Origin of the sequence: Streptomyces sp. MJM8645 (assembly GCF_001625365.1) — a bacterium.
Classification (GTDB): Bacteria; Actinomycetota; Actinomycetes; order Streptomycetales; family Streptomycetaceae; genus Kitasatospora.
Map to the genome: position 1 here is coordinate 4,916,639 of NZ_LJJF01000001.1, position 88,362 is coordinate 5,005,000.

Sequence of the window (88,362 nt, forward strand, 5' to 3'; positions counted from 1 at the left end):
GTGCTTCGGCTGGACGGACTCGGTTGGTCCGTCCGCGGGGTGCCGATCGTCGAGGACGTCTCCTTTTCGGTCGGCGAAGGCGAGTTCATCGCCTTCATCGGCCCCAACGGCGCCGGCAAGACCTCCCTCTTCAACCTGATCTCCGGCATCTATCCGGCGACCCACGGCAGCCTCCACCTCGACGGCGTGGACGTCACCGCCGAGGCCGTGCACGCCCGGGCGCGCCGCAGCCTCGGCCGCACCTTCCAGACCTCCTCCCTCTGGCCGGGGATGACCGTCGCCGACCACGTCCGACTGGCCGCCCAGGCGGCGGCCGGACCGCGCGCCTCGTACCGGCTCTGGCGCCGTGCCGACCGGTACCAGGAGCAGCTGGCCGAGACCCTCCACCGCACCGAACTCACCCACCGTGCGGACACCTTGGCGGGCGCGCTCTCGCACGGCGAGAAGCGCAAACTGGAACTGGCCGTCCTCCTCGTCTCCGATCCGCGGCTGATCCTGCTGGACGAGCCGATGGCGGGGGTCAGCGCCGAGGAGGTGCCGGCCCTCACCGAGCTGATCCGGTCCGTGCACCGCGACCTGGGCCGGACCGTCCTGATGGTCGAGCACCACATGGACGTCCTGCTCGGGCTGGCCGACCGCCTCGCGGTGATGCACCACGGCACGCTGCTCGCGCTGGACACCCCCGAGGCCGTGATGGCCGACCCGACCGTGCAACAGGCCTACCTGGGCGAGGCGCTGTGACCTCCTCTCCGCTCCCCTCGCCCGTTTCCACCTCCACCTCCACCTCCACCTCCACCGCTGCCGCTGTCTCCGCGGCCGTGCCTACGTCTCCTGCCGCCCCTCTCCTCTCCGTTCGCGATCTGCGGGTGGTCATCGGCGGGCTGCACATCCTGCACGGTGTCGACCTCGACGTGGCCCCCGTCGGGGTCACCGCGCTCCTCGGCCGCAACGGCGCCGGCAAGACCACCACCGTCAAGGCCGTGATGGGCCTGGTGCCGCGCACCGGAAGTGTCCGCTTCTCCGGTGTCGAACTCGCCTCCCTTCCGACACATCTGGTGGTCCGTCATGGCATCGGCTACGCCCCCGAGGACCGGGGGATCTTCGCCGGCCTGACGGTCGCCGAGAACCTCCGCCTCGCCGAGCGCGCCGTCCGGGGCGGGGGCGAGGCGGGCGAGCCGAACTATCCGCTCGTCCACGAGCTCTTCCCCGAACTCAAGCAGCGGGCCGGCCAGTTGGCCGGGACGCTCTCCGGCGGCCAGCAGCAGATGGTGGCGATAGGCCGGACGCTGCTCAACCGCAACCGGTTGATCATCGCCGACGAGCCCACCAAGGGTCTGGCGCCGAAGATCGTCGCCGAGGTGGCCGAGGTGCTGGCGCGAGCGGCCGAGGCCGTGCCCGTTCTCCTGGTCGAGCAGAACCTCGCCCTCGTCCGACGGCTGGCCGGCACCTGCGCCGTCCTGGCCGACGGCCGTACCGCCCACCGGGGCGACACCGCCGAGCTGTTGGCCGACGAGGAGGCCGCCCGCCGCCTGCTCGGCGTCGGCTCCCGTCACCCGCTCGCCGGCGGACCCCGGCCCGCCGCTTCTCCGGCCACCCCTGTCGTCACCGCGGAGGTGAAGCCCTGATGGACACCGTCGTCCTCCTCTCCTGTACCGGACTAGGTCTTGGTGCGCTGTACTTCCTGGTCGCCTCCGGTCTGTCGTTGATCTTCGGTCTGATGGACGTGCTCAACTTCGCGCACGGCGCCCTGCTCTCCATCGGCGCCTACGCCACCTGGTGGGCCGGCACCGAGGCCGGCCTCTCCTTCTGGCTCGCGGTGCCGTTCGGCACCCTGGTCGGAACGGCCGCCGCCGTCCTGCTGGAGCTCTTCCTGATCCGCCCGCTCTACAGCCGGCCGCGCGATCAGATCCTCGCCACCGTCGGGGTCGGGCTCGCCGTGCCCGCCCTCCTGATGGGGGTCTGGGGCGCGGACGCCCGCCCCTTCCCCCAGCCGGCCGTGCTCTCCGGCACCTGGCACGTGCTCGGTGCGACCGTCCCGGTCAACCGCTTCGTGCTCGTGGCCGCGGCCGCGCTGCTGCTGCTCGCTCTTCGGTTGTTCCTCGCCCGTACCCGCTACGGGCTGATCGTCCGGGCCGGCGTCGAGGACCGGGCCATGGTCACGGCGCTCGGCATCGACGTCCGGAAGGCGTTCACCCTCGTCTTCGCCATCGGCGGGGCGGCCGCCGCGCTCGGCGGTGCCCTCGGTGGCCTCTACTTCGGTTCGGTCAATCCCGGCCAGGGGACCGGGCTGCTCATCTTCGCCTTCGTCGTCGTGGTGATGGGCGGCATGGGCTCCGTCACCGGGGCCGCCGTCGCCTCCGTGGGCGTTGGTCTCGTCCAGCAGTTCGCCAACTACTACACCGGCGCCGGGCTCGGCGACCTCTCGGTCGTCGTCCTGCTCGCCGTGCTCCTTCTCGTCCGACCCCGTGGACTCACCGGGAGGCTCGCGTGAGCGCCGAAACTCCGATCACGAGCACCGGTGGCCCCGCGGCCGACCGCAGCGCCGCCACCATGGCAGGGGGGACTGACACCAGCCCTGCCATGACTGCCATGCTGGCAGAGGGGACTGACACCAGCTCCGCCAACACCGTCACTGTGGCAAGGGGGACTGACACCAGCCTTGCCGAGACCCATTGTGAACACACGACCGACCTCGGCGCCATCCCTCGAACAGGTGATTCAGTCACTAATCGCTGGACACCGGTGCACAGAGCGCTACGCTGGTGGCCGATCGCCCTGCTGATCACGCTCCTTGTCGCCCCATATAGCGCGCTTCCCGTCCCGGGACTGCTCGACGGCCCGCTCGGCAGCCCCGGCAGCCTGCAACTGCTCGCCCTGTGCCTGCTCTACGGGGCCCTCGCCTCCGGCTACGACCTCCTGCTCGGCCGTACCGGACTGCTCTCCTTCGGCCACGCGCTCTACTTCGCGACCGGCCTCTACGCCACCGACCTCGGCATGCTGGAACTGCGACTGCCGTTCGCCGCCGCGGCGGTCTTCGGCGTCGCCTGCACCGTCGCGCTGGCCCTGCTGCTCGGCTCGGTCAGCCTCCGCGTCACCGGCATCGGCTTCTCCATGGTCACCCTCGCCTTCGCCCAGGCCGGCTCGATCCTCGTCCAGCGCAACCCCGGTGGCGTCACCGGCGGTGAGGAAGGCCGCTCCGCCCCGGCCGACCTGCTGCCCTCCGGCCTGCTCGGGATCGAGAACACCGCCAACCTCTACTGGATCGCCGTCGGCTACCTGGTGCTGACGGTCGCCGTGGTCCACTGGGCCGTCAACTCGCCGGCCGGTCGGGTCTGGGAGGGGATCAAGGAGAACGAGCGCCGGGTGGAGGTGCTCGGACTGCGTCCCTACGGCTACAAGTTGGTCGCCTTCGTGCTCGCCGGCGGCCTCGCCGGGCTGGGCGGGGTGGTCTACCTGCTGCTGACCGGCGGCGCCACCCCGCAGGCCGCCGGCTCCGACGCCACGCTCGCCCTGCTGGTGATGGTGGTGCTCGGCGGCTCGGGGACCCGCTGGGGTCCGCTGCTCGGCGGTGTCCTCTACACCTGGGCCAGCCACCGGCTCGGCGACCTCGCCAACTCGACGACGATCGCGGACCTGCCCGCGGTCCTGCGGGTGCCGCTCTCCCAACCCCTGTTCCTGCTGGGCACCCTGTTCGTCGCGGTGGTCTACCTGCTGCCCGGCGGCCTGGCTAGACTGCCTGCCCGCATTCGCGCCGCCCGATCCGCCCGTGCGGTCCGCACTCCGGCCGCTGCCCGGACCGCCCGTCCCACCGGAGGTACCCCCGCGTGAGCCAGTCGCCCCTGAAGCCCGAGGAGTTGACCGTCGCCGTGCCCGGAGGGGAGCTGGCGGTCCTGCGCTGGCCCGCCGCCGAGCCGGACGCCCCGACGATCGTGGCGGTGCACGGCATCACCGCCAACGGCCTCGCCTGGTACGAGGTCGCCCGTCAACTCGCCGGGCGGGTCACCCTGCTCGCGCCCGACCTGCGGGGGCGCGGCGGGAGCCGCGCGGTCGCCGGGCCGTACGGGCTGGCCCGGCACGCCGACGACGTGGCCGCACTGATCACGGCCCTCGGCACGGGCCCGACCACCGTGGTCGGCCACTCGATGGGCGCCTGGGTCACCGCCCTGGCCGCCGTCCGGCACCCGGAACTCGTCCGCCGGGTGCTGCTGGTGGACGGCGCGCTGACCTTCCCGCTGCCGGAGGGCATCCGTGAGGAGGGCGCGCTGGCCGCGGTGCTCGGCCCCGCGCTGGCCCGGCTGTCGATGACCTTCCCGGACCGGGACGCCTACCGGGAGTTCTGGCAGCGGCACCCGGCCTTCGGGACGGCCTGGTCGGCGGAGATCGACGCCTACACCCAGCGCGACCTGGTCGGTGTCGAGCCCGAACTGCGCTCCTCCTGCGTGCTGGAGGCCGTACAGACCGACGGCGCCCAGGTCCTGCTGGACCGGGACGCGGCCACCGCAGTGCACCGGCTGCCCTGCCCGGCCGAACTGCTCTGGGCCGAGCGCGGCCTGCTCGACGAGCCCCAGGGCCTCTACGACCACCAGCGGATCGGGCTGGCCGGGCTGGACCAGGCCCGGGTGCCGGCCTCGCTGGTGCCGGACACCAACCACTACTCGATCCTCTGGGGAGAGCCGGGGGCCGAGCGCATCGTCCGCGGCCTGCTCGCGGACGTCACCGCCGCGGGGTAGCGGGCCCGGCCCCGACGACGGCGGCCGGCAGGGTCCGTCCACCCCGCCGGCCGCGCCTGTCCCGGTCTGCCCCGTCCCGGCCCGCCCTGTCTCGGTCTGCCCTGTCTCAGCCCGCGGCGCCGAGGAAGGTCTCCCAGCCGCCGCTCGGCGCCTGGCCGACGTTGAGCGTGCGCAGCTTGCGCAGGGTGGACTGGTCCTGCACCTCCAGCCACTCGACCAGCTGCCGGAAGGAGACCAGTCGGACGTCCGGCTTGCCCGCGATGGTCTTGAGGGTCTCCTCGACGGCGTCCATGTAGATGCCGCCGTTCCACTGCTCGAAGTGGTTGCCGATGAAGAACGGCGCACGGTTGCTGTTGTAGGCGCGGTCGAAGCCGGCCAGGTAGGAGTCCTTGGCCTGGGTGCGCCAGTCGTTGTACTTGGACGGGTCGCCCTTGGTGCTGCCTGCGGACTGGTTGGCCAGGATGTTGTAGTCCATCGACAGCACCTGGAAGGTGTGCCCGGGGAACGGGATGGACTGCAGCGGGAAGTCCCAGACCTTGCCGTCCTGCACCTTCTGCGGCCATATCTGCAGGCCGCCGGAGGAGCTGGCGTCGTACTTCCAGCCCAGCTTCGCGGCCGTCGGCAGGAGCGCCTTCTGACCCTCCAGACAGGGGGTGCGGCCGCCGATGAGCTCCTTCTTGTAATCGAAGGGGAGCGGGTCGACGTCGGTGAAGCCGGTGTTGGTCCGCCACTGGGTCACGAAGCCGATCGCCTGGTCGATCTCGCTCTGCCAGTCCTCCGGGGTCCACATGTTGACCCCGTTCTTGTCCGGGCGGCTGGAGCAGAAGTGCCCGTTGAAGTGGGTGCCGATCTCGTGCCCGGCCAGCCATGCCTGGCTGACGAGCTTGAGCGTGCTCTTGACCGCACCGTCCGACAGGTACGGGATGTCGGAGGCGCCGACCGAGTGCTTCGGCGGGTGGTACAGGTCGGCCTTGCCCTTGGGCAGGGCGTATATACCGGAGAGGAAGAAGGTCATCGTGGCCTTGTACTGCTCCGCCAGCTTGAGGAAGCGGGGGAACTGGCCGTCGTCGGTGCCACCCGCGCCGTCCCAGGAGAACACCACGAACTGCGGCGGCCGCTCACCGGGCTTGAGCTTCTCGGGCTTCGGCTGGTTCGGCTGCGGGCCGGTGTCGGCGTTGGAACCGTCGCCGATCGGAGTGCCCTTGGGCACCCCCGTCTTGGTCGGGTCGGTCGTGCCCGCCGGGGTGGTGCCGGGGCTGCCGCCGGTCGTGGGGGAGGAGGAGTTCTGGCTCGAACCGGATCCGCTGCTGGAACAGGCCGCGACCGCGCCGAGGGCCGCGGTCGCAGCGGTCGCACTGAGCACCGTCCTGCGCGAGATGCTGGTCATGGTCTCCCCTGGGTGCCGATGCCGGTGGTGAGGGCGGCCCGGGGCCGCACCGGTCAAATCGGGCAATTGATGAATTTTCCGCCGTTAGCATGCCATGTGGCCGCAGCGGCCACCAAGGCCGTCGACCCTCTACGAGAGTCAACACGTCAGCAGGGCCGGGCTGGGCTGCAAGGATTCGTCGTCTGTTGCCGTCCTGTGACGCTTCGCTCCTCGCGCCGCCAGGGGAGTACGGTACCGCCGGTCCGGCGGGGCGGGTCAGAGTTCGTCAGCGCTCGGTACGGCTCGTCGCCCGTCCGGGCAGATCTCGCCCATGGCGGGGGCGCGGCGAGGGGCGAGGCGAGGGGCGACCGGGACGTCCGGGGCCGGGGGCGCAGGCCGAGGCGCAGCAGTCAGAGCGCGGCGAGCCGTCGTCGGTTGCGGCGCACTATTCGCGCGATCGCGGTGCTGACGATGGTGGCAGCGGTGCAGGACACCGCGAGGCTCAACCAGGCGGTGTCGAACCAGTGGCTGTTCAGCCAGCCCAGCGTCACGATGTAGGCGGCCCAGACCAGCGCCGCCAGTGCCGACCAGTGCAGGAAGCGGTGCGGGTGGGCGGGGGAGTGGCCGATGGCCACGTCCAGGACGGTCCGCCCGGCCGGGACGAACCGGGCGACCACCACCATGGCCGCGGCCGCCCCGTGAGGGCGTTCGACCAGGGCCTGTTGGACCCTGGTCACGCTGGCCGCCAGTTCCGGGCGCCGGGCGAGCCGGCGCTGGAGCAGCGGGGCGCCGCGCCGGGCGAGGTGCAGGAGGAGGAGGTCGCCGAGGAAGGAGGCCACTGCCACGCCCAGGCCGAGCAGCACCGGGGCGCCGTCGATCCGCGCCGTCTTGAGCACCGCCAGGATGACCAGTGTCCCGCTGGGGATGAAGGGCAGGAGGGCGTCTCCGAGCACGGCGAAGAGCGCCAGGGCGCAGATCCACGAGGATCCGATCGCCGCCACGAAGTTCAAGGCCTGTACTCCCTCCACGCCGCCCGGGGGAGCAGGTGGCCGCTGAGGTCAACGCTAGCGCCTCGACTTTTCATGCCATGAAGCACCCCGGTATGCCGCGGGTCACAGACCCCGGCCCCGACCTGCGCAAAGGCGCGAGCCCTCCACCCGGTGACTTCCGGCGCCGGCATGAAGTCGCCAGGAGTGTCCGACCGCTGGCTCTCCGTCATCCGAATGGTCGGTCGGCGGCACCGTACCGGGCCGTGCCCGCCGGCGCCGGGCGGGATCGAAGCGGGGCCGGAACGGGGCCGGCGTACGGGCCGGAGCGGGGCCGCTGCACGGGCCGCGGTGGAGCGGGCGTGAGGTCGGCGTGGTGGTCGGTGTGCAGGTCGGAACGTGCCGGATGCGGGAACAGTCGGCCCGGCGCGGTGGTTGACCCCGGTCGGCAGCAGCGACCGCCGGGCCACCCGAGACCCGCGGTCGCCCACCAGGGCCGGCTCAAGAAAGCCAGAAGGGCGGACGGCATGACCACCGAGGACCAGCAGGAGCACCCGACCGAACCGCGGACCGGCGCGGCGATCCGGGGCACCGCCCGCGGCACGGCGCCCGCCCCGCTCTCCATCCTCGACCTGGCCACCGTGGGCGTCGGCTACACGCCCGCCGAGGCCCTGGCCGCGACCACCGCGCTGGCCCGCAACGCCGAGCAGTGGGGCTACCACCGCTTCTGGGTGGCCGAGCACCACGGCATGCCGGGAGTGGCCAGCTCCACCCCGGCCGTCCTGCTCGCCCACCTCGGCGCCAACACCACGACCCTGCGGCTGGGCTCGGGCGGGGTGATGCTCCCCAACCACGCCCCGCTGGCCATCGCCGAGCAGTTCGGCCTGCTGGAGGCCCTGCACCCGGGCCGGATCGACCTGGGGCTCGGTCGCGCCCCCGGCACCGACCCGGCCACCGCCCGGGCGCTGCGCCGCGGCCGCGCCGAGGGCGCCGACGACTTCCCGCAGCAACTCGCCGAGCTGACCCACTTCCTCGACGGCGACTTCCCCTCCGGCCACCCCTACGCCCAGCTGACCGCCGTCCCCCAGGGTGACGGGCGCCCGCCGGTCTGGCTGCTCGGGTCCTCCGGTTTCAGCGCCCAGCTGGCCGGCCGCCTCGGTCTGCCGTTCGCCTTCGCCCACCACTTCAGCAGCGTCAACACCGTCCCGGCGCTCGACCTCTACCGGGAGTCCTTCCGGCCCTCCGCGGTGCTCGCCGAGCCGTACGCGCTGATCGGTGTGAGCGCGGTCGCCGCCGAGGACGAGGGTGCGGCCCGTCGCCTCGCCCGCTCCGCGGCCCTCGGCATGCTCCGGCTGCGGCGCGGCAACCCCGGCCCGATCCCCACCCCGGAGGAGGCCGAGGCCTACCCGTACAGCCCGGCCGAGGCGGAGTTCATCGACAGCTGGCTCGACAACGTGGTGCTCGGCGCCCCGGGCGAGGTCGCGGACGGGCTGGAGGCCCTGCGCAAGCGGACGGGCGTGGACGAGCTGATGGTCACTTCGCACATCCACGGCCACGAGGCCCGGCTCCGCTCCTACGGCCTGATCGCCGAGGCGTACGGCCTGACGGCGGAAGCCTGACGGTCGAGGCCTGAGCACGGAAGGCCTGAGTACGGAAGGCCTGGGCGGAGAGGCCCGGCCGCCGGGTCCGCAGCGGGGCCGGCCCCGGTTACCGGCTGGTGTCCGGGCCGGGGCGGTCCTTGCGGAGTATGGCGGCGACGAGCTCGGCCTCGCCCGGCCGGGCGAAGTACCAGCCCTGGGCGGTGTCGCAGCCGGTCAGCCGCAGCCGTTCGGCCTGCGCGGCGCTCTCGATGCCCTCGGCAGTGACGGTCAGGCCGAGGGTGTGGGCCAGCTGCACCATCGCGCCCACGATCTGCTCGTCGGCGTCGCTGCGGCGGGAGCCGAGCTCGGGGAGTTCCGAAGGGTTCGTCGCCGGGGCCGGGTCGCGGAACCCCTCGATGAAGGTGCCGTCGAGCTTCAGGACGTGCACCGGCAGCCGGGAGAGGTAGGCCAGGTTGGAGTAGCCGGTGCCGAAGTCGTCGATCGCGATCCGCACGCCCATGTCCGCGAGCGCCTGGAGCGCCTGCAACGGCCGCCCGCCGGGGCCGAGCAGGGCGCTCTCGGTGATCTCCAGCTGGAGCAGCCGGGCCGGCAGCCCGGTGCGTTCGAGGGCGCGGGCGACGTCGGCGACCACGTCGGAGTCCCAGATCTGGCGGGCGGCCAGATTGACGCTCACGAAGGTCTCGGTCTCGGGGAACTCGGTGAGCCACTGCCGGGCCTGGCGGCAGGACTCCTCCAGTACCCAGGTGCCGAGGGGCACGATCGCGCCGGTCTCCTCGGCGAGCGGGATGAAGCGGTCCGGAGAGAGCGTCCCGTAGCGGGGGTGGCGCCAGCGGACGAGGGCCTCCGCGCCGTGGACGGCTCCGTCGGCCAGGCCGACCAGCGGCTGGTACTCGATGGTGAACTCGCCGCGCTCCAGGGCGGGCCGCAGTGCGGTGGCGAGGAGCTGGCGGGTCAGCTGGTGGGCGCCGCGGTCCGGGTCGTAGAGGGTCCAACGGGCGCGGCCGTCGGCCTTGGACCAGTAGAGCGTGGCGTCGGCGTCCTTGACCAGGTCGGTCGGGGTGGTCTCGTGCACGGACCGTTCGACGACGCCGACGCTGGCCGTGATGACCAGCCGGTGTCCGGCGACGTCGAAGGGGTGTTCCAGTTCCTGGAGGATCCGGGCGGCCAGGTCGGTCAGTTGGTCGCTGCCCCGGCTGTCGGTGACCAGGACGGCGAACTCGTCGCCGCCCATCCGGGCCACCAGGTGGGCGTCGTGCCCGGAGAACCCGCCGCGCAGCCGGGCGGCGACGGCGATCAGCAACTGGTCGCCGATGTGGTGCCCGAGCGTCTCGTTGATCGCCGCGAAACCGTCGAGGTCCAGGTAGCAGACGCCGACCCGGCGCCCGTCCGCCGGCGCGAGGACGGTGTCGCTGGTGTCGGCGGTGTCGGGAGCCTCGGCGGGCTCAGCAGTCCCGGTGGCCCCGGTGGCCGTGGCGCAGGCGGCGTCGAGCCGCTCGAAGAAGGACGTCCGGTTGGGCAGTCGGGTCAGCGGGTCGTGCAGGGCCTGGTACTCCAGACGGTCACCGAGCCGGCGCTGCTCGGTGATGTCCTCCACCAGTGCGAGGGTGTAGAGCGGCTGGCCGGCGCCGTCCCGGATCAGCGAGACGGTGACCTTGCTCCAGACGGTGCGGCCCTCGCGGTGCTTGAGCTGCTTCTCCACGCGGAACCGCTCCCGCCCGCCGTGGACGAGTTCGGGGAAGAGCCGGTGCGGCATGCCCTCCGGATCGATGATCTCGTGCAGGTGGGTGCGGACCAGTTCGCCGACGCTGCGTCCGATCAGGGCGGCGAAGGCGGGATTGACCTCGATGATCCGGTCTTCGGGGTCGATCAGGGCCATCCCGATGACCGCGTCGCAGAAGGCGGCCCGGAATCGGGATTCGCTGGCCCGCAGCGCGGCCAGCAGCCGGTCGCTCCCGCCGTTCTCCTGGCCGGGGCCGTCGACGGCGCTCCGGTGGGTACCGTCGGTCAGCGGCGCCGAGCAGGTGGGGCAGAGCAGCATCCCGGGGTCGTCCAGCACGGTTCCTGCCGCACTCGCCGCACTCGCCGCACTCGCCGTGCCGACGGCCCGGCCGCCGGTCGCGACAGCACCGACGGCCGTGACGGAACCGACGACGCCGACCGGACCGACTGGACTGATCGAACCGACCGAACCGACCGGACTGGCCGGACCGACGGTGCTGACGTCCGGGCCCAGGAGGGGTGTTGTGAGGTGACGGTGGTGCGGTGTTTCCTCGTGCCGCACGCCCGGGTGGTGTGCGTCGGCCCCCTCGTTCTGGCCCGGCACGGCATGCTCCCGTCCGCTGCTGACGTTGGATGCTGGTCCGGCCGGCCGATCGGGACTCCGGCGGCCGGCTCCGCACTCTGTCGCGGTCCTCGGAGTCGGTCCGGTGCGGGGCGCCCGCCGTGGGGCGCTGTCGCGCGGAGACCCGCGTGAAGAACAGGGCGCTGCGGCCGATCATAGGCCGCGGCGGCAACGGGCGGTGACCGCCGCCAGGGTGATTCGCCCGCTTTGTGATCATGTGCGGCGGTACGCGCAGACGCCCCCGGTGCACATCACATGATGTGCGCCAGGGGCGCGTGCGCCGAGATCGCGCCCCCGGGCGCCGACCGCGCGCCCGGAGCGGCCGGAGCGCGCCGGGATCCGCCGGGGTCCGACGGGATCCGTCGGGGCGTCAGGCCAGCTTGGCGGTGAGGGTGATGGTGGTGCCGGTGAGCGCCTTGCTGACCGGGCAGTTGGCCTTGGCGTCCTCGGCGGCCTTGGTGAAGTCGGCCTCGTCCAGTCCGGGCACCTCGCCGGTGACGGTCAGGTGGATGCCGGTGATGCCGGTGCCGGGCTGGAAGGTGACATCGGCCTGGGTGTCCAGCTTGACGGGCGGGGTGCCGGCGCCGGTCAGGCCGTGCGAGAGGGCCATCGAGAAGCACGCGGAGTGAGCGGCGGCGATCAGTTCCTCCGGACTGGTCTTGCCGTTGGGCTGTTCGGCCCGGGCCGGCCAGGAGACGGGGTACTCGCCGATCCCGGACGAGGCGAAGGTCACCTGCCCCTTGCCGTCGAGCAGGTTGCCTTCCCAAGCGGTGCGGGCGGTGCGGGTGGTTGCCACGATCGGTACCTCCATTACTGAGGGACTGCTGAGTCGTCACTTCCGGTCATACGCGCACCAGCCTACGGGGCGGCCCCCGTTCGGCCCGGGGCGGCGCGGGTCCGGGGCGGCGCGGGCCCGGATCGGCGCCGGGTGCCGGGCGGTGCGGGCAATGTCCGGATTGTGGACGGATCCGCCAAAAGGTGCGGCTCCACCACGGGGGCCCTGTTAGATTTGCCCGGGCCCGAGCCCGGCCGCCGTACGGCCGGGTGCCCACTTCAGACACCGGGAGCCGCCCCGATGACGGACCACCCCACGACCCCCGACGCAGGCCTGACCGACGGGGTCGACGCCGCCGTGCGGGCGGAGCTGACCAGCCTGCGCGAGAGCATCGACAACATCGATGCCGCGGTGGTCCACATGCTGGCCGAGCGCTTCAAGGCGACCCAGCGGGTCGGCCGGCTCAAGGCCGAGCACAAGCTGCCGCCGGCCGATCCGGCGCGTGAGCGCGACCAGATCAAGCGGCTGCGGGAGCTGGCCGCCGGGGCCAAGCTGGACCCGGTCTTCGCCGAGAAGTTCCTGACTTTCATCATCGCCGAGGTCATCCGGCACCACGAGGCCATCGCCCGCGCTTGAGAGCGCACCCCCGAGGGGGTCGGTGGTGAGCCGTCGAGGACGGCCCCGGAGCTGCCCGGCCCGGACATGTCGGGGGCGGCTAAACGCCGGATTTCGTGAGGCTCCGGGGTTGGCGTAGCGTGCAGGTTCCCCCAGCCGGAGAGGTGGAGCAGCGACGATGGCGGTGAACCTGCCCGAAACGCCGAGCGATGCCGGGTCCGGTCCGGCCCCCGCCGCCGGACGCGGCCCCGGTGCTTCCGAGGCCCCTGACGCGCCCGGAGGCCGTGCCGAGGCCCGCCGCCGTGCGCACGGTTCGCGTGGCCGCAAGGCCCGGCGGACCGGGCGTCGGCCCCGGCCCTGGTGGATCGAGATCCCGGCGATGGCGGCGGTGGGCCTGGTGGTCGCGCTGCTGATCAAGACCTGCCTGTTCCAGGTGTTCACCATCCCGTCCGGCTCGATGGAGAACACGCTGCGGATCGGCGACCGGGTGGGCGTGAACAAGCTGGCGCCGCTGACCGGTTGGAAGCCGGAGCCCGGGCAGCCGGTGGTGTTCAAGGATCCGGGTGGTTGGCTCCCGCCGCAGCCCGTCGACTCGAACCCGTTCACCAACGCGGCCGGCTCGGTGCTGAGCTTCGTCGGCCTGGTGCCGCCGAAGGACGACAACTACCTGGTCAAGCGGGTCATCGCGACCGGCGGCCAGACCGTGCAGTGCACAGGCACCACGCTGACCGTCGACGGGAAGAAGGTCGACGAGCCGTACCTGCACCCCGGCGACGACTCCTGCGCGGGCCTGGACTTCGGGCCGGTGACGGTGCCCTCGGGCCACGTCTGGGTCGAGGGCGACCACCGCAGCGACTCGGCGGACTCCCGCTACCACCAGCGTGGTCCGGGGGGCGGGGCAGTGCCGGTGGACAACGTGGTCGGGCCGGTGTCGGCCGTGGTGTGGCCGCTCAATCACCTCGACTGGTTCGGCTGGGTCGGCCGCTGACCTGCCGCTCGGCGGCGACCCGCTCCGAAGAGTCCGGAGCATCCCGGGAGTCCCGAGCGTCCCGGGAATCCCGGGAATCCCGAGCACCCTTGGCGTCCGCGGCCTCCACGGCCGCCGGCTTGCCGGTCTGCGCCGCGAAGGCGCCGGTCAGCACGAGCAGGCCGCCCGCGATCTGCGGCAGACCGAGGTGCTCGCCGAGCAGGACCCAGGCCAGCACGGTGGCGACGACCGCCTCAAGGTTGGCCACCACCCCGGCGACCGGGGGCGAGAGGTGCCCGACGGCGATCACGCCGGTCAGGTAGGCGAGCACGGTCGCGATGAGGATCATCCAGGCGGCCGGGAGCAGCGCGGGCAGGGTGTGCCCGTTCATCACCACGGACCCGCCGAGCGTGCTCCAGTCGGCCTGCCAGGGCCGAGTGAAGACGGTGAGCAGGACGGCGCCGATCAGCAGCCCGAACGCGCTGACCGCCAGCGGGTCGACCGGGCGCTCGCCCCGGCGGCCGGCGTCGGCGAGCACGAAGTAGCCGACCTGGCAGCAGGCCGCGCCGAGGGCGAAGAGCACGCCCAGCGCGTCGAAGCTCAGGCCGTTCCAGACCTCCACCACGCAGGCCAGCCCGGCGACCGCTACGCCGGCGCCGATCGCGGCGCCCCGGCTGATCGGCTTGCGCTGGACGAACTTGACGTAGCCGATGAGCAGCGGCGGTCCGAGGTACTCGATGAGCAGGGCGACGCCGACCGGGATGCGGGAGATCGCCGCGAAGTAGCAGGCCTGGACGCCGGCCACGGCGAGCAGGCCGAACCCGATCAGCAGGCCGGGGCGGCGCAGGACGGCGTCACGGTGGCGGTAGGCGATGGGGAGCAGGGCCACGGCGGCGCCGGTGACTCGGAGCCACACCACGTGCAGCGGTGAGAGGCCGGCCTCGATCAGCGGTTTCGCGGCGGTGCCGGAGCCGCCGAAGGCGAACGCGGAGACCAGCGCGAGGCTGAGGCCGAGGGTTCTGCCCGTGGGGAGGGTGGGCGAGGCCGTTGATCTGTGCACCGACGCATTGTGACAGTCATACCGGGCGTTCAGTAAGGTGCCATTCCGTCATTTGGTCCTGCACGGAACTGTGCGCAGCGGCGCACTCACCCAGCCTGCGCACGACCCTGCGCCGTCCGCGCCCCCTCGCCGTCCGGGCCCCCTGCCGCCCAAGCCCCCCCGTCGCCGCTACCCGGCGTTCGCCCCCGCCCCGGTGAGCGTGTCCGGCCCGCCCGTGGGCTGGGTGGTCGGCTGCGTGGTCGGCGCCGTGGTCGGGCCGGTGGAGGGTGTCGGCCGGCCGGTGGGCCGCCCGGTGGGCCGCGTCGTCGGCGGGGCGGTCGGCTGCTGGGTGGCCGGGGGCGCGGTCGGCGGGCTGGTCACGCCGCCGCCGCCGGAGTTCGAGCCGCCGGCCGGCGTGGTCGGACCCGAGCCCGAGCCCGAGCCCGAGCCGGCCCCAGCGCCGTCGCTCGGCGGGGTGGTCGGCGCCGCGGGGGCGGTCGAGCCGCCGTTCGAGCCGGCCCCGGTCGACGGGGTGGCGCTCGGCGAGGACGGGGCCGTCGGCAGATCGGTGGCGCCGGAGGAGTCGCCGCCGTCGGCCGGGGTCTGGAAGTCGCTGACCGGCACGCCCTTGAGCGCCGCCTTCATGTAGCTGGTCCAGATCTGCGCCGGGAACTGGCCGCCCGCCGCGCCGTCGATCCCGCCGACGCCGCTCAGACTGACCTGGGCCCCGTTGCCCGGGTCCTGGCCGAACAGGGCCACCGAGGTGACCAGCTCGGGGGTGTAGCCGACGAACCAGACCGACTTCTGGTCGTCGGTGGTGCCGGTCTTGCCTGCCACCGGGCGGCCCAGTGCCTTCGCTCGCCAGCCGGTGCCGCCCGGGTCGCTCACCACGCCCTGGAGCATCGAGGTGACCTGGTTCGCGGTGTCCGTGCTGATCGCCTGGGTGGTCTTGTGCGCGGGCAGCGGGAGGGCCTCGCCCTCGCGGTCCACGGACTGCACCAGCCACGGGGTGATCTGCTTGCCGCCGTTGTCCAGCGCCGCGTACACGCCGGCCATGTCGAGCACGCTCGGGGTGGCCGCGCCGAGCGGGATGGACGGCACCGGGTCGAGGCCCGGGGTGCTGCCGGGCAGGCCCAGCGCGATGCCGGTGTCCTTGACCTTCTGGAGCCCGGTGTCCTGGGCCAGCTGGGCGAACGCCGAGTTGACCGACCAGTCGGTGGCCTGCTGGAGGGAGATCTGGCCGTAGCTCCTGTCGCCCTCGTTCGGCGGCGCGTACGGGGTGCCCTTGCCGCCGCGGACCTTGCGGCCGCTGGTGCCGTCGTAGACGGTGCGCGGGGTGACGGTCCGGCCGTCCTGGGTCTTGGCGTTGTTCTCGAACGCGGCCGCCAGGGCGATCGCCTTGAAGGTCGAGCCGGCCTGGTAGTCCCGCCGGGTCGCGTTGTCGACGTAGTGCTTGACGTAGTCGACGCCGCCGTAGAGGGCGACGACCGCGCCGGTCTTCGGGTCCACGGAGACGGCGCCGGCCTGGGCGGCCGCGTCCTTCTTCCGCTTGTCCGGGTTCAGGGTGTCGCGCAGCTGCGCCTGGACGGAGTCCTGGAGGGCCTGCTGGCGGGCCGGGTCGATGCTCAGCTTGATCGTGTAGCCGCCCTTGGCCAGCTCGGTCTCGCTGATGACCTGGTTCGAGGTGAGGTACTGGGTGGCCTCGTTCACCAGGTAGCCGGTCTGGCCGGACAGGCCCGGGTTGGGCTGCGGGTCCTTGACGTCCGGGAACGTGATGGCGGACCGCTCCTCGGCGGAGAGCCAGCCCTCCTTGACCATGCCGTCCAGCACGTAGTTCCAGCGGTTGACGGCGTTCTGCTTGCCGGCCGGGGTCGCGGTGGCCACGTCGTAGGCGCTCGGGGCGTTCAGCAGGGTGGCCAGGTAGGCGCCCTGGGCGGGGTCGAGTGTGGAGGCGTCGACGCCGAAGTACGCGTGGGCGGCGGCCTGGATGCCGTAGGCGCCGCGGCCGTAGTAGGAGGTGTTCAGGTAGCCGGAGAGGACGTCGTCCTTGCTCTCGGTGGCGTCCACCTTGATGGCTATGAACAGTTCCTTCACCTTGCGGGTGACCGACTGCTTCTGGTTCAGGTACGTGTTCTTCACGTACTGCTGGGTGATCGTGGAGCCGCCCTGGGTGCCCGCGCCCTTGGCGGTGTTGACCGCGGCCCGGAGCAGGCCCTGCACGTTGACGGCGCCCTCGTGGTAGAAGTTGCGGTCCTCGGCGGCCAGTGCGGCGTGCTGGGCGGCGGGGGAGACCTTGTCCAGGCTGACGTTCTGCCGGTTGGTCTGGCCGGTGCGGGTGATCACGGAGCCGTCGGCGTAGAGCCAGGTGTTGCTCTGCGCGGTCGCGGCGGCGTGCGCGTCGGGGACCTTCACCAGCGTGACCCCGAGCGCGAACAGGCCGACGCCGAGCAGCAGGGCCACGGCGAGGCCGAGCAGGCTCATCCGCCAGGTGGGGATCAGCCGGCGCCAGCCGGTGCGCTTCGGACGGCGGGGCTTCCTGCCGCCGGTCGCGGGGGCGGTGCGTTGGAAGCGTTTGACCGGTCGGAGGCCTGTCGACGGCGTGCGACGGCCGCTCTGGGCGTTCTCGGACAAGGCGCGGCCTTTCCTGCGGGCGGACCGGGTCAGCCTGCACGGACGGGGACATCGGTGGTTAGGGACCTTTGTCCCGATTCCGGTTTACTGCCCTGGACGAGCCGGGCGGGCCGATTGGCTCCACCGGAACGGCAATCGAGACCGACATCACACGCAAAACGGACGTCGAAGGCCAAAAAATTGAGGAGCCCCTCGCTGCTGCGAGAGGCTCCCCAAATGTCTGTGCGCCGCCAGGGACTCGAACCCCGGACCCGCTGATTAAGAGTCAGCTGCTCTAACCAACTGAGCTAGCGGCGCCTGCTGACCTGGAAAACAATACACGGTCCCGGTGGGTGCCTCGAACCGCCCGGAACCGCCCGCATCCGCGCGGGAGCCGGCCCGCCGCCGAGCTGTCCGTTTCCGCCCGGTTGGGGTGCAGTTCGCCGCCGGTTAGGGTGGAACGGTGCCCAGCCCCAAGCCCGGACACCCGAACGCGCGGAAGGCGGTCGCCGCGCTGCTGATGCTCAGCGCCACGGCGTACACCGCGTGGGTGCTGGAGGTCGTGCTGAGCACCGGACTCGACCCGGTGCAGGCGTACATCAGCGAACTCGCGGCCGAGGACCAGCCGCTGGGCGGCCTGTTCCGGGCCACCGACCTGGTCGCCGGGCTCTGTGTGCTCGCCGCTGCCGTCACCGCCCTCGCCGGCGGGCAGGCCGGGCCGCGCGGTGCCCGGCGCGGGTGGGCGGTGGTCGGCTGGTCCGCCCTCGCCCTGTTCGGCGCGGCGACCGCCGCCGACTCCCGGCTGCCGCTCAGCTGCGCCCCCACCAGCGACGAGATGTGCGCCGCCCGCGAGACCGCCGGGCTCGTCCCCGCGACCCACACCGCGCACGCCGTCACCAGCAGCCTCGCCATGCTCGGTGCACTCACCGGGCTGGCCGCACTCACCGTCGCCGCCCGCCGCTACGGCTGGTGGCCGCCGGTGCGCCGGATCGGGCCCTGGCTGCTCGGCGCCGAACTGCTGGCCACCGGCTGGAGCCTGGCCGCGATCGCCGCCTTCGAGGCCGGGCGCGGCACCTGGGCGCTCGGGGCCGGCCAGCGGCTCCAGGTGCTGCTGGTGGCGCTCTGGCTGGCCGTCCTGGCAGTGAGCCTGGCCCTCCCCGCGGGGGCGCCGGGCGACGAATCCACCTGGTCCGACGCTTCTCCGCCGGCGCACCGGGGGCCCCGGTCGGCCGAACGGCCCCCGGGCCGGGAGCCGGCATGACCGCACCCGACGACCCCCGCACCCGGGCGCGCTTTCTGCGCGTCGACGGCGTCCCGCTGCACGTCCGCACCGAGGGCAGCGGCCCGGTCTGCCTGCTCACCGGGGGCCTCGGCAGCAGTTGGTTCGACTGGGACCTGGTCGTCCCCTTCCTCACGCCCTACCGCACCGTGGTCCGCTTCGACCGGCCCGGCTACGGGCTGAGCGCCCCCGAGCCCGCCACCGGGCGGCCCGCCCCGACGGCCGCCGGCGAGGCCGAGCGGATCCGCGCGGTGCTGGACGGCCTCGGGCTGCGCGGGCCCTGCATCGTCGTCGGCCACTCGCTGGCCGGCTTCCACGTCGAGGCCTTCGCCCGGCTGCATCCCGACCGGGCCGCCGGGCTGGTCCTGGTGGACAGCAGCGTCGAACCGGCGGCCCGGCCGTACCCGGCCCCCGGAGCGCGCGACCTGGCGGCCCGGGCGCTCGCGGGCGCCGCCACCGCCGTCGCCGTGCCGTACCTGCTCGGCCCGGCCGCCCGCCGGCTGACGGCCCGGCTGTCCACGGTCTGCCGCGAGGACCTCGCCCCGGCGCCGCTGGTGCGGCACTGCTACCGCACCGGCCGGGCCCTGCGCGCCCTGCTGCGGGAGAACGCGCGCTACCTCGACCTGGCCGCCGAGGTGGACGGGCTGCGGCGCACCCGGCCGCTGCCGGAGGGCCTGCCGGTCACCGTGCTCGCCGCCGACGACGGCTGCCGCAGCCGCCGTACCGAGGAGTGGCTGGCCGGCCAGCGGGAGCTCGCGGCGCTGCTCGGGGCCGACTACCGCACCACCGCCCCGGCCGGGCACCTGGTGATGTTCGACCGCCCGGACGCGGTGGCCTCCGCCGTCCTGGACACCGGCTGAGGCCGGGCACCCGCTGCGGCGCCTACTGCGGCGCCTACTGCGGCGCCTACTGCGGCGCCTACTGCGGCGCCTACTGAAAGGCCCACTGAAACGCCTCAGGCCGCCCACCGAAGTGAGCGGCCTGAGACCTTGCCATGTGCGCCGCCAGGGACTCGAACCCCGGACCCGCTGATTAAGAGTCAGCTGCTCTAACCAACTGAGCTAGCGGCGCCTGCTGACTCGGAGAACTTTACACGGCGCCCGGTCGATCCGCCGAATCGCTTTCGAGTGGTCACCCGTAGTGATCGCCCATGGTGACCGCCCGTAGTGATCACCCCCAGCGATCGCGGGCGGCCGGCTACGACTCCGGGTAGTGGCAGGCCGCCTGGTGGTCCTGTGCCGGGGTGTCGCCGAGAAGCGCCGGCCGTTCCTGTTCGCACCGCGTGCGGGCGGCCGGGTCGGTGAGGCGGGCGTACACCGGGCAGCGGGTGCGGAAGGGGCAGCCGGTGCGGCGCTCGGTGGGGGAGGGCGGGTCGCCGGCGAGCAGGATGCGGTCGCGGGCGCGCTCGGCGGCGGGGTCGGGCAGCGGGACGGCGGAGAGCAGGGCGCGGGTGTAGGGGTGCCGGGGGCGGTCGAAGACGGCGGAGACCTCGCCCTGTTCGACCGTCCGCCCGAGGTACATGACGCTGACCCGGTCGGCGAGGTGCCGGATCACCGAGAGGTCGTGCGAGACGAACAGGTAGGAGAGGCCGAGTTCGGCCTTGAGCGCTTGCAGCAGGTTGAGCACCCCGGCCTGGATGGAGACGTCCAGGGCGGAGACCGGTTCGTCCAGGACCAGCAGTTTCGGCCGGACGGCCAGGGCCCGGGCGATGGAGACGCGCTGGCGCTGCCCGCCGGAGAACTGGTGCGGGTAGCGGGCGGCGTGGTCCGGGTCGAGGCCGACCTGGTGCAGCAGTTCGGGCACCCGGCGGGCGATCTCCTCGCGGGCGGCGTGCTGGGCGCGCAGCGGTTCGGCGATGATGTCGCCGATCGGCATCCGCGGGTCGAGGCTGGCCATCGGGTCCTGGAAGACGATCTGCAGTCGGGCGCGCAGCCGGTGGGCCTCGGCGCGGGAGAGCTTGGCGGTGTCGTGGCCGAGCAGTTCGATCCGGCCGGTCTCGGGGGCGGTGAGGTTCAGCAGTTCGAACAGCGTGGTGGACTTGCCGGAGCCGGACTCCCCGACCAGGCCGAGGGTTTCGCCCTCCCGGAGGTCCAGGTCGACGCCGTCCACCGCGTAGACCTCGCCGACCCGGCGCTTGAACACCGTGCCCTTGAGAAGCGGAAACGTTTTGCCAAGGCCGCTCACCGCCAGCACCGGCGTCCGCGAGCCCCGGTCCCCCCGGTCCCCCCGGTCCCCCCGGCCCTCCGGAGCGGCCGACGGGGCCGGAAGCGCCGGCACCGGGTAGACGTCGGCCGGCGCGGGCCGCCGCTCGGCCAGCTCCGCCGACCGGACGCACGCCGCCAGGTGCCCGTCGCCCCCGGCCAGTTCCGGCTCCGCCGCCGAGCAGCGCTCCTCCGCGAGCGGGCAGCGGGCGGCGAACGGGCAGCCCGGCGGCAGGTCGGCCATCGGGGCGGGTGCGCCGGGGATCGGGACGAGCGGGCCGCCGAGCCCGTCCAGCCGGGGCACCGCGCCGATCAGGCCGAGTGTGTACGGGTGGCGCGGGGCCGCGAACAGCTCGTCCACCCCGGCGGTCTCGACCACCCTCCCCGCGTACATCACCGCGACCCGGTCGGCCATCCCGGCGATCACCCCGAGGTCGTGGCTGACCAGGACGAGGGCCGCGCCGGTCTCCCGCTGTGCGGTGCGCAGCACGTCCAGCACCTGGGCCTGGATGGTGACGTCCAGCGCGGTGGTCGGCTCGTCGGCGAGCAGGATGTCGGGGTCGTTGGCGATCGCCATGGCGATCATCGCGCGCTGGCGCATGCCGCCGGAGAACTCGTGCGGGAAGCTGTCCAGGGCCCGTTCGGGGGCCGGGATGCCCACCAGGTCGAGGAGTTCGGCGGCCCGGCGGCGGGCGGCGGCCCGGTCGACCCGCTGGTGGATGCGGACGGCCTCGGCGATCTGGTCGCCGATCCGGTAGACCGGGGTGAAGGCGGACAGCGGGTCCTGGAAGACCATGGCGATCCGGCGGCCGCGGATCGCGGCGAGCTCCTTGCCGGGCAGCCCGACCAGTTCCCGCCCGTCCAGTCGCACCGAGCCCTGGACGCCGGCCGTCTTGGGCAGCAGTCCGAGCACGGACAGCGCGGTGACGGACTTGCCGGAGCCGGACTCGCCGACGATGCCGAGGGTCTCGCCGCGCCGCAGGGTGAGGTCCACCCCACGGACGGCGGGGACGGGGCCGTGCGGCCCGGCGAAGTCCACCCGCAGGTCGCTGACGGCGAGCAGGGGGGTGTCGACGGTGGTGGTCACGGCTTCTTCCTCCGGGCGGAGCGGCGGCGGGGCGCGCCCCCGGCGGTGGGGTCGAGGGCGTCGCGCAGCCCGTCGCCGATCAGGTTGACGGCGAGGACGAACAGCACCAGCAGCCCGGCGGCGAAGTAGAACAGCCAGGGGAACACCGGGGCTTCGCTGGTCCCGGCGGCGAGCAGGGTGCCGAGCGAGACGTCCGGCGGTTTGACGCCGAAGCCGAAGTAGGAGAGCGCGGTCTCGCTCATCACGGCGCCGCCGACCGCGATGGTGGCGTCGATGATGAGGAAGGAGGCGACGTTCGGCAGGATGTGGCGGGTGATGATCCGCAGCGGCCGCACCCCCATGAACCGTGCGGCGCGGACGAATTCGCGCTCGCGCAGCGAGATGGTCATTGAGCGGACCACCCGGGCGGTGATCATCCAGTTGAACAGGGCGAGCAGCAGCACGAAGGCGATCCAGCCGGCGCTCTTCAGCCGGGGCGAGACGATGGTGATGATCAGGAAGCTGGGGAAGACCAGCAGCAGGTCCACCGCGAACATCAGCGCGCGGTCGGCCCAGCCGCCGAAGTAGCCGGCGCAGGCGCCGACCAGGGAGGCCAGCACGGTGGAGAACAGCGCCACCAGCAGGCCGATGACCAGCGACTTCTGCAGGCCGCGGACGGTCTGCGCGAAGACGTCCTGGCCGATCCCGTTGGTGCCGAACCAGTGCTCGGCGGTCGGCGGTTGGTGCAGCGCGCCGAAGTCGGGGGCGGCGTAGTCCCAGGGCGTCAGGTACGGCCCGCCGAAGGCGAGTGCGAACAGCAGCAGGACGATCACGGCTCCGGCGACGGCCCCGCGGGCGGCGAGCAGCCGGGCGAGGACGAGCCGGGCCCGGCCGGTGGTGCGGGGGGCGGCGGCCGGGGCGGCCGGGTCCACGGCGACGGTGGTCACGTCAGTTCACCTCCGGTCAGGACCGCACGCGCGGGTCGAGGGCGGCGTGCAGGGTGTCGGCGAGGAAGCCGGAGGCGAGGACGACGACGGCGGTGAACAGGTTGACGGCGACGACCGAGTTGACGTCCTGTTCGTTGATCGACTGGATCAGCCACTCGCCCATGCCGTGCCAGCCGAAGATCGTCTCGGTGAAGATCGCGCCGGTGAAGATGCCCAGGAAGCTGTAGGCGAACATGGTCGACATCGGGATCACCGCGGTCCGCAGCCCGTGTTTGACCAGCGCCCGGCGGCGGGTGAGCCCCTTGGCCTCGGCGGTGCGCAGGTAGTCGGAGCCGAGCACGTCGAGCATGGTGCCGCGCTGGTAGCGGCTGTAGGTGGCGAGGCCGCCGAGTGCGAGCGAGATGGTGGGCAGCAGCAGGTGCAGCGCCCAGTCGGCGAGGTGGGCGCCGAGGCCGCCGGTCAGTCCGGGGGTCTCGTAGCCGGTGAACGGGATGACGTCGTGGCCGGCCGCGTCCTTGGCGGCGATGGCGCCGTTCTTGAGGAACAGCGCGACCAGGAAGACCGGGGTGGAGAGCAGGACGAAGGAGAGCACGGTGAGCAGCCGGTCGGAGATCCGGTACTGGCGGACGGCGCTCCAGGCCCCGGCGGCGATGCCGAGGACGATGCCGAGCAGGCTGCCGAGCAGCAGCAGCCGCAGCGAGACCCAGACCCGGCGGCCGAAGTCGTCGGTGACCGGGGTGTCGTGGATGGTCCGGCCGAGGTCGCCGTGGAGCAGCCCGTCGGCCCAGTGGCCGAAGCGTTCGACGACCGGGGTGCGGTCGTTCAGGTTGAGCGCGGTGAGCTGGCGCTCGACCGACTCGGCGGCCGGGCGGGGGACCTTGGCGTCGAAGTAGGTGCGCGGCTGGAGGGCGGTCGCGGAGATCGCGTACGCCAGGAAGACGGCGGCGATCAGCAGCACCGCGTAGTAGCTCAGGCGCTTCGCCAGGTAACGGAACATCAACGGCCGCCCGGGGTGGGGGAGGGGCCGACGCGTCTGGTGGGCATCGGGTGGTTGGCCTTCGGTCGGGGCCCGTTCAGGCCTTCGGACGGCAGGGGGACGGGGCGGTACGGGGAAAGCGCAGGTCAGAGTCTGGCACCGGTGCGAGGCCGGGGTGTTGCGGCGGTATTGCCGCGGATGACTTCTGGATCAGGTGTGCGGTCCTCCCCCTGGTGACGGAACTGATCGGCTGTTACGTTCTGCTGGCCCGGTGCCGACTTGGCTGCCCACGCTCAAGCCCCGCCACACCTCGCGCGGCACAACTGCCCGTTACCGCCCGTTTCGAAGACCTCACCAGGGGGACTCCATGGACGCTTCCACCACGGCCCGCCGCCTCGGCCGGGCGACGGCCCTCGCCGTCGCCGTCGCGCTGGCGGTCACCGCGTGCACCTCGGGCGGGGGCGGCTCGGCCGACAAGGTGGCGAAGAGCGAGCCGCCCCGGCAGGACTCCCAGGACATCAACGCCAAGCCGCTGGACCAGGTCAAGGACGGCGGCGAGGTGCGGTTCCCGCTGTACCAGTGGATCACCCAGTGGAACCCGTTCCAGGTGGACGGCACCTACGGCGACGCGGTCTCGATCATGCGCGCCCTGGAGCCGTCGCTCTTCAACACGGACGCCTCCGGCACCTTCCAGCCCGACACCGACTACCTGCTGGACGCCAAGGTCACCTCGACCTCGCCCGAGGTGATCACCTACAAGCTCAACCCCAAGGCCAAGTGGTCGGACGGCAAGCCGCTCAGCTACCTGGACTTCAAGGCCGACTGGCAGGCCAGCAACGGCAAGGACCCGGCGTACAACATCGCCGACCCGTCCGGCTACGAGCAGATCTCCGCCGTCGAGCAGGGGGCCGACCCGAGCGAGGTGAAGGTGACCTTCTCCGAGCCGTACGCGGACTGGCAGAACCTGTTCCGCCCGCTGATCCCGGCGGCCGGCATCGCCACCCCGGACGACTTCAACAAGGGCTGGGTGGAGAAGATCCCGATCACCGCGGGCGCGCTGAAGATCGGTGTGGCGGACAAGACCGCGCAGACCCTCACCCTCGTCCCGGACCCGGCCTGGTGGGGCACCAAGGCCAAGGCGGACAAGATCACCTTCCGGGTGATGACCCAGTCCGCGACCACCCAGTCGTACCTCAACAACGAGATCGACCTCGCCACGGCCGGCACCGCCGCCGCGTACGGGCAGCTCAAGGACGCCAAGGACACCGCGATCCGGGCCGCCAGCCCGTGGGACGAGGTGCACATCTCCTTCGGCTCCGGCGGCGCGCTGGCGGACCAGAAGGTCCGCCAGGCGCTCGGCAAGGCGCTCGACCGGTCCGCGCTGATCAAGATCGCCAACAATGGCGTGCCGGTGGAGTTCAAGCCGCTCGGCAACCACATCTTCATGCCCAACCAGACCGGCTACCAGGACAACTCGGGCGAGTGGGCGAAGTTCGACGTCCCCGCCGCCAAGAAGCTGCTGGACGACGCCGGTTGGAAGGAGGCGGGCGCCGGCCAGCCGCGCACCAAGGACGGCCAGTCACTGCAACTGCACTGGACGGTCAACGAGTCCACCCCGCAGGCCCAGATCGACCTGGCCACCGCCGCCGCCGCGATGTGGCTGCAGGCCGGGGTCAAGGTGAGCCTGGACAAGGTGCCCGCCAACGACTTCTTCACCAAGTACGTGAACCCGGGCAAGTTCGAGATCGCGAGCTGGCGCAACACCGACTCGTTCCCGCTCTCCAAGAGCCTGGGCAACTTCCGTCTGCCGGTGGGGGACAACACCTTCAACAACCCCTCGCGGATCGGCAGCCAGGAGGTCGACGACCTGCTCAAGAAGGCGGCCGGGACGGTCGACCCGGTGGAGGCCGCGAAGCTCTACAACCAGGCCGACGCGAAGATCTGGGAGCTCGGCCACACCGTCGAGCTCTACCAGCGGCCGACCGTGGTGGCGACGCGCAAGGGCCTCGCCAATTACGGTGCCTTCGGCCTGGCCGGGGAGGACTACGCCAAGGTCGGCTGGGAGAAGTAGTCCCCGCCGCGGACGCGGCGAGAGCGAACGGGCGGCAGGCGCTGGCGAGCAGCGCGGTGATCACGAGGCCGGTGGTACGGACACGGGAAGGTCGGCTCTGCCGCCCCCGTTCTCCTGCCACCGGCCTTGACCTTCCGCGTTGCCCGCAGGCCGCCCGTGTCGTGGGGCCCCGCAAGGCCCGCGCTCGCTTCCAACCGGGGACGAATCTAGCGGGGCCGTCCGGCCGGCCGCGGCGCAGCGCGCGGGGCGCGCCCGGAAACCCGCCGCGCTGTCACCCGGTTCGCGCACCGGGGCGTCAACTACGGCTGACGGCAAGGAAAAAAGGGGACGAACGGCGCAATCGACCCCGGGATCGCGAACCGCTGCGCCCGTCGCGCCGGTGCGTGCGCGGGGCCCGGGCCGCTGCCAGGATGCGCGGGACAGCCAGCCCCTCCCGAACCCGGAGCAGCACCGATGGCCAGCGAATCCGCCGCCGCCCCCCACCCGCGCCCCGTCGACCCGCCCCCGGTGCGCCGGATGGTCCCGCGCGCCCGGGACGAGCCGCACCGGGTCGCCACCCCGCTGGAACTCTTCTTCGACCTCTGCTTCGTGGTCGCCGTCGGCCAGGCCGGGCGCGAACTCGCCCACTCCCTGGCGGCCGGCCACTACGGCGACGGCCTGCGCGGCTACGCGATCGCTTTTTTTGCGATCTGGTGGGCCTGGATGAACTTCACCTGGTTCGCCTCCGCGTACGACTGCGACGACGTGCCGTACCGGGTCACCACGCTGGTGCAGATCGCCGGGGTGCTGGTCCTCGCGGCCGGGGTGCCACGGCTGTTCGCCACCCAGGACCTGACGCTGGCGATCGCCGGGTACGTGGTGATGCGCCTGGCGATGGTCACCCAGTGGCTGCGCGCGGCGGCCGCCGAGCAGGGCGAGGCGCGCCTGGTCGCCGTGCGGTACGCGGTCGGGATCGCGCTCTGCCAGGTGGGCTGGGTGGTGGTGGTGCTGCTGCCGGACGCCGTCCGGCCGGTGGTCATCCCGCTCGGGGTGCTGTGCGAGCTGGCCGTGCCGGTGGTCGCCGAACTGCGGATGCAGACCTCCTGGCACCCGCACCACATCGCCGAGCGGTACGGGCTGTTCACCCTGATCGTGCTCGGCGAGACGGTGGCGGCCGCGACGGTCGCGGTGCAGTCGGCGGTGGACGAGCACGAGGAGCTGGGCCGGCTGCTCCCGGTGGCGATCGGCGGCCTGCTGATCTGCTTCGCGGCCTGGTGGATCTACTTCGTCCGGCCGGTCCACGAGCACCTGCGCTCCAACCGGCAGGCCTTCGCCTGGGGGTACGGCCACTACCTGGTGTTCGGCGCGGCCGCCGCGATCGGCACCGGGCTGGAGGTGGCCGTGGAGTCGGCCGTGCACCAGGCGGAGATCTCCGCGACGGCCGCCACCGCGACGGTCACCGTGCCCACCGCGCTCTACCTGCTCACGGTCTGGCTGCTGCACTCCCGGCACACCAAGACCGGCGCGGCGCAGGCGCTGGCCCCGACCGGGGCGGTGCTGGTGCTGGCCTGCACCGCGCTCGGCGGTTCCGGCGTGCTGGCGGCGGGCCTGGTCTGCGCGCTGACCGTGGCGGTGGGCGTGCTGCTGCACAGCCGGGAGGGCTGACGGGGGCGCTGGGCGGGTCTGGGGTGCCCGGTGGTTCTGGGGAGCCCGGCCGTCGTTGGGCCCGGCCGTCGTCCGCCGGCCGGGCGGCCAGGTGATGCTCAGGCGCAGTCCAGCAGGATCGGCTCGTGCCGGGCCAGCCAGGCCAGGTAGGCCGGGTTGACCTTGGCCAGGTCCAGGTAGGCGGCGCGCAGTTCGCCGTACAGCGCGTCCAGCGCGGGCTGGCTGAGCGCGCGCGGGCGCCAGGTGAGCAGCAGCCGGACGGCCAGCGGGTCCCCGTGCACGGGGCGCACCACCGTGCCGGGCCCGGGGGCGGAGGTCGGCTGGCAGGGGCGGACGGCCTCGCCGGAGGCGACCAGTTCGGCGGCGGTGGCGTTGTCCCGCACCTGGACCACCCGGGGGTTGAGCCCGGCCTCGCTGAACACCCGGCGCATCGCCGCGTACTCGTGGTCGGCGGTCGGGTCGACCATCCAGGTGTCCTCGGCGAGGTCGGTCAGGTGGACGACCGGGCGGGCGGCGGCCGGGTGTCCGGCGGCGAGCGCGACGAACTGCGGCTCACGGGCCATCAGCACCCGGTGCTCGGCGTCCGGCGGCACCCGTAGCGGGAAGCCCTCGCTCTCGTAGACGAAGGCCACGTCCAGCTGGTCGGCGGCGACCATCCGCAGCAGGGCGCTGGCCGAGACGTCGACGTGGATGGTGGTGTCGGTGTCCGGCAGCCGTTCGTGCACCCGGCGCAGCCAGGCCGCGACCGCCCGGCTGCCGACGCTGCCGATCCGCAGCCGGCGCTGCCGCCCGGGGCCGGCCGCGTCGCGGGCCTCCTGGCGGGCGGCGGCCACCAGCGCGGCCATCTCGGTGATCACCGGCCGGGCCCGGGACAGCACCGAGTGGCCGAGCGCGGTGGGCCGGCTGCCGGTCTGCTCGCGGGTGAACAGGGTGCCGCCGATGGCCCGTTCGATGCGGTGCAGCTGGGTGGTGAGGGAGGGCTGGGTCATGCCGAGCTGGAGCGCGGCCTTGCGGAGGCTGCCGGTGTCGGCGATCGCGCACACCACCCGGAGGTGTCTCACGTCGAGCTCCACGCCCGGAGCATAGACGCCACCCGGCCACATCGCCAAGGACATGACAGAACAAAGCGCGGCAGGAGGGCACGTGGCGGGCCCCGCCGGTATGCGGCCGTGCTATCGCCGGTTGACATCATCCGCCGCGGGCCCGGGCGGGTCGAAGCTCAGGGGCAGCGAAACCGCCCCGGCCCCACCGGGGCGCCCCCACCGTCGCCGCAGCCGTGTCCGGCCCCCACCGGCCCCGGCGGTTCGGCGTACCGCGAATCCGGAGCCCCCACATGAAGCGATCCGTGCTGTCCGCCGCGCTCGGCCTGGCCCTCGCGGCCGGTCTCGCCGTGCTGCCCACCACTGCCGCGTCCGCCGCCACCCCCGGCCCGGCCGTCCAGGGCTACACCGCCTCCACGTACGCCGGTTCGGCCGCCGAGGCCGCGAACAACCAGGCGTTCTTCCACGCCGTGATGGCCTCCGCCAAGGCCAAGCAGGCCGCCAACCCGTGGCTGCAGACCGTCACCGTCACCTACGACACCGCCAGCGCGCCCTCCTTCACCAGCCAGATATCCCAGGCCGCGCAGATCTGGAACAGCTCGGTCAGCAACGTCCAGCTCCAGGCGAGCAGCGGCACCGGCGACTTCTCGTACTACGAGGGCAACGACAGCCGCGGCTCCTACGCCAGCACCGACGGCCACGGCCACGGCTACGTCTTCCTCGACTACCAGCAGAACCAGCAGTACAGCTCGCTGCGCGTCACCGCGCACGAGACCGGGCACGTGCTCGGCCTGCCCGACAATTACTCCGGCCCGTGCAGCGAGCTGATGTCCGGCGGCGGCCCCGGCCCGTCCTGCACCAACCCCTACCCCGACAGCAACGAGCGCGGCCAGGTCGACAGCCTCTGGTCGAACGGCGTCGATTCCGTGAACTAGGGGAGTCGCGAACTCGCCGCTGAAACAGGGAAGTTGCCGACGCCCTTCGGGTGCGGCGGGCCGCCCGGCCGGAATCGGGTGGCCCGCCGCTCGGTTGCTTCCCCGATCGGGAGCCTAACCGCCGGTGGAGCGGAATGCCAGGGGCACGCGCGAGTCAAGGTCGGTTAAAGACATCTCAAATCGCTTTACCGCAAGGGGTATTGATCGAAGCTATCGCGGGTTGACATCATCCGCCCGCCCGCCGGGCTGCCCGAAGCTCTGGGGACATCACCCGCTGACCAGGTGTCCCCCAGGGCCGGCCCCCAACCGGCCACGGCACCACCGGAATCGGAGCCCCCACATGAAGCGATCCGTGCTGTCCGCCGCGCTCGGCCTGGCCCTCGCGGCCGGTCTCGCCGTGCTGCCCACCACCGCCGCGTCCGCCGCCACCCCCGGCCCGGCCGTCCAGGGCTACACCGCCTCCACGTACGCCGGTTCGGCCGCCGAGGCCGCGAACAACCAGGCGTTCTTCCAGGCCGTGATGGCCTCCGCCAAGGCCAAGCAGGCCGCCAGCCCGAACCTGGCGACCGTCGTCGTCACCTACGACGCCAGTTCGGCACCGAGCTTCCGCACCCAGATCGCCAACGCCGCGCAGATCTGGAACAGCTCGGTCAGCAACGTCCAGCTGCGGTCCGGCTCGGGCGGCGACTTCGCCTACTACGAGGGCAACGACAGCCGCGGCTCCTACGCCAGCACCGACGGCCACGGGCGCGGCTACGTCTTCCTCGACTACCAGCAGAACCGGCAGTACAACTCGGTCCGGGTGACCGCGCACGAGACCGGGCACGTGCTCGGCCTGCCGGACCACTACTCCGGCCCGTGCAGCGAGCTGATGTCCGGCGGCGGCCCCGGCACCTCCTGCACCAACCCGTACCCGAACGGCACCGAGCGCAGCCGCGTCAACTCCCTCTGGGCGCGCGGCTGATCGTCCGCCAGGCGCCCCGGCCCGGCCGCAGCCCGCAGCGGCCGGGCCGGGGCGCCGTCGTCCGGAGGCCGTCGCCCTTCGGCGGGTGGTCGTCCGGCGGGTCGTCGTCCCGACCGTTGTCGGTGCCGCGTGCGAGCATGCGGGCGAGACCCGTTCGCCCCCGACCGTGAGGTGCCACCGCCATGCCGCGTTCCGCCCCCGACCAGCTCACCGACCTGCCGTACGCGGACCTACTCCGCCCCCACACCGGGCGGCTGCGCAGCGACGAGCGGTACGACACCACGCACTTCGACGGCGGCGAGCACACCGACGAGTCGGCGGCCGGGGCGGCGTTCCTGGAATGCGCCTTCACCGGGGTCGCGCTCAGCGGGGTCAAGCTGCGCCAGGCCCGGTTCAACGAGGTCTGGGTGCAGGCCGGCCGCTGGGTGGCCTGCGACCTGAGCGACACCGAGTGGCAGGACAGCGCCTTCGTCGGCGGCGTGCTGGCCGGGGTCGCCGGATACGGCTCGGCGCTGCGCCGGGTGGTGTTCCGCGGCTGCAAGCTGGAGGCGGTCAACCTGCGGGCGGCCGTGCTGCGGGACGTCGTGTTCGAGGACTGCCTGCTGCGCGACGTGGACTTCGGCGAGGCTAAGCTGACCGAGGTGTCCTTCCCCGGCTCCACGCTGGAGGAGGTCCGGCTGCGCGGCGCCACCCTGAAGAAGACCGACCTGCGCGGGGCCGCCCGGCTGGGCCTCGCGGACGGCCACCAGGGGCTGCGCGGCGCGGTCATCAGCTCCACCCAACTGCTGGAGCTGGCACCGCAGTTCGCCCAGGCGCTGGGAATCGAGGTCAAGGACCGCTGACCAGCCGCCCGCTCCGTCCCTCCCCGCCGTTTCCGCCGCCCGTTCAGCCCGGCGTCGCTCGGTGACACCCGGACGAACAGTCCGCCAACCCTGCCGCGCGCATCTGGTGGGCGCCTCCGGCCGGGGTGGAAGATGCTGCGCGATCGATGAGCCCCGACTTGTGTACACAACATCGCCAGATCGCCAATGAAGGGACGGGCCGGGCTGATGGCCGAGCTGAGTCGTAGGAAGTTCGTCACGCTGTCCGGTGCCGCCGCGGCGGGACTCGCCGTGGCCGGCACCAGCGCCGCAGGGGCCGCCCCCGGCGCACCCGCGGTGGCCTCCACCGCCACGCTCCAGCAGACCGGCACCATCAACGACGTGCAGCACGTGGTGATCCTGATGCAGGAGAATCGCAGCTTCGACCACTACTTCGGCACCCTGCGCGGGGTGCGCGGCTTCGCCGACCGCAGCGCCATCCAGATAGCCGGCGGCTACAGCGTCTTCAACCAGCCCAACGGCCTGCTCGGCCGCCAGTACCCGTGGCAGTTCAGCCAGACCAAACCGGCCGGCGGCGCCGACCCCGAGCGCCTCGCCCAATGCAATGGGGACCTCAGCCACGGCTGGAGCGATCAGCACAAGGCCTGGAACAGCGGCAAGATGGACTCCTGGGTCGCCGCCAAGGGCAACGTCCGCACCCTCGGCTTCCTCACCCGCCAGGACATCCCGTTCCACTACGCGCTGGCCGAGAACTGGACCATCTGCGACGCCTACCACTGCTCCGTGCTCAGCGCGACCGGCCCCAACCGCACCTACCACTGGTCCGGCCAGATCGACCCGGCCGGCAGCGCCGGCGGCCCCGCGTACGACGGCGGCGACGAGAAGGGCCTGCGCTGGCAGACCTACGCGGAGGCACTGGAGAGCGCCGGCGTCAGCTGGAAGGTCTACCAGAACGCCGCCGACAACTACGGCGACAACGCCCTCGCGTACTTCACCCAGTTCTCCGGCGCCCCGGCCGGCAGCCCGCTGGCCGTCAAGGGCATGGGCTCGGTGCCCAAGGCCACCGGCAGGACCCCGGACGACATCGCCGCCGCGATCAAGGCCGACGTGCTGAACGGCACCCTCCCGCAGGTCTCCTGGATCGTCCCCGACCAGGCCTCCTCCGAACACCCGTACGCCACCCCCGCCGACGGCGCGCACTTCGTCCACCTGGTGATCGACGCGCTGAACGCCGACCCGAACGTCTTCAACTCGTCCGTCCTGTTCATCAACTACGACGAGAACGACGGCTTCTTCGACCACGTCCCGCCGCCGGCCGCCCCGGCCGGCACCCCGGGCGAGTTCTACAACGGCACCAACATCGGCCTCGGCTTCCGCGTCCCGATGATCGCCGTCTCGCCCTGGACCCGCGGCGGCTGGGTCAACTCCGAGACCTTCGACCACACCTCCGTGCTGCGCTTCCTGGAGACCTGGACCGCCGCCCTCGGCACGCCCGCGCAATGCCGGAACATCAGCGACTGGCGCCGACGCGTCTGCGGCGACCTGACCAGCGCGTTCGACTTCGCCAACCCGGTCTACGGCCTGCCCGGGCTGCCCGACACCTCGCAGACCATCGGCCTGTCGGCGTGCGGCCCGCTGCCCAACCCGGCCCCGGTCAACAACCAGCTCCCGATCCAGGAGACCGGCACCCGGCCGGCCCGCGCCCTGCCGTACCAGCCGAACGCCAACCTGGACCACCTGGAGTTCGGCTCCGGCGGGGTCATGAAGGTCTGGATCGCGATGGACAACGGGGGCACGGCAGCGGCGAAGTCCGCCCACTTCGCCGCCTACGCCAACGCCTACCGCAGCGGCGGCCCCTGGCAGTACACCGTCGACCCGGGCGGCACCACCAGCGACTTCTTCAACTGCGGCACCAACTTCGGCGGCGGCCCCTACGACCTGACGGTCGTCGGCCCCAACCGCTTCCTGCGCCGCTTCAAGGGCGACGCCACCAAGGCCGGCAAGAACGCGGCCGTCACGGCGTCGTACGCGGTCGAGCCGGGCACCGGCAAGCTCGCCGTCTACTTCAAGCTCGCCAACTCCGGTGCGACGCCCATGACCTTCACGATCGCGTCGAACAACTACCGCACGGACGGCCCCTGGACGTACCAGGTCCCCGCCGGCGGCAACGTCACCGATTTCTTCAACGCCGCGGCCTACAACAACGGCTGGTACGACTTCACGGTGACGGTCGACGCCGACAGCACCTGGTCCCAGCGCTTCACCGGCCACCTGGAAACGGGCACCCCCAGCATCACCGGCTGACGCCCCAGGCCCCGCTGCCCGCTCCCTCGGGTGGCGGGGCCTCCACCCGCATCTGATTGGTCGTCAACTCGGCGCGGAATCGGCGCGGAATAGTATTCCGATCCGCCTGCCGACCTTATGGCCGTCCGGGATCCTGCCTACCGTGAGCCCAAGGCGCAGAAGGTATCGCGCCTGAAGTTCCGGACTATTCCCCGCTCAAGCGTCAGGGCCGCGCGGGGAGGATCGGGGAAACGGCCATGGGAACACGTGAACAGCACGGCGCCGGTCGCGCGCCCGGGCTGCGGGCCGCACGGAGGACGTCGATCTCGGTACTGTCCGCCTTCTGCTGCGCCGCCGCGCGGTCCAGCGCCTGCTCCGCCACCGCATACCGCCCGGCCACGAAGTGGCACCAGCCGAGGTACGCGGTCCCCATGGCGGCCGCACCGATCGCCGGGGCCCGCAGGGCGTACGGCGCGTCCTTGGCCGCCTGGACGGCCAACTCGGCCCGCGCCGCCACCATCGGAGTCACATCCGCGGAGGAGGAGATGTCCTCCAGCTTCCGCAACTGGACCAGCCCTGACTCCGCCTCGACGATCATCGCCCGGTCCACCAGACCCGGCCTGCGGGCCTGGAAGTCGGCCCGATCAGGATCGGCCGGAATCAGGCCGGACAGCGCGCCTCCCGCCCCCAGCGCCCCATCGATCAACCGGGCCAGCGCCGGATCCGGCATCCGGTCGCCCGACTCGAAACGACTGATGGTCGACTGGGACACGAACACCGTCGCCGCCAGCCTCGGCTGGGACATACCCGCCCGCCGGCGCAGCAGCCGCAACGTGCGCCCGAAGGACGTCAAACCCGCCTCCGCTCTTGGCCGTTCACCCACCTACCAAGTGCTGCCGGAGCCTACCCCCCGACCGGACAACTCGCCACAGCCCCAAGCAGATCGAGGAGCCGGACGCGCCCGGCGTCGGCAGCCGACGGTCACCCTCGCGGTGTGTCTTGCCGCCTCGGCCGTGCGTGGGTGAATAGCCGTTGGCGCTCGCCAAATCCTCCTGCCGCCACCCCCGTTCCTCTCGTGAGCTGCGGAGGAACGCACCGGACTGCTGCGGCCCCGGTCGATCTGCTCAACGACGCCAACGCGGCCGGACGGACGTGGAACTGCCCGAACTGCGCCCGGTGGGGCGTCGCCTGGTCGGCGGGCTACCGGGCGAACCAGCCGTTCGGGGCGATGGCCGGACTCCGCATCCCGGCGGCGTCGCGGCCGCCCAACCGGCCCAACTGATGTGGCGGACAGCTCAGACGAACGGGCCGCGTGGGAACCACGGGTCGCGGACCTCCCGGGGCCCGTCCGGCGTCAGCAGGGTGAGGGTGTACGGCGAGGCCGCGTACTCGGCGAGCTGGACCGAGCCGTAGCGGGTCTCCAGTTCGGCCTGGACCGGGACCGGCAGCCTACTGAGCGCCCGCCGCAGTTGCAGCGCGTCCCGGCGGCTGATCGGGTGCGGGGTGCGCAGGACCAGTCGCAGCGGGCTGAGCGGCCCGGCGACCGGTACGCCGGTGCCCAGTTCGTAGCCGACCGCGCCGATCGGGCCCCAGGACAGCCGGTGGTCCGCGACGATCCGGCCGACCGCCGGCAGCAGGGCCAGCGCCGGGATTCCGGCGACCCGTTCGGGGTCCAGCCGCCCGCACCGCCCGGCCAGCTGCTCGGGGCGCAGTGTCCGGGCGACTGCGGCCCAGGGCGCCAGGGCGTCCAGCCGCTGCCCGGGGCGGGGGCCGCGCACGATCACCGGGATCCACTGTTCGGGCGCGGCCTCCGGGTCCCGGGTGCAGCGTTGCGGGTGCGGGACGTCCGCCGGGGTGCCGACCAGGGAGGGGGCCCGGCCGACCGTCACCCACGGGTGCACGCGCAGCACGGCCCGCGCCCAGTCCGGCAGCTCGCCGCCCGCCAGCGGGTGCAGCGAACTGGGGCACTGCATCAGCAGCAGGTCGTGGGCGCCGGGCAGTCGCCCGTCCAGCGCGGCCAGCGGCCCGACCCGCCGGCGTGGCCCGTCGTGGGGGTCCTCGGTGGTGCGCCGGGCTTGGCGGGCGGAAGGTACGACGGTCACGGTGGGCTCCAGACGGTGGCGTCAGTTCGGCCGACGGCTCCAATCTGCGCCGGGCGGCCGCCTCCGCGCCACGGCCGTTGGGCGCGTTCACCAGGGACCAAAGGCTCAACGTGCGGCTCCGGGTGCCCGGTGTGAGAGTGGGGGAAGCCCGGTATCCGTTCGGAGGAGGAGTCATGGGCATCTTCGACAGGTTCCGCCACAAGGCGCACGAGGCGACCGGGCAGGACGCCGCCGAGCGTGCCGCCATCGCCCACGACGAGGCCGCGGACGCGTACAGCCCGGAGATCGAGCGGGCCCGCGAGACCCAGGAGGCCCGCGAGTCGGAGCGGCGTGCCCGTGCTGTCCAGGAGGAGGCCGACCGGCGCGCGGCCGAGAACATGACGGCCGAGGGCGACCCCTGGGGCTGAAACCCCAGGAGTCTCAGCGCCCTAAAACCTCCAGCCCCCGTCACCGCGCCCGCGGCGGCAGCGGCGGGCGCCGCAGGTCCGGCCTGGGGGTGTCCTCCGGCGGGGGCGCCGCGGCGGGCGCGTCCTCCAGCAGGTCCAGCGCGAGCTGGACGGCGGCGACCAGCTCGGGGTGGCGCCCGCGGGCCCAGTCGCGCGGGGTGCGCAGCACGTGCACGTCCGGTTCGACGCCGCGGTTCTCCACCGACCAGCCGAGTCCGCCTTCGAACCAGGAGGCGTTCTTGGGCACCGAGATCCGGGTGCCGTCGCCGAGGGTGTGCCGCCCGGTCATCCCGACGACCCCGCCCCAGGTCCGGTTGCCGACGACGGGGCCGAGGCCGAGCAGTTTGATCGCCGCGATGACCACGTCGCCGTCAGAGCTGGTCGCCTCGTCGGCGAGCGCCACGAGCGGGCCGCGCAGTGCGTGCCGGGGCCAGCGGACCGGCTGGCGGTCCCGGCCGAAGTCCCAGGCGAGGACGTGCCGGGTGAGTTTCTCCAGGACGAGTTCGGAGACGTTGCCGCCGGCGTTGCCGCGCACGTCCAGGACGAGTGCGGGCTTGTCCAGTTCGCGCCGCAGGTCGCGGTTGAACTGCGCCCAGCCGGAGCCGCCGAGGTCCGGGATGTGCAGGTAGCCGCACCGGCCGTCGCTGAACTCCCGTACCAGGAGGCGGCGTTTGGTCACCCAGTCCTGGTAGCGGACGGCCCGTTCGTCGGTCAGCGGGGTGACGGTGATCCGCCGTACCGGGCCGTCCGGGCTGCCGCGCAGGGCCAGTTCGACGGTGGTGCCGCCGGTGCCGGCCAGCAGTGGCAGCGGGCCGCGCACCGGGTCCACCGGGCGGCCGCCGACGGCGAGCAGTTCGTCGCCGTCCCGGACGCCCTGGGCGGCGAGCGGGGCGCGGGCGCGGGGGTCGGAGGTCTCGCCGGGCAGCACCCGTTCGACCAGCCAGCGCCCGTCGGGGGAGCGGTGTGCGTTGGCGCCGAGCAGGCCGAGCGGCTGCTGGCCGAGTGAGGGCCCTTCGGCGCGCCGGGACGGGGTGACGTAGGCGTGCGAGGTGCCGAGTTCGCCGAGGAGTTCGCGCAGCAGGTCGGCGAAGTCGTCGGGTGAGCAGACCCGCTCCAGCAGCGGCTCGTACTGGGCGGTCAGGGCGGGCCAGTCCAGGCCGGACATCCGCTCGTCCCAGAACTGGTCCCGGACGATCCGGGAGGCCTCGTGGTAGGCCTGGCGCCATTCGGCGGCGGGGTGCACGGTGTGGGTGATCCGTCGCAGGTCGACGGTGCTGCCGGCGCCGCCGGTGACCGGGACGATCCGCAGGGTCCCGGCCGAGTAGACCGCGATGGAGCCGCCGTCCCCGGAGACGGCGTAGCCGTCCAGCTTGTCGACCAGGGTGGTGCGGGTGCCCCGGGCGAGGTCGAAGTACTCCAGCGAGGGGCGGCCGGAGGTGTCGTCGGGGCTGGCGAAGGTCTGTCCGAGGGTGCCGGAGATCGGCCAGCGCAGCCAGATCAGGCCGCCGCGCACCGCGTCGGTGGCCGAGTACTTGGAGGCGATCACCGGGAACTGGAGCAGCCGCTCGCCGATGCCCTGCGGGTCGACGAGGACGGTGCCGTCGCCGCCGCCGTTGCCGCGCGGGGCGCCGTCCTCGGCGGGCGCGGCGAACGGGGACGGCGTGTCGGCGGTGAGCGGGACGAGGTAGGGGCGGCAGCCGAGCGGGAAGGAGAGGTCGCCGGTGTGCACGTCGTGGACGGGGTCGAAGCCGCGCCAGGACAGGAAGGCCAGGTAGCGGCCGTCCCGGGTGAACACCGGCTGCTCGTCCTCGAAGCGGCCGTCGGTGACTTCGGTGACCGGCCCGGGTGCTTCGGTGCGGGTGAGCCGGATCCGGCGCAGCGAGCGCCCGGCCACCGGCTGGGACCAGGCGATCCAGTGCGAGTCGGGGGAGAAGCGGGCGCTGGAGACCGGCCCGTAGCCGGAGGCGGCGAGTTCGCGGACGGCGCCGTCGTCGGCGGCGACCAGCAGCAGCCGCCCGTCGGAGGCGGCGACGGCGAGGTGGGCGCCGTCGGGGGAGGCGGTGAGTTCCAGGACGCGGCCGATCCGGTCGGCGGCGAGCACCCGGTGGCGGTGCTTCTCGGTCTCCTCGTGCCCCGGCAGCGGCATCACCTCGATCGCGTCGGCGCCCTCGGCGTCGGTGATCCAGGCGGCCTCGCCGGTGTGTCCGAGGATCACCGGCAGCCGGGTCCGCACCCCGGGGGTGTCGGCGAGCGCGCGGGCCGGGCCGTCCTTGTGGGTGAGCCAGTACTGGCTGCCGCGCACGGTGATCACCCCGGCCCGGCCGCTCTGGTCGCAGGCCAGGTCCTTGACCTGGGCGGCGGCGCCGACCTGGTACGGGCGGCGGCCGGCCCGGGCGCCGCCGAGCGGGACGGCGAGCCGGCGGGGGGCGGGGGCGTCCAGGCTGTCCAGCAGCCAGAGGTCGCCGGCGTGCTGGTAGACGATCCGGGTGCCGTCGGTGGCGGCCTCGCGGGCGTAGTAGGAGGCGTGGTCGGTGTGCCGGCGCAGGTCGGTGCCGTCGGGGCGGCAGGAGTAGACGTTGCCGATGCCCTCGTGGTCGGAGAGGAAGGCGATCCGCCCGGCGACGGGCATGGGTGAGGCGAGGTGGCCGGGGTGGTCGGCGAGGATCTGTTCGCCGTCCGCCCAGAGCCGGCCGGTGGCGCCGCCCCGGTAGCGCTTCCAGGCGGCGGGTTCGTGCGGGGCGGCGCCGGTGAGCAGCACGGTGCGTTCGCGGCTCATCTGGGCGTCGCCGACGGGGCCCCAGGGCATCCGGTGGCCGGGGGAGCCGTCGGGCGGCAGGGCGTGCGCCCAGGTGTAGTGGCCGAACGGCTCGTGGTAGGAGGTGACGGCGAGTACTTCGCCGTCCGGCAGCCAGCCGCGCACCCGGGTGTCCTGGCTGCCCCAGTGGCTGAGCCGTTCGGCCTCGCCGCCCTCGACGGGGGCGGTCCACACCTCGGGGGTCAGGTTCAGCCAGCTGGTCCAGGCGAGGGTGCGGCCGTCGGGGGAGAAGCGGGGGTGGCTGACCCGGGTGCGGTCGCAGCTGACCCGCCAGGCCCGGCCGGTGGCGCCGTCGGCGTCCAGCGGGGCGATCCAGACGTCGTCCTCGGCGGTGAAGGCGAGCAGCCCGCCGTGCAGGTGGGGGTAGCGGAGGTAGCCGGGCGGGGTCACCCCTCCATCCTTCGACGGGGTGTCACCCCCGGCAACCGGGGCGGCCCGTCGGGGCTGCCGGGCGGCTGGCGCGTAGGTCGCGGACCGGTCTGGACCATTGACACCGCAGTGCCGAATCCACTTCAGTGGTCTAGTCCAACTTGGGTGCCAGGCCGGGCCGTTCCCCCCCACTGGCGCGTGCTCCGGCGTGCCCTCGGACGTCCCCCACGACCGCGCCATCGCAGGAGCCCCCGCATGCGCAGAACCACACCCGCACCCGCCCCCGCCCGCCGGAAGCAGTCCCGCACCCTGCTCGCCGCCGGCACCGCCTCCGCCGTCGCCGCGGCCACCCTGGTCGGCGTCACCCTGGGCCTGGCGCCCGCCGCCTCGGCCGGCGAGTTCCTGGTCAACGGCGGCTTCGAATCCGGCTCGCTCGGCCCCTGGAGCTGCACCGGCAACTCCGGCAGCGTCGTCACCAGCCCGGTGCACGGCGGCGGCTACGCCCTCGCCGCCGCGGCCACCGCGGGCGACACCGCCCAGTGCGGCCAGACCGTCACCGTCGCCCCCAGCACCACCTACACGCTCAGCGCGTACGTCAACGGCTCGTACGTCTACCTGGGCGTCGACGGCGGCGGCCCCAGCACCTGGACCCCCGGCACCGGCGGCGGCTACCAGAAGCTCAGCGTCAGCTTCACCACCGGCGCCACCCAGACCAGCGCCACCGTCTACACCCACGGCTGGTACGGCCAGGGCACCTACTACGCGGACGACGTCTCGCTGGACGGGCCGGGCGCCCCCAGCCCGACGCCGACGCCCACCGGCACCCCGACGGGAACGCCGACCGGGACCCCGACGGGAACGCCCACCGGGACCCCGACCGGGACGCCGACGGGCACGCCCACCGGCACCCCGACCGGCACCCCGACCACCCCGCCGCCGCCCGGCAGCCACGCCCTGGTCGGCTACCTGCACGCCAGCTTCGCCAACGGCGCCGGCTACACCCGGATGGCCGACGTCCCGAACTCCTGGGACTTCATCGACCTCTCCTTCGGCGAGCCCACCTCCGTCACCTCCGGCGACATCCGGTTCAACCGCTGCTCCGTCACCGACTGCCCGACGGTGGAGTCCGACGCCGACTTCAAGGCCGCCATCGCCGCCAAGCGGGCCCAGGGCAAGAAGGTGCTGATCTCGATCGGCGGCCAGAACGGCCAGGTCCAGCTGACCACCACCGCCGCCCGCGACACCTTCGTCAGCTCGGTCTCGGCGATCATCGACAAGTGGGGCCTGGACGGCCTGGACATTGACTTCGAGGGGCACTCGCTCTCCCTCAACACCGGTGACACCGACTTCAAGAACCCGACCAGCCCGGTGATCGTCAACCTGATCTCCGCGCTGAAGACCCTCAAGGCCACGTACGGTCCGGGCTTCGTGCTGACCATGGCGCCGGAGACCTTCTTCGTCCAACTCGGCTACCAGTACTACGGTTCCGGCCCCTGGGGCGGCCAGGACCCGCGCGCCGGGGCGTACCTGCCGGTCATCTACGCGCTGCGCGACGACCTCACCCTGCTGCACGTCCAGGACTACAACTCCGGCTCCATCATGGGTCTGGACAACCAGTACCACTCGATGGGCGGCGCCGACTTCCACGTCGCGATGACCGACCTGCTGCTCAACGGCTTCCCGGTGGCGGGCAACACGAACAACGTGTTCCCGCCGCTGCCCGCCCCCAAGGTGGCCATCGGCATGCCGGCCACCACCAACGCCGGCAACGGCTACGTCGCCCCGGCCGAGGTGAACAAGGCCCTGGACTGCCTCACCAAGCTGGCCAACTGCGGTTCGTACGTGCCGCGTTCGGGCGCCCAGCCGAACCTGCGCGGGCTGATGACCTGGTCCGTCAACTGGGACCAGTTCGGCGGCCGGGAGTTCTCCAAGAACTTCGACGGCTACTTCCGCCGCTGAGGTGACGCCGGTGGGAACCGTGCTTGAACCTGACATCAGTGTGAGGATCGAGCATGGTTCCCATGGCGACCACACAGCTCCCGACTCCCGCAATCCGCAACGGTTTCCCGCTGCCCGCCCTGCTCGCCCTGGCCACCGCCGTCTTCGTCACCGCGCTCACCGAGACCCTGCCCGCCGGCGTGCTGCCCGGGATGAGCGGGGCCCTCGGCGTCGGCGAGTCGGCCGCCGGGCAGGCCGTCACCGTCTACGCGCTCGGGACCGCCGCCACCGCGATCCCGCTCACCGCGGCCACCGCCGGCTGGGGCCGCAAGCGGCTGCTGCTCACCGCGATGGCCGGCTTCGCCGCCGCCAACACCGTCACCGCGGCCTCCACGAACTACCCGCTCACCCTGGCCGCCCGCTTCCTCGCGGGCGTCGCGGCCGGCCTCGCCTGGGCGCTGCTGGCCGGGTACGCGCGCCGGCTGGTGCCGGTCGAGCAGCAGGGCCGGGCCATGGCCGTGGCGATGGCGGGCGTACCGGTGGCGTTGTCGCTGGGAGTGCCGGTCGGCACCTTCCTCGGCCAGGCGCTCGCCTGGTGGGTGCCCTTCCTGGCCATGACGGCACTGGCGCTCGGCGTGATCGGCTGGATCGCGGCCCTGCTGCCGGACCAGCCCGGACAACCCGCCGGTGAGCGCGCCCCGGTGCGGAGCGCGCTCACCGTGCCCGGGGTGGCGCCGGTGCTCACCGTGACGGTGCTCTTCGTGCTCGCCCACACCATCCTGTTCACCTACATCGCGCCCTTCCTCGACCGGACCGGCCTCGGCGACGCGACCGACACCGTGCTGCTGGTCTTCGGCCTGGCCTCGCTGGCGAGCATCTGGTTCACCGGCGCCCACATCCACCGCCGGCTAAGGCAGTTGACGATCGGCGGCGCGCTGCTGGTCGCCCTGACCGCGGGCCTGCTCGGCCTCTGGTCGCACAGCACACCGCTGGTGTACGCCGCCGCCGCGCTCTGGGGCCTGGGCTGGGGCGGCGCCCCGACCCTGCTGCAGACCGCCGTCGGCGACGCGGGCGGCGAGCGGGCGGACGCCGCCCAGGCGGTGCTGGTCACCCTGTGGAACGCCGCGATGGCGGGCGGCGGCGTGGTCGGCGGCCTGGTGCTGGGCCGCCTGGGCACCGGCGCCCTGCCCTGGACGGTGCTCGCCCTGATGCTGCCCGTCCTGGCGGTGGCCACCGCCGCCCGCCGCCACGGCTTCCCGGCCGAGCGCCGTTAGGCCCTGTCCGGCCGATCTTGCCGGGCCCGCGACTCCCCCAGCCTTCGGCCGGGAGGTACCCCCATTACGCATCCCGCTTGGACGCACGCCCGAATCGCCCAAGTACGCCCAGTACGAGGACGATCCGGGCGCACGCCCAGCCGGGCGCCCAACGCCGCGGGCTGATCCGCCAAGATCGACCGGACAGGACCTAGCGCAGCTGCAGCCCGTTGGTCAGCAGTTCGGCGACCAGCTCGGGCCGGGCCGTCGCGACCGATCCCGCCGAGTACGGCGGCTGCGGGTCGTACTCGATGACCAGCTGGATCGCCTCCGCGGTCGCGTCCCCGGCCATCAGTCCGGTCAGCGTCAGCGCGAGGTCGATCCCGGCCGAGACCCCGGCCGCGGTCGCGTACTTGCCGTCGACCACGACCCGCTCCGTCCCGGTCGGCTCCGCCCCGAATGTCTTCAGCGCGTCGAGGCAGCACCAGTGCGAGGTGGCCCGGCGCCCCGCCAGCAGTCCGGCAGCGCCCAGCAGCAGGGAGCCCGAGCAGACCGAGGTGGTCCAGGTGGTGGTGGCGTCCACCGCGCGCACCCACTCCAGCACGGCCTGGTCGGTCAGCCGGGCCTCCGTCCCGGGCCCGCCCGGGACGAGCAGCACGTCGGCCGCGTCCACCTCGTCCAGGGAGGCCTCCGCGGTCAGCGACAGGGTCTTCATGTCGGTGCGGACCGGGCCGTGCTTCGCGGCGGTGAACACCACCTCGGCGCCGGGGATGCGGGACAGCACCTCGCAGGGGCCGACGGCGTCCAGGGCGGTGAACTCGTCGTAGAGCAGAACGGCGATGAGCATCAGTGTCCTCCAACAGGATCGGGTCGGAAGCGGCGTCGGTACTCGGCGGGCGGGGCGGCCAGGGACCGGACGAAGGCGCGCCGCATCGCCTCCGGGGTGCCGTAGCCGCAGGAGCGCGCGATCTCCTCGATGCCGTCGGCGGTGTCCTCCAGCAGCCGCCGGGCGGCCTCCAGCCGGACCCCGTCCACGTACCGGCCCGGGGTCACCCCCACCTCGGTGGCGAAGGCCCGGGCGAAGTGCCGTGGTGACAGCGCCGACCGGCGGGCCAGCGCCTCGACGGACAGGTCGGCCTCCGGGTGCTCGGCGATCCACCGCTGCACCTCGCGCAGCGGCTGCCGGGCTGCCACCTGGGCGGCCAGCTGGGTGCTGAACTGGGCCTGGTTGCCCGGCCGGCGCAGGAAGACCACCAGGTGGCGGGCGATCAGCAGGGCGGCGTCGCGTCCCAGGTCCTCCTCGACCAGGGCCAGCGCCAGGTCGATCCCGGCGGTGACCCCGGCCGAGGTGGCGACGTTCCCGTCCCGGACGTGGATCGGGTCCGGGTCCACCTCGACGTCCGGGAACCGCCGGGCCAGCGCCTCGCAGTACGCCCAGTGCGTGGTCGCCCGGCGCCCGGCCAGCAGCCCGGCCTCGGCGAGCAGGAAGGCCCCGGTGCACACCGACACCACCCGCTCGGCCCGGCCGGCCAGCTCCCGGATCCGTGCCACCAGCGCACCGTCCGGGAGGGCGCTGCCCAGCCCGCCGGGGACCAGCAGGGTGTGCACCGGCCCGACCTCGGCCAGGTCCGCGTCCGGCAGCAGCCGCAGTCCGCTGTGGCTGCGCACCGGCCCGCCGCCCGGGGAGGCGGTGGTCACCCGGTACGCCCCCGGCTGCCCGGCGGCCGCGCCCGCCCCCGTGAAGACCTCCACGGGACCGGTCACGTCGAGGCTCTGCACGCCCTCGTAGAGGACGACGACCACGCTGCGCGCTCTCATGCGACCAGCCTGTCACCGGGTCGCAGTGGCAGCAATGACCCGTTTCCCACCTTTCCTGCCACCGTCGGTGGGGATGCCGGTGGGGGTGCCGGTGGGGAACGTGGAAACGCCGGAAGGCCCCTCGCTCTCGCGAAGGGCCTTCCGGCTGTCTGTGCGCCGCCAGGGACTCGAACCCCGGACCCGCTGATTAAGAGTCAGCTGCTCTAACCAACTGAGCTAGCGGCGCCTGCTGACGCGGAGAACATTACCTGGTCAGCAGCCGAAACACACAATCGGCCCGGGCGGCTGGGTGCGCAGCGTCACGGCACCAGGACCACCTTGCCCCGGACGTGCCCCGCGCCGACCAGCCGGTGGGCCTCGGCGGCCCGCTCCAGCGGCAACGCCTCGGCGACCTCCAGCCGCAGCCCGCCCGCCTCCCGCAGCCGCACCAGCTCGGTCAGCCGCGCGGCCGTGCGCGGCCCCCGCAGCCCCCGGACGCCCAGCCGCTCGGCCTCCGGGTAGTCGACCACGGTGCCGATCCGGCTCCGGTCGGAGACCAGCTCGACGGAGGCCGCCAGCGTGCCCCGCCCGGCGGCGTCGAAGGCGGCGTCCACGCCCTGCGGCGCCACCGCCCGGACCCGCTCGACCAGCCCCTCGCCGTACGCGACCGGGATCGCGCCCAGGTCGCGCAGGTAGTCGTGGTTGCGCTCGCTCGCGGTGCCGATCACGGTGGCGCCCCAGGCCCGGGCGAGCTGGACGGCGACGGTGCCGACCCCGCCGGAGGCACCGTGCACCAGCACGGTGTCGCCGGGGCCGACCGCGAGCAGGGTGAGCGCCAGGTGCGCGGTCTGGCCGGAGGCGGAGAGCGAGCCGGCCTGCTCCCAGGGCATGCCGGCGGGCTTGGCCACCAGCTGGGCGGCGTCCACCGTGACGAGCTCGGCCTGGCTGTCCAGGAAGCGGAAGCCCAGCACCTCGTCGCCGACCTGCCAGCCGGAGCCGTCCGGTCCGAGCCGGTCCACCACTCCGGCGAACTCGTTGCCGAGGACGAACGGCGGCTCGACGACGGCCCCCGGCGGGCGGAAGCCCTCCCGGATCGCGAGGTCGACCGGCTGCACCCCGGCGGCGAAGACCCGCACCCGCACCTCGCCCGGCCCGGGTTCCGGGTCGGGCACCTCGGTGACCCGCAGGACCTCCGGACCGCCGGACCGCGTCACGGTGACCGCCTTCATGTCTGCTCCCGCCCTCTCGAATGTTCGACATTCGACTGCTTGACTGTTCGACCGCCCCCGATCCTCAGACCTAAAGTCCGCTTGAGGTCAAGCCACTGTTCGGCCCGCTGTTCGGCGCGTCTTCGCCGATGGGCGCATTGTCAGATTTATCCTGGGCGGCGCTCAGCCGTCCGTTGTCGAGAGGAACGTTTCCGTGGGCCAGCTGCCCCTGTTCTTCCTGGTGCTGCTCGCCTCCGTGGTGACCATGCCGCTCGCACGCAAGACCGGAGTCCCGCAACCGGTCCTGATGACCCTGCTCGGCATCGTCATGGCGCTCGTCCCGCAGATCCCGGACGTCACCATCGAACCCGAGCTGATCCTCCCGCTGGTCCTGCCGCCGCTGATCTTCGCGGTCGCCCGGCGCTCCTCGGTGCGCTACTTCAAGGCCAACGTCCGCTCGATCCTGCTGCTGGCCGTCGCCCTGGTGGTGGTCACCACGGCCGCGGTGGCCGGGGCGGTGCACTGGCTGCTGCCCGCCCTGCCGGTCGCCGCCGCGATCGCGGTCGGCGCGCTGGTCTCCCCGCCCGACCCGGTGGCCGCCGTCGCGGTGGCCGGCAGCGTCGGCCTGCCCCGGCGCCTGGTGTCGATCCTGGAGAGCGAGGGCCTGTTCAACGACGTCACCGCGATCGTCGTCTACTCGCTGGCCATCGAGGCCGTGGTCAGCGGTGATTTCTCGGTCGGCCACGCGGTGCTGCGCTTCATCCTGTCCGCGGTGCTCGCCGTGGTCGTCGGCATCGCCCTCGGCTGGGTCAACACCAAACTCGCCGAGCGCCTGGACGACCCGACCCAGCAGGTCGCGCTCAACCTGCTGGTGCCCTTCGCCGCCTACGCCATCGCCGAGGAGATCCACGGCTCCGGCGTGCTCGCCGTCGTGGTCTGCGCGCTCTACCTCGCGGAGCGGGCCTCCGACGCCGACGCCGTCTCCTTCCGGCTGGTCGGCAACGCCTTCTGGGAGGTCGTCGAGATCCTGATCACCGGCGTCGCCTTCGGCCTGATCGGCCTGGAGCTGGCCACCGTGCTCAAGGAGGCCGGCCGCGGCTGGACCGGTTTCATCGGCGACGCCGCCGTGGTCATCGGCGTGGTCGTGGTGGTCCGGCTGCTCTGGCTGCTGCCGGCCGGCTGGCTGTCGAAGAAGCTGCGCAGCGGCGACGACGAGGACACCCCGTTCAGCTGGAAGGAGAGCGTGATCCTCTGGTGGTCCGGCATGCGCGGCGTGGCCACCGTCGCCCTGGCCCTCGCCATCCCGCTCACCCTGCACTCCGGCGAGGAGTTCCCCGAGCGTGGCCGCCTGGTCTTCATCGCCTTCAGCGTGGTGCTGTTCACCCTGCTGGTGCAGGGCCTCACCCTGCCCTGGCTGGCCAAGCGGTTCGAACTGGACATCGACCAGGACAAGCACGAGCAGGCCGTGCGCCAGCTCTGGTGGCGGGCCGCCAAGGCGGGGCTCAGGCGGCTGGGCGAACTGGAGGAGCAGGACCGGCTGCCCGCCGAGGTCGCCGACCGCCTGCGGGACCGTCAGCACGACCGGCTGGCCCGGCTCTGCCCGGAGAACTACGCCGAGGAGGAGGCCGCCGAGGCCAAGCTGCGGCTCAGCCAGTGGCGGGCCGCCCGGGAGGTCGAACAGGAGATGATCGCCGCCTCCCGGCGCGAGATGCTCGCCGCCCGCAGCGAACTCGGCGCCGACCCGGAGCTGGTCGACCAGGTGCTGCGGGGGCTGGACCTGCGCTCGGAACGCAAGTGACGGCCTGTCCGGCCCCGCCGGGCGGAATGTGCGCGACCGGCTCCGCGGTTGCATAGGCTGAGCCCGGGCAGGCCGTCAACGGAGTCGGCGTACCACCAGTACCCGCACGACCTCGCGAGACCCTCACCGCCTGGCCCTGCCGGTTTCTGCACCCAGATGAATCGAGGAACCACCGATGTCGGAGACCCGTGCCGACGCCCGCACCCCGCTCGACCGCACCCCGCAGTGGGCCGCCCTCGGCAAGCACCGGGCCGCGCTGGGCGAGACGCACCTGCGCGAGCTGTTCGCCGCCGACCCGGAGCGCGGCCGCCGCTACACCCTCCAGGTCGGCGACCTGCACGTGGACTACGCCAAGCACCTGGTCACCGACGAGACGCTGGAGCTGCTGCGCGAACTCGCCGCGGCCACCGGCGTCGCCGAGCTGCGGGACGCGATGTTCCGCGGCGAGAAGATCAACAACACCGAGCACCGCGCCGTCCTGCACACCGCGCTGCGCGCCCCGTGCGGTGCCGTGATCGAGGTCGACGGCGAGAACGTGGTGCCCGCCGTGCACGCCGTCCTCGACAAGATGGCCGGCTTCGCCGAGCGGGTCCGCGGCGGCGAGTGGCGCGGCCACACCGGCAAGCCGATCCGCACCGTCGTCAACATCGGCATCGGCGGCTCCGACCTCGGCCCCGCGATGGCCTACGAGGTGCTCCGCTCGTTCGCCAAGCGCGACCTCGACGTCCGCTTCGTCTCCAACGTGGACGGCGCCGACCTGCACGAGGCGGTCCGCGACCTCGACCCGGCCGAGACGCTGTTCATCGTCGCCTCGAAGACCTTCACCACCATCGAGACCATCACCAACGCGGTCTCGGCCCGCGACTGGCTGCTCACCGGTCTGGGCGCCGGCACCGAGGCGGTGGCCAAGCACTTCGTCGCGCTGTCCACCAACGCCGAGGGCGTGCGGGACTTCGGCATCGACACCGACAACATGTTCGAGTTCTGGGACTGGGTCGGTGGCCGCTACTCCTTCGACTCGGCGATCGGCCTCTCGCTGATGATCGCCATCGGCCCGGACGCCTTCCGCGAGATGCTGGACGGCTTCCACCTGGTCGACGAGCACTTCCGCACCGCGCCGCCGGAGCAGAACGTCCCGTTGCTGCTCGGCCTGCTCGGCGTCTGGTACGGCGCGTTCTTCGACGCCCAGGCGCACGCCGTGCTGCCCTACTCGCATTACCTGTCGAAGTTCACCGCCTACCTCCAGCAGCTGGACATGGAGTCCAACGGCAAGTCGGTGACCCGCGACGGCTCGCCGGTGACCTGGCAGACCGGCCCGGTGGTCTGGGGCACCCCCGGCACCAACGGCCAGCACGCCTACTACCAGCTGCTGCACCAGGGCACCAAGCTGATCCCGGCCGACTTCATCGGCTTCGCCAAGCCGGTCGCCGACCTGCTCCCGGGCCTGGTCGCCCAGCACGACCTGCTGCTGGCCAACTTCTTCGCCCAGACCCAGGCGCTGGCCTTCGGCAAGACCCCGGAGGAGGTGGCGGCCGAGGGCGTCCCCGCCGAACTCGTCCCGCACAAGACCTTCCAGGGCAACCACCCGACCAGCACCATCTTGGCCGCCGAGCTGACCCCCTCGGTGCTCGGCCAGCTGGTCGCGCTCTACGAGCACAAGGTCTTCGTCCAGGGCGCGATCTGGAACATCGACTCCTTCGACCAGTGGGGCGTCGAGCTGGGCAAGGTGCTTGCCAAGCGGATCGAGCCGGTGCTGCTGACCGGCGAGGGCGCGGAACAGCTGGACAGCTCCACCGCCGAGCTGGTCGCCCGCTACCGCGCGCTGCGCGGCCGCTGAGCCCCGGTCGGGCCGTCCGCTCCGGCGGGCGGCCCGGTCCTGCTTCCTTGTCCGCCGGCTCGCGGTTCGCGGTTCGCGGTTCGCGGTTCGCGCGGGAAACGCCGAGAGGCCCCTCGCTTTCGCAAGGGGCCTCTCGGCTGTCTGTGCGCCGCCAGGGACTCGAACCCCGGACCCGCTGATTAAGAGTCAGCTGCTCTAACCAACTGAGCTAGCGGCGCCTGCTGACAGAGAAGACTTTAGCAGCGCCCGGGGTCCGCGCCAAAATCGAATACCGGCCGTCCGCCGTTCACCCCCCGGTCACGGCCGCCGCGCCGGCCGGCACGGCCGCGGCTGGCTCCCGGGCCGCCCGCACGCACGCCCACAGCACCACCGAGGCGCCCGGCAGCCACGGCTCCCGGTCCTCCGGGGCGACGATCCACCGGCCGGAGCCCAGCCCGGGGGAGTCCGGGCCGTTCACCATCCGCTGCACCGGTGGCACGGTCACCGCGTCGCCCTTGCCGTGGCACAGCAGGGGCGGCACGTCCCGGGCCCACTCCTCCCAGGCCAGCAGCCGGCGCAGCCGGGGCCCCGCACCGGGCTGGACGAACAGCAGCGTCCGCCCCCGGTAGGAGGCGACCGGCCCGCAGCCGGGCCCGGAGGCCCACAGCTCGTCCAGCACCCGGCGGCCGAACAGCGACGGCATGCTGATCACGTCGAAGGCGCGCCCGCAGGGCAGCACCGAGGGCGCCCACGGCCGGGCCTCCCAGAGGGCGCGCATGCTGCGCGGGTACTCGCTGGCGGAGGCGAGCCAGGCCTCGCCGGCCACGGTGACGTACTCCACCGACTGATACGTCCAGATGTCCACGGACAGCAGCCTGTGCCGTCCGGGGGCCGGACGGGAGGGAAAGCACGGTTTGCCGGACAGGACGACGGGGAACGGCGTACCCTTCCCCGCTCGCGCATATGCCAGCGGCCGATGCCGGGGCACCGGAGCGCCGGGTGCCTGGCGCTCCGGCGCCTTGTGCCCGGCGGCGCTCAGTCCTCGTGGCGGCGGGGCTGGAGCAGCCCGCGGCCGTACTCGATCATCTTGGCCGCGTAGTCGGGGGTCCAGTCCGCCCGCTGCGCGATCTCGGCGTCGGACAGCGCGTCGAAGCGGCGCGGGTCCGCCAGCTGCGCGGCGGCGACCGCCTGGAAGTCGGTGGCCCGCTCGGCGGCCGTCCGGAAGGCCAGGGCCAGCTCGGTGGAGCGGCGCAGCAGCTCCGTGGGGTCGTCGATCGACTCCAGATCGAAGAATCGTTCCGGCTCCGGCTCGGCGGACTGCGGCTCGAACAGCAGCTGCACCGGACGCAGACGCCGCGCGGGGTCGGCCTGACCGCCGTGGTCGGACGCCTTCGTGTGGGAGTCGGGCATGGACGGACACCTCCGGGTCTCGGTGGGGGTGGGCGGCGGCTGCTCCGGGCCGCGCCGCACGGCCGTGGCCGCCGTCCATTGTCGCGCGGCGGCGGCCGGTAACGGAACGGTGCGCGTGCGGGCGCTATTCCCCCGTACGCGCCGGGGTCGCGCTACTCCTTCGGGTGGTCGGGCGCGTGCGGCGACGTCGGGGCGTCGGGGCCGTCGTTGTCCCGGGTGTCCCAGCGATCCGCCACCCCAGGGAGAACCCATGCCCGTACACAAGGGCCTCGCGGCCGGACTCCTGCTGATCACCCCGGCCCTCGGACTGGCCGCGGCACCTGCGGCCGGGGCCGCCGAGACGACCACCGTGGTGACCGGGCCGTGGAGCGGCCCGGGCGGCTGGTCGACGGCGACCTGCCCCGAAGGCTCCCACCTCACCGGGGGCGGCTACGCCTTCCGGCCCGCCGGCTCCGGCGACGCCGTCCTGGTCAACGCGCCGAACCCCGACGACCCGAGCACCTGGGCGGTGCGGGCCGGGCACGGGACCGTCCAGGCCTACGCCGCCTGCGAGACCGAGACCGAGACCGAGACCAAGGCCTGATCCGCCCGCCCGGTCGCTCAGCCCAGCCGCTCAGCCCAGCCGCACCCGGTGGCCGCTCAGGTGGTGCAGCACCTGATGGTTGGCCTCCCAGCCGTCCGGAAAGGCGACCGGGACGCCCAGCTGGACCGGCTCGGTGGACGGGTGCTCGTCCAGCAGCTCGCCGATCCCGGCCCGGGCCACCACGATGCAGGCGTGCCGGTGCCGGGAGGCGAGCACGCACAGCCGGCCGGTCTCCAGGTGGAAGGCCGTCGCGTCGGGCCGTCCGGAGAGCGGGTGCAGCACCACCGTGACGTCGTACTCGCGGCCCTGCAGCCGGTTGGCGGTGTCCACCGTGACGGCCGGGCCGGCCGCCTGGTCCACCGGGACGCCGACCTTGAGCAGGGCCGCGCGGACGGCCGCGGCCTGGTCCCGGTGGGCGGTGCCGACCGCGATCCGATCCGCGGTGAGGGAGGCCTCGCCCTGTTCGGAGCGGGCGGTCAGCCCGCGCTCCAGCAACCGCCGGACGGTGGCCGCGACGGCCGCCACCGCCTGCGGATCGGTCCGCACGGTGTGCCGGGCGGGCAGCTCCAGCAGCGCCCAGCCGTGCTCGGCGGCCCGGTCGATCGCGGCGTCCAGCGCGCCGCCGTCCGGCCGGACGGCGGCGGTCAGCCGGCGGTCGTCCGGGCCGGTGCCGGAGCGGAACGGCGTGTACGGGTAGAACGCCCGCGAGATCAGCGGCGCCGCGCTGGCCGGCAACCGCCAGGAGACCGGCAGCCGGTGCGGCTCGATCTGCGGGTTGTGCGCCAGCATGGTGACCACGGCGCTGCTCGACGGGTCGTACGACAGGCCCGCCCACTGCTCGGTGCCGACCACGGTGAACGGGTCCAGCTGGCCCGGATCGCCGACGAACAGCGCCCGCTCGAACAGCCGGGCCACCGCGAGCAGGGCGTCCGAACGCATCTGGTACGCCTCGTCGACGATCGCGTGCCGCCACGGCGCCTCGGCCCGCACCCACTGCCACTTCGCCGAGGTGGAGACCACCACGTCGTGCTCGACCAGCTCGGCGACCTTGTCGGAGGGCGTGACGTTGGCGTGCTTCAGCACCTCCGGGCCGGGCCGGGCGTCGGCGGCGTGCAGCCGGCCGATCGTCAGGTCCGGCGCCTTCTCGGCGAGTCGGCCGACCAGGTCGTCCACCTGGCCGTTGGTCTGGGCGACGATCATCAGCCGCTCGCCGGCCTCGACCAGCTCCCGGGCCGCCCGCACCACCAGCGTCGACTTCCCGGCGCCGGGCGGGGAATCGACCACCACGCCGCGCGGGGCGCCGGCCGCCGGGTGGACGGTCGCGGCCAGGATCCGGGCCACGGCGGCGTCGGCGGCCGCGCCCGGTGCCTGCTCGGCGCTCAACTCGGCCATCATTCCCACTCCTCGGAGACGGACGGGGCGGGTACGGGGGCGGCGCCGGGCGGGCCGCCGTGCGTCCACGGGGTGTCGTCCGGCTCGGGCAGCGGCGCGGACTGGCGGACCGTCAGCTCGAACAGGGTGAAGGTGACCGGATCGCCGGGCTCGGGCAGACTGCCCGGCTCGGGCTCCTTCCTGCGCCCCATGCCGGACAGCAGGCGCAGGGTGATGGTGCCCCCGGCCGGGTCGACCGCCGCGATCTCCGCCTTCTGCGGGGACCGGCCGCCGCCGGCCTCCGGCTGGGGGGACCCCCACACCCGGTGCGCCTCCCGCCCGAGATCCGCGTGCGGGCGGTCGGCGGTGCGCAGGGTGATCAGCGGGCGCGGCTTGGGGGAGCGGCCGGTGGTGTCGTAGTCCGGCACCACCTCGGTCACCACGCCGCTGAACGCCTCGCCGGACAGCCGGTGTTCGGCCATCGCCAGCGGATCGTCCAGTGCCTCCTGGACGTCCAGCCGGGTCTGCTCGCGCTCGCGCTGGGCGAGCTTGCGGGCGGCCGTGACGGCGTCGTCCTGCCGCGGCTGCGGCGGCTCGCCGGCCGCCAGCCGGTCCCGGTGGCCGGTGTAGGACCAGCGGTCGCCGGTCCAGCGCTCCGCCAGGTGCCCGGCGGGCGGCAGCCCGCGCAACAGGTCCAGACCGCGCCAGACGTCCCGCCAGGTGGGCAGCAGCACGGCCGCCAGCACCTCGCGCAACTGCTCGACCGCCGCCCGGACGGCCGCCCGGGCGCGCTCGGCGGCGGCCTCGTCGCGCTGCTCGGCGCTGTGCTGAAGGGCGGCCGTGGCGGTGTCGTAGCGGGCGATCGCCGGGGCGAGCACGAACTCGTCGAAGCGCGGATCGGTGGCCGGGCCGGCCGGCGGGTGCAGCAACTGCCCCCGGTCGTCCCGGGCGGACTCGGCGCGCTCGGCCGCCTCGGCACCGGTCAGGCCGCCCGGCGGGGCGTGCCAGGCCAGGTGGGCGGCCAGGTGCTGGTCCTCCAGGTGGCTCTGGCCGGTGGCCCAGTGCCGGGCCAGCAAACCGGTCATCGGCAGCAGCAGGCTGGTGCCGGGCACCTGGGCGCGGTCGGTGAGGTGGGTCAGCCAGCGGCCGAGCAGCGGCACCCGCACCGGCGCGGGGTACGGCCCCGGCTCGTCGTCCTCGACCGTCCGGCGGAACCGGGTGGAGCGGCCGAGCAGGGCCAGGTGCCGCACGCCCGCGCCGTTCGGCACGATCAGCTGCGGCGCGTCGGCGCACAGCTCGCGGAACACCTGGGTCTTCTCGCCGGTCTCCGGGTCCTTCTCGGAGCCCTCGATCTGCTCCACGTCCTCGGCGAAGGACTCCAGGTACGGCAGCAGGTCGGCGGCCAGCTCGGCCAGGAAGTCGAACCGCAGGGTGCGGTTGAGCGGCTGCGGCACCAGGTGCAGCCGGGGCGCGTCCCGGTCGGTGCCCAGCAGCACCGCCAGCGGCGCGCCGGCCTCGCCGGCGGCCGTCAGCGGCACGACCACCATCGGGCGGTCGGACAGGTGCCGGTGCCGGACGGTGGCCAGCGGCTCGGCCCGCCCGCTGCGGACGGCCTCCAGCCGGGCGAGGGTGGTCAGCAGGCTCATGCGCGCGCCCCCGCTTCGGGCCCGCCGCGTTCGCGCACGGCCGTGCTGCGCCCGCTCACGCGTGACCCGCCGTCGGGGCCTTGCCCAGCGCCTCGGCGCGCAGCGCGGCCGCGTAGGCCAGCCGTTCGGCGGCCTCGTCCACGTCCGCGTCCTTGTCCACGTCGGCGGTGTCAGTGTCCAGGCTGATGCCGGCTTCGGCGGCGGCCAGGGCCCGCGTCACCGTCCGGATGCTGCCCAGTTCGCCGCGCACGCCCCGGCCGAGCTGCTCGACCCGGTCGCCGCAGCGGGCCTGGGCGCGGCAGTGGAAGCCGAGCTCGCAGGTGGAGAGGCAGTCCGGGCCGTACGCGGCGGGCACCGCCTCGACCGAGGCGGTCAGCTCCTCGGCGGAGCGGGCCGGCACGCCCTCCTCGTCGGCCGCCAGGTCGAAGTCGGCGCCCGCCGGCAGCTCCGCCAGCAGCCGGTCGATGCCGGTCATCCGGCTCAGCTGGCGGCGGGTGGTGGCGAGCTCGCGCCGGACGTCGACGGCGACGGCCGTCGGCCGGTTGCCGAAGTCCTTCGGGCAGACCAGCAGCACGCTCGACCGGGGGCTGCCGGGCAGCCGCTGCTCGGTGTACGGGTCGTCGGCGAGCGGGTGGCCGGCCAGCGCGGCGGCGGTCCGCTGGAGCGCCAGCACGTACACGGCGGCCTGGCGGGCGGCGGCGCCGACCTTGGCCGGGTCCGCGCCGCCGTCCAGCACCGGGAAGGACTTGATCTCGACCACCGTGCACCGGCCGCCGTGCACCACGACCGCGTCCGGCTCCAGGTAGGCGGTGCCGCCGGCCACGTCCAGGCGCAGCATCGGGTGGTCCAGCAGCGTCCAGGCGTCCGGGTCGGCGGCGGCCCGGGCCAGCGCCTCGACCGTCCGGTCGGCCCGGACGGCGGGCCCGGAGCGGTGCAGCAGATCCGGCACCTGCAAGGGGGTGCCGCCGTCCGCCGGGACGCCGAGGTGGCCGCGCAGCGGCTCCAGCAGCGCGGCGTAGTCGTCCGCCTTCAGCCGGGACTCGAAGATCACGCCGCGGGCGATCGCGAACGGGGACTGCCCGAAGGGCGCGGGGCGGCCGAGCCGGGCGGCCAGCGTCGACTTGTCCACCCCCGCAGCGTCGAGCACGGCGCGGCGGTGGCAGCCCGGATTGGCGGCGAGCGCGGCGAGGGAACGGGCGTTCAGGCTGCGCTGCGGCGCGGGACCGCGCAGTTCGGCGAGCCGCTGGGCGAGCGGCTCAGCGTGCCCGGTGGACGGGACGTTCGTCGAGACGTTCATGGTGCGGCCCAGTGTCGCACCCGGGTCCGACAATGCGGTGCGGACCGGCCTGTTCCGGCCTGAACCGCGCGTGCGTGCCGGATGGGGGACACCTCGCGCCCCGGTCGGCCCGGGTGCCGAGACCGTTCCGGACCGGCGCCGCCTCCGGACCGTTTCGATCCGGAGCCGCCTTCGGACCGTTTCGGACCGGCCCGCGATCGTGCCCGCCGTCCGGGTGAGGGATCATGGAACCCGGTGCTCAAGGGTGAGACCGACCGTTGCCACCACCCCGCTGCGAGGAGCCTGCCATGCCCGCCCGAATCGTGCTGGTCCGCCACGGCGAGACCGAATGGTCGGCCACCGGCCGCCACACCGGCCGCACCGACATCCCGCTGACCGAGGAGGGCCGGGCGATGGCCCGGGCGCTCGGCGCCCGCCTCGCCAAGGCCCCCTGGAACGGGATGCCGGACGCGCTCGTCTACACCAGCCCGCTCGGCCGCGCCAAGGAGACCTGCGCCCTGGCCGGCTTCGGCGACCGGGCGGTGGAGCGCCCGGAGCTCCTGGAGTGGGACTACGGCCAGTACGAGGGCCGCACCGGCGCGGACATCCGTGCCACCGACCACCCCGGCTGGCTGATCTGGCGCGACGGCGTGCCCGGTGGCGAGAAGCTCTCCGAGGTGGCCGCCCGGGTGGACGCCTTCCTCGCCGGCCTCAACGAGGAGCACGGCGTCCCCGAGCCGGACACCACCGTCATGCACTGCGCGGACCGGGACGTCGTCCTGTTCGCGCACGGCCACCTGCTGCGCATCCTGACCGCGCGCTGGCTGGGCCTGCCGCCCGAGTTCGCCCAGCGCTTCAAGCTCGGCACCGCCGCGCTCTGCGTGCTCTCCTGGGAGTACGGCGCGCCGGCCGTGGAGGTCTGGAACGACCTCTCCCACCTGGAGGGCCTGGCCGCCGGTCACTGACGGACGGTCAGGAGCCGCGCCTCAGGCGGCCGCCGCCTGGTCGTACCCGGTCAGGAAGTGGCGGACCTCGGTCACGGCGGCGTGCGGGCGCAACCGTTCGGCGGTGTCCGCCAGCATGCTCCGGATCCGGGCCGAGCGGACCTCGCCGAACAGCGCCACGGCGGCCGAACCGTGGTGCGCCGCACCCGCCAAGTCGCCCCGGCCGAGCCGGTCGTGGGCCAGCTCGGCGGTGTACAGCACCCGGTTGCGGACGAAGTGCGGTTTCTGCAGCGCTATGGCCAGTCCGGCCTGCTCGCTGGCGCGGTCCCAGTCGCCGAGTGCGGACCAGCACTGCGACTGCAGGCCGGCGATCTCCGCCTCGCCGAAGAAGGACATCCACTCCGGATCCCCCTCGGCGCGGCCGCGGTCGAACAGCGTGTACGCCCGGGCGAGCGCGCGTTCGCAGGCGGCGCGGTCCTGCAGCAGCGCCCAGCCGCCGGCCTCCCGCATGGCCAGCAGCGCGAGCAGCCGGGCGGAGTCCAGCTGGCGGGCGGCGACCTGCCCGGCCTGGGCGGCGCGCAGCGCCTCGCGGGGGCGGCCGGCGTCCCGGGCGAGGAAGGCGCTGTTGCAGAACACGTGCGCCTCCAGTGCGGCGTCGCCGGCCATGCGGGCGGTGGCGAGCGCCTCGGCGTAGAGCGAGCGGGCGTCCGCCAGCCGGTTCGAATCGTGCGCCAACCAGCCCACCGAGATGGCGAGTTCGCCGGCCCCGGCCTGGAGCCGGCGTTCGGTCTCCGCGCTGTACTCGCCCTCGTTGAGCAGCAGGTAGGCGGTGCGCAGCGACTGCCCGGCGCGTTCGAACAGGGTGTCGCCGCCGTGCGCGTCGTCGGCCAGCCGGATCTCCCGGACGGCCTGCTCGACGCCGAGCACCTCGGCGGCGCCGACCCTGCGGGGTGGCGGTACCGGCCCGGGGCGGCCGGGCACGAAGGCGCCGGGGCCGGGCTCGAACAGCACCGGCGCGGCGGGGTCGGCGGCGGCACCGCCGGTGGCCGCGGCGGCGGCCACGGTCGGCCGGTCGATGCCGATCACGGTGGCCAGCGCGGTCGGGCCGCCGGCCAGGAACGTACGGCGACGCACGTCGTCGTTCTCCTCGTCGAGATAGGGCGATCCATCAGGCCCCCGGGGCGCCGCGACGGCCCTCGGCCACGGGGGCCTGTTCGGAGCGGCTGGATCCGCGTACGGCGAGGCAGCGTACGGGAGTTGAGTGGAGAGTGGTGAGCGCGGGGCGGGCGGGGGCGGGAACGGTGGGTGGAGCGGGGGGGCTTGGGCCCTCCCGCCGGCGCCGTCCGCCGGGCGGCGGCGGACGGCGGTCCGGGGGGAGAAGCCGAGTTCGGTGAGCGCGCGGTCCGGCCACATGTGTCGGAAGACCCGCTCGTACGCGTAGTTGGGGCAGCGGATCTCGCCGGATTCGACCCGCCCGACGTAGCGGGCGTCGCAGGACACGTGCTCCCCGATCTCCCGGGCCGCCCGGCGCACGGCCATGGCGAACTCGCCGGGTGAGCGGTTGCCGCGCAGTGCGCGCATCACGGCGTTGGGTGACGGGCGGTTCGGCTCGGCCGGTGGGGTGGCTGCCATGGTGCGCTCCGTGGTCGTGCGGAGGGTGGTGGTGCGGGTGCGCGGCCGGCGGCGCCGGAGGTGCGCGGGTGTCGGGTGCGGGGGCGAAGTGCGGGTACGGTCCGGGTGTCGGCACGGTGGTGCGCGACGGTGCGGGAACGGCCCGGTGTGGCCGGTGGGGTCGTCGTGACCCGCCACCGACAGTACCGGGCGTGACCGGTCGACCACAGCCGGTTTATGGGAGATGTGCCCCCAATTCGGTATAAAGCGGGCGTGGTTGCGGGTTATCCGCCATGAAATGCCATGCCTTGCTGTAAGGCGCCCCGTGGCCTGTGAGGTGTCCGCCGCGTTGTCCTGATACGTGGAAGCCCAGGCCGTCGCCCCGGCCTGCCGTCCGTCCCCGCGGCCCCCACCTTCCGGGCGGCGGCGCTTTTGACCCGACGAGGTACAGGAGGGCCCATGATGGCCACCGGACTGTCGCAGTACCGACCGGCCGCCGGCGGCGTGCTCGCCGGCGCCGCCCCCGCCCTGCTCCCCGACCCGGCCGACGACCGGATCCCCGGCCGGGGCCCGGTCGAAGGCGGACGCGCCCCCCGCGGCGGCCGGCACCCCGGCCACCGCCTCGGCCCCGGACCGGACCAGGACACCCTCGTCACCAGCTGCGACACCGTGACGGTCGCCCTGCGGCACGGCTTGGAGGCGGTGGACATCCTGCGGCTGCGCAGGGCCTGCGGGGCCGTCCTGCAGAGCCGCAACGGCAGCACCGTCACCTTCCTCGTCCCCGTCGGCACCAGCGAGACCTGGCACCTGCCAGGCAGCTCCTGTACCGCCGGCGCCCTGCTGCCGACCGCCACCGACCCGCGGTGGGTGATGCCCCCCTCCGGCGCCGCCTGCGCCGCCCGCCCCACCGACGCCTGGGTGCTCCGCTCCGCCCTCTGCGAGGCCGCCTGCACGCTCACCGCAGGCGGCCTCGGCCCGTTCTAGCGGGCGTGCCGTGCGGATCCCGCCGGGCCCGCGAGCCTGGCCCGCCCCTCCGGCCGGATCCACCTGGCACGCCCCCTGATCTCCCTGACCTCCCGGATCTCCCTGACCTCCCTGACCAGCGAGGCCGCCCCGCCCGGCGGCGATAATGGCGGTCATGGGACGAAGCAGCAGAGCAGCCCGGGGCGCGGGCCGCGGCACCGAGCGCGACACCGGGCCGGACGTCACCGGCCCCGGCGGCCGCACCCACGCCCAGGGCCCGCTCACCCGTCCGGTCGGCTCCGGCCTCGCCGAACTGCGGCCCGACCGGGACCGCCCCGCGGCCTGGTCGCTGCTGATCGACGGCGCCCCGCAGTCCATGGTCGACCTCGCCGACCCCACCCACCTCGGTTTCGAGTACCAGCGCCGGCTCGGCCACCTGATCGACCTGGTCGCCCCGTCCGGCCGCCCGCTCACCGTGCTGCACCTCGGCGGCGGCGCCCTCACCCTGGCCCGTTACGTCGCGGCCACCCGGCCCCGCTCCCGCCAGCAGGTCGCCGAGATCGACACCGCGCTCACCGAACTCGTCCGCACCGAGCTGCCGTTGGAGCGCGGCTGGCAGATCAAGGTGCGCGGTGCCGACGCCCGCAGCGTGCTCGAACGCACCCCCGAGGGCAGCGTCGACCTGGTCATCACCGACGTCTTCTCCGGCGCCCGCACCCCGGCCCACTGCACCACCGTCGAGTTCACCGCCCTCGCCGCCCGCGCCCTCGCCCCCGGCGGCTGGTACGCGGCCAACATCGCCGACGGCTCGGCGCTGCCCTTCGCCCGCTCCCAGATCGCCACCCTCGGCGCGGTCTTCCCCGAACTGTGCCTGGTCGCCGACCCCGCCGTCCTGCGCGGCAAGCGCTTCGGCAACCTCGTCCTCGCCGGCGCCCACGCACCCCTCCCGATCGCCGACCTCACCCGCCGCGTCGCCTCCGACGCCGCCCTCGGCCGGGTCGAACACGGCTCCGCCCTCACCGCGTTCGCCGCCGGGGCCGTCCCCGCCACGGACGCCACCGCCGCCCCCTCCCCGGCCCCGCCCCCGGGCGTCTTCCGCTGACCACCCCGAGGGGTTGCCCCCGGGCGTGAACGTCCGCGGCCGGCGCTGGAACCGTCGCCAGGAGCGTGAGTCCGGTCAGTGCCCGCGCGGCAGGCCGCGGTGCTTGCACATGGCCGCGCCGGTCAGCAGCAGCCCGGCGGCGATCGGCGCGAGGACGGCGGTCGCGGTGGCGGAACCGTCGCCCACGGCCGTCACCGTGGCGGTGTCGGCGAGCGCGAGGGTTTCGGACGGTTGGGCGGGTGCGCCGGGCCCGACCGGCAGGGCGGTGGTGGCGCCCGTCCGGTCACGGCTCGTGGCGGGTCCGGCCGCGCTCCGCCCGTCCGGGGCGGTGGCCTCCTGGACCGGGGGCGCACCGGCCGCCCCGGGCGGGCGGGCGGTGGCGGCCGGTGCGGCGGAGCGGACTCCGGTGGCGCCGGGCCGTGCGGTGGCGGGCAGTTCGGCGGGCCCGCCCTCCCGGGAGGCGCGGGTCTCGGCGGGGCGGCCTTGGGCGGGGACGGTGTCGGGCAGGCCGGAGGCGATCGCGAAGGCGTCGGGGACGGCGGCCCGTTGCCCGGGCAGGGGGAGTCCGCCGGCTCGGATCCGGTCCTGGAAGACGCTGCCGACCGTGCCGGTGGCGCCGTCGATCCCGGCGTCGGGGACGGTGCCGGTCAGTTCCCCGACGAGCCCGGGGGAGGGGCGCTCGGCCTCCTCGGCCGCCGGGCGCCCGGGGTCGTCGGACCGCTCGGCCGACGGACCGTCGTACGCGGGCCGCCCGGCCTGGGCGAGCCGGCCGGGCGCGGGCCCGCCGGCCAGGGTGCGGCGGACGGCGGGCCGGGTCTGGTCCGGCAGCGGGTCGGCGCAGGCGGCCTGCGCGCCGAAGCCCCCGAGTTGGGCGAGGAGGGCGCCACCGGCGGCGAGGACGCGGGGCAGCCACCGGCCGATCGCGCGCCGTACGCCGACGCCGCGGGGGGCGGGTTCCTGGGGCTTGGTCGCGTGATTGGCTCGCATGTGAGTTGAGAACGAGCGGACGGGTCGTGAGGTCACGCCCGCCGTCACGGACAGTCATCGCACGGGTGGCCCCGGGCCGGGTTGCCCGGGGCCACCGGCCGTGGCGCGGTCAGGAGTTGGGGCGCAGGGTCCAGGTGACGGTCATCACGCCGGTGACGGCGCCGTCGGCGCGGGTGATCTCGACGGTGACCGGGAACTCCGGGCGGCCGCCGGCGTCCAGCTCGGCGACGACCTCGGCGGCGGGGCGGCCGAGGACGGCGGTGGCGGTGACCTCGCCCATGGCGAGCTTCTTGTAGGCGATCTCGGCGTTCACCGCGAGCGGCACGGCCCGGGAGAGCTGGTCGCCGAAGGCGGCGAGCACGATGCAGCCGCTGGCGGACTCGGCGAGGGTGAACATCGCGCCGGCGTGCGGTCCGCCGACGTGGTTGTGGTACGCGGGCTGGTCGGGCAGCCGCAGCACGGCGCGGTCCGGGGTGGTCTCCAGGTACTCCAGCTTGAGGGTGTGCGCCATCGGCACGGTGGAGTCGAGCAGCTGGCCGATCGAAGGTGTGGTCATGGCAGGAATGTTACTAGCCGGTAGCTTCTGGCGGCAGGCCTGCGCCGGGAAAACCCGAACCGCGGTGGAGAGTTGAGGGAACGCGAAAACGCCTGAGGGGCCGATCTCTCGAAGAGATCGGCCCCTCAGGCTCTGGGGTGAGTGACGGGACTTGAACCCGCGGCCACCTGGACCACAACCAGGTGCTCTACCAACTGAGCTACACCCACCATCTGTCCGGTCCGTTCCCGCTTCCGCGTTCCCGTTCCGACAGGAAGAACTCTACAGGATCCGAGAGGGTGCTCGCGCCAGGCTTTCGTCCGGGCGAACGCGGGCACCTCCCCCGGGCTCCTCGGGTCAGCCCTCCGGGGCCTGGTACTTCTCGGCGATGGCGCGCGCGGTGTCGGTGTCCGGTCCGGGCTGCGGGACGAACACCGCCTCGCGGTAGTACCGCAGTTCGTCGATGCTCTCGCGGATGTCGGCCAGCGCCCGGTGGTTGCCGCCCTTCTGCGGGCTGTTGTAGTACGCCTTCGGGTACCAGCGGCGGGCCAGCTCCTTGATCGAGGAGACGTCCACGATCCGGTAGTGCAGGTGCTTCTCCAGGGCCGGCATGTCCCGGGCGAGGAAGCCGCGGTCGGTGGCCACCGAGTTCCCGCACAGCGGCGTCCGGCCGGCCTCCGGCACGTGCTCGCGGATGTACGCGAGCACCCGCGCCTCCGCCTCGGCCAGCGTCACACCCTGCTCCAGCTCCTCCAGCAGGCCGGAGGAGGTGTGCATCGCGCGCACCACCTCGGGCATGCCCGCCAGCGCCTCCGCCGGCGGGCGGATGATGACGTCCACACCCTCGCCGAGGATGTTGAGCTCGGAGTCCGTCACCAGTGCCGCGACCTCGACCAGGGCGTCCTGGTCGAGGTCGAGGCCGGTCATTTCACAGTCGATCCATACCAAACGGTCATTCACACAACTCACCCTACGGCGCGATCACGCGCCGCGGGGACCGGCGGAGCCGAGCGGGGCTCCGGGGCACAGCCCTCGGCCTGGTGCTCCTCCGCGCCGCCGTGCGGGCCGTGGCCGTCCGGCCGCTCGCCCTCCCGCCCGGTCCGGACCGCGTGGCCGTCCCGAGTCGGACGGGCCTCGCGCGCCGCCCGGGCACCGTCGGCCGCCGCCGCCCGGCCGCCCTGCGGACGGGCCTGCGGCACCCGCGCCTGCCGGCCCCGGAGCTCGCCCGCCCCGGTCGCCGGCTGCCCGGCGGGGGCGGGGGCCGGCACCCGGCCGGTCGCCGAGCCGTGACCGCGGGCGGAGCCCGCCGCGGCACCCGGCTCGTCCGCGGGCCGTTCGACCGCACTGCGGTGCCCCTGCCCCTGGCCGCGCGCCCCCGGCTGGGGGTGGCCGTCCTCCGCCGCCGCGTGCTCCGCGGTGCGCGGCGGACGCCCCGCCCCCGACCCGGCCTGCGGCGGCACCAGCGGCGACCGCACCGGACCGCGCCCCGCACCCTGCTGCCCGGGGTGCGGCTGCTGCGCGGCCTGCTGGTGCGGGTACGGCTGCCCGGCCCGGGCGTGGAAGGCCCGGTCGGCCGGCGTCCCGGCCTGCCCCGGACCGAACGGGCCGGGCTGGCCGTGCGGGCCCGGCTGCCCCGCCGCGGCCGGCGACGCGCCGTGCGGCAGCGGCTGGCCGTGCGGGCCGACCTGCGCCGGTGCGCCGTTCCCGGCCGGGAACGGGTACGCGGGCTGCGCGCCGTGCTGTGCGCCGTGCTGGCTGCCGTGTGCCCCGCCGAACAGCGCCGCGCCCGCTGCCGACCCGGCCGTGGCCGCCGCGTGCGGCAGGGCGCCGGGCAGCCGCAGGTCGCCGCCGTGCGGACCGGTCGGCACCGCCGACTGCGGCCCGGGCCGGCGCGCCCGGTAGCTGGTCCGGTACGCGGCGGGCGAGACCCCGAGCTGGCGGCGGAAGTGCCCGCGCAGCGCCACCGGCGAACGGAACCCGCACCGGCGGGCGACGTCGTCCACCGACAGCTCCGAGGTCTCCAGCAGCCGCTGCGCCTGGAGCACCCGCTGGGTGATCAGCCACTGCAGCGGCGCGCTGCCGGTGAGCGTGCGGAACCGCCGGTCGAAGGTGCGTCGGCTCATGTACGCGCGTGCCGCCAGCACCTCGACGTCGAACTGCTGGTTGAGGTTCTCCAGCGCCCAGGTGACCACCTCGGCCAGCGGGTCGTTGCCGATCTCCTCAGGTAAAGACTGGTCGATGTACTGGGCCTGTCCGCCGCCGCTGCGACGGCTCGGGACCACCAGGCGACGGGCCAGCGCGTTGGCCGCCTCGGCGCCGTGGTCGCTGCGCACCACGTGCAGGCACAGGTCGATGCCGGCGGCGGTGCCGGCCGAGGTGAGCACGTCGCCGTCGTCGACGAAGAGCTCGCGCGGGTCCACGTGCACCCGGGGGTAGCGCTTGGCCAGCGTCGGCGCGTACATCCAGTGGGTGGTCGCCGGGCGGCCGTCGAGCAGGCCGGCGGCGGCCAGGACGAAGGCGCCGGTGCAGAGCCCGATGATCCGCGCGCCCTCGTGGTGGGCCTTGCGCAGGGCGGTGATCGCCTCGACCGGCGGGGGCTGCGAGATCGAGCGCCAGGCCGGTACGACGATCGTGCCGGCCCGGGCGAGGGCCTCCAGGCCGTACGGAGCGGAGAGGGTGAGGCCGCCGGTGGTGGCGAGCGGGCCGTCCTCGCCGGCGCAGACCAGCAGCCGGTAGCGCGGTACCCCGGCGTCCTGGCGGTCGACGCCGAAGACGGACAGCGGGATCGAGCTCTCGAAGATCGGGGCGCCGCCGAAGATCAGCACCGCGACGGTCTCCCGGCGTCGGCGGCCGGAGAGCTTGCGCGGGGCGGAGACCGTCATCGGGGTCGACGAGCCGTTCGCGCCCGGCCCGCCGTGGCCCAGCGGGCCGTGGCCGGGGGAGCCCAGGGGGAGGCCGGCGAGGGGGCCGCCCAGGGAGCCGGTGGGGGCGCCGTTCAGGCCAGGGGCGCCGTTCGCGCCGATCGCGCCATTCGCGGCGATCGTTCCGCCCGCCCCCGGGTAGCCGGGATAGGCCGGGAAGTCGGCGCCGTAGGCCTGCGCCGGGCTGACGGTGCCTCGGCTGACGACCTGTCCGGAGTGCGCCTGCTGGCCGCCGTGTGCCGACCCGCCGTGCACTGCTCCGACGTGTGCCGCTCCGACGTGTGCCGACCCGCCGTATGCGGGACCGCCGTACGCCTGCCCGCCGTGTGCCGCTCCGCCGTGCTCTGCGGCCGCCGCCGAGGTGCCCGTGGCGGCGGTGCCGGGGGAAGGCACTGTGGGGTACGAGGAGTGCGAGACGGCGCCCGGGGTGCCGGAGTTGCGGGTGGTGGCGGCGGTCGCGGAGGTGCCGGTGCTTCTCGCGGACCGAGCCGCGATACCGGCCGCCGCCTGGCCGCTGTCAGGACCCGCGTCGCTCCTGCTCACCCTGCTCAAGGCGCTCAAGCCCCCTCGGTGGTGTGGTGTGGGTGGTGCGGCACTGCTGCTCGCCAAGATCGAAATCTATCGGGTGGACCATTGCCGTTGTGACAAGTTCACCATCCGACGCTATGTCGACATGGCAATTTGGCGTGATGCATTCGATCACGAAGCGTGGCACCCGTCGACCCTTCTGGGAAGAGGGCCGGTGCAACGGTGGCTGGTTGTCGCGGGGCCGGTCCTGGGGCGTCCGGCCCGCGCGCGCCCGGTCGGCGGGTCTGGGCTGCGGATTTGCCCAAGCGGGAGGGATCGGCGCGAAATTGACCGAAAATCGGCGGTGCACGAGAGGGCGCACGAAATGAGCTCGTGCGCCTCCCAGGCTTCATCCGGCCAGGGCCGGGGCGGCGGAACCGGGGCGCGACCTCCGGGTTACCGTCCTGCCGTGAACACCAACAGCCGGCTCGAACAGGCCAACGACAACGCCGCCGCCTTCTGGCTCGCCCAAGCCCGCGTGCACGGCTGGCGGTTCCGCACCCGCCCGGGCCTGACGGCGGTCCGCTGCGCCCGCACCCCGGAAGACTCGCACCGCTTCGTGGTCACCAGTCCGTACGTCGAACCAGCGCTGGTGGAAGGGGAGTTGGATGACCTCCTGAAGGAGTGGGAGACCATCTGCTTCACCCTGGAGGACCCGTACGGCGCACTCGACCTGACCCGGTTCGGCGCCATCCGGATGCCGGTCATGCCGGTGATGACCCGTGAACCCGGCCCGGTCGACGGCGTCCCGGCCGTCCTCCCCTCGCTCTCGGAGGCGCACGGCGGCGGCTCCCTGACGGTCGATGAGGCGCTGGACGGCGATGCTTTCGCGCAGGTCGAGCGTGCGATCGTGGACGGCTTCCCGCTGCCCGCCCGGCAGCCCTGGACCCGTGGCGAAGCGCTCCCGGAACAGCTCCTGCGCGAACCCGGGCTCCGGGCCTGGCTGGGCCGCGTCGACGGCGCCACCGCCGGCACCTGCCTCACCTACGACGACGGCCAGGCCACCGGGGTGTACTGGGTCGCCACCCTGCCCGACCGGCGCGGCCAGGGCGTGGCCCGCGCCGTACTCCAGACCGCCCTGGCCCACGCGCACCCCGGCCGCCCGGCCACTCTGGTCGCCACCTCGCTCGGCGAACCGCTCTACCGCAAGCTCGGGTTCACCGCGCAGGCCCGCACCTGCTGGTGGACCCGGACCTCCGCGCACGGCTGACGGCCGGGCCGCCCCGCGGCGGGGTCGTCGCTGGTTGCGGTGCGGTGCACCAGTTGCGGTGGGGCGCGGTGCGGCGGGGTGCGTGAAGGGCGTGCGGTGCGTGTGTGGGGCGGGGTGTGCGAGGTGGCACGTTCAAGCGGGGTGCTACGGGGCGGCCGCCGCCGGCGCCACGGCGAACGTGGTCCGCGCGGGCCCCGCCCCATCCGCCGCCGTACGGACGGCCGTTGGGTGCGCCACCGCGACGGGGCGCAGCACGCTCGCCCCCGGGTCCGTCGCCGGGCCCGCGCCCGGGACCAGGCCAGGACGGCTGTCGGCGACCACGGCAAACTCGCCGGTGCGGTTTCGGACATCCGCCCCCGCCATCGAACCACCGGGGGCACTGGCCGTTCCGGCGTTCACGGCAGCAGGCGCGAACGGGCCGTCAGGGGCGGATTCCGTCGGCCGTGCGCCGGTCCGCGCGCCGAGGAGCGCCCCCGCGCGCACCGGCACCCCGGTGGACCGCCGCTGGACCGGCCCGCCCGCGCGCAGACCCGGCCGGGCCGACGGCGCGCCGCGTGCGGCGAGCACCTGACCGACGGCCTCCGGCAGGCCGGCCGCCTTCAGCGTCGGCCGGTAGCCGCTCTCGGCCCAGGGCCGGCCGTGGTGCAGCCAGACGCTGCGCAGGCCGGCCAGTTCGGCGCCGGCGATGTCCGCGGGCGCGTGGTCCCCGACCATCCAGGTGCGCGCGGCCCACGTCCCGGTGGGCACGACGCCGCACCGCTGGGCGGCTATCTCGAAGATCAGCGGATCCGGTTTGACGCAGTCGGCCTCCTCGGAGATGACCCAGCCGTCGACCAGCGGCCCCAGCCCGGTCCGCCGGATCTTCTCCAACTGCGGCCGGGTGCCGCCGTTGCTGACGATGCCGAGCGTCCACCCGGCCGCCCGTGCCGCCTGCAGCGCGTCGACGTGTCCGGGCGGGCAGTGGATGTGGGAGTTGATGCCGTGTCGGTAGTGGGCGAGCAGGAACTCGGTGGAGACGTCCAACCCGTAGCGACGCCGGACGGCGGACAGTACGGTGCTGCGCGGCACGTAGCCGCCGCCGTCGAGAGTGACGAACCATTCGAGGTCTCCGGGCGGCAGGTCGCGCTCGGACAGAAAATCCTGAGCCCAGGCCCGGAAAGCGGCGTCCCTGGGGAGCAGCGTGTTGTCGAGGTCGAACAGGAGCAGGGGCATGCCAAGCATGGTGCCAGCGGCCGCGCCTATGCACCTGGCAAATGCCAGACCACGTCGCGAAGCCGTACGTAGTGGCTGAAACGGGTTCCAGGACCTGGCGTACGGGTGGGTCCGGGCGGGCCGGCTGAGGCTGGCGGGGCGTGACGGTTCGCGACGTGTCGCAACGGATCGTCGCCGATCCATGACAGTCCGGTCACGGTGTCCGGCAGGCCTGTTGCGTCGCCCGGTCCGCTCAGTCAAGCTCCAGGGAACCTCCTTTCTGGAGGGGGCGCGTGGCCTGCGGGCGGGGCGCACTGCCGACGGCGGGCGCATCCTCCTTTCGCGGGAACAATGCCGCTCCGAGGCCTCACCGCTGGGCTGGGCCTCACACCCGTCGTACTCTGAAAGGAACAGGTCACATACGGTGCTGCGCGGCGCAGACCAACGTCATCCCGTGGGCGGGCCTGCTGCCCGGGCGGCGTTGTCCTCTCCTGTCGGCCCCTCTCCCCTGAAGAGCCGTGAGCCATGGCTGGTTTTGAGTCCTTCCGACCGGTGGAGCCGGACGCGCCCCGCAGCGTGGGCGCAGGCGCCGGGGACGACGACGGCCGCGCGGACCTCGCTCCAGCCGACGGGCACGCCGATGTATCGGGTCGCCTGCCCGCCAGTAGGCAGGCCGATGACCGAGCCGACGACCAGGTCGACGCCCAAGCCGACGAGCCCGGCTGCGCACCGGCCGACGAGCGCAGGGGCGAGCGTGGGGGCGAGCGGGCTGATGACCGTGTCGGCGAGCATGCCGGCGAGCGGGTTGGCGACGCCGCTGCCCAGCGAGCCGACGCGCCGGCTGGTGCCTCGGGCGTCGCTGGTACCGCCGATCACACCCCGGGCGCTGAGGAAGCCGGCCCGGAGCCGGGTGCTCCCCGGGGCCTCGTGCGCGCTCTGTGCGGCCTGGTCCGACGGGGCGGCCTCGCCCGGCACGACCGTCCAGGGCCTCGCCAGCGGCGTGGCGGGCACCCGGCCGACCCTGCAGGGCCTCCGGTGACGGGCCGCCTGGGCCCGGGCGCCGAGCGCCCGGAGGCGTCCGGCCTGCCCGGCGCGCACACCGAGTCGACTGCCCGGGACGCGTCCGCGCGCTCCCTCGACCCGGTCTTCCAGCACGGCGTGGTCGTCGGCTTCGACGGCTCCCTGTCGAGCGAACGCGCCCTCGCGTATGCGGTGGGCATGGCGCGCCGTTCGCAGTGCGGCCTGGTGATCGTGCACGTCGCCAATCGCCTGCCCGCCACTGTCTGGGCGGGCTGTGAACCTCCCGTCTTCGTCGACCTCCCCGACCACCGGACCGAGGTCCTGGGCCTGGAGCTCGCCTGCGCGGACTTCCTCACCGGGGTGCCGTGGATCCTGATCGAGCGGGGCGGCGACATCTGCCACGAGATCGAGGAGGTCGGCCGCGAGTACGCCGCCGACGCGATCGTCGTCGGCACGACGCACGGCCTGCTCGGCAAGATCTTCGGCTCGGTCTCCGGACGGCTGGCGCGGCGGGCCAACCGCCCGGTGATCGTGATTCCCTGACGCTCCGTCGGGCGCCGCGTTTCCGCGCCCCCGGAGGCGTCTCCCCGTTGTCGGCCGCTGGTGTCGGCCGCCGACGGTGTCGACCGCCCCGCCGGCGTCGGCCCGCTCCTCTGCGTCGGGCGCTCCTCAACGCCGCCTGAGGAGCGGGGCGTTGCTCCGGTGGGGCCGGATCAGAACCCGGCGCCGATCTCCCGGGCGATGAGCATGCGCTGAACCTCCGATGTGCCCTCCCCGATTTCCAGGATCTTGCAGTCGCGCCAGAAACGGGCGACCGGGAACTCGTTCATGAAGCCGTACCCGCCGTGGATCTGGGTCGCCTCGCGGGCGTTGTCGACGGCGGCCTCGGACGAGTACAGCTTCGCGATCGCGGCCTCCTTCTTGAACGGTTCGCCGTGCAGCAGCCGGGAGGCGGCGTCCCGCCAGGCCAGGCGGGAGGTGTGGGCGCGCAGCTCCATGTCGGCGAGCTTGAACTGGATGGCCTGGTTGGCACCGATCGGCCGGCCGAAGGCCCGGCGCGTGCCGGCGTACTTGACGGACTCGTCGACGCATCCCTGGGCCAGGCCGGTGGCCAGGGCCGCGATCGCGATGCGGCCCTCGTCGAGGATCCGCAGGAACTGGGCGTAGCCTCGGCCACGCTCGCCCAGCAGGTTGGCCGCGGGGACGCGGCAGTCGGTAAAGGACAGTTCGCGGGTGTCGGATGCGTTCCACCCGACCTTCGAGTACTTCTTCGATACCTGGAACCCCGGGGTCCCGGTGGGCACGATGATGGAAGAGATTTCGCGCGTTGGCGAGCGGAATTCGCCTTCTTCACTCGAACGAGCGATCGGTTCCGTGAGTGCGGTGACGGTGACCAGACCGGTGATGTCCGTGCCGGAGTTGGTGATGAAGCACTTGGTGCCGTTGATGACCCACTCGTCCGTGGTCTCGTCGTACCGCGCGGTCGTGCGGGTCGCGCCGGCGTCCGAGCCGCCCTCGGGCTCGGTCAGGCCGAAGGCGCCGAGGAGTTCGCCGGAGGTCAGCCGGGGCAGCCACTCGCGCTTCTGCTCCTCCGTCCCGAACCGGTGGATCGGCATCGCGCCGAGCGAGACGGCCGCCTCCAGGGTGATCGCCACCGAGGAGTCGACCCGGGCGAGTTCCTCCAGGGCGATGCCCAGCGCGAAGTAGTCGCCGCCCATGCCGCCGTACTCCTCCGGGAAGGGCAGGCCGAACAGGCCCATGCGCCCCATCTCGCGGACGATCTCGTACGGGAACTCCTCCCGCTCGTAGAACCCGCCGATCTTCGGCGCCACCACGTCCTGGGCGAACTCGGCGACGGTGCGCCGCAGTTCCTCGTACTCGCTGCTGAGCCGGTGGTCGAACACGGTGATCCTCCTGGAGCCCGGCCGGGGTGGCCGCGGGCGTGAGCGGGACGACCGGCGTCCGTCTGACGGTGTGACGGTCGCACGGTGTGGTTGGACGATGAACGTGGTGCCCGGTGCCGGCCGCGGCCGGGATTCCGCGCGGCCGGCACCGGGGAGCGGTGGTGGGGCGGGGTCAGCCCCGGGCGGCGCCGAGCAGCGCCTGGACGGTGCGGGACGGGCTCGGACGGCCCAGCCGCTCGGCCATCCACCCGCTGGTGGCGACCAGCGCGCGCAGGTCGACCCCGGTCCGGATGCCGAGCCCGTGCAGCATCCACATCAGGTCCTCGGTGGCCAGGTTGCCGGTGGCGCTCTTCGCGTACGGGCAGCCGCCGAGGCCGCCCGCCGACGCGTCCACCGTGGTGACCCCCTCGCGCAGGGCCGCCAGGGTGTTGCTGAGTGCCTGGCCGTAGGTGTCGTGGAAGTGCACGGCGAGCCGGTCGGCCGGCACCCCGGCCCGCGCGAAGCCGGCCAGCAGGGCGCCGACCTGCCCGGGGGTGGCCACGCCGATGGTGTCGCCGAGGCTCAGCTCCGCGCAGCCCATCTCCAGCAGCCGCACGCCGTACCCGACCACCTGGGAGACCGGGACCGGACCTTCCCAGGGGTCTCCGAAGCACATCGAGAGGTAGCCGCGGACCGCCAGCCCGGCCTCGGTCGCCCGCGTCACGACCGGGCGGAACATCGCCATCGCCTCGTCCGCCGAGCGGTTGAGGTTGCGGCGGGCGAAGGTCTCGGTGGCGCTGGCGAACACCGCGACGTCGGTGGCGTGGTGGGCGAGCGCCCGGTCGAGGCCGCGTTCGTTGGGCACCAGCACCGGCAGTCGCAGGCCGGGGTGGCGCTCCGGCAGGCCGGCGAGCCGGGGCATCAGTTCCTCGGCGTCGGCCAGCTGCGGGACCCATTTCGGGTGGACGAAGCTGGTCGCCTCGACGGTGCGCAGCCCGGCGGCCGCGAGCCGGGCGATGAACTCCGCCTTGACCTCCACGGGCACCAGGGAGCCCTCGTTCTGCAGCCCGTCGCGCGGTCCGACCTCGTGGATCCGGACCTCCTCGGGCAGGCCGGGGGTGCGGACGGGGTCGGGCAGGCCCAGGTCCAGCGCGTCGGGCTCGCGGGCGGGTGCGGTCATGACCGCACCCCGGCGGGCGCGGGGGCGGCCTGCTCGTCGGCGCCGTCCCCGGCCGGGGCGACCACGACCAGCAGTTCCTCCATCGCGACGGTGGCGCCCGCGGTGGCCCGCAGCTCGGCCACCACGCCGTCGTGCGGGGCGGCGATCACGTGTTCCATCTTCATGGCCTCCAGCACGAGCAGGGGCTGGCCCTTGCGGACCGTCTCGCCCGTCGTGGTCTTGACGACGGTGACGGTTCCGGGCATCGGGGCGGTCAGGGCGCCGTGGTGGGCGGCGGTTCCGGCGGCGCGCTCGCCCACCGGATCGTGGGCGTGCAGCGACCAGGCGTCGCCCTCGATGCCGAGCCAGGTCACCGGGCCGGCGGCGAGGCCGGGAGCGGCGTCGGTGGCCAGCGCGAACGTGGTCTGCAGGCCGTCGACGGTCAGGTGCAGCCGGTCGGCGGTCCGGGTTGCGCGGGCGCGGTGGACGGGCCCGGCGCCGAGCCGGAGCTCGACCTCGCGGGTGAGCTCGGCGGGATTGTCAGTGGCATCGGCTACGTTGCCCGCAGTGATCGAACGGATGCGCACCGAGACCGGATCCTGGCCGGGGGTACGGAGTCGGTGGGTGGTCCAGGCGGGGGTGCCGCTCAGGCGCCAGCCGGAGGGAAGGGAGAAGGGGTCGGTCCAGCCGCCGGGGTCGGCGGCCGGGGTGAGGTCCAGGTGCCGCGCCAGCGCGGCCGCGTAGTAGAGGAGGTGGGCAGGTGGTGGCGTCTCGGCCGTCAGCGGGTCGGCAGTTGTGGCGTCGGCCTCGTGCGCGTCATCGGCCTCGTTGGCCTTGTCGGCCTCGCCGGTCTCGTTCGCGCCGTTCGGCGCGTTCGCCGGGGAGTACGGCGAGGCGAGCAGGGTGGGCTGCTGTTGGGCCGTCTGTTCCACCAGGCCGGTGTCCAGCCGGCCGGCGACGACCTCGGGGTGTGCGAGCAGCCGTCGCAGGAAGCCGGTGTTGGTGGTGACGCCCAGGATGCGGGTGTCGGCCAGCGCGGCGCGGAGCCGGCGCAGCGCGGTCGGGCGGTCGGGCCCGTACGCGATGACCTTGGCGAGCATCGGGTCGTAGGCACTGGTGACGACGGATCCGGGGGCGACTCCGGAGTCGACGCGCACGCCCTCGCCCTGGGGCTCCTCCAGGACGAGGATGCGGCCGCCGGTGGGCAGGAAGTCCCGTTCCGGGTCCTCGGCGCAGATCCGGGCCTCGATGGCGTGGCCCAGGAAGGAGATGTCGGACTGATCGAAGGAGAGCCGTTCGCCCGAGGCGATCCGCAGCTGCCACTCGACCAGGTCGAGTCGGGCTGAATCGTCGCCGACGGCGACGGCGAGTTCGGTGACGGGGTGTTCGACCTGGAGGCGGGTGTTCATCTCCATGAAGAAGAAGTCCCGCACTCCCTCGGTGGAGGCGGTGGCGGGGGAGTCCGGGTCGATGCCGGGAACGATGAATTCCACGGTGCCGGCCCCGGTGTAGCCGCAGGACTCCGCGGCGCGGACGGCCGCGGCGCCCATCGCGGCGCGGGTCTCGGCATTGAGCAGAACGGAGGGAGCCTCTTCGATCAGTTTCTGATGGCGGCGCTGGAGGCTGCATTCGCGCTCGCCGAGGTGGACGGTGGTGCCGTGGGCGTCGGCGAGCACCTGCACCTCGATGTGGCGCGGCCGGTCGACCCAGCGTTCCAGCAGCAGGGTGTCGTCGCCGAAGGCGGTCCGGGCGACGCGGCGGGCGGCGGCGATCTCGGTGGGCAGGTCGGTGCGGTCCCGCACGAGGCGCATGCCCTTGCCACCGCCTCCGGCGGACGGCTTGAGCAGGACGGGGTAGCCGATCTCGTCGGCGGCGGCGAGGAGATCCCCGTCGGTGGGCGCGGTGGCCTGGCTGCCGGGGACCACCGGAACGCCGGCGGTTCGGACGGCTTCCTTGGCGTTGATCTTGTCACCCATCAGCTCGACCGCACCGGGAGGAGGCCCGATGAAGACGAGGCCGGCGTCGGCGCAGGCGCGGGCGAAGCCGGCGTTCTCGGCGAGGAAGCCGTAACCGGGGTGGACGGCCTGGGCCCCGGTGCGGCGGGCGGCGGCGAGGATCTGGTCGGTGCGCAGGTAGGTCTCGGCCGCCGAGCTGTCGCTGCGGTCGGCCGGGCCGAGCCGGACGGCGACGTCGGCCTCGCGGACGTGCGGCGCGTCGGCGTCGGCGTCGCTGAACACGGCGACCGAGCGCACGCCGAGCCGCCGCAGGGTGCGGATCACCCGGAGGGCGATCTCGCCGCGGTTGGCGACCAGAACTGTGTCGAACATGGGAGGCGTTCCTCCGGGTCGAGGGGAGCCGTACGAAGGAGGTGGCGGCGGGGTGGCGGCGGTGGAGAGGAGGGCGCCGGCCCGGGTGCGCCGGCGCCGCGGGAGTCACGCCCGCAGGAGCGGGGTCACACCGACAGGAGAGGAGAGGTCGCGTGGGAGGGGGCGGGTCACACCCGCCGGGGCGGGGTCACATCCGGAAGACCCCGTACGGGCCGGGCGGCGGGAGCGGGGCGTTGGCGCAGGCGGTGAGGGCGAGGCCGACGACGGTGCGGGTGTCCATCGGGTCGATCACGCCGTCATCCCAGAGTCGGGCGGTGGCGTAGTAGGCGTTGCCCTGGCGCTCGTACTGCTCGCGGACGGGGCGCTTGAACTCCTCCTCCGCCTCGGCCGGCCACTGCTCGCCGTGGGCCTCCAACTGGTCGCGGCGGACGGTGGCGAGGACGGACGCCGCCTGCTCGCCGCCCATCACGGAGATCTTCGAGCCCGGCCACATCCACAGGAAGCGAGGTGAGTAAGCCCGGCCGCACATCGAGTAGTTGCCGGCTCCGTACGAGCCGCCGATCACCACGGTCAGCTTCGGGACGCGGGTGCTGGCGACGGCGTTGACCATCTTGGCGCCGTGCTTGGCGATGCCGCCGGCCTCGTACTGCCGGCCGACCATGAAGCCGGTGATGTTCTGCAGGAAGAGGAGGGGGATGCCGCGCTGGTCGCACAACTCGATGAAGTGGGCGCCCTTGAGGGCCGACTCGGAGAACAGCACGCCGTTGTTGGCGACGATGCCGACGGGGTGGCCGTGGATCCGGGCGAAGCCGGTGACCAGGGTCGCGCCGTACTCGGCCTTGAACTCGGCGAACCGGCTGCCGTCGACCAGCCGGGCGATCACCTCGCGCACGTCGTAGGGCGTGCGCGGGTCGACCGGGACGGCCCCGTACAGGCCGGCCGGGTCCACGGCTGGCGGCTCGACCGGGGTGAGCGGCCACGGCCTGGCCGAGCGCGGGCCGAGCCCGGCCACGATCGTGCGGACGATGGAGAGGGCGTGGGCGTCGTCCTCGGCCAGGTGGTCCGTCACCCCCGAGGTGCGGGAGTGCAGGTCACCGCCGCCCAGTTCCTCGGCGGTGACCACCTCTCCGGTGGCGGCCTTCACCAGCGGTGGCCCGCCCAGGAAGATCGTGCCCTGGTTGCGGACGATCACGGCCTGGTCGCTCATCGCCGGGACGTACGCCCCGCCGGCCGTGCAGGAGCCGAGCACGGCGGCGATCTGCGGGATGCCCGCGGCGGAGAGCCTGGCCTGGTTGTAGAAGATCCGGCCGAAGTGGTCGCGGTCCGGGAAGACCTCGTCCTGCATGGGGAGGAAGGCGCCGCCGGAGTCCACCAGGTAGACGCAGGGCAGCCGGTTCTCCAGCGCGACCTCCTGGGCGCGCAGGTGCTTCTTCACGGTCATCGGGTAGTAGGTGCCGCCCTTGACGGTGGCGTCGTTGGCGACCACCACCACCTCGCGCCCGGCGACCCGGCCGATGCCCGCGATCACCCCGGCCGCGGGCGCCGCCCCGTCGTACATCCCGTCGGCGGCCAGCGGGGCCAGTTCCAGGAAGGGCGAGGCCGGGTCGAGCAGGGCGTCCACCCGGTCGCGGGGGAGCAGCTTGCCGCGCGCCGTGTGCCGGGCGCGGGCCCTGGCGCCGCCGCCGAGGGCCGCCGCGTCGAGCTTCTCGCGCAGCTCGGCGACCAGGGCCCGGTGTGCCTCGGTGTTGGCGCGGTAGGCGGTGGAGCCCGGGTCGACCGCGGTGCCGAGCCGGGGCGCGGGAGCAGCGGCTCCCGGCGGTACGGCACCTGGCGCCGCCGTGGTGCCGGCCGCTGTGCTGCCATGGACGCCGGTGGGTACACCGGCGGTTGAGATGACCATTCCCAAGAGCTCCCTTGCCCTCGGCACCAGGCGGGCGGCCGGATGCGGTGCGCCCATGGACCCCACGTTAATTAACGTTAACTTACGCGCCCAGGTTAACGGCCGATAACCCCACTGTCTACGATGGGCAGCATGCCGAACGTCCCCGCAGCCTCCGCGCTCCCACGCCGCGACCAGATCCGTCGGGAGGCCGCGCGACTCTTCGCGGCCCGGGGTTTCCTCGGGGTGGGTGTGGACGAGATCGGCAAGGCCGTCGGCATCAGCGGCCCCGGGCTCTACCGCCACTTCGCCGGAAAGGACGCGATGCTCGCCGATCTGCTGATCGGCATCAGTGAGCGCCTGCTGGAGGAGGGGCGGCGCCGGGCGGGGGGCGGCGACGGTCCGGCCGCCGCGCTGGACGCGCTGATCGGCGGCCACGTCGACTTCGCCCTCGACGACCGCGACCTGATCACCCTCCACGACCGTGAGCTGCTGAACCTCAAGGAGGAGGACCGCCGCACCGTCCGCAGGCTCCAGCGCGGCTACGTCGAGCTCTGGGTGGACGTGGTCCGGCAGGTCTATCCGCAGCTGACGGGCCCCGCCGCCGAACCGGTGGCCAGGGCCGCCGTCCACGCGGTCTTCGGCCTGATCAACTCGACCCCGCACAGCCTCGGCCCGGGCCCCGCCCAGGACGAGCGCTCCGGCCTCCAGCGCGACGGCATGGCCGTCCTGCTGCACGCCCTCGCCCACGGCGCCTTCGCGGCGGCGGCCGAGTCGGTGTCCGCGCAGGCCTGAGTCCTGCGCGCCCGGACGGCCCGCTCGGCAGTCCAGGCCCAAGGTTGGCGCTCCGGCTCCGAGGCCGGAGGTCTAGGACCAAAGGACGGCGCCCGCCCGCCCCGGGCCGCTGGGCCTTCGGCGGCCCGTCCGCGACCCTGGAGGCAGGCGACCCCGGAGGCGGGCGACCCTGGAGACGGGCGGGTCGGCGGGCCGTGCGTTCGTTCGGCCGGGAATCACCGCAGGCCGCAGGCTGTTGGCCAGTCCGCCGGACCGGACGATCCGGGCCGCCCCGGCCCGCTCCGGCCCCATCCGGGCCGGAAACGCCATGGCGGCCACCCGATGAAATGGTTAGCATCCCTAAATATGCCTGAGACTCACGGATCCACGGTGGAGCAATCCCCGAGCGGCTCACCGGCCCCCGGCGCGAGCCCGCAGCCGGACGGCGCCCACCCGCAGCCGGACGGCAACGACCCGCAGGCCGTCGGCTGGCTGCGCCGCCTGGTCGGCTACTGCTGGCGCTCCCGCCGCAGCGTGCTGCTCGCCTTCGGCGCCTCGCTCGTCGGCATGGCCGTCACCTCGCTGGTGCCGCTGGTCACCAAGCTGATCATCGACGACGTCATCACCGCGCACACCCGTTCGCTGGTCCCCTGGGCGGTGGTGCTGCTGCTCGCCGCCGTCGTCGTCTTCGGTTGCACCCAGGTCCGCCGCTACTACGGCGGCCAGCTCGCCCTGGACGTCCAGCACGACATGCGCAGCGACCTGTTCCGCTCGCTCGGCCGGCTCGACGGCCACCGCCAGGACCGGCTGGACACCGGCCAGGTGGTCGGGCGCGCGACCTCCGACCTCCAGCTGATCAACGGCCTGCTCTCGATGCTGCCGATGATGACCGGCTACCTGCTGATGTTCGTCATGTCGCTGGCCGTGATGGTCTGGCTCTCCCCGCCGCTCACCCTGATAGCCCTGGTGATGGCCCCCGCGCTGTGGTGGATCACCGTCCTCAGCCGGAAGCGACTCTTCCCCGCCACCTGGGCCGCCCAGCAGGAGGCGGCCGCCGTCGCGGGTGTGGTGGACGGCGCGATCGGCGGTGTCCGGGTGGTCAAGGGCTTCGGTCAGGAGGCGCAGGAGCTGGACAAGCTGGAGCGGGCCTCCCGCAACCTGTTCGCGGCCCGGCTCCGGTCGATCCGGCTCAACGCCCGCTACAACCCGGCGATGCAGGCCGTCCCGGCGCTCGCGCAGGTCGCGGTGCTGGCCTTCGGCGGCTGGCTGGCCGTCGACGGCCAGGTGTCGCTCGGGACCTTCGTGGCCTTCTCCACCTACGTCGCGCAGATGACCGGACCGGTGCGGATGCTCACCATGGTCATCACGGTCGGCCAGCAGGCCCGGGCCGGCGTGGAGCGCGTCCTCCAGCTGATCGACGAGCGCCCGCTGGTCCAGGAGCGCCCGGACGCGCTCACCCTGGACCTCACCGGGGACGGCACCCGTGAAGGCGCCGCCACCGGCGTCCGTGAAGGCAGCACCGCAGGCCCCCGCGCCACCGCAGACACCCGCGCCACCGCAGGCCCCCGAACCTCCGACGTCGCCCTGGAGTTCGACCAGGTCGAGTTCCGCTACGACCCCGAGCACCCCGCCCCCGTCCTGCACGGCCTCAGCCTGAAGCTGGCCCCCGGCGAGACCCTCGCCCTGGTCGGGGCTTCCGGCTCCGGCAAGTCGACGGTGGCGCAGCTGGTGCCGCGCTTCTACGACCCGGCGGCCGGCGCCGTCCGCCTCTACGGCCACGACCTGCGCGACCTCACCCTGGACTCGGTCCGGTCGGCGGTCGGCATCGTCCCCGAGGAGAGCTTCCTGTTCTCCGAGTCGGTCCGCACCAACATCGCCTACGGCCGTCCGGACGCCACGGACGAGCAGGTCGTGGCGGCCGCGCGGGCCGCCCAGGCCGACGAGTTCGTCCGCGCGCTGCCGGACGGCTACGAGACCAAGGTCGGCGAGCAGGGCCTGACCCTCTCCGGAGGCCAGCGCCAGCGGATCGCGCTGGCCCGGGCGATCCTCACCGACCCCCGGATCCTGCTGCTGGACGATGCCACCTCGGCGGTGGACCCGCAGGTCGAGGCGGAGATCCACGACGCGCTGCGTTCGGTGATGACCGGCCGCACCACGCTGCTGATCGCCCACCGCCGCTCGACCCTGCAGCTCGCCGACCGGATAGCCGTCCTGGATCACGGCCGGCTGCTGGACATCGGCACGCACGAGGAACTCGACGCCCGATGTCCCCAGTACCGGGCTCTGATCACCGACCCCGAGGCCGGCCGCACACCCCGGTCGTCCGAGGCCCCGCAGACCGTCGAGCAGACCTCTCCGCAGACCCTCGAGCAGCCCGCCGGGCAGCAGACCCCCGAGCAGCAGACCGCTGAGCAGGCCGCCGAGCAGACCGCCGAGCAGACCGAGGCGCGGTCCACCTCCGAGCAGGTCGACGAACCGACCCCCACGCAGGCCCCGGCCCCGGAACCCGTTGCCCCGGAACCCGTCGCCTCGCAACCCGCCGCCCCTGCCACCCCCGACCTCCCCACCCCCGCCCTGGTCAAGGCGGCCCGCACCGCCGACCCCGACCTGCTGGCCAGGGTCGCGGCCCTCCCGCCGGCCGCCGACTCCCCGGCGGTCCCGCGCGCCGAGGCCGAGGCCGGTGACCCGGACTTCACCCTCCGCCGCCTGCTGCGCCCCTTCCGCGTCCCGCTCGCCCTGGCCCTGCTGCTCGTCGCGCTCGACGCGGCTTCCGGCCTGGTGCTGCCGGTGCTGATCCGGCACGGCATCGACCAGGGCGTCAGCAAGGCCCTGATGTCGGGGGTCGCCGTGGCCGCGCTCGCCGCGCTGGTGGTGGTGCTGCTGGACTGGTTGGTGCAGAGCGCCGAGAACCGGGTCAGCGGCCGTACCGGTGAGCGGGTGCTCTACATGCTCCGCCTCAAGATCTTCGCCCACCTCAACCGGCTCGGCCTGGACTACTACGAGCGCGAGCTGTCCGGCCGGATCATGACCCGGATGACCACCGACCTGGACTCGTTGACGTCCTTCCTGCAGACCGGCGTGGTCACCGCCGTGGTCAGCCTGCTGACCTTCGGCGGGATCTTCGCCGCGCTGCTGATCATCGACGCCGGCCTGGCCCTGGTGGTCTTCGCGGTGCTGCCCCTGCTGGTGATCGCGACGCTGGTGTTCCGACGGAAGTCCAGGGACCAGTACGAGCTGTCCCGGGACCTCATCAGCACCGTCAACGCCGACCTCCAGGAGAACGTGGCGGGCATGCGGATCGTCCAGGCCTTCCGCCGCCTGGACACCAACACGGACCGCTTCGTCGCCCGGGGCGTCGCCTACCGCGAGGCCCGGGTGCGCGCGCAGCTGTACATCTCGCTGTACTTCCCGTTCGTCCAGTTCCTCTCCAGCGTGGCCGCCGCGCTGGTGCTGATCGTGGGCGCGGCCCGGGTCGACGCCGGGACGCTGACGGTCGGCGCGCTGGTCGCGTACCTGCTGTACATCGATCTGTTCTTCGCGCCGGTCAACCAGCTGTCCCAGGTGTTCGACGGCTACCAGCAGGCTTCGGTGGGCCTCGGCCGGATCCGGGAGCTGCTGCGCACCCCGACCGCCACGGCCGAGGCGGCCGACCCCGTGCCGGTGCCCGAGGGGCTGCGCGGCGAGATCTCCTTCGAGGGTGTCGGTTTCGCCTACAACGGCGGTGCGGACGGCGCCCCGAACGTGCTGACCGGTGTGGACCTGTACATTCCGGCCGGGCAGACGGTGGCGCTGGTGGGCGAGACCGGCGCCGGCAAGTCGACGCTGGTGAAGCTGGTCGCTCGGTTCTACGACGCGACGGAGGGCACCGTGCGGGTGGACGGGGTCGACCTCACCCGCTTCGACCTGGCGCAGTACCGCCACCGGCTGGGCGTGGTGCCGCAGGAGGCGTACCTGTTCGCGGGCACGGTGCGCGAGGCGATCGCGTACGGCCGGCCCGACGCCTCGCCGGCGGAGGTGGAGGCGGCGGCCCGGGCGGTCGGCGCGCACGACATGATCGTCCGGTTGTCCGGCGGCTACGACCACGAGGTCGCGGGTCGCGGCCGCAACCTCTCGGCCGGCCAGCGGCAGTTGATCGCGCTGGCCCGGGCCGAACTGGTCGATCCGGATGTCCTGCTGCTCGACGAGGCGACCGCGGCGCTCGACCTGGCCACCGAGGCGGTGGTCAACCAGGCCGCGGACCGGCTCAGTGGCGGCCGCACCACGCTGGTCATCGCCCACCGGCTGACCACCGCCGAGCGCGCCGACCGGGTCGTCGTGCTGGACCACGGCCGGGTGGTCGAGGACGGCACGCACACCGAACTGCTCGCCCGGGGCGGCACGTACGCCCGGCTCTGGCAGGCGTTCATCGCGGACGGCCACCCGGCGGTCGAGGCCGTCGCCGCGGGGTAGCCGACTGCCCGCCAGGCTGATCGTCAGGCGGCGATCAGCGAGGCCAGCAGGCCGGTGGCGTCGATCCCGTGCGGCAGGTCGCTGACCTGTCCGTCCCCGACCTCGACCACGCGCCAGCCGGAGCCGTCGGCCCGGCTGGCGAGGTCGGTGGTGACGAAGCGGCAGCCGAGCATCCGGACCAGGGGGCGGACGCCGGTGAGGTCGGGTTCGACATCGTGGTGGGGTGCGTCGGGGTGCGGCCCGACCAGGATGGGTTCGCCGTCCAGCCACCACACTCGCGCCTCCACGGCCCGCCGGCTCCCACGGCCCGAACGGTCATCCGACCCTCCGCCCGAGTCGTCGCCCGAGCTGCCGCCCGGCCCGTCGGCCGGCCGCTCGAACTCCTCGTACCGCCGCAGCACCACCCCGCCGGTCAGGAACTCGCCCTGGAGCTCGACGAACCGCGCCACCACCCGCCCGACGCTCGCCAGATCGGCCAACTCGGGGATGTAGCAGGCCTCGTGCCACTCGTGCTTGCGCGACTTCACGTAGTCCTTGACGATCGCCGGCCCGCTCCCGCCGAGCCGGGCCGCGGCGGCCGCCAGCTCTTCCGGCCCGGGCACCGCGGAAGCGGCGGTGGGGATCCACGTACTGGGCGGAGTCGCCCCCTCGAACACGTCGTACCAGCCCGGCAGTTCGTGTGCCGTCGCATAGCCGGCGGGGCTGGTCAGCAGGGCGCAGCCGCGCGCGGCGAGCGCGGTGGCGAAACCGGCGTAGCGGGCGGACGGAAGCATCCAGCCCCGGTACCAGAGCGGACCCCGGTCCTGCGGCACCCGCCGGACCGCCTGCTCGGCGTGCCCGGCGAGCAGCGCGTCGTGGTCGACCAGGTGGTGCTCGCCGCCCAACTCCCGCAGCAGCCTGGCCTCCCAGGCGAAGTGCGGGTCGGGCCGGCGCGGGTTGAGCGGGTCGGCGGGGAAGAGGATCGCGGGTACGGGCATGGCCGTCAGGGTAAGGCCCGGGCGGGGCGGCGTCGGCGGCTTTCGGCGCGTCAAACCCGCTCGACGGCCCGGCCGGGTGCTGGGAGAGTGATCCGATGCGAAATCTGCTGAGACTCCGTACACGTGTCCCCCGGCAGGCGGCTCGCACGGTGGTCCTGGACGAGGACGGCTCGGTCTTCCTGCTCCGTTCGGACAACGACGAGGTCGGCGTCCACTGGACCATGCCGGGCGGCGGGCTGGAGCCCGGCGAGACCCCGTGGACCGGCGCCCGGCGCGAACTCTGGGAGGAGACGGGCTGGAGCGACCTCGAACCGGGCCCGCTGCTCTGCACCTGGGAACACGACTTCACCTGGCACGGCACCCCGGTCCGTCAGCACGAGCACATCTACCTCACGGGCGGACCGCACCGCGGCCCGGTCGGTGACGTCAGCGCGGTGCACGCCGAGGACCGGATCCTCGACTGGCGCTGGTGGACCCCGGCCGACCTGGCGGACGAGCACGCCGACGCGCTCTGGCCGCCCCGGCTGCCGGAGCTGCTGGCCGCCGTCCGCGAGGGCTGGGCCGTCGATGGGCGCCCCCCGGTACCCGTCGACCTCGGCTTCATCCCGAACGCCCCGGCCACCCGCTGACGGCCACCCGCTGACCGCTCCCCGACGCACGGCCGACCGCGATCTCCTGACCGCCGTCTCCTGACCGTCACCGGCGGGCCCCAAGAGCGCGCTGCTACGGCCACACGCTGCTACGAACGCACGCCCCTACGGGCGCCCGCCGCGTCGCGCCCGCCCGCCCGGGCCGGATTCCCAACCGTGCAGGTCCAGCTCCCGGTCGTGCAGCGCGCAGGGGTTCATCAGCACGGTCAGTTGTGCGTCGGCCAACTGCTCGAAGGCGAGCCCGGTGGCGGACAGCAGCTGCTCGGTCGGCACCGAGACGGCGATGGCGGCGCGCCAGGAGGGCAGCACGATCAGGCTGGTGCCGCGGCCGATCCGGACCGGTTCCGCCGTCACCCGGACCGGCGCCCGCTCCTCCGGGCGGCCGACGGCCTCGGGCTGGTTCGGGCTGCCGCCGATCAGGATGCCGAGTGGTGTTTCGGCCCGCGCCGCCTCGGGGGCGGCGGCCGACGGAGCCGTCACCGCCCCGGTGCCTCCGGTGAGTTCACCTGAACCGGGTGCGGCTGCCGCCCAGACCTCGGCCGGGAGAGCGGCGGAGGTCACGGGTGTCGTAGGTGCTGTCCCGATCGGTTCGGTCGCGGCCGTCTCCCGTGCGGCCGCCCCCTGCCCGGTCGCGTCGGCCTGCGGGTGCATCCGGCGCAGCCGGCGCGAGGGCGCGGGGCGCCGGGAGCCGGCGGCCCGGAGTTCCTCGCGCGCCGCGCGCAGCACGGGCACGGCCCGGTCGCCCTCGGGCGCGACGGCCGGCCGGCCGAACCTGCCGGCCCCGGCCCCGGTCCGCCCGCCCACGGCCTCGGCCCCGCCACCCGGAACGTCTCCACGGTGCTCAACACCCGCGCCGCCCGCGCCGCCTTCACGGACCTCGCCGTCCTCGCCGTCCCCGTCCTCGGCGCTCTCGCCCAGCAGCGCCCGGACTTCCGTAGCAGGTCGCCGGCACGCGGCCGCCAGGTCGGCGACCGAGCGGCCTTGGGCGCGGGCGGCCCGCAGCCGGTCGGCGAGCGCCGCCCGCAGCCGCGAGGTGGTCGGATCGTCCGCAGCCGCCTTGCCCCCCGCCGCCGCGAGTCCGCCGTCTGCCCCGCCGTCCTCCCGTCCGCGCGGCTGCGGCACCGAGTCGTGGCGTGAGCCGCCGGCCTGGCGCGGCCCGCCGGCCGTGCCGGACGGGGCGGCGCCCGGAGTGCCGGCCGGGCCGGTCTCGGCGGCCGTCGCGATGGAGCAGCGTGCGGCGTGCGGGGGCGCGGATCCGGCGCTGTCCCCGGGCGGGCCGGGCAGGGACGGGTCGGTTGCGGCGGGGTGGAGCGAGGTCATCGGCACGGGCCCTTCGGCGGACGGTCCGGATGATCCTCCCGCACCGCGCGACCAGCTCCAAGCATCAATTCCGGGGGTGTGCGCGAGACCACTGCCCGCCCCTACACCCCGTGTCGGCTCAAGTGCCGGGCGCGACGAAGCCCTTGAGGTCGGCGAGCACCGCGTTGGCCGCCATGACACCGAGCCCGAGGAACCAGGTCTCGTCCGAAACCGGCCGGGCCTGACCGGACTTGACCGCGCCGAGGGTCTTCCAGAGCGCGCCGCCGAGCACCGCGTCCTGGTTGGTGGAGCTGGGGCTGCCGTACACGCCGTAGAAGATCCAGTCGGCGTCGGCCTTGTCGATCTGTTCCGGGCTGACCTCCACCGCGAGTTCCTTGACCTGTTCGATCTTGGGCTGCGGCAGCGGGATGTCGGTGAGGATGGTGCCGATGAAGGACAGCTCGGCGTACAGCCGGGTCCGGCCGGGCATGAAGCGCAGCGGCGTGATGGTGGGCCGCTTGTCGCCGAGCTTGGCGCCGATCGCGGTGGCGGCCGCCTGGTACGCGTCGAGCTGGGTCTTGGCCTCGGCCTCCAGGCCGAACGGGCTGGCGTTGAGCTGGAAGTTCTGCTTCCAGGGGTAGCCGGGGCGCAGCGAGAAGACGGTCGGCGCGATCTTGGACAGCTGCGCGTACTGGTCCTGGGCGCGCAGCTGGCTGCCGAGGATCAGGTCGGGCTTGAGCGCGGCGATGGCCTCCAGGTTGAGGCTGTTGATGGTGCCGACGTTGGCCGGGTTGCCGGCCTTGTCCTTGAGGTAGGACGGCAGGGACTTGGAGCCGTCGGTGTAGACGATGCCGACCGGCTGGATGCCGAGTGCGACGACGTTGTCGAGTTCGCCGGTGTCCAGCACCACGACCCGGGTGGGCTTGGCGGGGATGACGGTCTCGCCCATGGCGTGCTTGACGGTGCGCGGGTAGACGCCGGGGGCGGCGTCGGTGCCGAAGCCCTTCATCTTCTCGATCACGGTGGCGTAGTCGTCGCCGCCCTGCTTGACCGACTTCTGGTCGGGCGATGCGCCGCCGGCGTTGGGGGTCGCGCCGCCGGAGCCGCCGTTGCCGCCCGAGCCGCCGGAGCTGCCGCAGGCGGTGAGCAGTCCGCCGAGGCCGAGGACCGCCCCACCGGCGATCCCGGCGGAGAGGAACCTGCGGCGGGAGGGGGTGCGGGGGACGAGGACCAGGTCGTCGGGGTGGGGGGCCACGCGACGCTCCTTCGAATCGAGGTTAGGTGAGGCAAACCTATCCGAAGCACCCGAGGGGGGGCGTAGTGGCCCGTCCGGGCCGAGGGCGAACCATCTCAAACCTTGACATAAGGGAGAAATTCTCTTGACCCTGATCCTTTGAAACCAAGGTACACCGCTTAACGCGCCGTTAATGCTGCACCTTGACGGCCTTTGTCGAGAACGAATCGAAGCAAGTGGTTTAGATCACCAAGGGTTGGTCTACTCAACCTTCCATGCTCGCGCCTAGGGTGCGCTGGTGTTTGATCAGCAGCTCTCAGAGCACGGAAGCAGCGGCCGGGCAATGGCGCCCGACGCTCCGCAGGGTGCCCCGGTCAGTGGCATCAGTGGTGGAGTCCCCGACCAGGGGACAGCTGGGGGAGCGGGGGACAAGGGTCTACGGGGCAACTCGGTGGGCCTGCTGGGCAGTGTGGTCCTGGGCGTCTCCACGGTCGCCCCGGTCTACTGCCTGACCGCGACACTCGGGCCGACCGTCACCGCGGTCGGCGTCCAGATGCCCGCCGTGTTCCTGGCCGGCTTCCTGCCGATGCTGCTCGTCGCGTTCGCCTACAAGGAGCTGAACAAGGACTTCCCGGACTGCGGCACGTCCTTCACCTGGACGGTCAAGGCCTTCGGCCCCCGGGTCGGCTGGATGGCCGGCTGGGGCCTGACCGTCGCGACCATCATCGTGCTGTCCAACCTGGCCGGGGTCGCGACCGACTTCCTCTACCTGATGCTCGGCGAGATGACCGGCAGGAGCTGGGTCGCCGAACTCGACCAGAACCAGGCCGTCCACCTGCTCACCGTCGTCCTGCTGATCGCCGGCGCCACCGCGATGAGCTACCGGGGGATGACCGCCACCAAGTGGTTCCAGTACAGCCTGGTCGGCCTCCAACTCGCCGTGCTGGTGCTCTTCTCGGCCATCGCCATCGGCAAGGCCGCCGCCGGCGACCTGCCCGACTCGATCGGCTTCTCGTTCTCCTGGCTCAACCCGCTCCAGGTCAGCTCCTTCAGCGCCTTCACCGCCGGCCTGTCGCTGTCGATCTTCATGTACTGGGGCTGGGACACCTGCCTCACCATGAACGAGGAGACCCTCGGCAGCACCAAGACCCCCGGCCGCGCCGCGATGGTCTCCATGGTCACCCTGGTCGGCTCGTACCTGCTGGTCGCGATCTCCGCCCAGATGTTCGCGGGCGTCGGCTCCACCGGCTCCGGCCTCAGCAACCCGGAGACCTCCGACAACGTCTTCGCCGCGCTCGCCCGCCCGGTCCTCGGCTCGCCGTGGAGCGTCCTGCTCTTCCTGGCCGTCGTCGCCAGCGCCGCCGCCAGCCTCCAGACCACCTTCATCCCGGTGGCCCGCACCCTGCTCGCGATGAGCGCCTACCGTGCCGTGCCACCGCGCTTCGGCGCCGTCCACCCGCGCTTCCGCACCCCCGGGTACGCCACCGTCGCGGCCGGCATCGCCACCGCCGTCTTCTACGTCGGCATGAGCCTGATCAGCGAGAACGTCGTCCAGGACACCATCCTGGCGCTCGGCCTGATGATCTGCTTCTACTACGCGCTGACCGCGTTCGCCTGCGTCTGGTACTTCCGCCGCTCGCTGCGCACCGGCCCCCGCGACCTGTTCCTCAAGGGCATCGCCCCGCTGCTCGGCGGCGTGCTGCTGAGCGGGGTCTTCCTGCAGACCCTCACCGACGCCTGGAGCCCGGACTACGGCAGCGGCGCCGTCTTCGGCATCGGCTCGGTGTTCGTCATCGGCGTCGGCATCCTGCTGCTCGGCGCCGTCCTGATGACCTGCTACGGGCTGGCCCGGCCGGAGTTCTTCCGTGGCGAGACGCTGCGCAAGGACACCCCCGCGCTGGTCGTCGAGGACTGAGAGGACCGAGAGGGCCGGGAGGACTGAGAGGACCGGGAGGACCGGGAGCGCCGAAAACCGACCACGCCGCCGGGCATCGACGCTATCCTCGACCGCATGAAGCTTTACGCGGGCCAGTGCTGGTGGCCGTCCTGAGGGACGGCCACCCCACCCGCTCGACCAGGGCCGTCCGGAATGGACGGCCCTTTCGCGTTTCCCACGGAACGGGCCCCCGCCCCGGACGGCCGCCACCACCGCCGTACCGAGGAGAAACCCGATGACCACCGCGACGACCGCGACCAACGCGACGACCCCGACGACCCCGTCCGTGGCCACCACCGCCACCTTCACCGCCGACCCGGCCGGCCACCGCGTCCTCACCGGGGACCGCCCCACCGGACCGCTGCACCTCGGCCACTACTTCGGCACCCTGCACAACCGCGTCCAGCTCCAGAACCAGGGCGTCGAGATGTTCGTCGTGATCGCCGACTACCAGGTCATCACCGACCGGGACATCGCCGACCGGCTCGCCGAGCACACCGAGAACCTCGTCCTCGATTACCTCGCGGTCGGTCTCGACCCCGACCGCGCCACGATCTTCGCGCACAGCGCCGTCCCCGCCCTCAACCAGCTGCTGCTGCCCTTCCTCAGCCTGGTCAGCGTCGCCGAACTGAACCGCAACCCCACCGTCAAGGACGAGATCGCGCACTCCCGCCAGTCCGCCGTCAACGGGCTGATGTTCACCTACCCCGCCCACCAGGCCGCCGACATCCTCTTCTGCAAGGCGAACCTCGTCCCGGTCGGCCAGGACCAGCTGCCCCACCTCGAAGTCGCCCGCACCATCGCCCGCCGCTTCAACGAGCGCTACCCGCACGCCGACGGCGGCGCCGTCTTCCCCACCCCCCGCGCACTGCTCTCCGACGCCCCGCTGCTGCTCGGCACCGACGGCGGCAAGATGAGCAAGAGCCGGGGCAACTCCGTCCCCCTCGGCGCCACCGAGGACGAGACCGCCCGGATCATCCGCGGTGCCAGGACCGATGCCGACCGCCGGATCGACTATGACCCGGCCAACCGGCCCGAGGTCTCCAGCCTCATCCTGCTCGCCGCGCTCTGTCAGGACCGCGCACCCGAGGAGATCGCCGAGGAACTCGGCGACGGCGGGGCCGCCGCGCTCAAGCGCACCGTCACCGACTCCGTCAACGAGTACCTCCGCCCCCTGCGCGCCCGCCGTGCCGAACTCGCCGCCGACCGAGGCCACCTGCGCCAGGTCCTGCGCGGCGGGGCCGAACGCGCCAACGCCGTCGCCGACGCCACCCTCGACGAGGTCAGGAAGGTGATGGGGGCGATCTGAAGAACCGCCCCGCACCGTCGGGGCACCTCCGGCGTACCTCCGGCGCACCTTCGGCCCGAAGACGTCGGCTCGCGGACATCGGCCCGTCGAAACGGGGGCATATCGTCACCGGGCGGCCTCGACCACACCGAGGCCGCCCGTACCCGGCCTCCCCCGAAAGGCGTCCCGGCCCATGGACCAGCACCCGACCACGCCCGGCCAGGGTCTGACCCGCCCGCCGCACCTGCGCCCCGGCGACCACATCGCCGTCGTCGCCCCCAGCGGCCCGATCGACTCCCAGCGACTCACCGACGGCTGCGCGATCCTCCGCTCCTGGGGCCTGCGGGTCACCGTCGCCCCGCACGTCCTCG

Annotated in this window: 68 protein-coding genes, 5 tRNA genes and 1 pseudogene (2 of these 74 only partly in view); 34 read left to right on the top strand and 40 right to left on the bottom strand. The window is 73.7% G+C overall.

Translation table 11 applies throughout. The features are described 5' to 3' along the window. The 5 genes from A6F73_RS21270 to A6F73_RS21290 form a co-directional block, all read left to right on the top strand. Positions 1–741, top strand: partial view of an ABC transporter ATP-binding protein gene (locus tag A6F73_RS21270; RefSeq protein ID WP_063349259.1) — the 3' portion only. The gene continues 60 nt to the left of window position 1, outside the view; 741 of the gene's 801 nt are visible here — the last part of the coding sequence; its start codon lies beyond the left edge, outside the window; the stop codon is at positions 739–741. A 77-nt stretch (positions 742–818) separates the two neighbouring features. Further along, a complete protein-coding gene (locus A6F73_RS21275) occupies positions 819–1,625 on the top strand; it encodes an ABC transporter ATP-binding protein (RefSeq protein ID WP_079136313.1) in 807 nt (268 codons plus the stop codon). Further along, positions 1,625–2,491: a branched-chain amino acid ABC transporter permease gene (locus tag A6F73_RS21280; protein ID WP_063349260.1), complete on the top strand. Its 867-nt coding sequence runs from the start codon at positions 1,625–1,627 to the stop codon at positions 2,489–2,491. The genes A6F73_RS21275 and A6F73_RS21280 overlap by 1 nt, the downstream gene beginning before the upstream one ends. Before the next feature lie 251 nt (positions 2,492–2,742). After that, positions 2,743–3,828 (top strand): branched-chain amino acid ABC transporter permease, encoded by a 1,086-nt coding sequence (locus A6F73_RS21285; protein ID WP_347878547.1) that lies wholly within the window; start codon positions 2,743–2,745, stop codon positions 3,826–3,828. Next, entirely contained in the window at positions 3,825–4,730 is a 906-nt protein-coding gene (locus tag A6F73_RS21290) for an alpha/beta hydrolase (protein ID WP_063349261.1), read from the top strand. Before A6F73_RS21285 ends, A6F73_RS21290 begins: the two co-directional genes overlap by 4 nt. 106 nt (positions 4,731–4,836) lie before the next feature. Here A6F73_RS21290 and A6F73_RS21295 read toward each other — a convergent pair whose 3' ends face one another. Next, positions 4,837–6,117 carry a hypothetical protein gene (locus A6F73_RS21295; protein ID WP_063349262.1) on the bottom strand — a complete coding sequence of 427 codons (1,281 nt, stop codon included), beginning with the start codon at positions 6,115–6,117 and terminating at the stop codon, positions 4,837–4,839. A gap of 389 nt (positions 6,118–6,506) precedes the next feature. Continuing rightward, on the bottom strand, positions 6,507–7,097 hold the full coding sequence (locus A6F73_RS21300) for a VTT domain-containing protein (RefSeq protein WP_244293667.1): 591 nt from the start codon (positions 7,095–7,097) through the stop codon (positions 6,507–6,509). A gap of 512 nt (positions 7,098–7,609) precedes the next feature. On the opposite strand from A6F73_RS21300, the gene A6F73_RS21305 reads away from it, so the two are divergent. Further along, the gene (locus tag A6F73_RS21305) at positions 7,610–8,701 is read left to right on the top strand and encodes an LLM class flavin-dependent oxidoreductase (protein WP_063349264.1); all 1,092 of its coding nucleotides are present in this window, start codon (positions 7,610–7,612) and stop codon (positions 8,699–8,701) included. 88 nt (positions 8,702–8,789) lie between these two features. Here A6F73_RS21305 and A6F73_RS21310 read toward each other — a convergent pair whose 3' ends face one another. Both A6F73_RS21310 and A6F73_RS21315 read right to left on the bottom strand, forming a co-directional pair. Beyond that, a complete protein-coding gene (locus tag A6F73_RS21310) occupies positions 8,790–10,739 on the bottom strand; it encodes a bifunctional diguanylate cyclase/phosphodiesterase (RefSeq protein ID WP_244293452.1) in 1,950 nt (649 codons plus the stop codon). 655 nt (positions 10,740–11,394) lie between these two features. Further along, entirely contained in the window at positions 11,395–11,820 is a 426-nt protein-coding gene (locus tag A6F73_RS21315) for an OsmC family protein (protein WP_063351385.1), read from the bottom strand. A 279-nt stretch (positions 11,821–12,099) separates the two neighbouring features. On the opposite strand from A6F73_RS21315, the gene A6F73_RS21320 reads away from it, so the two are divergent. Together A6F73_RS21320 and lepB are read left to right on the top strand one after the other, a co-directional pair. Then, a complete protein-coding gene (locus tag A6F73_RS21320; protein WP_063349265.1) occupies positions 12,100–12,435 on the top strand; it encodes a chorismate mutase in 336 nt (111 codons plus the stop codon). Positions 12,436–12,592: 157 nt separating this feature from the next. Then, positions 12,593–13,402, top strand: coding sequence for a signal peptidase I (gene lepB, locus A6F73_RS21325; protein WP_079135864.1), 810 nt, complete (start codon positions 12,593–12,595; stop codon positions 13,400–13,402). Here lepB and A6F73_RS21330 read toward each other — a convergent pair. The 3 genes from A6F73_RS21330 to A6F73_RS21340 all read right to left on the bottom strand — a co-directional run bounded on the left by A6F73_RS21330 (position 13,365) and on the right by A6F73_RS21340 (position 17,348). Beyond that, a complete protein-coding gene (locus A6F73_RS21330; protein ID WP_079135865.1) occupies positions 13,365–14,441 on the bottom strand; it encodes a DMT family transporter in 1,077 nt (358 codons plus the stop codon). The genes lepB and A6F73_RS21330 overlap by 38 nt on opposite strands. Before the next feature lie 168 nt (positions 14,442–14,609). Next, on the bottom strand, positions 14,610–17,051 hold the full coding sequence (locus A6F73_RS21335) for a transglycosylase domain-containing protein (protein ID WP_063349267.1): 2,442 nt from the start codon (positions 17,049–17,051) through the stop codon (positions 14,610–14,612). A 223-nt stretch (positions 17,052–17,274) separates the two neighbouring features. Further along, positions 17,275–17,348 (bottom strand) — tRNA-Lys (locus A6F73_RS21340). 202 nt (positions 17,349–17,550) lie between these two features. On the opposite strand from A6F73_RS21340, the gene A6F73_RS21345 reads away from it, so the two are divergent. Together A6F73_RS21345 and A6F73_RS21350 are read left to right on the top strand one after the other, a co-directional pair. Continuing rightward, the gene (locus tag A6F73_RS21345) at positions 17,551–18,291 is read left to right on the top strand and encodes a DUF998 domain-containing protein (protein ID WP_079136315.1); all 741 of its coding nucleotides are present in this window, start codon (positions 17,551–17,553) and stop codon (positions 18,289–18,291) included. Further along, entirely contained in the window at positions 18,288–19,169 is an 882-nt protein-coding gene (locus A6F73_RS21350; protein WP_063349268.1) for an alpha/beta hydrolase, read from the top strand. The genes A6F73_RS21345 and A6F73_RS21350 overlap by 4 nt, the downstream gene beginning before the upstream one ends. A 137-nt stretch (positions 19,170–19,306) precedes the next feature. Here A6F73_RS21350 and A6F73_RS21355 read toward each other — a convergent pair. The 4 genes from A6F73_RS21355 to A6F73_RS21370 all read right to left on the bottom strand — a co-directional run bounded on the left by A6F73_RS21355 (position 19,307) and on the right by A6F73_RS21370 (position 23,520). Beyond that, positions 19,307–19,380, bottom strand: a tRNA-Lys gene (locus A6F73_RS21355). A gap of 126 nt (positions 19,381–19,506) precedes the next feature. Further along, a complete protein-coding gene (locus A6F73_RS21360; RefSeq protein ID WP_063349269.1) occupies positions 19,507–21,597 on the bottom strand; it encodes an ABC transporter ATP-binding protein in 2,091 nt (696 codons plus the stop codon). Next, positions 21,594–22,523, bottom strand: coding sequence for an ABC transporter permease (locus A6F73_RS21365; protein WP_063349270.1), 930 nt, complete (start codon positions 22,521–22,523; stop codon positions 21,594–21,596). The genes A6F73_RS21360 and A6F73_RS21365 overlap by 4 nt, the downstream gene beginning before the upstream one ends. A 16-nt stretch (positions 22,524–22,539) precedes the next feature. Further along, the gene (locus A6F73_RS21370; protein ID WP_063349271.1) at positions 22,540–23,520 is read right to left on the bottom strand and encodes an ABC transporter permease; all 981 of its coding nucleotides are present in this window, start codon (positions 23,518–23,520) and stop codon (positions 22,540–22,542) included. Between the two features lie 346 nt (positions 23,521–23,866). Between A6F73_RS21370 and A6F73_RS21375 the strand changes: the two genes are divergently transcribed. Together A6F73_RS21375 and A6F73_RS21380 are read left to right on the top strand one after the other, a co-directional pair. After that, on the top strand, positions 23,867–25,570 hold the full coding sequence (locus A6F73_RS21375; RefSeq protein ID WP_063349272.1) for an ABC transporter family substrate-binding protein: 1,704 nt from the start codon (positions 23,867–23,869) through the stop codon (positions 25,568–25,570). A gap of 453 nt (positions 25,571–26,023) precedes the next feature. After that, positions 26,024–27,214 (top strand): low temperature requirement protein A, encoded by a 1,191-nt coding sequence (locus A6F73_RS21380; RefSeq protein ID WP_063349273.1) that lies wholly within the window; start codon positions 26,024–26,026, stop codon positions 27,212–27,214. 98 nt (positions 27,215–27,312) lie between these two features. Here A6F73_RS21380 and A6F73_RS21385 read toward each other — a convergent pair whose 3' ends face one another. Next, positions 27,313–28,287 (bottom strand): LysR family transcriptional regulator, encoded by a 975-nt coding sequence (locus tag A6F73_RS21385; RefSeq protein WP_244293453.1) that lies wholly within the window; start codon positions 28,285–28,287, stop codon positions 27,313–27,315. A 260-nt stretch (positions 28,288–28,547) separates the two neighbouring features. Here A6F73_RS21385 and snpA (A6F73_RS21390) point away from each other — a divergent pair, with 260 nt between their 5' ends. From snpA (A6F73_RS21390) to A6F73_RS21405, 4 genes are all read left to right on the top strand, one after another. Continuing rightward, positions 28,548–29,189, top strand: coding sequence for a snapalysin (gene snpA, locus A6F73_RS21390; RefSeq protein WP_063349275.1), 642 nt, complete (start codon positions 28,548–28,550; stop codon positions 29,187–29,189). A gap of 340 nt (positions 29,190–29,529) precedes the next feature. Next, entirely contained in the window at positions 29,530–30,153 is a 624-nt protein-coding gene (gene snpA / locus A6F73_RS21395; protein ID WP_063349276.1) for a snapalysin, read from the top strand. Positions 30,154–30,335: 182 nt separating this feature from the next. Continuing rightward, entirely contained in the window at positions 30,336–30,995 is a 660-nt protein-coding gene (locus A6F73_RS21400; protein WP_063349277.1) for a pentapeptide repeat-containing protein, read from the top strand. Positions 30,996–31,202: 207 nt separating this feature from the next. Continuing rightward, a complete protein-coding gene (locus tag A6F73_RS21405) occupies positions 31,203–33,278 on the top strand; it encodes a phospholipase C, phosphocholine-specific (protein WP_063349278.1) in 2,076 nt (691 codons plus the stop codon). Between the two features lie 202 nt (positions 33,279–33,480). Here the strand turns inward: A6F73_RS21405 and A6F73_RS21410 are convergent, their stop codons facing one another. After that, positions 33,481–34,089 (bottom strand): helix-turn-helix transcriptional regulator, encoded by a 609-nt coding sequence (locus tag A6F73_RS21410; RefSeq protein ID WP_159398502.1) that lies wholly within the window; start codon positions 34,087–34,089, stop codon positions 33,481–33,483. A gap of 243 nt (positions 34,090–34,332) precedes the next feature. Here A6F73_RS21410 and A6F73_RS41575 point away from each other — a divergent pair, with 243 nt between their 5' ends. Next, entirely contained in the window at positions 34,333–34,539 is a 207-nt protein-coding gene (locus A6F73_RS41575; protein WP_159398503.1) for a hypothetical protein, read from the top strand. Between the two features lie 13 nt (positions 34,540–34,552). Here the strand turns inward: A6F73_RS41575 and A6F73_RS21415 are convergent, their stop codons facing one another. Further along, positions 34,553–35,359 (bottom strand): phosphoribosyl-dephospho-CoA transferase MdcG domain-containing protein, encoded by an 807-nt coding sequence (locus A6F73_RS21415; RefSeq protein WP_063349280.1) that lies wholly within the window; start codon positions 35,357–35,359, stop codon positions 34,553–34,555. Between the two features lie 173 nt (positions 35,360–35,532). Between A6F73_RS21415 and A6F73_RS21420 the strand changes: the two genes are divergently transcribed. Next, positions 35,533–35,766: a hypothetical protein gene (locus tag A6F73_RS21420; RefSeq protein ID WP_063349281.1), complete on the top strand. Its 234-nt coding sequence runs from the start codon at positions 35,533–35,535 to the stop codon at positions 35,764–35,766. A gap of 40 nt (positions 35,767–35,806) precedes the next feature. On the opposite strand, the gene A6F73_RS21425 is transcribed toward A6F73_RS21420, so the two are convergent. Continuing rightward, positions 35,807–39,010 (bottom strand): S41 family peptidase, encoded by a 3,204-nt coding sequence (locus A6F73_RS21425; protein ID WP_167745870.1) that lies wholly within the window; start codon positions 39,008–39,010, stop codon positions 35,807–35,809. Positions 39,011–39,244: 234 nt separating this feature from the next. On the opposite strand from A6F73_RS21425, the gene A6F73_RS21430 reads away from it, so the two are divergent. Both A6F73_RS21430 and A6F73_RS21435 read left to right on the top strand, forming a co-directional pair. Continuing rightward, complete coding sequence (locus tag A6F73_RS21430; RefSeq protein WP_063349282.1) at positions 39,245–40,948, top strand: glycosyl hydrolase family 18 protein; 1,704 nt, start codon at positions 39,245–39,247, stop codon at positions 40,946–40,948. A gap of 62 nt (positions 40,949–41,010) precedes the next feature. Beyond that, positions 41,011–42,201: an MFS transporter gene (locus A6F73_RS21435; RefSeq protein WP_244293454.1), complete on the top strand. Its 1,191-nt coding sequence runs from the start codon at positions 41,011–41,013 to the stop codon at positions 42,199–42,201. Positions 42,202–42,391: 190 nt separating this feature from the next. On the opposite strand, the gene A6F73_RS21440 is transcribed toward A6F73_RS21435, so the two are convergent. The 4 genes from A6F73_RS21440 to A6F73_RS21455 form a co-directional block, all read right to left on the bottom strand. Further along, entirely contained in the window at positions 42,392–43,027 is a 636-nt protein-coding gene (locus tag A6F73_RS21440; RefSeq protein ID WP_063349284.1) for a DJ-1/PfpI family protein, read from the bottom strand. Then, complete coding sequence (locus A6F73_RS21445) at positions 43,027–43,998, bottom strand: GlxA family transcriptional regulator (RefSeq protein ID WP_063349285.1); 972 nt, start codon at positions 43,996–43,998, stop codon at positions 43,027–43,029. The genes A6F73_RS21440 and A6F73_RS21445 overlap by 1 nt, the downstream gene beginning before the upstream one ends. 152 nt (positions 43,999–44,150) lie before the next feature. Continuing rightward, a tRNA-Lys gene (locus A6F73_RS21450) sits at positions 44,151–44,224 on the bottom strand. Positions 44,225–44,297: 73 nt separating this feature from the next. Further along, complete coding sequence (locus A6F73_RS21455) at positions 44,298–45,206, bottom strand: NADP-dependent oxidoreductase (RefSeq protein ID WP_063349286.1); 909 nt, start codon at positions 45,204–45,206, stop codon at positions 44,298–44,300. Positions 45,207–45,399: 193 nt separating this feature from the next. On the opposite strand from A6F73_RS21455, the gene A6F73_RS21460 reads away from it, so the two are divergent. Continuing rightward, positions 45,400–46,983 (top strand): Na+/H+ antiporter, encoded by a 1,584-nt coding sequence (locus A6F73_RS21460; RefSeq protein ID WP_167745871.1) that lies wholly within the window; start codon positions 45,400–45,402, stop codon positions 46,981–46,983. A gap of 175 nt (positions 46,984–47,158) precedes the next feature. Further along, complete coding sequence (gene pgi, locus A6F73_RS21465) at positions 47,159–48,820, top strand: glucose-6-phosphate isomerase (RefSeq protein ID WP_063349287.1); 1,662 nt, start codon at positions 47,159–47,161, stop codon at positions 48,818–48,820. A 144-nt stretch (positions 48,821–48,964) separates the two neighbouring features. On the opposite strand, the gene A6F73_RS21470 is transcribed toward pgi, so the two are convergent. The 3 genes from A6F73_RS21470 to A6F73_RS21480 form a co-directional block, all read right to left on the bottom strand. After that, a tRNA-Lys gene (locus A6F73_RS21470) sits at positions 48,965–49,038 on the bottom strand. 68 nt (positions 49,039–49,106) lie between these two features. After that, positions 49,107–49,787: a bifunctional DNA primase/polymerase gene (locus A6F73_RS21475; protein ID WP_347878548.1), complete on the bottom strand. Its 681-nt coding sequence runs from the start codon at positions 49,785–49,787 to the stop codon at positions 49,107–49,109. A gap of 47 nt (positions 49,788–49,834) precedes the next feature. After that, on the bottom strand, positions 49,835–50,209 hold the full coding sequence (locus tag A6F73_RS21480; RefSeq protein WP_063349289.1) for a hypothetical protein: 375 nt from the start codon (positions 50,207–50,209) through the stop codon (positions 49,835–49,837). 250 nt (positions 50,210–50,459) lie between these two features. Here A6F73_RS21480 and A6F73_RS21485 point away from each other — a divergent pair, with 250 nt between their 5' ends. Then, entirely contained in the window at positions 50,460–50,792 is a 333-nt protein-coding gene (locus A6F73_RS21485) for a hypothetical protein (protein ID WP_063349290.1), read from the top strand. 30 nt (positions 50,793–50,822) lie between these two features. Here A6F73_RS21485 and A6F73_RS21490 read toward each other — a convergent pair whose 3' ends face one another. From A6F73_RS21490 to A6F73_RS21500, 3 genes are read right to left on the bottom strand one after another with little or no spacing between them, the layout of a single operon-like run. Beyond that, a complete protein-coding gene (locus A6F73_RS21490; protein WP_063349291.1) occupies positions 50,823–52,187 on the bottom strand; it encodes an AAA family ATPase in 1,365 nt (454 codons plus the stop codon). Further along, positions 52,184–53,809, bottom strand: a complete 1,626-nt coding sequence (locus A6F73_RS21495) for a hypothetical protein (RefSeq protein ID WP_063349292.1) — start codon at positions 53,807–53,809, stop codon at positions 52,184–52,186. Before A6F73_RS21495 ends, A6F73_RS21490 begins: the two co-directional genes overlap by 4 nt. Before the next feature lie 55 nt (positions 53,810–53,864). After that, positions 53,865–55,106 (bottom strand): hypothetical protein, encoded by a 1,242-nt coding sequence (locus tag A6F73_RS21500; protein ID WP_063349293.1) that lies wholly within the window; start codon positions 55,104–55,106, stop codon positions 53,865–53,867. 287 nt (positions 55,107–55,393) lie between these two features. Between A6F73_RS21500 and A6F73_RS21505 the strand changes: the two genes are divergently transcribed. Continuing rightward, positions 55,394–56,050, top strand: coding sequence for a histidine phosphatase family protein (locus A6F73_RS21505; RefSeq protein WP_063349294.1), 657 nt, complete (start codon positions 55,394–55,396; stop codon positions 56,048–56,050). Positions 56,051–56,071: 21 nt separating this feature from the next. Here A6F73_RS21505 and A6F73_RS21510 read toward each other — a convergent pair whose 3' ends face one another. After that, positions 56,072–57,661, bottom strand: coding sequence for a hypothetical protein (locus tag A6F73_RS21510; RefSeq protein WP_063349295.1), 1,590 nt, complete (start codon positions 57,659–57,661; stop codon positions 56,072–56,074). Positions 57,662–58,099: 438 nt separating this feature from the next. Between A6F73_RS21510 and A6F73_RS42540 the strand changes: the two genes are divergently transcribed. Together A6F73_RS42540 and A6F73_RS21520 are read left to right on the top strand one after the other, a co-directional pair. Next, positions 58,100–58,624: a hypothetical protein gene (locus A6F73_RS42540; protein WP_208869100.1), complete on the top strand. Its 525-nt coding sequence runs from the start codon at positions 58,100–58,102 to the stop codon at positions 58,622–58,624. 145 nt (positions 58,625–58,769) lie between these two features. Beyond that, positions 58,770–59,705: a fused MFS/spermidine synthase gene (locus A6F73_RS21520; protein WP_079135867.1), complete on the top strand. Its 936-nt coding sequence runs from the start codon at positions 58,770–58,772 to the stop codon at positions 59,703–59,705. A gap of 75 nt (positions 59,706–59,780) precedes the next feature. On the opposite strand, the gene A6F73_RS21525 is transcribed toward A6F73_RS21520, so the two are convergent. The 5 genes and pseudogenes from A6F73_RS21525 to A6F73_RS21545 all read right to left on the bottom strand — a co-directional run. Next, positions 59,781–60,692 carry a hypothetical protein gene (locus A6F73_RS21525; RefSeq protein ID WP_063349297.1) on the bottom strand — a complete coding sequence of 304 codons (912 nt, stop codon included), beginning with the start codon at positions 60,690–60,692 and terminating at the stop codon, positions 59,781–59,783. 109 nt (positions 60,693–60,801) lie between these two features. After that, on the bottom strand, positions 60,802–61,248 hold the full coding sequence (locus tag A6F73_RS21530) for a DUF4442 domain-containing protein (RefSeq protein WP_063349298.1): 447 nt from the start codon (positions 61,246–61,248) through the stop codon (positions 60,802–60,804). A gap of 133 nt (positions 61,249–61,381) precedes the next feature. Continuing rightward, positions 61,382–61,457 (bottom strand) — tRNA-His (locus A6F73_RS21535). Positions 61,458–61,584: 127 nt separating this feature from the next. Beyond that, positions 61,585–62,187, bottom strand: coding sequence for an oligoribonuclease (gene orn, locus A6F73_RS21540; protein ID WP_063349299.1), 603 nt, complete (start codon positions 62,185–62,187; stop codon positions 61,585–61,587). Between the two features lie 923 nt (positions 62,188–63,110). After that, positions 63,111–64,109 (bottom strand): annotated as a pseudogene (locus tag A6F73_RS21545) (helix-turn-helix domain-containing protein); the annotation flags it as partial. Between the two features lie 1,015 nt (positions 64,110–65,124). Here A6F73_RS21545 and A6F73_RS43265 point away from each other — a divergent pair. Then, entirely contained in the window at positions 65,125–65,925 is an 801-nt protein-coding gene (locus A6F73_RS43265; RefSeq protein ID WP_063349300.1) for a GNAT family N-acetyltransferase, read from the top strand. Between the two features lie 144 nt (positions 65,926–66,069). Here A6F73_RS43265 and A6F73_RS44085 read toward each other — a convergent pair whose 3' ends face one another. Beyond that, positions 66,070–67,137 carry an HAD family hydrolase gene (locus A6F73_RS44085; protein ID WP_063349301.1) on the bottom strand — a complete coding sequence of 356 codons (1,068 nt, stop codon included), beginning with the start codon at positions 67,135–67,137 and terminating at the stop codon, positions 66,070–66,072. 426 nt (positions 67,138–67,563) lie between these two features. Next, a complete protein-coding gene (locus tag A6F73_RS21560; RefSeq protein WP_063349302.1) occupies positions 67,564–68,127 on the bottom strand; it encodes a hypothetical protein in 564 nt (187 codons plus the stop codon). A gap of 72 nt (positions 68,128–68,199) precedes the next feature. Here A6F73_RS21560 and A6F73_RS21565 point away from each other — a divergent pair, with 72 nt between their 5' ends. Further along, positions 68,200–68,679, top strand: a complete 480-nt coding sequence (locus tag A6F73_RS21565) for a universal stress protein (RefSeq protein ID WP_063351389.1) — start codon at positions 68,200–68,202, stop codon at positions 68,677–68,679. Between the two features lie 170 nt (positions 68,680–68,849). Here the strand turns inward: A6F73_RS21565 and A6F73_RS21570 are convergent, their stop codons facing one another. From A6F73_RS21570 to A6F73_RS21585, 4 genes are all read right to left on the bottom strand, one after another. After that, positions 68,850–70,040, bottom strand: a complete 1,191-nt coding sequence (locus tag A6F73_RS21570) for an acyl-CoA dehydrogenase family protein (RefSeq protein ID WP_063349303.1) — start codon at positions 70,038–70,040, stop codon at positions 68,850–68,852. 172 nt (positions 70,041–70,212) lie between these two features. Beyond that, positions 70,213–71,199, bottom strand: a complete 987-nt coding sequence (locus tag A6F73_RS21575; RefSeq protein WP_208869101.1) for a hydroxymethylglutaryl-CoA lyase — start codon at positions 71,197–71,199, stop codon at positions 70,213–70,215. Then, entirely contained in the window at positions 71,196–73,505 is a 2,310-nt protein-coding gene (locus A6F73_RS21580) for a biotin carboxylase N-terminal domain-containing protein (RefSeq protein ID WP_063349304.1), read from the bottom strand. The genes A6F73_RS21575 and A6F73_RS21580 overlap by 4 nt, the downstream gene beginning before the upstream one ends. Before the next feature lie 187 nt (positions 73,506–73,692). Then, positions 73,693–75,405: a carboxyl transferase domain-containing protein gene (locus A6F73_RS21585; RefSeq protein WP_063349305.1), complete on the bottom strand. Its 1,713-nt coding sequence runs from the start codon at positions 75,403–75,405 to the stop codon at positions 73,693–73,695. A 132-nt stretch (positions 75,406–75,537) separates the two neighbouring features. Between A6F73_RS21585 and A6F73_RS21590 the strand changes: the two genes are divergently transcribed. Continuing rightward, on the top strand, positions 75,538–76,179 hold the full coding sequence (locus tag A6F73_RS21590) for a TetR/AcrR family transcriptional regulator (RefSeq protein ID WP_107452927.1): 642 nt from the start codon (positions 75,538–75,540) through the stop codon (positions 76,177–76,179). Positions 76,180–76,524: 345 nt separating this feature from the next. After that, the gene (locus A6F73_RS21595) at positions 76,525–80,607 is read left to right on the top strand and encodes an ABC transporter transmembrane domain-containing protein (protein ID WP_079135870.1); all 4,083 of its coding nucleotides are present in this window, start codon (positions 76,525–76,527) and stop codon (positions 80,605–80,607) included. A gap of 23 nt (positions 80,608–80,630) precedes the next feature. Here the strand turns inward: A6F73_RS21595 and A6F73_RS21600 are convergent, their stop codons facing one another. Then, a complete protein-coding gene (locus tag A6F73_RS21600) occupies positions 80,631–81,584 on the bottom strand; it encodes an ATP-grasp domain-containing protein (RefSeq protein WP_063349307.1) in 954 nt (317 codons plus the stop codon). Between the two features lie 95 nt (positions 81,585–81,679). Between A6F73_RS21600 and A6F73_RS21605 the strand changes: the two genes are divergently transcribed. Continuing rightward, a complete protein-coding gene (locus tag A6F73_RS21605; protein ID WP_063349308.1) occupies positions 81,680–82,213 on the top strand; it encodes an NUDIX domain-containing protein in 534 nt (177 codons plus the stop codon). Between the two features lie 126 nt (positions 82,214–82,339). Here the strand turns inward: A6F73_RS21605 and A6F73_RS21610 are convergent, their stop codons facing one another. Next, complete coding sequence (locus A6F73_RS21610; protein ID WP_063349309.1) at positions 82,340–83,554, bottom strand: hypothetical protein; 1,215 nt, start codon at positions 83,552–83,554, stop codon at positions 82,340–82,342. A 118-nt stretch (positions 83,555–83,672) separates the two neighbouring features. Then, the gene (locus tag A6F73_RS21615; protein WP_244293455.1) at positions 83,673–84,788 is read right to left on the bottom strand and encodes an iron-siderophore ABC transporter substrate-binding protein; all 1,116 of its coding nucleotides are present in this window, start codon (positions 84,786–84,788) and stop codon (positions 83,673–83,675) included. Between the two features lie 322 nt (positions 84,789–85,110). On the opposite strand from A6F73_RS21615, the gene A6F73_RS21620 reads away from it, so the two are divergent. From A6F73_RS21620 to A6F73_RS21630, 3 genes are all read left to right on the top strand, one after another. Next, on the top strand, positions 85,111–86,682 hold the full coding sequence (locus tag A6F73_RS21620) for an APC family permease (protein WP_063349310.1): 1,572 nt from the start codon (positions 85,111–85,113) through the stop codon (positions 86,680–86,682). 256 nt (positions 86,683–86,938) lie between these two features. Next, complete coding sequence (gene trpS / locus A6F73_RS21625) at positions 86,939–88,012, top strand: tryptophan--tRNA ligase (RefSeq protein ID WP_079135871.1); 1,074 nt, start codon at positions 86,939–86,941, stop codon at positions 88,010–88,012. A 172-nt stretch (positions 88,013–88,184) separates the two neighbouring features. After that, on the top strand, positions 88,185–88,362 hold the 5' portion of the coding sequence (locus A6F73_RS21630) for an LD-carboxypeptidase (RefSeq protein ID WP_063349311.1). The gene runs 779 nt beyond the window's last position; 178 of the gene's 957 nt are visible here — the first part of the coding sequence; its start codon is at positions 88,185–88,187; the stop codon falls past the right edge of the window.

Coding starts and splice junctions, on each gene's coding strand:
- A6F73_RS21280 (WP_063349260.1), top strand. CDS start 1,625: ATGGACACCGTCGTCCTCCTCTCCTGTACCGGACTAGGTCTTGGTGCG.
- A6F73_RS21295 (WP_063349262.1), bottom strand. CDS start 6,117: ATGACCAGCATCTCGCGCAGGACGGTGCTCAGTGCGACCGCTGCGACC.
- A6F73_RS21305 (WP_063349264.1), top strand. CDS start 7,610: ATGACCACCGAGGACCAGCAGGAGCACCCGACCGAACCGCGGACCGGC.
- A6F73_RS21320 (WP_063349265.1), top strand. CDS start 12,100: ATGACGGACCACCCCACGACCCCCGACGCAGGCCTGACCGACGGGGTC.
- lepB (WP_079135864.1), top strand. CDS start 12,593: ATGGCGGTGAACCTGCCCGAAACGCCGAGCGATGCCGGGTCCGGTCCG.
- A6F73_RS21345 (WP_079136315.1), top strand. CDS start 17,551: ATGCTCAGCGCCACGGCGTACACCGCGTGGGTGCTGGAGGTCGTGCTG.
- A6F73_RS21350 (WP_063349268.1), top strand. CDS start 18,288: ATGACCGCACCCGACGACCCCCGCACCCGGGCGCGCTTTCTGCGCGTC.
- A6F73_RS21370 (WP_063349271.1), bottom strand. CDS start 23,520: ATGTTCCGTTACCTGGCGAAGCGCCTGAGCTACTACGCGGTGCTGCTG.
- A6F73_RS21375 (WP_063349272.1), top strand. CDS start 23,867: ATGGACGCTTCCACCACGGCCCGCCGCCTCGGCCGGGCGACGGCCCTC.
- A6F73_RS21380 (WP_063349273.1), top strand. CDS start 26,024: ATGGCCAGCGAATCCGCCGCCGCCCCCCACCCGCGCCCCGTCGACCCG.
- snpA (WP_063349275.1), top strand. CDS start 28,548: ATGAAGCGATCCGTGCTGTCCGCCGCGCTCGGCCTGGCCCTCGCGGCC.
- snpA (WP_063349276.1), top strand. CDS start 29,530: ATGAAGCGATCCGTGCTGTCCGCCGCGCTCGGCCTGGCCCTCGCGGCC.
- A6F73_RS21400 (WP_063349277.1), top strand. CDS start 30,336: ATGCCGCGTTCCGCCCCCGACCAGCTCACCGACCTGCCGTACGCGGAC.
- A6F73_RS21405 (WP_063349278.1), top strand. CDS start 31,203: ATGGCCGAGCTGAGTCGTAGGAAGTTCGTCACGCTGTCCGGTGCCGCC.
- A6F73_RS21420 (WP_063349281.1), top strand. CDS start 35,533: ATGGGCATCTTCGACAGGTTCCGCCACAAGGCGCACGAGGCGACCGGG.
- A6F73_RS21430 (WP_063349282.1), top strand. CDS start 39,245: ATGCGCAGAACCACACCCGCACCCGCCCCCGCCCGCCGGAAGCAGTCC.
- A6F73_RS21435 (WP_244293454.1), top strand. CDS start 41,011: ATGGCGACCACACAGCTCCCGACTCCCGCAATCCGCAACGGTTTCCCG.
- A6F73_RS21440 (WP_063349284.1), bottom strand. CDS start 43,027: ATGCTCATCGCCGTTCTGCTCTACGACGAGTTCACCGCCCTGGACGCC.
- A6F73_RS21445 (WP_063349285.1), bottom strand. CDS start 43,998: ATGAGAGCGCGCAGCGTGGTCGTCGTCCTCTACGAGGGCGTGCAGAGC.
- A6F73_RS21455 (WP_063349286.1), bottom strand. CDS start 45,206: ATGAAGGCGGTCACCGTGACGCGGTCCGGCGGTCCGGAGGTCCTGCGG.
- pgi (WP_063349287.1), top strand. CDS start 47,159: ATGTCGGAGACCCGTGCCGACGCCCGCACCCCGCTCGACCGCACCCCG.
- A6F73_RS21480 (WP_063349289.1), bottom strand. CDS start 50,209: ATGCCCGACTCCCACACGAAGGCGTCCGACCACGGCGGTCAGGCCGAC.
- A6F73_RS21485 (WP_063349290.1), top strand. CDS start 50,460: ATGCCCGTACACAAGGGCCTCGCGGCCGGACTCCTGCTGATCACCCCG.
- A6F73_RS21490 (WP_063349291.1), bottom strand. CDS start 52,187: ATGATGGCCGAGTTGAGCGCCGAGCAGGCACCGGGCGCGGCCGCCGAC.
- A6F73_RS21495 (WP_063349292.1), bottom strand. CDS start 53,809: ATGAGCCTGCTGACCACCCTCGCCCGGCTGGAGGCCGTCCGCAGCGGG.
- A6F73_RS21500 (WP_063349293.1), bottom strand. CDS start 55,106: ATGAACGTCTCGACGAACGTCCCGTCCACCGGGCACGCTGAGCCGCTC.
- A6F73_RS21505 (WP_063349294.1), top strand. CDS start 55,394: ATGCCCGCCCGAATCGTGCTGGTCCGCCACGGCGAGACCGAATGGTCG.
- A6F73_RS21510 (WP_063349295.1), bottom strand. CDS start 57,661: ATGGCAGCCACCCCACCGGCCGAGCCGAACCGCCCGTCACCCAACGCC.
- A6F73_RS42540 (WP_208869100.1), top strand. CDS start 58,100: ATGATGGCCACCGGACTGTCGCAGTACCGACCGGCCGCCGGCGGCGTG.
- A6F73_RS21520 (WP_079135867.1), top strand. CDS start 58,770: ATGGCGGTCATGGGACGAAGCAGCAGAGCAGCCCGGGGCGCGGGCCGC.
- A6F73_RS21525 (WP_063349297.1), bottom strand. CDS start 60,692: ATGCGAGCCAATCACGCGACCAAGCCCCAGGAACCCGCCCCCCGCGGC.
- A6F73_RS21530 (WP_063349298.1), bottom strand. CDS start 61,248: ATGACCACACCTTCGATCGGCCAGCTGCTCGACTCCACCGTGCCGATG.
- A6F73_RS44085 (WP_063349301.1), bottom strand. CDS start 67,137: ATGCCCCTGCTCCTGTTCGACCTCGACAACACGCTGCTCCCCAGGGAC.
- A6F73_RS21575 (WP_208869101.1), bottom strand. CDS start 71,199: ATGACCGCACCCGCCCGCGAGCCCGACGCGCTGGACCTGGGCCTGCCC.
- A6F73_RS21580 (WP_063349304.1), bottom strand. CDS start 73,505: ATGTTCGACACAGTTCTGGTCGCCAACCGCGGCGAGATCGCCCTCCGG.
- A6F73_RS21585 (WP_063349305.1), bottom strand. CDS start 75,405: ATGGTCATCTCAACCGCCGGTGTACCCACCGGCGTCCATGGCAGCACA.
- A6F73_RS21590 (WP_107452927.1), top strand. CDS start 75,538: ATGCCGAACGTCCCCGCAGCCTCCGCGCTCCCACGCCGCGACCAGATC.
- A6F73_RS21595 (WP_079135870.1), top strand. CDS start 76,525: ATGCCTGAGACTCACGGATCCACGGTGGAGCAATCCCCGAGCGGCTCA.
- A6F73_RS21600 (WP_063349307.1), bottom strand. CDS start 81,584: ATGCCCGTACCCGCGATCCTCTTCCCCGCCGACCCGCTCAACCCGCGC.
- A6F73_RS21605 (WP_063349308.1), top strand. CDS start 81,680: ATGCGAAATCTGCTGAGACTCCGTACACGTGTCCCCCGGCAGGCGGCT.
- A6F73_RS21610 (WP_063349309.1), bottom strand. CDS start 83,554: ATGACCTCGCTCCACCCCGCCGCAACCGACCCGTCCCTGCCCGGCCCG.
- A6F73_RS21620 (WP_063349310.1), top strand. CDS start 85,111: ATGGCGCCCGACGCTCCGCAGGGTGCCCCGGTCAGTGGCATCAGTGGT.
- trpS (WP_079135871.1), top strand. CDS start 86,939: ATGACCACCGCGACGACCGCGACCAACGCGACGACCCCGACGACCCCG.